The following is a 95,434-nucleotide window of genomic DNA, read 5'->3' as shown; positions in this document are numbered from 1 at the left end:
TATCTCGCTAAATACCACTAACTTATTCTATTTATTAGAGTAAGTGGTGGGTCGTGAAGGATTCGAACCTTCGACCAATTGGTTAAAAGCCAACTGCTCTACCGACTGAGCTAACGACCCATTTACTGGTATTTTACGCCCCGAACGACCTCGCCGCTCTGAGGGCGCCTATAATACCTTTTTCATCTTCTCATGCAAGCGCAAATTCCCAATTTTTTGTCGTTTGCATGAAAAACAGACTAAGAGTATGTTTTTTGGTTAATTACGCTTTAATTGCAGCCAGTTGCTGCTGTGCAATGCGTGCTGCTGCGCTGTTTGCGTAATCTTTGACGACTTGTTGGTAGTATTGCGTCGCCCCAGCCTTGTCACCGGTTTTCTCGGCGATCATGCCAAGCTTCACTAAACTGTCACCGCGTTTATTAGAATCACTAAAACGGTCAACCACAGTTTTGAAGGCTTGTTTGGCTTCTGCAAACTCGCTCTTATTAAATAACAGCTGTCCTAACCAATAGTTAGCATTCGCGGCATACACAGAATCTGGGTATTGTTTGATAAAAGCACGGAAGGCAGGAATCGCATCATCATACTTACGCTCTTTCAAGACTAAGTTAACCGCACTCTCATAGCTTGCTGTTTCACTTAAACTACTTGAAGCAGCATTCGTCGCGGCGACTGAGGGTGTGGATGTCGCGGCTGCGGCTGCTGGAGCGGCAGATGCCTTTGAGGATAAATTAGCAAGTTCATCATATAACTGACGCTGACGCTGTTGCATCTGCTCAATCTGATAATTCTGTTGTTCGGTTAAACCACGTAAATCGAGTACTTCCTGCTGCAGTGTATCAAGACGGCGCTGCATTTCGAGCTCGCTTTGTTGTCTTGATTTTACAATACGTTCTATGCGAGCAAGTCTGTCATCACCCGAACCACCAGCAATATCTTCCACAGGAGCAGGTGCTGCAACAGCAGCACCTGCACCAAGGAACATTGCCGTAATTAAGACGGCACGTTTCATTGTGTTACTCTCCGAGATTCAATCTTAGTAAACTAAAACTGCACGACGGTTTTTGCCAAAACCTTCATCAGTGCGAGAAAAATCAAGTGGTTTTTCTTCGCCATAGCTGACTATGCTCATTTGGCTTGGCTGTACGCCCATACCTTGTAGGTATTTAGCAACGGCTTTAGCACGACGCTCGCCCAGAGCAATGTTGTACTCAGGCGTGCCACGCTCATCCGCATGACCTTCAATCAGTACGCGCACACTTGGGTGCTCAACTAAGTAAGTGCCATGGGCTTCTAATATTGCGGCGAAATCTGTTTGAACTTCACTGCGGTCAAAGTCGAAGTAAATGATGTGTTGCTTTCTCAAGTCTTCTAACTGCTGACGTTGTTGCTCTTCAGCAGACAACATTGCGCCTACACCACCAGTTTGAATGCCACCACCATTCAGCTCACTACCTGAACCGTTTGTTGAGCCCATTGCATCAGTTTCTGATTCTGAAGTTGAGCTACATGCACTAAGAGCCATAATTGGAAGTGCTACCAACATAGCTTTTAACAACTTATTCAGATCCATTACGTGTTCCTTATAAAATTAAATGTGATTAAATCAAGGTATAACATTAGAGAAACGGTGACCAAGAAGGTGATTTCACCTCACCTTGACCTGCCGGTAATCTTGCTTTAAAACGTCCATCCGTAGAAACAGCTGCTAATACTTGCTTGCCTTGGTATGTAGTGCCATAGATCACCATAGTACCATTAGGGGCCACACTTGGAGATTCATCCAAACGTGTCGATGTCAGCACCTGCATAAAACGCGTACTTAAATCCATACGCGCAATATTAAATTTACCGTTCGTGCGATTAACAAAAATCATACTGCGACCATCAGGGGTAATTGAACCACCGAGGTTCCATTCACCTTCAAAGGTCTCGCGACTGACTTTACCTGAGCTCAACTCTACGCGATAAATCTGTGGTCTACCACCGCGCTCTGATGTAAAAATCAGCGACTTTCCATCAGGATACCATGATGGCTCAGTATCGATAGCATAGTGATTGGTAATACGCTTAATCGCTTTAGTTGCAATATCTATGATGTAAATTTCAGGCTGACCGTCTTTAGATAAAGTCACAGCCAAAGATTTACCATCGGGTGAGAACGCCGGCGCACCGTTAATACCAGGGAAAGAGCTCACTTTCGTGCGCACTTGGGTATAAAGGTCTTGCACGAAGATCTCCGCTTTTTTGTTTTCAAAGCTTACATACGCTAGACGACGACCATCGGGTGACCAAGTCGGTGACATCAACGGCTCTGGCGAGCGCAGTAACATTTGTTCATTGACGCCATCATAATCAGCAACCATCAATTGATATGGGGCTTTTTGAGTATGATTGACCACAACATAGGAGATCCGCGTTAAGAATGCGCCGCGAATACCGGTTAACTTTTCATAGACGATATCGCTGATCCTGTGTCCATATTGGCGAAATTGCGCCGCTGAAATCACAGTTTGACGGCTGTCCATCAAAAATTCTGTTGCACTAACTGGGCCTTTCAACGCTTGGTTTTGAGCTTTGACTAAATCAATTAAATCAAAGCTCACCAAATATTGATCGGTACCATAAGGTTTAACGGTGCCTAGCACTAACGCTTCGGCGCCAACACTTGACCAAGAATTAGCTTGAAACTGTGCCACAGTGCCAATATTACGCTGAGGCAGTCCAAGTTCGTCTAAAGGTTTAAACGTTCCGCTACGCACTAAGTCCGACATCACTACATCCGCAATCGCTTGCGGCGCGGCGCCAGGACCTTGCCAAACAAAAGGCATCACAGCGATAGGACGCGCAGCGTCAACACCTTCTGTGATCACAATATCCAATGCCGCTTTTGCGGGGGTGGTGCAAAGCAGAACCGCCAATGCTAACCATTTTGCCAATATTTTCATGGGACTCCTTTAATTAAAACGTTGGTTCAACGATTAAGTTAATTTCTTTCATCAAGTTATAAACCGCAGGGTCCGGAGACACTGGCAATTTACCCGCCTTCAAAATCGCTGCTTTTGCTGCACGACAAACGTTAGGATCACCGCCTTTAGTTTGACTGCTGATCACAAAACCATCATTTGCTAATCGTACAGAGACAGTACAAGTCTTGCCACGCATAGATTCATCCACCACCAAATTTCGTTGGATAGTCGATTTAATCATTGCCTGATACTTACCCACTTCACTCTGCATCTGCTTATTCATGGTTTGCGACAATGCCGCCTGCTCCGCCGCTAATGCATCGGCCATTTCCTGCTCCTGCTGGGCGCGGGCTTTGGCTTCAGCATCCGCTTTGGCCTTAGCATCTGCTTTCGCTTTAGCTTCGGCCTTGGCTTTCGCTTCTGCATCAGCCTTGGCTTTATCAGCTTTGGCCTTAGCTTCCGCCTCCTTCTGCTTACGATCGGTCTCGGCTTTTGCTGCTGCAGCTTCTTCCACTTTGCGTTTTTCCGCAGCTTTCTGCGCGGCATCTTCAGCGACTTTACGCTCCTGCTCTTTCAGCTTACGGTCGGCTTCGGCTTTAACTGCTTTTTCCTTTTCCTGCTGCTGTTTTACTTGAGCGAGCTTGGCCGCTTCGTTGGCCTTTTGGGTTTCAATTTCCTGCTGCTTACGTTCTTGCTCTAGCTTTTTAATTTGAGCCTGTTCACGTTCGCGCGCTTGTTTAGCTTCTTGCGCTTTGCGCTCAAGCTCGGCTTGGCGTTCTTGCTCACGGCGTTCAGCATCACGCTTTTCTTGCTTAAGTTTCTCAACTTGATTAGCGACTTTTTGCTGATCAACCATCACAGCTTTAACCGCTGGCGCACTAACTTGTTGCATAGGCTCAGGTTTATGAGAAAAATCTATCCCCAACGCCAGAATAATTATCACGCCAATATGAATACCCGCTGAAATTGACAGAGGTAATGTTACATCTGACTTATCTGCCACCTATTTCTCCTTGGGTGAATCCGTCATCAAACCGACTGATGGCACGCCAGCTTGCTGCAGTGTCACCATCAACTGAATCACTTTATCGTAAGGAATATTTCTATCGGCCTTAACCACCACGGGACGCTCAGGCTCTGTCACCATAAGCGCAGCAACTTCCGTCGCGAGCTCTTCCAAGTCCATAGGAACGTTGGTTGAACCACCTTTATTCAAATAATAATCACCGTCACCGTCAATCGAAGCCACCACAGGTGGCTTACTGTCAGCAGGTAAAACTTCCGCAGCCCCTTGAGGCAGCTCCACTTTTACCCCTTGAGTGACTATGGGCGCTGTTACCATAAAAATAATTAACAGCACGAGCATCACGTCGATATAGGGCACCACGTTGATTTCGGCAACGGGGCGACGACGTTTGCGCTGATAAGCTGGTTGCATTATGCCCCTTCCTTCTCACTGTATGCTTGGCGATGCAAAATGCTGGAGAACTCTTCCATAAAGTTTGCGTAGGCCATTTCTAATTTATCAACTTGAGTCGAAAAACGGTTGTACGCAATAACCGCTGGGATCGCTGCAAATAGACCCATAGCCGTTGCAATCAAGGCTTCAGCAATACCTGGGGCCACCATAGCTAAGGTCGCGTTTTCCATCGAACCAATGGCGATAAATGAATTCATAATACCCCATACCGTACCAAATAAACCGATATAAGGGCTAGTCGAACCAATGGTCGCTAATAAGGGTAAGTTTGCTTCTAACTTTTCCATTTCGCGAGAAAGTGTCACACGCATCGCACGTGATGTACCGTCCATCACAGCATCAGGCACTTTGCTATTTAATTTATTCAGACGTGAATATTCTTTAAAGCCAGTCACAAATAATGACTCTAAACCGCTATTATCTGGACGAGTCGATAATTCTTTATATAAACGGTTTAAATCAACGCCAGACCAAAATTTATCTTCAAACTTAGCCGATTTACTTTTTGCGGATGTCAGTAAGCTACGGCGTTGTAAAATCACCGTCCAAGACATCACTGACAAGCAAAGTAAGGTGAACATAACAAATTTCACTAATAAACTGGCTTGTAAAAATAACCCAACAATCGACATATCAGCTTGCACTGTCAAACTCCTGCACAATATTTAAGGGAATAGCTCGGGGACGCATTCGTGACAGCGCAACACAAACAACCAGCACTGTGCCTTCACAATAACAGTCTCCCTGTTTATCGACCAAGCGTTGATGAAAGATCAACGAGGCCTTTTTCAACTCTATGACCTTAGTTTCAACAATAAGGTTCTGTTCAAAACGTGCCGCTTTGCGAAAATCTAATTCCGCACGCTTTACCACAAAGGCGGTATCGTCGGCTAAAAGCGCAGTCTGACTCACGCCAAGGGCTTTTAGCCACTCGGTTCTCGCCCGCTCAAAAAAGTTGAGATAGTTCGAATGATAGACAACGCCGCCAGCGTCGGTGTCTTCGTAATAGACTGAAATAGGCCAATGAAACATCATTTGAAAATAAGCAAATTTTGGTTGAAAAATTGACGCTTACTATACCTAGGGAAACAAGACTTGTGAATGACCCGACGAAGATATAGATAGGAATAGCGCGGGTTTCAGATGAATAGGGGCAATTGTAAAAGACAATGGGGTCAAAGGACCCCATTTTATTAACATAGTTAGTTATTTTGCGATAGTTTGTGGCAGGGTTAAGCCAAAACTCTGCCACAAGAAACTGTAGATATCGGCAAATTCGTCAATCTTCATCGCCGTCGGTTTACCGGCTCCGTGACCCGCATTGGACTCGATACGCATAATCACAGGTTCAGTGCCTTGTTGCTTATCTTGCAACATGGCCGCAAACTTGAAACTGTGCAATGGCACGACGCGATCATCATGGTCGGCCGTCATCACCATAGTCGCTGGGTAAGCTTGCGCTTTTACATTGTGATAAGGCGAATATGCCAATAGCGCAGGGAATTGATCTGCTTTATCGGCACTGCCATATTCACTCGTCCAAGCCCAACCGATAGTGAACTTGTGGAAGCGCAGCATATCCAGTACGCCCACCGCAGGTAATACGGCAGCAAAGAGTTCAGGGCGTTGAGTTACCGCAGCGCCCATCAACAGACCACCGTTACTGCGGCCATAGGCACCTAACTTAGTGCTATTAGTGTATTTTTCACTCACTAGATATTCCGCGGCGGCAAAATAGTCATCAAATACATTTTGCTTTTTATCGAACATACCCGCTTGATGCCAGCTTTCGCCGTATTCAGCGCCGCCACGTAAACTCGGCACAGCGTAAATACCGCCCATATCTAACCAAGCAATGTTGGCCGGACTAAAGCGTGGTGTCATCGAAATGGCAAAACCACCATAGGCATACAGTAATGTTGGGTTTTGACCGTTCTTCACTAAGCCTTTTTTGTAGGACAGCATCATAGGCACACGCGTACCGTCTTTACTGCGATAAAACACTTGCTCAGAAACATAGTCATCGGGATTAAACGATACTTTAGGTTTGGCAATTACGCTTGATTCTGCAGTTTTAAAGTCAAATTTATAGGTGGTCTCAGGTTGAATATAACTATTAAACACATAATAGAAATAGTCTTTGCTTGCTTTGCCAAAAGGCCCCGCCACATTGCCTTGACCGGGTAATGCTACGTCTTGGCGCTTCTGTCCACCCATGCTGTAAATGGATAATTGACCTAATACATCGTGTAAATAACTCACCACTAAATGGTCATTAATTATGGCGACGTTATTAATGGGATCTGTAGACTCAGGAATAATGGTTTGCCATTGGGATTTATCGCTATTGCGGGTATCAATCGCAATCACTTTCCCATTAGGCGCATCTAAGTCAGTTTTAAAATAAAATACTGAACCATCATTACCGAGAAACTCATATTCAGCTTCTAAGTTGAGGATCAATTCCACCACTTGTGATTTAGGTTCAAATAAGGATTTATAGAAGAAACGATTACGCTTATCCGTACCTTGAGAAATCGACAGTAATAAGTATTCGCCTTTCTCGGATACCTCGATACCAAAGCCCCAATCTTTATTCTGTGGGCGCTCGTAAATCAATAAATCTTGGCGCTGATCTGTGCCTAATTTATGGTAATACACTTTTTGGTTGAAATTGACGTCGGCTAAGACATCTCCACCCGCTGGGGCATCATAGCGAGCATAAAACACACCTTGGTTTTCTTTATCCCAGACTGCGCTAGAAAATTTAATCCATTTCAATTCATCGGCAAGTTTCTTACCGGTTGCGATATCAACAAATTGCCATTGCTGCCAATCTGAGCCCGAATTTGACACGCCATAGGCTAAAATTTTACCGTCATTACTCACTGCAACACCTGATAGTGCCACAGTGCCATCCGCAGACAGTTTGTTTGGATCGAGTACTGGCTTTTCAACGCCATCTAACCCTTTTACATACAAAACAGATTGCGCCTGCAGGCCATCATTACGGTAGTAAAATTGATTGTCGCCATTCTCAAATGGGGCTGATATTTTTTCGTAATTCCACAACTCAGTAATGCGATCGACCACAGCTTGTTTATTGGGGATCTTGGCTAAATAGTCTTGACCGAAGGCTTGTTGTTCTTTAACCCAAGCTTCCGTTTCTGGCGTATTGGCTTCTAAATGGCGGTAAGGGTCCGCCACGGCAACACCGTGAATGGTTTCGACGAGATCATCTTTTTGAGTCACAGGATAAACCAATTTATTTGCGCTTGCCTGCTCAGTCGAATTTTGTTCAGGTGCATTGCCACTTTGGCAGGCACCGAGTGCCATTCCCAATGTGGCCACTAACAAACCTTGCTTTGCAAGGCGAAATCGTAATGCCATCTTGTTATCGTCCTTCTTGTGGTTTCAGGCTTAAGGCCTTTTCAGCAAGTACTATACAAGCAAAAAAAATCATGGCAATGCCGTAACTTAATAAGAAGATTTTTAGGTTGTATCGCAGATTTAACAAAATGGCAGCAAGGATAAGCTTATTGAAGTGTATTATTATGCACTAATAGTGATTTATAAGTTATTAATCAAGGTAAATAGTGACTTAAGTGATATAGATCACCTTTGCAATCATTAGAATTACTAATGTTTATGGGCAATTTTTCTCGTTTGTTTTACCGCCGAGTTCACCATAGAATGTGCTTGTTTTCAGGAGATACCTGCTTGCAGATATCGAAAACAAAGAACTTTTAAACTGGTGTGTTCCCAACACTTCAGTTTCTTCCCTGGTTCTTATGCTTGACTTCCTTCCTTCAATTTGTTGATTGCAAATGCATTATTTTTGCGGCCCGCTTAGTTTAAGCGGGCTTTTTTTTATCTATTTCAAACACCATCCTACTTACGACGATATCAAGTTTTAAACCGCTATCACTATTCATGCCCTCACCCCAGTTAAGTTGTCTAAGGTGCTTAACGGTTACCTGCTCGCGAATATCACAAATAAGAAAAACTCATAATCCTATTCAAAGCTCGCTGATGCTGCAAAGGTTGAGGTTGAGCGAAATTCTGCCACGCTATCCAAAAATAACCATCTCCGCATCCAGAAATGACAATGCCAAGTCAGTGACTTGGCATTGGATTAGGTTTAACTATATTGATGTAGCACAAATTAAACACTGCGCAAATGCACTACAAAGGCTTACTTATCCGTATCACAACGCGGCGGTTACGTGCCCTTTCGTCCATATCATCGTTCGAAGCCACATGACGGCGCTCACCGTGCCCTACAGTAACGATACGATCTTGCGGAATACCACTGGCAACAAAGAAATCTTTTACCGACTCAGCCCGTTTATCTGAGACTTTTTGGTTAACTGAACGGCCACCGTAACTGTCGGTATACGCATCTACCAGCACTAGCTCTACTAAAGGATCATAGGCTAAGTATTCTTGAACCCGAGACAGTTGCTGCTGGGAGAAACGAGTTAAATCGGTTCCGCCTTCATCATAATTCAGCACAGTAAATGCGATATCTTCAAAGCTATAGGGCAACAGGTGCGCTAGACAAGCTTTGAACTCGCTGTATTTACGGCCAAAATTAACCGATGACAAACCCACAGCGATCTTATTTGACTCGTTATACCAATCGGCATAATAAAACGTCGGCTCCATACCGCGACTCAACTCAGCCAACATAGACCAAGCGGCACGTTTAGGCACCTCACCATTAAAGTACTTTTGATAATGCAGTGACGTGATCTCTTTTGAGACCACTCCCGGACGCCACTGTGGCGCGCGACTAATTAACTTAGCTTGCGTGACTTGATCCGGTTTTACCCACATGTCTAAGGTAAAATTCATATTTTGCTGCTTACCCGCTTCGCTGGTAAAAATCGCTTTACCGTAGGAGGGGATATCGTGCTCGAGGCGACAAACGATGGGAGAATTCTCGCTCACTCGCCATTGGGAATCACTTAAAGAGGCGACATAATGGCGCAACTCTGCCTTTGCAGTTGCTGGAACGCATAAAATTGATACTAATATCAGTTTTCGCCACATAGCCTTTACTCATGTTTAATCGGTTACATGGCTTTATCGGCAAACTATTTAGTTCCTTTAGCTCATAAAACCATCAATCAAGCATGACACACCCCAACACATTTAGCATAATAGCGCCCTGTGAATTTTCTAGAGTACTTTATGAGTGACATTTGCGACGCGAACAAATTGAAATACCGATTTCGAGGCTACTTTCCCGTAGTCATTGATGTCGAAACTGCGGGCTTCAACTCTCAAACCGATGCGTTGCTAGAAATTGCCGTCACCCTACTGAAAATGGACAATGAAGGTGTGATAGGAATCGATAAAACCCTACACTTTCACATTGAACCCTTTGAAGGCGCAAATTTAGAACCCGAAGCGTTAGCATTCAACGGCATTGATCCCACTAATCCGTTACGGGGAGCTGTGAGCGAGAAAGAAGCCTTTTTAGAAATCTTTAAAGCGGTGAAAAAAGCCCAAAAAGCCTCTGACTGCCATCGCAGTATCATAGTGGCGCATAATGCCGCCTTTGACCATGGCTTTGTGAGTAAGGCGATTGAACGTTGCGACTTAAAACGCTCGCCGTTTCATCCTTTTGCTACCTTCGATACTGCTACACTCGCCGGACTTGCCATAGGTCATACCGTACTGGCCAAAGCATGCATCATGGCGGGCATTCCCTTCGATAATAAAGAAGCACATTCAGCGCTATATGATACCGAACGTACCGCAGAGCTTTTTTGTCACATAGTGAATCGTTGGAAATCATTAGGCGGCTGGCCGTTACTGGCCGTAGATGCGCAGGATGCACCAAGCGATACTGAGGAATAAGTTTAGCGGTTCACGCTAGACCTTAAGTCATTTAAAAACAAAAAAGCTGCCATTGGCAGCTTTTTTCATTTAACAGACAACTGTGATTAGCAAGTACTCATTACAGTGAGCTTGCGTTTTCAGACAGGTAAGCAGCAACACCTTCAGTGCTTGCATTCATACCTTTATCGCCTTTTTCCCAGCCAGCAGGACATACATCGCCGTGCTCTTCGTGGAATTGCAGTGCGTCGATCATACGTAGCATTTCATCAACGTTACGGCCTAATGGCAGATCGTTAACGACTTGGTGACGAACCATGCCTTCTTTGTCGATCAGGAATGAACCACGGAAAGCCACACCCGCTTCAGGATGCTCAACATCGTATGCTTTACAGATTTCATGTTTAACGTCAGCCACTAACGTGTACTTAACTTGGCCAATACCGCCTTTTTCAACTGGGGTGTTGCGCCATGCGTTGTGAGTGAACTGAGAATCGATAGACACACCGATCACTTCTACGCCACGCTTAGTGAACTCTTCCATGCGGTGATCAAATGCGATCAACTCTGATGGACAAACGAAAGTGAAGTCAAGTGGATAGAAGAATACGACTGCTGGCTTGCCTTTGATGGCAGCAGTTAAGTTGAAGCTATCAACGATTTCGCCAGAACCTAATACAGCTGCAGCAGTAAAATCAGGAGCCTGACGGCCTACTAATACGCTCATTTTATATCTCCATCTATGAGTTGAACTAAGTGTAAAGTAAGACGCCCTCAAGCCAGTATGCTCTCCTCAACCTAGGTTGAGTTAAATCCTTACTGACTAGAAGGTGTTCTTACCAATCAAATCTTTAGGCATTATAAGTCGTGTGCTGTGCCTTACAACCTATTTAAGACCAATATCACATTTTTCAAGGGCATTTCCGTTTTGCCTGACTAAGGATAGAGCAATCTGCACTGATTGCGTGCGATGCACACCACATTCAGCTAACAGACTAAACCCAGCATGATCACATTTTCAGATATTTTTCAGATAAGCTATCGGCAAACTGGACATCCACAGCCTTTGCAGTCAAAAATAGCATCTTTGGCTTAAAGAATTAAGAAAATTGACTATGAATGCAGTCGTAATTGCAGTGTGCTTAATGTTGGCACTCAGTTTAGCTAGGGTGAATGTAGTAATCGCCCTCACCATAAGCTCCCTAGTGGCGGGACTTGTGGGCGGAATGGATCTGCACCAAACCATAGATGCCTTTAATACTGGCTTAGGTGGCGGCGCGCAAATTGCGCTCAGTTATGCATTATTAGGTGCCTTTGCTGTCGCACTCTCGCACTCAGGCTTAACCACACTGATCTCAAGAAGCATCATCAGTAGTCTTGGGCAAGATCCTAATCCTACCAACACTAACTGGGTTCGCTGGTTACTGCTGCTATCGCTCCTCGTCATGTCGATGGCGTCACAGAATATTTTACCTATTCATATCGCCTTCATTCCGATTTTAGTGCCGCCTCTGTTGCATGTGATGACCAAACTGAAGATTGACCGTCGTTTAGTCGCCTGTGTTTTGACCTTTGGTCTCGTCACGACCTATATGATTTTACCGATTGGATTTGGTGGTATTTTCTTAAATGATATTCTGCTTTCCAACTTAACCAGCAATGGCTTAGCGGCTGTGCGTGAGCAAATTCCACCAGCCATGTTAATTCCAGCGGCGGGCATGATAGTCGGTTTACTGACAGCTGTGTTTATCAGTTACCGTAAGCCTCGGATCTATGATGAAGCCAAAGTATTGGTTGCTGAGCCAGAAGAAACTCTCAACAAACGTAATATTATCATCGCCGCAGTCGCAATATTAGCCACCTTAATGGTGCAACTTGAAACCGATTCGATGATTTTTGGCGCCTTAGTCGGCTTCATGATTTTCAGTTTCTCGGGCGCTTTAAAACACGTCGCCGACCAAGATATTTTCAATCAAGGCGTGCGCATGATGGCTAACATCGGCTTTATCATGATTTCAGCCGCTGGCTTTGCCGCCGTAGTGAAAGAAACCGGTGAAGTGGGGACGCTTGTGGCTTCGCTTAGCGACATCATTGGTGATAATAAAGCCCTCGCCGCCTTCTTGATGCTGCTAGTGGGTCTACTGATCACTATGGGAATTGGCTCGTCTTTCTCCACCATTCCTATTATCGCGACGATTTATGTACCATTGGCGTTAAGTTTTGGTTTTTCGGTGGCGGCGACCATTGCGTTAGTCGGCACCGCCGCGGCGCTGGGTGATGCGGGCTCGCCAGCATCGGATTCCACCTTAGGCCCTACTGCGGGTTTGAATGCCGATGGCCAACACGATCATATCCGTGACAGCGTGATCCCCACCTTCATCCACTACAATATTCCACTATTAGTGTTTGGCTGGATTGCAGCCATGGTGCTGTAAACACGATTGAAGGGATTGAATAGCAGTAATAGAAAGTAACGACAGCGCGGACATTCTCCGCGCTGTTTTTTATTGCAGGCAGCAACGTTATTGCGGTCACGTGACGCGTTAATTCACTCGATGCTTAACCTAATAGCTAACTCAATCTCAATAGTTAACGCAATCTCAATAGTTAACGCAATAATAGCCTAATAACTAACCATAGTTACCGTGTCGCTTCGAGCTTGCGGCTACCCTGCTTATTCTTTTTATCCTCATACAGCGCTTTATCCGCCGCTTGCAGCACGGCCTCAAAATTTGCATAGTCTTGCGAATCAGCGACACCACAGGAAACAGTCAACACATTTAAAAATTGTCGCTCTGCCACAGCTTGACGTAAATGTTCAGCCAACACCAAAGCCCGCTCGAAAGTACAATTAGCTAAGATAACGACAAACTCATCACCACCGGTTCTGATTAACAAATCGTTTTCTCGAAATACGCCGCGCATTGCATCGACAATTTGCATGATCGCCATGTCCCCGAGTTTATGCCCGTAGGTATCATTGATGGTTTTGATTTTATCGCCATCCACGCAGATCACCGCGTAATGCCCCTTAGTTGCGGCATCAAACAATGCGGTCTCATAGACTTTCTTATTGTAGGTGCGAGTAAAAGCATCCAATAACATCGCTTCACTAAACCGTTGACGCTCAGTACGCAGTTTCCTAAAACGATTGATATTAATTTGAGCGAAGAAGATCACGATAGATAACAAAAACCACAGGGGCAAATTCCACACAATAAAACGAAATATACTGATTTTGTATGTCAGTGAAGTCATGTTATCTAAATGATTTGTCATCGAATAAAACAAGAACTCCGGCGTCAGTTCAGCCCAAAGGCTATCTGTCGTGATCACCAACTCAGTGCCATAATCGGTATTGCGCCATTCAACATGTTTATTGCGCATAAAACCCGACGTCATAAAGGCCGTGTCGGCAATCACATCACCAATAAAATGATTAGGATCGTTAGATGATGAAATCGGCGAGGCCATAGATAAAATGACTTTACCAGTCACTTGATCTTGATAAGGAATGGATAGCACTATGCCATCAGCCAAGGACTCTGGCGTCGCGTCTTTCGCACAATAGTGCAGGCTCTGACAAAACTCATTTGTCGAAGTACGGTCATTAATCAGCCGCGCTTTTACGTCCTCAGGGATTGGGGTAGCAAAATACACAGCATCACTACGATAAAGCCCCACATACAGGAAAATATCATCTGCATTGGTCTTTTTACTGGAGTAGAGATAATCAAAGTAGCGTAAGACTTGCGCTTCTTCAGCAGAAAGCTCCACCCCTTGGGGCAGCATTAATCGGGTGGGATCGAGCTGAAAAGGCGCTAAAGAAGATTTATTGAAATCAATAATGTCGTGCAGGGATAGGCTTTTCCCGAGCAGTTCAATATAGCTAGGTGTAAGTTGTTTGTTTTTTACAAAAGCGACAAAGGATTGATGTTCTCTATCGATTTTAAACGGTAATAGGATCAGCAAGAGTATGACAAATAACAGGGTCGCAAGTGCCAGTGACCGACGTAATAACAACCAGTTGAGTGCAGAATGTCCCATAACCCCTCTTAATCCCTGTTGTACCGACAATATGCCTTGCCCAAAACTTAAGAAATGGCCGATAACATCACAAAATAAGCCAACAAAAACAACTGAAATAGCGAATAATAATTTGCCTTAATGCTAAACTTTAGCAGCTTAAAACAAAGTTGTTATAACTGTGGCGGGCAAAAAAACAAAAAGGGAGCCTAGGCTCCCTTAGTGAGTACATCCGCTCAACTGAACATCTGAACATCAGTGACTCTGATGATTTAACTGCTTTGGTTATTTAGTACCAAAGATTTTATCGCCCGCATCACCAAGACCTGGCAGGATATAGCCTTTCTCGTTTAAGCATCTATCGACAGCTGCAGTATATAATTCGATATCCGGATGCGCCGCTTCTAACGCTTTAATGCCTTCAGGTGCTGCCACTAACACTAAGGCTTTGATTGAAGTACAACCGCGTTTCTTCAATAAATCGACGGTCGCAATCATAGAACCACCAGTCGCGAGCATTGGGTCGACGACTAAGGCGATACGCTCGTTCATGTCGCTGGCGAGCTTTTCAAAGTAAGGCACAGGCTCTAGAGTTTCTTCGTCACGGTAAATACCGACAACTGAAATACGCGCACTGGGGATATGCTCAAGCACACCGTCCATCATGCCCAAACCCGCACGTAAAATCGGCACAACCGTGACTTTTTTACCTTTGATTTGGTCGACTTCAACCGGACCGTTCCAGCCTTCAATCGTCACCGTTTCAGTTTCGAAATCTGCGGTAGCTTCATAGGTTAATAAACTGCCCACTTCGGCGGCTAGCTCACGGAAACGTTTAGTGCTAATGTCACCTTCGCGCATTAAACCGATTTTGTGACGCACTAAAGGATGTTTAACCTCGACAACTTTCATTTTTCTCTCCTACTTTATTTTTCGGCGTATTATTTTAGGCAAATTTTTCAGATTCTAGTTGATTTGTTTACTAGGTAAAACATAAAGTTTTGCCATTAGGCCTAATCGTGAGCTATCTCCCAAGAATAATTCCCAATCGCTTAAGATACGTACCTTAATTTACTATTTTGTGACCAATCACAAGGCTTCAAAAACTGAAATACAGTTTTACTCAACCAAAAATAATCCGCCGAGGGGCATAAATCCAAATCATGACTTTCGACCCCTAGCACAAGCTGGTAGAATACCGCCGCATAAAATCCAATAACGATGTACCCGAGAGGATCCCTCCGTGAGCACACCTACCCCACTGAGCTATAAAGATGCCGGCGTTGATATTGATGCAGGTAATGCACTGGTAAGTAACATAAAAGCAGCCGTTAAACGTACCCGTCGTCCAGAAGTTATGGGCAACTTAGGTGGTTTTGGCGCCCTGTGTGAAATCCCCACCAAATACAAGCAACCGGTTTTAGTGTCTGGCACCGACGGTGTTGGAACTAAATTACGTTTAGCCATCGACTATAAAAAACACGACACAGTCGGCATAGACTTAGTTGCTATGTGTGTGAACGATTTAATCGTTCAAGGCGCTGAGCCACTGTTTTTCCTCGATTACTACGCAACGGGCAAGCTGGATGTTGAAACCGCGACGTCTGTCGTCAACGGTATCGGCGAAGGTTGTTTCCAATCTGGTTGTGCATTAATCGGCGGTGAAACCGCTGAAATGCCAGGCATGTATGAAGGTGAAGATTACGACCTAGCAGGTTTCTGTGTGGGCGTAGTTGAAAAAGCCGACATCATTGACGGTAGCAAAGTGGCAGCGGGTGATGCGCTTATCGCATTAGCCTCGAGTGGCCCTCATTCAAATGGTTACTCTTTAGTACGTAAAGTATTAGAAGTGAGCCAAGCAGACCCTCAACAAGATCTCAATGGCAAACCGCTAATTGAACATCTACTTGAGCCAACCAAAATTTACGTGAAATCATTGCTAAAACTGATCGCAGCATCAGACGTACATGCAATGGCACACATTACTGGCGGCGGCTTCTGGGAAAACATCCCACGCGTACTACCAGATAATTTAAAAGCGGTTATCCAAGGTGATTCATGGCAATGGCCTGCTGTTTTCAGTTGGTTAATGGAAAATGGCAACATTGCAGAATACGAAATGTATCGCACCTTCAACTGTGGCGTCGGCATGTTAGTCGCGCTACCAGCCGATAAAGTGGATGCAGCACTTGCATTACTGGCTGCTGAAGGCGAACAAGCATGGCTGATCGGTGCTATCGCAAATCGTGAAGGCAATGAAGAGCAAGTGGAGATCCTGTAATGCCCCAGAGCTGTCGTGTAGTTGTATTAATTTCCGGAAATGGCAGTAACCTGCAAGCGATTATCGACGGTTGCGACGATAATCTGCAGGCCGAAGTTGTCGGAGTCATCAGTAATAAACCCGATGCCTATGGCCTAGTGCGCGCCCATCATGGCGAAATTGATACCAGCTGCGTGATAGCTCACCAAGGTGAATCTCGCTCTGAATACGATGCGCGTTTAATGACTGTAATCGAACAGTACCAACCCGATTTAATCGTGTTGGCAGGATTTATGCGGATCTTAACCGATGATTTCGTGAATCATTATCTAGGTCGCATGATCAACATTCATCCTTCGCTGCTACCGAAATACACTGGCTTAAACACCCATCAACGTGCCATAGACGCGAACGATAGCGAACATGGTGCCAGCGTGCATTTTGTCACGCCAGAGCTGGATGCAGGTCCTGTGATTTTACAGGCAAAAGTGCCTGTTTATGAAGAAGATACCGCTGACATGCTCGCCGCCCGTGTGCATGAGCAAGAACATGCCATTTATCCGCTCGTGGTGAAATGGTTTAGTCAGCAACGTCTTAACATGCAAAATGGCCAAGCCTATCTTGATGGCAATCTGATCGGCCCCAGCGGTTACGCGCCTGATTAGTTCCGCTTTAAAGCAATGGTAGCGAGATCACAAATGGAGACCTTAGGGTCTCTATTTTTTTAACTATTTTCCACAAAAGCATTGTTTTCTGGGGCAATGTGGCATTAGATAACTTAACGAAAAGTGATTTTTGCTCGGCATGACAAGAGACTATTAGATGAAAAATATTATCTGCGATATCGATGGTGTACTACTGCACGACAATAAACTGATCCCTGGCAGCGACAAATTTATCCAGCGCATTTTAGAACAAGGCAATCCTCTGGTGATCCTCACAAACTACCCAGTGCAAACGGGTAAGGATCTGCAAAACCGTTTAAGCGCCGCCGGTATTGATATTCCCGAAGAATGCTTTTACACCTCCGCCATGGCCACCGCCGACTTTTTAAAACACCAAGAAGGCAGCAAGGCCTATGTTATTGGTGAAGGCGCCCTCACCCACGAACTCTACAAAGCAGGCTTTACCATTACCGATATCAACCCTGACTTTGTGATTGTCGGTGAAACCCGCTCCTACAACTGGGAGATGATCCATAAAGCCGCGGGCTTCATCGCACGTGGCGCGCGCTTTATTGCCACTAACCCTGATACTCACGGCCCAGCTTACAGCCCTGCCTGCGGCGCGCTGTGTTCGCCTATTGAGCGTATTACCGGTAAAAAACCCTTCTACGTGGGTAAACCGAGCGCATGGATTATTCGCTCTGCACTTAATCATATTGATGGGCACTCGGAAGACACTGTCATTATTGGCGACAATATGCGCACCGATATTCTAGCGGGTTTCCAAGCGGGGCTTGAAACCATTCTGGTCACCAGTGGCGTGAGTAAGCTTGAAGATATCGACAAAGAACCCTTCCGCCCCAACCATGTGTTTGCCTGCGCTGGCGATATTGATGTGGTTTAAACAATTGTCTCCCCCTAGGTTTAGGTCTAACCACCCATTTTGCTAATCGTTCAAATATGACCTATGCAACACGTCTCGCCCAAAGGCGTATTGCATAGGGTAAAGCAACATTAAGTAACACATTCACCTTCTTCTCAGCCTTGTGGCTCACAGCGGCTTGCTTCATGATAAGCCTCACTTCAGATTGATTAACAGAAATCTAAAATTCCTTAATTAAAACAACAGTAGGATTAACCTATGCGACGTCTGTATCCCCTCTGTGCGCTGGCTATGCTCAGTGCCTGTAGTCCGAATGCATCAGAGCCTGATGGCAACAGCACTTTGGCTGAACTTAAGCCAGTGCAGTTTAATGAAGCGCGCTTTAGAAATGATATTAAAGCCCTGTCATCCGATGAATTTGAAGGTCGTGCGCCGACCACTCACGGTGAAAAACTCACCTTGGACTATTTGAGCAAAGCCTTTACTGAGATGGGGCTCAAGGGCGCGTATCAAGGCAGCTTTTTACAACCTGTGCCTATGGTCAGCTATACCGCAGATGAAGCGCAGCAAGTCACACTGGCAGGATTACCCTTTCAATACCGAAAAGATCTGGTGCTCAGCAGTCGCCACGATAACGGTGGTATTAATATTGAGAACGCACCATTAGTCTTCGTCGGCTATGGGGTGAATGCCCCTGAATATGGTTGGAATGATTACCAAGATCTCGACATGAAAGGCAAAATCGCGGTGATCTTAGTGAACGATCCCGGCTTTGCTCGCCCTGACTCGGGTAAATTCAACGGCAAAGCCATGACCTATTACGGCCGTTGGAGCTACAAATTTGAAGAGGCCAGTCGACAAGGCGCACTCGGCGCACTGATTATCCATGATACCGAGCCAGCTTCTTACCCTTGGTCCGTGATAGAAAATAGCTGGACTGGGCCACAGCAAGATCTGGTGCTGAGTAAAGCCGAACAAGATAGCCGCATCCAAGTCGAAGGCTGGCTTACATTGGACGCAGCAACCCAGCTGTTTGATAAAGCGGGTTTATCACTGCCTAATTTAATGGCACGCGCCGCCGACAGCCCAATCAATGTTCCCCTTGAGCAAACAGCCAGCATCGCCTTTAAAAACAAAGCCGAATACGCCAATAGCTACAATGTGGTCGCCACACTCCCCGGCAGCACACAAGCCGACGAGCAGATCCTCTATACCGCACATTGGGATCACATAGGTAAAGACGAGACGAAAGCAGGCGATCAGATTTACAACGGCGCTATGGACAATGCCTCGGGCACTGCCGGCATCCTCGAAATCGCCAGACAATTAGCCGACAATGCCAAACAAGGCCACGGTTTAGCGCGCTCGGTCACCTTTATTGCCACCACAGGTGAAGAACAGGGCTTACTCGGCTCACGCTATTACGCCGCCAATCCACTTTATCCTATCGATAAAACCGTGGCAGTGTTAAACCTCGATAGCACCAATATCTATGGCAAGACCAAGGACTTTACTATCGTCGGCAAAGGTAAATCCGAGTTAGAAACTTATCTTATCGATGCGGCGAAACAACAGAATCGTATCGCCATGGGTGAGAAAAATCCCGCTTCGGGCGGTTTCTTCCGTTCAGATCATTTCAGCTTTGCCAAACTGGGCGTGCCAGCGGTCTTTGCCGGCGGCGGTAGCGACCCCGTTGATGAGGCCACGGCGGCTTATAAAACTCAGATGCAAGCTACAATGAAAGGCTGTTATCACAATGTCTGCGATGAATACCATGAAGACTGGGATTTGAGCGGCGCACTGCAAGATTTGCAAGTCTACTACCAAGTCACGCGCACATTGGGTAGCAGCCAAGATTGGCCGGGATACTATCAAGGCACAGAGTTTAATAGCCTGCGCCCAGCTAAAACGACACTGGTAACGGACGCAAAATAGCAGCTTGTATCAGTAACAGTTTGTGAGAGGCGGCTTAGTGAGTCGTCTCTTATTAACGCCCGCTAGTCGCACCTGCGAAATAAAGCGGCTGAATAAAACGCTTCCTACGCCAACCAAAGCACCAAACAAGATTGAAAAGCACGTGAACCATTCACGTGCTTTTTTGTTTTCAGCTCACAAACAATACCGTTATCGCGAAATATCCATCCTGCGACACCATTCTGCATAGGCTTATGCAATTGGTTGATGTCAAACTCGACGCATTAACTGATTAAAAATAAAACACTTAAAAGAGCCAACTCATTATTTATGGTCTTTTTAACGGTTTTTCTGTCATCGACACTTTTTTAAAACACATTGTGAATTCCCCAAAACCCCTCACGCCAAATCAGACGATAAAAACAAATAATCAAAAATAACACCAATTTAATGAATTATTCTCAAATAAAAGCATTAAACACAAACACCTAAGCCAACAAAAACACCAATAAACAGATAAAACATCAAAAATAGTATTTGGCAAATACCTAAATTGCTGGCACATTAAACCTCAATTGAGACATCCTCAAATGACAGACAGTGTGGGAGTTGTACTATGTGTTCAATCTTTTCGATTTTAGATATCCAATCTGATGCCAAAGAACTGCGCCAAGTCGCGCTAGAAATGTCTAAGCTCATGCGCCACCGTGGCCCTGACTGGTCAGGTATTTATGCCAGTGATAAAGCAATTCTTGCCCACGAACGTTTAGCGATTGTTGACATTGAACACGGTGCTCAGCCACTGCTGACCGAAGATGGCAGTTTGATCCTCGCGGTCAACGGCGAAATCTATAACCACAAAGAATTGAAAGCCCAGTTAGGCGATAAGTACAGCTATCAAACCAACTCTGACTGCGAAGTGATCTTGGCGCTGTATCAAGAATATGGCACTGAATTTCTTGATAAATTAAACGGTATCTTCGCCTTTGTGTTATATGACAAAGCCCAAGACAGATATCTTATCGGCCGCGATCACATGGGTATCATCCCGCTATACACAGGCCGTGACGCTGCGGGTAACTTCTATGTAGCCTCCGAAATGAAAGCCTTGATGCCAGTGTGTAAAACGGTAGAGGAATTCTTACCGGGCCAATATTTGTACTCAAGCGATGCAGCCGCGGTGAAATACTACACTCGTGATTGGCAAAGCTATGAGGCGGTTAAAGATAACCCAGCCAGCCAAGAAGAATTGCGTGACGCATTAGAAGCGGCGGTCAAGCGCCAATTAATGTCAGACGTGCCCTATGGTGTGTTGCTGTCGGGCGGCTTAGATTCATCGGTTATCTCAGCGATTACTCAAACCTTTGCTAAACGCCGCATCGAAGACGATGGTGAAACGGGCGCTTGGTGGCCACAGCTTCACTCCTTTGCCGTCGGCTTAAAAGGCGCGCCGGATTTAATCGCCGCCAAAAAGGTCGCCGATGCGATTGGTACCATTCACCATGAGATCCATTTCACCTTCCAAGAAGGCTTAGATGCGATTAAAGAAGTGATTTATCACTTAGAAACCTACGATGTCACCACCATACGTGCTGCCACGCCAATGTATTTAATGGCGCGTAAAATCAAAGCCATGGGCATTAAGATGGTGTTATCGGGTGAAGGTGCTGACGAGCTATTTGGCGGCTATTTATACTTCCATAAAGCGCCAAACGCACAGGCATTCCACGAGGAATTAGTCCGCAAACTCGATAAGCTGCATCTGTTCGATTGTCTGCGTGCCAACAAGGCCATGGCCGCTTGGGGATTAGAAGCCCGTGTGCCCTTCCTCGACAAAGAGTTTATGGATGTGGCGATGCGCATCAACCCTGAAGCAAAAATGTCTAAGGATGGTCGTATCGAGAAACACATTCTACGCCAAGCCTTTGAGCACAAGTTGCCAAAAGAAGTGGCATGGCGTCAAAAGGAACAATTCAGTGACGGCGTAGGCTACTCTTGGATTGACGGTTTGAAAGAACAAGCTGCAGCGCGGGTGGATGATTTACAATTGGCAAACGCGAAATTCCGTTTCCCATACAACACGCCAGAAACCAAAGAAGCCTATTTCTATCGCTGCTTCTTTGAAGAACATTATCCACTGAGCGGCGCTGCAGAAACGGTTCCAGGCGGTAAATCCGTCGCCTGTTCAACGCCAGAAGCACTGGCTTGGGACGAAAGCTTACGCGGCATTATCGACCCATCGGGCCGAGCAGTGCGCTCAGTACACACATCAAGTTATTAATGGTCTAACGTTGATGAGCTAGATTAATCATATAAGTTAATTAACTAGATTGATACAGGTTAAGATAGCCAACCACAAAGGCCACCCTAGGGTGGCTTTTGTATTTCGATGCAGTTTACTTTTATTGCTTACTCACGCACTACATTGTGGCTTAACTCGAAACCAAGCTAGGCCGACAGCGCACTAAATGGCTGGATTTGAGAGTTAGCTTGAATGTGGGTTTGAGTGTGAGCGTTGGTTTGCACTTGAGTGTGAAAATAAGCATTCATCTGCGTCAACGCCATCGGGTCTTGGGTTAAAAACTGCTTTCCGGCACTTATGCCCGCATGGTAATCATGGCGCAAATCCGCATCGGTACTGCCCAGTAACTTACTCTGCAAATTTTCAGCGGCAAAAATCTGCACTATCTCCACATCCTCTGGCGGATTAGCGATAAAATCCAATTCATCCTGATAGGCTTGTTCGTGCTGCACTAGATAATCTATGGTTTTCGGGCAAAAACCAGAAACACAAATCCACGATTTTAGCTTGTGAACCCAAGCCGATTGCGCCTGAAAATCCTCGCTCACAGTGCGGATCACCACAATTTTGCGGGCACCACGACGATAGGCCTCACGCACAGGTAAAGGCGCGGCTAAGCCGCCGTCGAGATAAAAATCACTGCCAATACCTTCGTTTGATGCTGCACCGTGAGCAGAGGCACTGTTATCAGAGGCGCCATGTTCAGCCGCACCGTTATTACAGGCCTTGTCACTATTACAGGCATTATCATTTAGCCAAGGCGTGAGTTTCACCCCTTGTTTATACAGAAATGGTAATGCGCTAGAAGCTTTAAGCAATTCGCGCCACTGGCTTTTACTGCTTGGACTTAAAAAATAACCCTTGCGATCACTGGCATTCGTAGTTGTGATAAGTAACTGCCGATGACCGAGTGAGGCTGTCGCCGCATTAAGATCTAATTTAAACATCCCTTGTCGAGTCTGCTCAAAATACCAATCTAAATCGACCACATTGCCACCAACTAACCCGCGACCGAGTCGATAGAAGCGTTTATGGCGCGATAAACCGCGGATCAAACGTTTGGCATAACCCTTTTGACGGGCCAAAAAACTGCTGAGATTCTGTGAGCCAGCAGAAGTACCAATAAACAAATCAAAGGGATCGAAGCCGTCATCAAGCCAGGAATCGAGCACGCCTGCGGTGAAAATACCGCGTTGACCACCACCTTCTGCAATCAGTGCCACCTGTGGGCTAGCGTTAGATTGAGCGTATTTGGAGGCTAAGTGGCTGACTGCGTGCATAGGGAAACCTTATCGAATAGTTCATATAGGGCGAGTCTAAACAAGACGAATGAGAAAGGATAACGGATAGAAGCTATCATCTTAATAGGAAAATACTATTAAGATAGTGTGCAAGCATTAACCGGTGATGATAACGACAGCAAATACTGGCAGAAATAATGGCAATGATGAACAAGGTTAGGCAGGTTAGCTTGTTCGTCATCCTTAACGAACAAGCTATTTTCACATCAATGCATTAAAACTTATGACTCAGTTCAAGGGTGATATTACGCGGCTCACCGGGGAAATGGCCATTACGCTCACTAAAACCACTGACGGCATATTCTTTGTCGAAGATATTTTTAAGATTTAAGCGAACTTGAGTTTGATCCCACTGGGTCGTCCAGCTCATATCAAAAATCGTATGGGGCTTCACCGCTTGGCCATCGAGGCTGAACTGTTCACCCACGTAATCCATACCAAAGGCAATCGCCGAATCGATTGCATTGATATCGTAACGGGTCCATATTCCCGCTTGATGACGCGGCGCATTGGCAAAGTGCTTACTATCAAAAGTATTGGTTAAACTGTCGTTCGTCACCCCTTTAACCACTTCAGTCTCGTTATAGGCATAGTTTGCTGTGACGGTCAGGTTATCGGTTAAATCCCCCACCAGCGTCCATTCAAGGCCTTGACTGTGTACTTCACCCAAATTAAGTAAAGCGGGAATGCCATCGTCATCGCCAGTATTTAAAGGGTTAGCTTGAGCGACATTTTGTTTTTCAATGCGATATACAGCGAGCGTGGTCATAAACTGGCCATCAAGCCACTCATTTTTCATCCCAAGTTCAATTTGATTACCCGTTTCTGGATCGAGGAAACCGTCAGCAATATCTTGTGCTTGATCGGTTAAAGATGCTGGATTAAAGCTCTCAGAGTAATTCAAATAAAAGGACATTGAATCGATCGGACGATAATTAAGCCCAGCCCTTGGCGTTATCGCATTATCACTAAAGGAGAAGCCAGTCTTTTTATCATAATCGTCAAACTGGCTGAAACGCAGACCCGCAATCAATGACCACTGTTCGTTAAAGTGCAAGTGTTCCTGAACATAAAGGCCAAAACGGTTAGCACGGGTACCGTCGGTATCCATGTCTTTTAATTGATAGGTACTAGGATCCGTCTCACCATAGTTAAGGTCAAAAATATTCAGGTTACCCACGCCTTCCTTGCTGGTCGCGAGCTTGTAATGGTACTCGGTTTCCACATAGTGATAATCGCCACCGAACAGGAACTCATGTTCAAAACCTAAGGCATCGAATGCATAAACAAAATCATTGGTTAAACTGATTTCATCATTTGCCCGTGCTTGCACTCGGTATTCACGCTTAATGGTGCCATCTGCACTATTGGCTTTACCATCACCATTTACATCGACCCAACCTCTCGATTCATGATATTGCTGCGTGGAATCATTATTCAGATAGCGGATCTGCGTCTTGACCGAGAAATTATCGGTAAGTTGATGATCGAGAATCGATTGCAGCACCAGCGCATCCATCTTCTGGAAGTCACTCTTTTCATTGGCATTATAGGATGGCGCAACAAGGAAATTACCGTCATTATCGACAGGCACGCCGCGCAGTCGATTGCCACCTAAATCCTGCTTAATAATATCGAAAGTGGTAGTGAGCTTAGTATCATCACTGATTTCGTAGAGTAACCCACCCGCCACTTCGGCATTTTGGCTATCGGCATTATTGCGAAAGCTATCTTCCTGCTGATAATAGGCGCCAAAACGATAGGCAAGATTTTGGGTTAAGCCGCCAGTGAAATCCAGCGCCCCCCCCATCATGTCCTCGCTGCCGGTGCTTAAGGTCAGCTCTTTGCTCTCGACAAACGTCGGTTTTTTAGTGACATAGTTAATCATGCCGCCGGGTTCACCGCCGCCATAGAGTGCCGATGCAGGGCCTTTTAACACTTCAACCCGCTGCACATTAAAGAGTTGTGGCACAGAAAACCCCGAATAGGGATCGCCCCTTACCCCATCATAAAAGACGTTGGCATCGTCGCGGAAACCGCGAAAGGTCACGCCCGAATAACTGAACTCACTCACGCCCGCAATAGAGCGGTATAAATCGGTAATATTGCGCGCGGCTTGGTCAACGATTAACTGCTCGGTCAGCACTTGCACCGACTGCGGCAATTCCATCACATTAATCGCCGTCTTAGTGCCAATCGTGGTTTCTTTATCGACGTACATTTGCATCGCGCGGCCATGGACGGCAATACGCTCAGGTGCTGCGAGTTTTACGTCCTCATCGGTCGTGGCTTGAGTCGGTGCAGGACTTGCAACAGATGAACTCGTAGACAAGGTCTGCTGCGGAGCCTCTTTATCGAGTACAGTTTCAGCGGCGAATGCCGACTGATGTTGAGCGAGTGCAAGTGCAATTAATGAGTAGGCGAAACGAGTCTTCACAGAATGTCCCCAGCGCGAGCGCATAAAAATGGCATAAACCAAAGGGTTTACAAATGTATTCAAACGAATTGGCCGTCATTATAAAGAATGATTTACGAATGACAACGATTATCATTTGAATTTACATGAATGTGAAATCTGTTAGGTAAATCCCTAGCATCAGCTCACATTATCCTTGTGATATTTGGTTATGACTTAAACGAAACAGAGGTTCAGTCGCACAGACCTTAGATAGAAGTGTTAATGTGGGATAAAAATAAAAACCAGCGCAGTGCGCTGGTTTTAGGTTGTTCTCGAACTGTTGTTAAGCAAGGACTTAACTCAGCATATAAGATGAATGCTTAAAAGATAGCTTCATCTAATTGCGTTAGCATTTCACTCGCCTGCTCAATTTGCTTACGCAGACTGCGACCTTGTACCGCCCAGTAAGCCATATAGAAATCAGCAGTTTTCAATTTAGCTTGGTAAAACGCGGTTTCTTCGGTGCCCTGCTCCAACGCCGCTAAGGCCACTGCGGCACTTCTGGCCCACATCCATGCCAGTGCAGTCACGCCGAATAACTCCAGATAAGCCATAGAGGCTGCGCCGATAATGTCAGGATTGGTCGCAGCTTGTGCAGCTAAATAACCGCTAGCCTTTTGCAAATCACCCGCACAATCCATTAAACCACTCACGTAAGGTTGCATCGCCGCATTCGTGCTATGCGACTTAATAAACTCAGTCACTAACGCCGACCATTGCTGCATCGCCGCGCCGCGGTCACTAAGCAGCTTACGCCCCACTAAATCCAACGCCTGAATGCCGTTAGTGCCTTCATAAATCAGTGCAATACGGCTATCACGCACAAATTGCTCCATGCCCCACTCATGGATATAACCATGTCCACCAAACACTTGCTGCGCATCTACACAGGCATTAAAGCCGCGATTAGTGATAAAACCTTTCACCACTGGCGTAAACAGGGCCGCTAACTGGGAGGCAACGTTGGCCTTGGCGGGATCGGTATGGCGCTCGGCTTCATCGAGCCACAAAGCTTGTTGTCCAACTAAGGCCCTTGCGCCTTCATTAAAGGCTTTTTGCGACAGCAACATTCGGCGCACATCGCCGTGAACCAAAATCGGATCGGCGGCTTTTTCTGGGGCTTTGGCACCGCTTAGGGCGCGGCTCTGTAATCTGTCTTTGGCATAGGCTAACGCATTTTGATAGGCAATCTCAGACACACCCAGCCCTTGTACGCCCACGCCTAAACGCGCTTGGTTCATCATAGTAAACATGGCGCGCAGTCCTTGGTGCGGCTCGCCAACAAGCTCGCCCAATGCACCTTCAAACACCATCACACAGGTGGAGTTACCGTGAATGCCCATCTTATGTTCAAGGCCGCTGGCATATAAAGTGTTCGGCGCGCCTAAGCTACCGTCGCTATTCACTAGCACTTTCGGCACGGCGAATAGAGATATTCCCTTCACGCCCTCTGGTGCATCCGGCAAGCGGGCTAATACGAGATGCACTATGTTGTCGGTGAGTTGGTGATCGCCTGAGGAGATAAAAATCTTCTCACCAGTAATAGCAAAAACGCCTTCAGAGACTGGCAAGGCTTTGGTGCGTAATAAGGCTAAGTCAGTACCAGCGTGAGACTCGGTCAAATTCATTGTCCCAGTCCATTCTCCGCTAACTAATTTACTCAAATATTTTTGCTTAAGTGCATCACTGCCGTGGGCATGAATGGCAGCATAAGCGCCATGGGTTAAACCTGGGTACATAGCAAAGGCCATGTTGGTTGCCGTTTGTATCTCAGTCGCGAAAATCCCCACCACTTCGGGTAGACCTTGGCCGCCATATTCAGGATCGCAGGTGAGCGTTGGCCAGCCATTATCAACAAACTGCCGATAGGCGTTATCAAAACCCTCAGGTGTAACCACCTTGCCATCGACCAACTTACAGCCTTGCAGATCGCCGACACTATTGAGCGGCAGCATGACTTCAATACTAAAGTCAGCCATACCTTGGAGAATAGCATCGACAAGATCTGGATCGATTTCATCGAACCCTTTGAGCGCATCTTGCTGATAAATATGTAACATTTCATTGAGGATAAATTGATAGTCGCGCAGCGGCGCTTGATAAACTGGCATAATCGCTTCCCTTTTCTTGTTAGACTGCAACTCAACTAAGTGATCTGACCACTTTGGTGCTCTGACCACTTTAGCTAAATTTGCCGAAAAAGAAAGCACCCCAACGGCCAGCAAAGACTTTTGTTTACACAAACGAACAGCGAAACCGTAAATTGATCGCAACAAAGCCTTATGTTATCGCGGAAAACTTTGTAAGCTAACTGCCTGTATTTCTGATATGCCAGCAGAGTTAAGGATATTGCTACTATGGGTTCTGTCACTACTAAAAAGCACGCCAACGGGCTCGATTATGTCGAGGTCAACACGGCCTTATGTCAGGCAAGAATTTTTTTGCAGGGCGCGCAAATAGACTATTTTCAACCCGTAGGCAAACCACCTTTACTGTGGGTTTCATCGGCGGACGATTATCAACCCGGTAATGGGATCCGTGGCGGTGTGCCTGTATGCTGGCCTTGGTTTGGCATGAGTAGTGAAGCAAACTTCCCCCAACACGGTTTCGCCCGCACCCGCATTTGGGCGCTGGAATCGGTTGAAATGCGTAATCAGTTAGTGGATTTACGTTTTAACTTAAAGATCAGTGAGCAAGATAAAATTTATTGGCCGCATAACACTGAGGTCAGTGTGTTATTCACCCTAGGCGATACCCTAAGCATTAGCCTTGTAAATACCAACCTAGGCGATGAAACCGTGACGCTTACCCAAGCGCTGCACACTTATTTCCCGATTGAGGATATCCACCAACTCAAGGCTAGCGGTTTCAGTGGCTCAAAATACATCGAATTTGCCGAGGGACCTTATCCGCAAACCACGGATGAAGTGCGCTTTGATCGCGAGACGGATCGTGTCTATACCGAACTCGGCCCTGTGCAATTATTGCATACGCCGCAGGGGATCATTGAAGTCAGCCGCGAGAACAGCCAATCCGCCGTATTATGGAATCCATGGATTGAAAAGTCACAACGTCTTGGCCGGTTTAATCCAGAAGATTATCAGACCATGGTCTGCCTAGAAGCGGCCAATGTTTTAGAAGATAAAGTCGTGCTTGCCCCAAGTGAAACCCACAGTTTAGTGACGCATATTCGCTGGAAAGATTAACGATTTAATATCCTCGTTCTTAAAATCTAGAGCTTAAAATCGAGAGCTTAATTTCTAGTTCTAAATCCTAGCCACAAACGATACACACCAAAATGCCCAGTCCGATTTGCCAACGCAATCGGGACTGGGCATTTTTATCAGTACAAAATCTAAGTTTTATAAGCTTATTTCGCCGATTTCTCTAGGCGCGCTAACAGGCTAGACGTATCCCAACGGTTACCGCCCATGCCCTGCACTTCTGAATAGAATTGATCCACCAAAGCGGTCAATGGCAAGTGTGAACCATTGCGGCGGGCTTCTTCTAAGGCGATGCCTAAATCTTTACGCATCCAATCGACGGCAAAACCAAAATCATAGCTTTGGCCCCACATGGTTTTGTAGCGATTTTCCATTTGCCAGCTTTGCGCCGCGCCTTTACTGATCACTTCAATCACTTTCTCGCCATCAAGACCCGCCTTGCGTGCAAACTGTAATGCTTCCGCCAAACCTTGTACCACACCCGCGATACAAATTTGGTTCACCATCTTAGTTAACTGACCAGCACCAACTTCACCTAAACGCTCGGCGCAGCGGGCAAAAGCTTCAATCACAGGCTTAACACGGGAAAACACAGCTTCATCGCCGCCAACCATCACAGTCAACACGCCATTTTCGGCGCCCGCTTGACCGCCAGACACGGGCGCATCGAGGAAATCAACGCCCTTTTCTGCTAACACTTGATGAAGCTCACGGGCAACATCGGCCGAAGCCGTAGTATGGTCAACTAACACTGCGCCCTTTTCCATGCCATGAATAACGCCATCACTCCCTAATACCACTTCACGCAGGTCGTTATCATTGCCCACACAAGTAAACACAATATCTTGACCCTCTGCCGCTTCCTTTGGTGTTGGGCAGCAACGTCCGCCATAGGTGTCGACCCAAGTTTGTGCTTTAGCAAAAGTGCGATTATAAACAGTGACCTCATGGCCTTTGTTCAGTAAATGTCTCGCCATGGGATATCCCATTACGCCCAAACCAATAAATGCGACTTTCGCCATGAAGTGCTCCTCAAATAAGTAAACAAGGTGAATCAATTAAAAATAGCTGAATCGAGTTTTATTTCCTCTGTCCAATATGTTACTGCTAAAACCTCAACAACAAATACTAAAAAAATGCCACTGAGTGTTTCAATCTATAGGGTCAATTACGGATGCTTATTTAGGGGAATGGGCAGTAAAAATAATGGCGGCAGTGTAGCATTCATCCCGCATACCGTCAGGTTGAAATCGGCCCCACAGACAAACGCACTTTTCGAGAGAGACAACAAAGGCGCAATAAGCGCCTTTGTTGATGTAATTTATGGGGCTATTTCACCACATGGGCTTCCATTTCGGCGCCAATCTTTTTACGCATTTCCATCAAGCGCAGTGCAGAATCGCGCAAATGAATATCATGTTCCGTCTGGGGTACCCACTCAGGCACTGGCGTTGGCTGGCCGTTTTCATCCACCGCCACCATGATCACAATACAGTGGGTGGTGAGATGACGCTCAGAGACTTTAGGATCGCCTGCCCGCACATCGATACCGATATGCATAGAAGTCTTACCCGTATAAATCACTTTTGCACTGACTTCAACGATATTGCCCACCAAAATGGGTTGCACAAAACGAATACCACCCGCATAAGCAGTAATACAATATTTACCACTCCAACCCGCTGCACAGGCATAGGCCGCGAGATCGATCCACTTCATCACAGCACCGCCGTGAACTTTACCACCAAAATTTACATCCGCAGGCTCTGACAAAAATCTCAGGGTGCTTTGTCTATCGATACCAGCCATATAACCTCAACTTATTCAGCCACTGTGGCTCAATGTCTTCGTGCAATAAGCTGAGTTTACGATAGAAATCCCCAATAGCGTAAAGATAATTACGATTGGCCTCGCCAAAAAATTCGATTTAACCAAAGTGACTAATAAGCACGCAGCAAAGCAGTAAACTCGGTAGGGCTAAGCGGTAAAGCCATAGCTGTAGCTCGCTGCTGACAAAGCGAGTGCCCTTTGCAAAAGTGTACACACCTAAGCCAAGCATGAAGAATCCCAGCACTTCAAGACCCGAGGACATATTACTGCCGCCACCGACATTAATCGCTGTCACCAATAAGGCAAACCAGACGACCACGTAAGCGGCGATTGCTAAGGTAAAAGTCTTGATCCCTATGTCCATGTTAGGATGCCACACTTTAAATTCACCGCGGATCAACTCGGTCAGATTAGCCGTTAATGCGCCGATGAGGGGGACAAGCGGGATCACCGCAGGGTTTAACATGACACACTCCATCAAGATTAAATATATCTGTCATTATCTGTGGCCAATAGAATTAAACAAGCTTGATGAACAAAGGTTAACACAATGGATATCATCGAGTTACAAAGTGACTTCGCTCACAATGAAAGCGTGAAATAGCGGCATTCAAATCACAATACCGATGGATTTTACCCATAAAAAATGCGCCCTCAGGCGCATTTTTTCACTGTTTTTTACACCATAAATGCGTGTTTTACACTTTCTTGAACAGTAATGAACCGTTAGTCCCACCAAAACCGAAGGAGTTACACAGGGCGTAATCAATCTTCACGTCACGGGCAGTATGAGCGACAAAGTCTAAATCACAACCTTCATCCGGATTATCCAAGTTAATGGTTGGCGGTACAGCTTGGTCGCGCAGTGCTAATAAAGTGAAAATCGCTTCAACCGCACCTGCGGCACCTAATAGGTGACCCGTCATCGATTTAGTCGAACTAACCAGTACTTTATAGGCGTGATCGCCAAATACAGACTTAACCGCTGCCGCTTCCGCTTTATCACCTGCTGGCGTCGACGTACCGTGGGCATTGATATAACCAATTTGCTCCAGTGATAACTTAGCGTCATTAATGGCATTGACCATAGCCGCCGCAGCGCCTGCTCCGTCACTTGGAGGCGATGTCATATGGAACGCATCACCGCTCATACCAAAACCGACTAATTCGCCGTAAATGGTCGCACCGCGTGCTTTTGCGTGTTCGTACTCTTCCATCACCATCACGCCCGCACCGTCACCGATCACAAAACCATCACGGTCTTTATCCCATGGACGGCTCGCCGCAGTCGGATCGTCATTGCGTGTCGATAATGCTTTCGCAGCACCAAAACCTGCCACGCCTAAAGGAGAAGTGACATCCTCAGCACCGCCAGCCACCATCACGTCGGCATCGCCATAGGCAATGGTACGCGCTGCAAAACCGATATTGTGCACGCCTGTAGTACAAGCGGTCGTCACGGCAAAATTTGGTCCTTTCATGCCAAACATGATCGACAAGTGGCCCGAAATCATATTGATGATAGTGCTAGGTACAAAGAAAGGAGAAACCTTACGCGGACCACCATTCATCAAGGCGCTATGCCCTTGTTCAATCAACCACATGCCGCCCATACCGGCACCAATAGCCGTACCGACACGACCAGGGTTTTCTTTGCTCATATCCAGACCTGAGTCTTGGATAGCTTGGATGCCAGCAGCCATACCGTATTGAATAAAGAGGTCCATCTTACGGGCGTCTTTTTTCGTTACGTATTGCTCAACATCGAAATCTTTTACTGAACCACTGAAACGGGTGGTAAATTCACTGGCATCAAATTTGGTTATCGGTGCAATACCACTCTTACCCGAAAGCAAAGCCTTCCAAGTAGTATCGACAGTATTGCCCACTGGAGTTACTAACCCCAAACCGGTTACCACTACACGACGTTTAGACACGGCAGTCACCTTTAAATGCTAATTTGTTAATTCAGATAGAGGACGCAGGGTTTTCTATCATTAGACAATTTCTTAAATAACGTTTATTTAGAACAATTCGCCAATCTGCGGCGAGCATCTCGTGGATAACACTTAAAACACGATCCAGAGACGATTGAATGGCACGGAGGCAGAATTTGACGGGGGTAAAACAAAAACAGGCGGCAAAAATGCCGCCTGTCTTCAAGAATTCAGAATTACTGATTCTTAGAAACGTAGTCGATCGCTGCTTGAACAGTAGTGATCTTTTCAGCTTCTTCATCAGGGATCTCGGTATCAAACTCTTCTTCCAGAGCCATAACCAACTCAACAGTGTCCAGAGAATCTGCACCCAGATCGTCAACGAAAGATGCCGCTGGCTTAACGTCTTCTTCTTTAACGCCCAGTTGCTCTACAATGATTTTCTTTACACGTTCTTCGATGTTGCTCATTAGTTTTCTTTCCTATTCAAATTACGCACTTGCGTAAGATTGCGAGTAGTTTATTAGATTTGGCTGACAATGCAAGCTTAGTTTTCGTGGTCTAACCACGAAATTTCACTATCAATTGATACAGATCACTACTCAGTTGCGACAGAAATCCCTGCCATTCGCCCTTAAACCATGTACATGCCGCCATTCACATGCAAAGTTTCGCCTGTGATGTAAGCGGCTGAGTCCGAGGCCAAAAAGAGCACTGCATTGGCAATTTCTTGCGCTTGCCCTAATCGTTCCATCGGAACCTGTGACATGATAGCTTTTTGCTGCTCTTCGGTCAGCTCATCTGTCATATCGGTCTGGATAAATCCAGGAGCGATAGCATTAACTGTAATTTGACGAGATGCAACCTCTCTTGCAAGAGATTTTGTAAATCCAATCAAACCCGCCTTTGCTGCCGAGTAGTTAACTTGACCTGCATTGCCCATGGTGCCTACCACTGAACCGATATTGATGATTCGGCCAAAGCGCTTTTTCATCATGGTACGCATCACAGGTTTTGATAGTCTAAATAACGATGTCAGGTTAGTGTCGATAATATCCTGCCATTCATCATCTTTCATCCGCATCAGCAGATTATCACGGGTTATACCCGCGTTGTTGACTAGAATATCAACATCACCGGCTTTTTCTTTGATCGAGGCGAATAAATGTGTAACAGATTCACTATCTGTGACATTAAGCACTAAACCAAAACCTTTGTCACCCAGATATTCTTGGATCGCCGCAGCGCCCTTCTCACTGGTTGCGGTTCCAATAACCACTGCACCGGCTTCGACCAGTGTTTCAGCGATCGCACGGCCAATACCGCGGCTCGCACCAGTCACCAAAGCCACTTTGCCTGTTAAATTCAGGTTGAAACTCATATAAACTCCTTACTCAGTTAATGCTGCTAATGAAGCAACATCATTAACCGCTTGGGCTGATAGTGATTTATTAATTCGTTTTGCTAATCCTGTCAATACTTTACCAGGACCACATTCCACCAGTTGGGTAATGCCTTTTTGGGCCATTAATTCAACAGTTTCGCTCCAGCGGACAGGACAATATAACTGACGTACTAATGCATCTTTAATGTCATCAGCAGAGGTGGGTGATGCCACATCAACGTTGTTAATCACAGTAATCGTTGGGGCATTAAACTGCACATCATTTAATGCCACGGCCAGTTTATCCGCCGCAGGTTTCATTAATGCGCAGTGTGATGGCACGCTTACAGGTAACGCTACCGCCATTTTAGCGCCTGCAGCTTTACAAGCCGCTGCTGCACGCTCAACCGCGTCTTTTTGACCCGCGATAACGACTTGACCAGGGCTGTTGAAGTTAACTGGGCTCACCACGTCGCCTTGAGCCGCTTCAGCGCAAGCATTCGCGATACCCTCGTTATCTAAACCGATAATGGCATACATGGCGCCTGTGCCAGCAGGAACTGCTTGCTGCATAAGTTGACCGCGTAACTCCACCAACTTAATCGCGTCTTTAAAATCCATGACTCCGGCGCACACTAAAGCAGAATACTCGCCTAAGCTGTGACCTGCCAACATGGCTGGCATAGGTTTGCCTGAAGCCACATAGGCACGCCAAATCGCCACGCTCGCCGCTAATAGGGCTGGTTGGGTTTTATCGGTTTCATTTAAGTTTTCAACGGGACCTTGCTGAACCAATGCCCACAAATCATAACCTAAGACGTCACTCGCCTCGGCAAAGGTTTGCCCGACAACGGCGTGTGATTCGGCAAGCTCGGCTAACATGCCTAGGGCTTGTGAACCTTGGCCTGGAAATACAAAAGCAACATTTTCCATATTCAAATTACCTATGGCTAACTTAATTTATTGAAAAATCATGTGGAAAACACATGTAGAACTTAGAAGCGAATGAGGGCACTGCCCCACGCAAAACCGGCACCGAAGGCCTCAAGCAGCAGGAGTTGTCCACGCTGAATGCGGCCATCACGCACGGCTTCATCTAATGCGATAGGCACAGATGCAGCTGAGGTATTACCGTGTTTAGCTAAGGTCAATACGACTTTATCGAGACTCATATCAAGCTTTTTGGCGGTAGCATTGATAATACGGAAGTTAGCTTGATGTGGCACCAACCAATCAATTTCTGACTTATCAATATTGTTGATGCGCAGCGTCTCAGTCACAACATGGGACAATTGAGTCACCGCCACTTTAAAGACATCGTTACCCTTCATGGTCATAAAACCGACCGCTTCAGAGGTTTCGCCTTGGCGTGGTGGGAAAGCGCATTTCAATAAGTCGCCTTGGCGACCATCGGCATAAATGTGGGTAGAAATGATCCCTGGCGTTTCAGATGCACCAATCACAACGGCGCCCGCACCATCACCAAATAAAATAATCGTTGAACGATCTTCTGGCTCACATAGGCGAGACAGCACATCGGCACCAATCACTAAGACTTTTTTAGCCGCGCCCGTTTTAACAAATTGGTCGGCAACAGATAAAGCATAAACAAAGCCTGAACAAGCCGCTGCGATGTCAAATGCTGGAATGGTATGCACGCCAAGCATGGCTTGGATTTCACAGGCCGCAGCCGGAAAAGCATTTGGTGCACTGGTGGTGCCGCAAACGATCATGTCTAAGTCTGATGCTTCTATGCCAGCCATTTCCAGCGCTTTGAGTGCCGCTTGGTAGCCCATAGTTGAAACGGTTTCATCGAAGGCCGCAATGCGACGTTCTGATATACCTGTACGTTCAACAATCCATTGGTCAGTGGTTTCCACCATTTTTTCCAAATCTTGATTGCTACGCACCTGCACTGGCAGATAACTACCAGTTCCGAGAATTTTTGTATGCATAAGGAGGGATCAGTTATTTATATCTAAAAGAATCGACTCCAAACGATCTTTTATCATTTCAGGGAGTCGACGTTGAGCTTCCGTTACTGCCAAACTAATTGCTTGTAAATAGGCAGTTTCATCCGCGTTTCCATGGCTTTTTACAACTATTCCGCGCAATCCTATCAGACTTGCACCGTTATAGTGGTCGGGGTTCATCTGACTAAGGACCGCCTGAATACGTGGGGCGATAAGTTTAGCCAGAAAACGAACGAATAAACCTTGGGTTAGTCCCCGTTTTAACTGATGTACCAATAACTTGGCAATACCTTCTGAGGTCTTGAGCGTGATGTTACCCACAAAGCCATCACAAACAATCACATCCACATTACCGGAGTAGATTTCATCCCCTTCGATAAAACCTGTGTAATTGATTTGATCTGTGTGTTGCAGCAACTGCGCCGCTTGCTGAACTTGATCGTTACCTTTAATTTCTTCAATGCCCACATTGAGCAAGGCGACTTTTGGCCGAGATTTCTTATCAACCGCTTCGCACAGGACAGAGCCCATCACGGCAAATTGAAATAAGGTTTCCGAGTCACAGGAAATATTCGCGCCCAAATCCAATAAATAGACAGGTTTTTGAGTCACCGCAGGTAAACAACTCACTAACGCAGGACGGTCAACGCCAGGTAAGGTCTTTAGCAACACTTTCGCCATTGCCATCAGCGCACCCGTGTTACCGGCACTGACACAAGCTTGCGCGCGGTCGTCACGCACTAACTCAATCGCCAATCGCATGGAACTGTTTTTACGTGTACGCAAAGCATGCACAGGTCGATCGGACATACTAACGACTTCATCGGTATGAATGATTTCTATGCGTGAAAGTAAATTCGCTTCCGCTTGACGTAGATAGACATCAATTTCAGTCTTGTCACCGACTAAAATGATTTTTAGAAAAGAATGTAATTGTAGTGCCCGCAAGGCTGCAGGCACTGTGACGTGGGGGCCATGATCACCACCCATTGCATCTAACGCAAGCGTCAGATTCGTCATTAGGAAACCAACAAATTACTTGTTGATTACCTTTTTACCGCGATAGAAGCCATCTGCAGTCACATTGTGACGCATATGGATTTCACCGCTGGTAGCGTCTACAGACAGCTGAGCAGTGCTCAGTGCGTCATGTGAACGGCGCATTCCGCGCTTTGAACGTGATTTTTTGTTCTGTTGTACAGCCATTGGCCTGTCTCCTAGATTACTTGCTCTTCAGTTTTTCTAACACTGCAAACGGATTTGGACGCTCCTCATGAGCGGGTTCGATCTCGCCTACAACCATGTCTTTAGATCCAGCACTGCAATCAATTTCTTGATGCATTGGGATTATCGGCATAGCGACTATCAATTCATCTTCGATCAATTGATGTAGACGCACTTCGCCAATTTCATTGCACTCAATTGGGTCATACGCATCCGGGAGCTCATCGATTTCTGCCTTAGTCCGGCATGGACCGAAGCAAAACTCGACCGTAACCTCAGTGGTAAATAGCGTCATGCAACGTTGACATATCAGAGTGAGCTCCGTCACAGCCTTCCCTTTCAGGTAGACTATCCCCTGTAAATCTACGCCACATTCAAGCGACACTGCCGCATCGGAACAGTCGCCGGCACATAACTCATTTAATCTTTTCAATTGCACACCAGGAACAACGCCCTGATAAACTAGGCGACTCGAGGCGGCGCGAAATGGATCAATTGAAACCGGTATCTTTACTGTTTGCATAAGGCGCGCATATTATAGTTTGAAAACGCTAGAGTCAAAGAAAAAATTCTAACTTAAGTCCCAGTTTGCGACTTAAGCCTTTCTCCAGCCCCAACATTGAAATTGACGGAAGCGAAATAGTACCCAAGCCCGAGGTCGCATACAAGCATAAGCCGACTAAAATAGTCGCATTCACTGAAAAGAAACCGTAAAAGACGAAACTCTTGCACTCTCTAGCGCAGATTGGTCACAATATGAGTCACTCTTTTGCGGATATCCCATTATGCCAACCCCATTAATCTTAGCTTCGACCTCTGTATACCGACAATCTTTACTGCAAAAACTCGGCCTTCCCTTCGAATGCTGTAATCCTGATATTGACGAAACGGCGCATATCGATGAATCGGCCCATGCCTTAGTGTTGCGATTAGCCAAAGCAAAAGCCGTCGCAGGAGCAGAACAATTCCCCGATGGGCTGATTATTGGCTCCGATCAAGTTGCCGTCATTGATGGCAAGATTATCGGTAAGCCCCATGATTTTGACAATGCCGTCGCGCAGCTCACCCAAGCCTCTGGCAAGGCCATCACCTTTTATACTGGTCTTGCACTCTATAATGCCGAAACGGGCGCCATGGCCGCCGAGGTTGAACCCTTTACGGTTCATTTCAGGCATCTTAGCCATGCACAGATTGTCGCCTACATAGAAAAAGAAGAGCCCTACTACTGCGCGGGCAGTTTTAAGAGTGAAGGCTTAGGCATAGCGTTATTTACCGAGCTTGAAGGTCGCGATCCGAATACCTTAGTTGGCTTACCACTGATATTACTGACAGAAATGCTGTTGGCCCAAGGTGTAGACGTTCTCGCTTAACCGGCTTACACGTTAGCTTATTCGTTTACTGAGGTTTTGCTCAGCGTGCTCTGTCTATTAAATCGATTAAGCGCACCCCAAAATGCCGAGCAGCAGATTCGTTTCATTGACGGAAAGATGGGACGTAAATAAAGGTAACCAGCAAGTACTCATGCGTAGCGGCATGTATTGCCGCTTCAGCATTAAATAGCAGTGTTAGAGGTATTGCAGCAATTGCGCAGGAGAGTCAATCAAAGCGATAGGTCTTGCTTGCAGTAACTTTTCGGCACTGTGGGCGCCATAGGTCACGCCAATACTATCAATTCCAGCATTGGCCGCCATGGTCAAATCCAGCAGAGAATCACCCACCATTAGGGCTCGGTTCGGGGCAATATTCAATTCTTTCAGCAAGCTTGAAATCATTTCAGGATGGGGTTTGCTGTGCACTTCATCGGCGCAGCGTGATGCAACAAAGTATCGACCTAAGCCCGTTTGCGCAAAAACGCGGTCAAGTCCCGCACGGGCCTTACCGGTTGCAACGGCTAATTGATAACCTTGAGCATGTAACTCATCGATTAAAATAGGTGCTTGTGCAAAGAGTGGCGTTGGCGTGGTGTCCAAATGCAAATATTGCGCTTTAAACTCGGCGCGCATCTGCTGATATGGATCATCTTCGCCTTGGCTAAATGCATTTTTAGGATGCTGCTGATGCTGAGAATAGGCAGAAGAAGCGCTGAGATTGAGCCCATGCGGAAACAGGACTCGCAGCGCTTCAGTCATAGAAAGACCGATGATATCGCGAATATCGCTTTCGGTTGGGATAGGTAACTGTAATGCCTTAGCCATATTTTCAATACAGGTGATAATTTTACCGATGGAGTCCATCAGAGTGCCATCCCAATCGAAAATCACTAAATCGTATTGCTTTGTCTTCATCCTTGAAACCTATCCCCGTCGATTACACACGCTTTAACTTATCTAATAATTGCGACAAGTTTTCATCTAAGGGCGCAGAGACCCGCATCACTTCATCATTTTCAGGATGAATGAACATCAACTCAGCCGCATGTAAAAAGAGTCGAGTTAAGCCTAATGACCGCATGCTGTCGTCAAACGCTTGCTCGCTGTATTTATCATCACAGGCGATAGGATGACCCGCAAATTGGCAATGCACCCGAATTTGGTGAGTACGTCCAGTGACAGGGCTTGCCTTCACGAGAGTACAACCTTGGTAACGCTGCATAATTTTAAAGCGCGTTTCAGAAGGCTTACCCTCCGCATTAACACGCACTATGCGCTCACCGGATTTAAGGGTGATTTTTAATAAAGGCTGTTTAACGGCTTTATCTTGAGCAGACCATTCACCTTTCACTAAGGCCAAATAGTCTTTCTGCATCTTTTTATATCTGAGCTGATCATGCAGATGTTTAAGCGCGCTACGCTTTTTCGCCACCAACAACACACCCGAAGTATCTTTATCGAGACGATGTACTAGCTCTAAAAACTTTTGTTGAGGACGCAGTGAACGCAGGGCTTCAATCACGCCGTAATCGACACCACTACCACCATGCACAGCAATGCCAGCAGGTTTATTCAGCACGATCAAATGATTGTCTTCGTGCAAAATACGGTCTTCGAGTTGCGAGACTTTACTTAAGTTAGGCGATGGTGCAGTACGGTTATCTGGCTCTGCCACTCGGACAGGCGGAATACGCACTATGTCGCCAATCTGCAACTTGTACTCGGGTTTGATGCGTTTCTTATTCACTCGAACCTCGCCCTTGCGGACAATGCGATAGATCATGCTTTTCGGCACGCCCTTCAGCTTGGTCATTAAGTAGTTATCGATACGCTGTTCGAAGTGATCTTCATCAATCGTGATCAACTGAACCTGTTGTGGGGTGGATTCTATATTCATGATGCGCCATCTAATTATAACGGCCGCCATTGTACAACAACTGAGAAGAATTGTGCCTTTCCATTGCTGAATTTTTTGATTATTGCTATATTTCACCAGCGATTAGGGATAAGCCGTGAATAAAGTGTTCACAACGCCCCGATCCCAAGCGGAAAATTTAATGGATAAAAAAACATTTTCTTGATAGCAAGTCATTGATTTGCGAATCGTATAATAAGTAAAAATACCATAAATGCGTTTTTTACGATTAAATCGAGAAAGTCGCCTTACTTTAATAAGGTTTACCCTAGATTTTCCTCCCCGATTTCGAAGGATATTTTAACTTGTCGTCAGACAAACCGATTCGACTTGGGCATTACCGGAAAGAAACTAAAGAATTTATGGGGTTGGTTGATGTTTTACAACGAATTCCTTGTTTTTGTAATCATTAAAAAATAAGCCATAAATAGGATGCGACACGCAGCGACTGCGTCTAACAGCAATGCGCACCTCTTGCCTAGCCACCAGCCGTGAGGCTCAGTTGACCTACTGCTAGGCCCGTAATGCAGCGAAGCGCGATGTTTGATGACCTCTATTTAAAGAAGAATGACGTCATCATGAAACGTATGTTAATCAATGCAACTCAATCAGAAGAGTTGCGTGTTGCCCTTGTTGATGGGCAACAACTGTATGATCTAGATATTGAAAGTCCAGGTCATGAGCAAAAAAAATCAAACATTTACAAAGGTAAAATTACCCGCGTAGAACCGTCTTTAGAAGCCGCTTTCGTCGACTACGGTGCCGATCGTCACGGCTTTTTGCCACTGAAAGAAATCGCCAGAGAATATTTCCCGAAAGGATATTCGTTCCAAGGTCGCCCAAATATCAAAGAAGTGGTCAGTGAAGGACAAGAAGTTATTGTCCAGATTGATAAAGAAGAACGCGGCAATAAAGGCGCAGCCTTAACGACCTTCATCAGCCTAGCAGGCTCTTACTTAGTATTAATGCCAAACAACCCACGTGCAGGCGGAATTTCTCGTCGTATCGAAGGTGATGAGCGCACTGAGCTAAAAGAAGCGATGGCCGATTTGGAAGTGCCAGCGGGCATGGGTCTTATCGTACGTACTGCCGGTGTTGGCAAAGAGTCTGCCGAGTTAAAGTGGGACTTAAAAGTTCTGCAGCACCACTGGGCAGCAATCACCGAAGCTTCACAGGTTAAAGGCGCTCCTTTCTTAATTCATCAAGAAAGCAACGTGATCGTGCGCGCTATTCGTGACTACTTACGTCGTGATGTGGGCGAGATCCTCATCGACCATCCACGTATTTTCGAAGAAGCTAAGCAACATATCGCCTTAGTTCGCCCAGATTTCGTTGAGCGCGTAAAACTTTACGAAGCCGAAGTGCCGTTATTTACTCACTTCCAAATCGAATCACAAATCGAATCAGCCTTCCAACGTGAAGTGCGTCTGCCATCTGGCGGTTCGATTGTTATCGACCCAACTGAAGCCTTAACCTCAATCGATATCAACTCTGCCCGTGCCACTAAAGGCGGTGATATTGAAGAGACAGCACTGAACACTAACCTTGAAGCCGCCGATGAAATTGCCCGTCAATTACGTCTGCGTGACTTAGGTGGCTTAGTGGTTATCGACTTTATCGATATGACGCCTGTGCGCCATCAGCGTGAAGTTGAAAACCGCTTACGTGATGCTGTGCACCATGACCGCGCTCGCGTGCAGTTAGGTCGCATCTCGCGTTTTGGTTTGATGGAAATGTCGCGTCAGCGTCTGCGTCCTTCTTTAGAAGAATCTGCTGCGCACATCTGCCCTCGCTGTCATGGCCAAGGCACGATTCGCAGTACTGAATCTTTAGCACTGTCGATTTTACGTTTGATGGAAGAAGAAGCCATCAAAGAGAACACCTCACAAATCGAAGCGATTGTGCCTGTGGATGTGGCGGCTTTCTTGTTAAACGAGAAACGCAAAGCCATTCGCATTACAGAGCAACGTCACGATGTCGAAGTGTATGTGATACCTGATGCGCACATGATGACGCCAGATTACCGCGTGATCCGTCACCGTAGTGATGATGAAATCAGTGAGTCTAGCTATAAGCGTATCGAGCAGCCTGATGCCAAATTGTATGAGCCACGTAAACTGGAACGTACCGCAGCGCCTATTCCTGCATTAAAAGGTTTTGCCGCGCCACAGAAAGTGGAACAAGCGCCATCACCAACGGTGAAAGTTGAAGCGCCACAACCTGGCTTCTTCAGCAAGCTAGTGAGTGCGGTCAGCGCCATGTTTGCGCCAAGCGAAAAAGCAGAACCCGTAAAAGTTGTTGAAACTAAAACAGCCGATACCAGTGCAGCAAACGCCAACCGCCGTAACCGTCGCAACGATACTCGCCGCCCTCGTAATGCCCAAGATGCTGATAAAGCAAAAGAAGGCACTCGTGAGCCACGCAGCCGTAATCCGAAAAAACCAGCTGATGCCGCGGTAAGTACAAGCACTCAAGAACGCCCTGTTCGCGAGAAGGAAGAAGCAGTTAAGCGTCCAGTAAAAGCGGAACCTAAGCCACGAGTGCAAGCGCCAAAAGACGTGGTTGCCGACGTTGAAGCCGATGCACCTAAGCAAGAAGTCGCCCGTGAACGCCGTCAACGTCGTAATATGCGCCGTAAGGTGCGTATCGATAATGGCCATAACACGCCAGATAATGCGATCCCAATTGCACCAGAAGATGCTGCTGAAGTATTAGCTGAAATTGCAGCCATTAACGCCGCAGCTGCGAGCACTATCAGTGTTGACACTAAAGCTGAAGTAGCCCAAGCACCTGCAGAAACTAAAGCACCAAGAACACGTCGTCAGCCTCGTAAAGAAGCGGTACCTGCTCAAGAAGCGGCAGAAAATGTTGCAGTAGAAGAGAAAGCGGTGAGTTCTGCGGCAGCTGAAAACCCAGTGGTTGATGCAGTTAAGACTGAAGAACAGGCTGAAGTTGTTACAGCTGATGTTGCAGCACCTATGGATGCGGTATCGCAAGATAACGACGCAATTGATGCTGAAAGCGAAACTGCTGATGATCAAGCAAAACGCGAGCAAAGAGATGGTCAACGTCGTAGCCGTCGTAGCCCGCGTCACCTTCGTGCAGCGGGTCAACGCCGTCGTCGCGACGAAGATGACCAAGGTACATCAACGCCAGCGCAATTCATCCCTAACGATGAATTGGGTGCTGACCAAGAGTATCCAAGCGAAGTCGCCACTGTCCGTGTAGAAGCGCCAGTTGTTGCAACTAAAACAGATGCAGTGACTGAAACTCAAGTAACTGCTAAGTCCGTTGAAGTAGAAACAGCACAAGCTAGCGAAGCACCTGTTGTTGAAGCTCCTGCAGTCGTTAAAGCTGAGGCGAAAGTTGAAACGCCAGCAAGTGACGTTGCATCAGTCGAAACTCAGCAAGTTGATACTAAGCCAGTTGAGACTAAAGCCACTGAAGCGGATGCGCCAAAAACGGTTGAAGTGAAAATTGACGTTGCACCAGTCGTTGAAGCTCCAGTAGCCAGCGTTGCAGTAGAAACCGAAGTGGTTAACGCCCCTGTAGTTGAAAGCCCAGCGGTTACACCAGCTGCGCCAAAAGTTGAAGCGGCTAAAGTTGAAGTGGCTAAGACTGAAACTGCTGTAGAGCCAAGCGTTGCACCAAGCGTTGAAGTTAAAGAAGCGATCAAAGCTGCAGCCTCTGCTCCAATGGCAAAACCTGCTGCTATCGCTAAGCCTCAAGCAACAGTGCAAGTGGCCCCAACGACAGTGAATCCGCAAATCACTGACGCCCTAGTAGTCAACAAGCCGAAAGCCGCAAGCCGTTTTGGTTCTATGGTGTCTTCGGATATGACCAAGCCTGTAGTTGAAGTGAGAGAGCAAGTGGCAGTGCCTAAAGGACGCGAGTATGAGAATACTGCAACCGAAGAGCCTACTGCCAAAATTAAACTCACTAACGGTGCTGAGTCGGATATGGCTCGTCCATAACCACTTTAGTTAGTCAGAAAAGCCATGCGATTGCATGGCTTTTTTATTTCTATCGTAAAACTCACACTATATTTAAGGTTTAGCTCAATCCATTTTTTTGTTAGTATTCGCGCCTTATTTTTATCCACACAACAACTTAATAACAGAGGTTCAATGTTTGATCTCATTCGCCACAAAACGTCTAGCCATAAAGCCGATGTGCTTTCAGGGCTAACAGTTGCACTTGCGCTTATTCCTGAAGCGGTCGCATTTGCCTTTGTCGCCCATGTAGAACCTATGGTTGGACTTTATGCCGCCTTTATTATGGGGCTAATAACGGCACTGATTGGTGGCCGTCCTGGAATGATTTCGGGGGCGACAGGCGCTATGGCCGTTGTCATGGTGTCTTTGGTCGTTGAGCACGGTGTCCAATATTTATTTGCTGCCGTGGTCTTAGCGGGACTTATCCAGATCTCTGCTGGCGTGTGTAAACTCGGTAAATTCATTCGCATAGTGCCCTATCCCGTCATGATTGGCTTTGTGAATGGTCTAGCAATTGTAATTTTCCTCGCCCAGTTAGGTCAGTTTAAAGTTAAGGATGCCAGCGGAAATCTAGTCTGGCTGCCCCAAGAACCATTAATGTTGATGTTAGGTTTAGTGGCTCTGACGATGGCCATTATTTATTTTCTGCCTAAGATCACCACAGCAGTCCCTTCATCATTAGCCGCAATCCTCACTGTGACGGCACTTGTCGTAGGACTCGATCTGGATACTCGTAACGTACTCGATTTCCTCAAAACCATGAGTGGTAACGACAATGCGACCATAGCAGGTTCATTACCTAGCTTTGCGATTCCCTCTGTGCCTTTTAATCTTGAAACCTTATATATCATCCTGCCCTATTCCTGCATCTTGGCGGCAGTCGGTCTTATCGAATCTCTGCTAACGCTGACTGTGATAGATGAGATGACCAATACCCGTGGCCGCAGCAACAAAGAATGCGTCGGCCAAGGCCTTGGAAACATCACCAGCGGTTTCTTCGGCGCTATGGGTGGTTGTGCCATGATAGGTCAATCTATGATTAACATTAACTCGGGTGGACGCGGCCGATTATCAGGAATTACAGCTGCAGTTGCACTGCTTGCCTTTATCTTATTTGGCGCTTCATTTATTGAGATTATTCCCCTTGCGGCGCTGGTTGGAGTGATGTTTATCGTTGTGCTCGGCACCTTTGAATGGGCAAGCTTTAAGTTTATGGGCAAGGTCCCGAAACACGATGCCTTCGTTATCGTGCTAGTGACAACGGTAACCGTATTTACCGATCTAGCATTTGCGGTATTTGTCGGTGTCATCGTTTCAGCCTTAGTCTTTGCCTGGGAACATGCCAAGCATATCAATGTGACTGAAGAGCAGAACAATCAAGGCTGGAAAGTCTACAAACTCAATGGTCCATTGTTTTTCGGCTCAATCGCAAACTTCCTCGAATTATTTGACCCAGCAAAAGATCCTCAAGATGTGGTTATCGACTTTAAGAACTCTCGAGTCGCCGATCACTCCGCATTAGAAGCAATAGACACGCTCGCTGAGCGTTATGGTAATGCTGGTAAGAAGTTACACTTGCTCCACTTGAGCGCTGACTGTAAAGCCCTACTGCATAAAGCGGGTGATCTCGTCGAAGTGAATCAACTCGATGATCCTCACTATAAAGTGGCCGATGATAAGCTGGATTCATAATCTAATTTTCAACAATAAGTGCTAGCTTAAATTAAATATGAAATACCAAAGCCTGAATCGCAATGTTCAGGCTTTTTTATTATCGCTTATCATTTAACGGTAAAGCTGATTTATATCAATAAGTAACTCCTCATCACCTCAGTTCTAACACGTCTAAACTTAGTCATGACGAGATTTATAGTTATGCATTCACTTATGCAGACCTACACCAACAGACTCCAAAGCAATAATAATGCCCCTGCGATGTCTGCTTCTCCTGATCCATGCAACGAGAATATGATAGGATAAATGCGTTATCGGCCTAGAATTGAGGTTACACTTACACTGAATACAGTATCGAGAGGTGTAATAGAGTGTAATGCAACTGATGCAAAACATGGAGGATGAATCGAAAGAATTTAATTGAAGTTTAACTCTCTAGAAATGATGTGTCTTGGAGATAAAGAGAAAATCTGAAAGTAGGTGCTAACAACTATTACGGTAGACTAAGAAGCCAATTGAGCAACCTAAGCTCATTAATCTAGCGACTATTTATATAACTTTTAACGGAGAAAACTACACAATCTAGAAGACCAACTAACCTACAAAAGAATGTTAAATTTCACACAAATAAAAAGAGCCATGGAATAAACCATAGCCCTTTAATCCATTGCTATCAGCTCTAGGCTAACAGCACTGAAAATTAACCAATGATAGTTACGTTTTCAGCTTGTGGACCTTTTTGACCTTGAGTCACAGTGAAAGACACTTTTTGGCCTTCATCAAGAGTTTTGAAACCGTCAGAGTTGATCGCACGGAAATGTACGAATACGTCTGGACCAGATTCTTGCTCAATGAATCCGAAACCTTTGTCAGAGTTGAACCACTTAACAACACCAGTAACTTGAGACATGATATAAATCCTGTAAATAAAAAATTAAAGCCTTAACGGCGGTGGAGCTGGAAAATGCCGGTATTACTTATGTTTACAGGACGAACTGGTCGTATTGAACACATAAATATAAGCCCAACCTTCAAGCTGATAAGACTATAAACCATTCTAAAGATAAGTCAACACACTGCGACACTTTGGATTATTTATTTTGCCTAAATCTACTTTGCGGTTTTGCAACCGGCTAGCAGAACATTCAGTTCATGCTGCTTAGCATTTACAGTTAAACACTTTAAATAATTTATTTCAATAGCTTAATCTATTCACTTATCTTGAAATGCGATGCACTTCAATTTGGAAATCCAATTCACAGCTTAGTCCTTGCAGAGCAAATGCTTGCTTTTGCGCATCGGTAAACTTCCAAGCGTAAGGCGTCATTTCTAAAAAATGAGCAATGTGATCACTTTTTGTCAGTTCAAGCTGAGAAATTAAGCGTTCCTGATGCAGGCACTCAAAACCAGCAATATACGCAGCAGATACAGGATGCAATCTAGGTTCTGCATAAATTTGTTGCTTCAAAGCGAAGTGATGCGAAGGTCCGGGAGAGACTGTTATCAAGATACCACCATCGGCCATAATGCGTTGTAACTCTTCAACTTTGGAAGGGGCATAAATGCGAATGGCAAGATCGACACTTTGAGAGGCGATGGGCATCTCATAGGCACTTGCCACACAAAATGCTAAATTGGGGTAGCGTTTAGCCGCATATTTAATTGCTGACTTAGAAATATCTATGCCTTGTAAATCACAATCATGGTGCTGACTCAACACATTGAATAAACGCTGGCTGTAGTACCCTTCCCCACAGCCTATATCGAGGATCTGCTTTGCTTCAGCACCAAATTCGAGCGCGAGTGCATTCACTCTATCACTCAAATCTTGATAGTAGCCTTCGTTTAGAAATTCACGCCGAGCAAACATCATCTGCTTGTTATCGCCAGGATCTTTTGAGTTTTTTTTCTGTACAGGCAATAAGTTGACATAGCCCTCTTTGGCCATATCAAACTTATGTTGGTGTGGACAACCCCAAGTTCGATCCGTTAACGTCAGCGGCGCGGAACACAGGGGACATAAATAATGCATAGTGGACTCTTATCTTTAACTAACTTTGGGCAAGAAAGGTTTACGTTTCGTCTTCCATTAATCGGTCAACCATCTGGATCAGTTCTGGTGGCGCAAGTAACTCATAACACTCTAATTTTCTTAATAACTTGTCTGTGTTATCAGCATCATTAGCGGCGCGACTATAATTGGGACGCTCAAACATATGGGTATAGGTTCTAAATAACCACTGTTGTTTCTGAAGTAACAAGGGATCGAGCCTTAATACCTCGTCGGCAAGGCTAGCCTGACATTGACCAAGTTCCCCACGTAAAAAAGCTTGTAATTCTAACCTAACTTGCTCAATTTCGGTCATGTAAATGGCAAGGGATTCAGATGATGCGGCATAATCGTATTGCCTTGCTAACAGAGCTTTAGCGACCATTAGCGCTTTAGGTTCATGCAAAACACGTAAATCGGCTTCTAAAGGTACTAACTCAAACTTTGAATCCGCTTGTAAAGCAAACGTTAAGCAATTATTTACGACTGAATTATCTTCATCTAAACCATTAGTCATGTCTAAGGTAAAAGATACGCCCCGTCTCAATTCTGCCGCGCAAAATTTTGCAGCAGTGCCCATTCGCGTATAGAGCCGAAAACCTTGCCCAAGACTTCGAGTGATCGGTGTATTAAAGGCCTGTGCAGTTTGCGGTAACGATTCAACTTTAAGACCCATAAACGGTTGAAAACGAATCGCAATATTTTGTGGGGTTCCAGCTTCAGCAATAACGATAACCTCTAGTAAAGGCGCACTGAACGCCTGTAACACAATAAAATCACTTATATCGTCGGGTAACCGCAACGTGAGTATCGACGCCTTTTCGGCATCAAGCACCATAGGCTCATTTAAAAATTGATGATACATAAGACATTATTCCCCTGTTCAGCCGCGATTGTAACTTTGAATCTGAATGAAGATCACCAATGAAGTCTTTATATTCTCAAGATAATGACTTAATTACCTTAATGGTGTAAATGTTCATTCGGGGAGTTTCGGTGTTAAGATGTTATTATTCGACAAACTGTCATTTGAATTTAATTATGTCTAACCATTCCCAGCCAAGCATATTTTGGCACGACTACGAAACCTTTGGGGCCAACCCAGCGAAAGACAGGCCCTCGCAATTTGCGGGTATTCGCACGGATTTAGATCTCAATATCATCGGCGAGCCTGAGACATTTTATTGTAAACAAGCCACTGATTATTTGCCGTCTCCGGAAGCAATATTAATCACAGGGATCACTCCGCAGTTAGCCAATTTAAAAGGCATCCCTGAAACTGAGTTTATGGGGCGTATTCAAGCGCTGTTTAGCCAGCCAAATACTTGTGTTGCGGGCTATAACTCATTGCGTTTTGACGATGAAGTAACCCGTTATGGCTTTTATCGGAACTTTATCGATCCCTATGCCCGTGAATGGCAAAATGGTAACTCTCGTTGGGATATCATTGATTTAGTACGCGCTTGTTACGCATTTAGACCCGAAGGCATTAACTGGCCAACCAAGGAAGATGGCTCTCCTAGTTTTAAGCTAGAACATTTGACCCAAGCCAATGGTTTAAGCCATGAGAAAGCCCATGATGCCATGTCTGATGTGTATGCAACCATTGCGATGGCAAAACTCATTCGCGAGAAACAGCCTAAGTTATATCAGTACTATTTTGACCTGCGCCGTAAGCAAGCGGTGAGCGATCAAATCGATGTGCTCAATATGCAGCCGTTAGTACACGTGAGCTCTAAAATTAGTGCGCGCAATGGTTGTACGACGTTGATTTCCCCCGTGGCGCACCATCCAACCAATAAAAATGCGGTTATTTGCGTTAATTTAGCCATGGATTTAACGCCACTATTTGAGCTAGATATTGAGCAAATTAAGACGCGTATGTATACGCCAAGAGCCGATCTTGCCGAAGATGAATTGCCGATTGCGGTAAAACAAATTCATTTAAATAAGTGCCCTTTTATCACTTCGGCTAAAATCCTTAGCGACGAACATGCCACTCGTTTAGGCATAGATAAAGAATTTGCCAGAGAGCAATATAAGCGTCTAAAACGTCACCCAGAATTACGCGAAAAACTGGCGCTATTATTTGAGCACGATGATAGCAGAGTAACCACAGATCCTGATTTGATGCTGTATTCAGGTGGATTCTTTAGCCAAGCAGATAAAGCGAAAATGGAAATCATCCGTCATACTCTACCGCAAAATTTGGCGGCATTAGACTTGCAGTTTGATGATCCACGTATTCCTGAAATGCTGTTTCGTTACCGCGCCCGTAATTACCCTGAACTACTCGATTACGAAGAATCTCAGCGCTGGCGTGAATTCTGTCAAAGTCGCTTAGCCGATCAAGACTACGTACTTAAATTAGAAAACCTGCTGCAAGATACGCAAGCCGATGAGACTAAGCAGAAGTTACTTGCAGCCCTTTGTCATTATTTACGTGAACTTTAAGTTGGGTAAATTCAAGCTTAAGTCTTTTATTTAATAGCCTTAAGCTTGTATATATTCGTGAACAGACTCACTCTATTAGGTACATAACTTAAATTATTTACTATCGTTCACCCAAACATTTACAGCGTATAAACGCGAGCTAACTCGCATTTATGTTGTAACAAAATTACTAGAATGTTCTTCCATGAACTTAACAAATAAGGAATCGGGAAATGCAAGATAGATTCATTCGTAGCATAACCCAACTGCCAACGCCGTTAGCCGATGCTCTCATTCCGATGTTGCACCAGAATTTTGCGGGACACATTGATGCGCAGCAACTTGCCACACTCACGAGTGCCAGCAAGATGACCGAAGCAGAAGTGTTACTGGCACTGCTGCCGATAGCCGCTGCACTGGCCAAACCGCCTATCAGTGAGTTTTATGTCGGTGCGATTGCCAAAGGCAAAAGTGGCGATATCTACATGGGTGCCAACTTAGAATTACCCGGTGAAGCGTTGTTTCATTCTGTCCATGCAGAGCAAAGCGCTATCAGCCATGCATGGCTCAGCGGTGAAAGCCAAATTGTTGATATCATAGTCAATGCCAGCCCTTGCGGCCATTGCCGTCAATTTATGAATGAACTGGTTGAAGGAAGTAAGATCAGCATTCATCTCCCCGCACAGGAAAGCCATCCACTGGCGTATTATTTACCCTATGCCTTTGGTCCAAAAGACTTAAATGTCACTTCGCCTTTAATGGCTAAGCAACAAACTGAATTTGCACTGGATAGTGCCGACCCTATGATCATCGAAGGTTTAGATCATGCTGGTTTAAGTTACGCGCCTTACACTCAGAGTTTTGCTGCCGTGGTTTTAGAAACACGCGATGGCGCAACCTATTGTGGTCGCTATGCAGAGAACGCGGCATTCAATCCTTCTATGCTACCGATGCAGATGGCCTTGTCGAATCTCGTTCGCCATAATCGCGAGTTTAGCGATATCAGCCGCGCGGTGTTGATTGAATCATCTCAAGGAAAAATCAGTTTAGTTGGCGCGACTATGGATGCACTCCACACAGTTGCCGCTATCGAACTTGAACACATAGTTATCGATCCCGTCTAACGCCTGCTTCAAATGCCAAGAGTGCTTCAAAATGCCAACGGCGAAATACGTTAAGGCGTATTTCGCCGTTGGAACACTCGATTAATGCGTCAAATTTAAGTTATCTATTTTAGGCCGTTTCTTCTGGCCTGAGACTCAGCTTTGCGCTGTGCCATTCTGACAAAACAAGCTTGTCGCTCCATATCTGACATAGCGCGCCACGCTAAAATCTCATCAAGATGCCTAAAACAACCTAAGCAAATATCTTGCTGATCTAAACAACAATTGCGGATACAAGGATTGGCATTAGGATCATTCAGACCAGACGGCATATTCATTGCCACAGGGTTCAGTGAAGTGGAATCGGCGACCACCGGGAAAACTAAAGATGTCTGCCGTAATTGCGCCGCCAGCGGCCACAACAGCAGCAAGAGTCAATTCTAAGTTCTGGCTGTAGATCACAATCAGCGGGCAACCTTTTGCGAGGGTAAAATCCACCTCGGCTTGATAGAAGCCACCTGTGATCCCGACATCCATAAAACAACTGTATTCTGGGCCATAATCGACATAAGTCCAGCCAAACACTTGGCTAAAAAAGGCCTTAGAACTCGCAATATCGCGACTCGGAATTTCTAAATAATTGATGCAGTGGTGGCGGTTCATAGACTTCCTTGCTATTTAATCAGGACATAAAATGCGTAAGTAAAAATGGGAGCCAAAGCTCCCATTCCATCCGCGGCTTCAACTCAGGTTAACCTTGGATTAAGGCTGCGACAAGTCCAATCAGACCGCCAAACACGCCGCCCCAAATCACTAACCAACCTAAATGCGTTTGGATCATGTCTTGAACGATTTGTTTCACCATTTGCGGTGTGAGCTCGTTTAACCTTTGTTCCACTATATTGGCAATTTTAGTTTGCAGATCGGCCATCACATTTGGCTGTTCGATTTCTTGTTTCAGCAACTCGTGGAATGCATCGCTTTGCGCCATTTCGACTAGAGAAGTTTTCATCTTCACAATAAACGGTTCTTTTAGTGGTAATAACGCATCTGTGCCGCCGAACATAGATAACATACCACCAAAGGAAGATTGCGCGACTGTGCTAATTAATGCATCAAAAGAAGGCGCTAAATCAATCTTTTCAATCACAGGCGCCAAGTCTATTTTGCTCAGCCCTTCTTTTTCAGACAGGAATCGGTCGATATTTTCTGTGGTAAAAAACTGCTTCATCATCAAATGAGCAATGCCCGCCTTAAACTCTTCGAAACGAGAAGGCACGACTCCTGAGCCATAGAGTCCGGGGACTTTCTCAAACAACATATAAACTGCAACCCAGTTGGTAATCGCACCCGATAAGGCAAACAATCCGACATTCAAGACAATTGCCGACTGCATCAGGTAGCCCGCAACCACCAAAGCAGCCGCCAATAAATTTGTTACTAAACTCTTATTCAATCTCGTATCCCCTAAGGTGGCATCGATAAGATGCAAAACTGGCCTATATTAACAAGTTAACGGGAGTCAGGTCTAACACTCAAACCACAGTAAACGAACTCGTTTTCAAATCTGTTTTCTGTGCTAAGTCTTGGCGCGACAAGCTGCATCCAGCGCATCACCAAAGCCACAATGTTATTGAACCACTAACAGCCGATTGGCCTATCCAAAATAAGTGAATCCCCTTGTATAACATTAACTTAATTTAATGTTATACAAGCTCAAAAAACAGAAATTTTAATTTACCGCCTGTGAATTATCAACCAGCCTCAACTACACTCAATTTGGGTCAGAAACCCGAAATAGGCTTCCCAAATACAAACTCAGAATTCAGGGCTTAAACACATGTCTTAAATACGGGCCTTAAACACAGTCACTGAACAACGACTCAAATAAAAAGTTAACCACAATAAATTAAGGATGCGCTTATGGAATCGGCTTTTAATACTGCAGGTGCGTTAAGTTGGCATGAACTCACAACCAATAACACCGAAGAGGCCATGCGCTTCTATGCTGAGATTTTTGGCTGGCACTTTAAAACCGTCAAAATGCCCCACGGCCATTATCATATTATTGAAAATCAGGGCGTCAGCATTGGCGGAATTACCGACAGTTTAATCCCCACTCTTCCCTCACATTGGACTGGCTATATTACCGTTAGCGATGTGGATCAAGTGGCTATCAGTGCCAAAAAACTCGGCGGTGACATTCTGTTTGGCCCTGAAGATATTCCTGAGGTGGGGCGTTTTTGTTGGATAAAAGACCCACAGGGCGCCATTATTGCAGCCATTAGCTATTTAAAACGCTGATGTAAAATCTGACTTGAATATAATGAGTGACAACTCAAGGGATGCGCCACAAACTGATACAGTTGTAGTTATCAATGTAGAGATAGGTTGTCAGTCAGAAACGACTGAGTTCAAAATAGGTTGTTGTCGGGTAATGCTAAGATTTCATTGATAAAATATAAATAATATCTGGAAACATTAGCGTTAATCGCTAGAATGTTCGCACTTATGGCAGTTTTCCCCTGTCTTATGCATTGGAGCCTTGATATTAATGCTGACCCAGCTATCGCAATTCAAACACACTTTTTTTGCTCTCCCAAGGTACCTGCGTGTGCTTGTGTACCTCACCGCCGTCTACCTTAGCTATGTCTGCACATTAGGCTTAATCCTGCCCTATGCGATAACCACGCTGGCCCCAGAAAAACTCTCTGCTTTACTTGGCCGTCCCGTTACCTTAGGGGATATCCGCATCAATCCCTTTAATTTCAAAGTCGAAATTGACCAACTGGCCATTAAAGAAAAAGACGAAAAACCGTTTGCAGGCTTAGCGCAAGTCCAATTCGAAGTGAACTTTTGGCATTCTGTTTTTAATCGCGCCGCCGTGATCGAAAACATACACATACAAGCGCCCTACGCACATATCATCCGCGTGGAGAAAAAAGGCAAAGCTGGATTCAACTTCGACGATATTCTGCAGACCTTGAACGAGCATTCATCCGCGAGCACAGAAACAACACCCACTGAAGCCAGCGCCCCCGTTCGTGTCCTGCTCAGTCAATTTGTATTGAATGCAGGGCAATTTAACTTCGATGACCAAATTACCCACGCTCAAGTTAATTTTCCCAATATCAATTTAAAACTTAGTCAGCTCGATACTGAGTATTTGATGTCGGCATCGTTGGCCTCAGTAGCACCAGCCATAACCGCGAAAAAGACTGAAGCCAACCCAACACCAAACGCTCAATCGGCTTCTAACACTGGCTCTAGCTCCCAAGTTATGCCAATTCAGCACAATCACTATGCGATACAACTGAGTGATGATCATGCCGGTGAAATCAATTTGCAGGGGCAATTTCAACTGTTCCCATTAAAAATCGCAGGTGACGTCCACATCGCTAAGCTGAAACTGACACCCCTGTGGAAATTTATCGACGATCAATTTAAGCCAGCACTTACCGATGGCGAGATCAGTGCCAAGACTCAGTATCAAGTGGATCTTGCCGAGAATGGCGAGCTACAAATCACCAGTAACAATGGCCAGTTTATTGTTGAAAAACTGAATTTTAACGACCAAGAACGCTCAGTGGTTAAGCTGCCAATCTTTGCCCTCGACGGTATTTCGATGGATCTAAAGCAGCAGCAAGTGCATATCAATAAGCTTCACAGTGATGGCCTCACTGTAAACGCCGTTTTGAATCAAGATGGACTCGATCTCGCCAGCTTGTTCATGCCTAAATCCGCCAGTGTGTCTACAAGTGCAGCGCCGCCAGTTGCTAATTCCATAGTTACTAATTCCATAGATGCTGAGCCGATAGATGCTAAGTCAGTAGAGACTAAAGCTGTTGAGAGTGCACAAGTCACGCAAGTGGAAGAAAAGCCTCAACAGCCAATCAAGCAAGCGCCAGTAACGGCGTCAACAGACACTTGGTTCGTGCAACTCGATGCGCTCAATATTGAAAACTACGATCTTAATCTGTCGGAGCAAAAGTTAACTGAGACACCGCAGCAGTGGCGTGTGTATCCACTTAATTTTTCAACAAAAACCATCACGAGCACCTTGGCCGAGCCGATTGAATATGCGCTACAACTCAGCATTAATGACAAAGGTACTTTAAGCTCTCAAGGCCAGGTCGATGTGTCAGGCGAAGCCATAGATGCCGATATTCAACTCGATAAGCTCGCGTTAATCCAATTCCAACCGTATCTCGCGCCCTACGTGAATATCCAGCTTAAGAGTGGTTTATTAAGCTCTGCAGGCAAGCTCACGGCTGATGCCAAGGGTGAAGCCATTTACGGCGGCAGTGTTGAGCTCGATGACTTAGCCATTCATGACAAATGGCGTAATGCCCCGCTGGTCAAATGGCAAAAGATGAATATCAATCAGCTGGATTTTGACCAACAAAAAAATCAAATCAAAATTGATCACTTAGCCTTTAGCCAACCCTACGCCAAAGTGGTGATCGCTAAAGATAGAAGCACTAATATCAGCGACCTTATCGTCGAAGCGCCTATTGCAGCTTCAGTAACAAATAGTGCGACAACGAACAGCGTGCCCCCTGCTAAGCAAACCGCAACCGAGCCACAAATGGCGAGCAAGTCAGCAACGCCTGAGCTGAGTCTAGATATTCAAAAAATTAGCTTTAGCCAAGGCTCGGCTTACTTTGCCGATAACTCACTGACCCCGAATTTTGCTTCGGGAATTGAGCTGCTTGAAGGTAATATCACTCACCTGTCGTCCACGCCAGGCACTAAAGCCTCGGTCGATATCAAAGGTAAGATTGACAAGTACGCGCCTGTGACCCTAAAAGGCGATATTAACCCTTTGTTAGATATGCCATATTTAGATCTCGATTTGGTCTTCAAGAGTGTTGAGCTCACCTCAGTCAATCCTTACTCAGGCACCTATGCGGGTTACTACATAGATAAAGGGCAGCTATCGTTATCGTTGAACTACAAACTCGATCAGAACAAGCTTAAGGGTAATAACCATCTCGTTATTGACCAATTGAAACTTGGTAAACCTAGCAACAGCGACCTTGCCACTAGCTTACCCATCACGCTCGCCATCGCCTTGCTGCAGGACCGTAACGGCGTGATTGATTTAGGCATGGAAGTCTCAGGCGATTTAGACTCACCCAGCTTTAGTGTCGGCAGCATCATAATGACGGCGATCACCAATGTGATCACTAAAGCCGTTACTGCGCCCTTCACTTTCCTAGCTGGGCTGATAGGTTCAGACGAAAGCTTAGATAAGGTCAGCTTTGCCGCTGGTCAATTCAGCCTAAGTAAAGATGAGCAGAAAAGTTTAGATAAACTCGCCAGCGCCTTACTCGACAGACCTATGATAAAGCTCAGTGTTGAAGGGGAAGTCGATGCTATCAATGACAGCCAAGCGATTGCTGAGCGCATCATGAAGCGTAAATTGGCTAAGTTAGCCAATATCGAGTTCAGTGCGTTACCTAATGATTTAAGTCCAAGCCAATTCCCGACCCAAGGGCCACTTGCCGATGCGCTAGTGAAGCTCTATGAGCAGGAAGTTAAAGCTGATCCGACCCAAATAAAAGACACAGTGATCGCAGAGGCCAAAGACGCGCCGCTTTCCGATGACGAAATCACCACCCGCTGGCATATCGCTTTATATAATCTGTCAGTAAAAGCGCAGAATGTTAACGATGGCATGTTGGGTAATTTGGCCCAAGAAAGGGCCAAAGCTGTTAAAGCTTACCTTGTGGACGTGAAAGAGATTGCACCAGAGCGGATCTTCTTGCTCGAAAGCCGAGTGAGTTTAACCCAGAATGTGGCCCAAGTGAGCCTCACCATAGATGCGCAATAGAGACGAAATAGCACCGCAATAACGCAAGCAGTTGCTATGTTTGCGCTAAAAGAAGCCCGCTAAAGTTCAGCTTTAGCGGGCTTCTTTCCTATGCTAAAGAGCATGCCTAAATATATCGCTAAACCTATATCAAATTGTTGCCGCTAAGCGAAAACGCTGTCCTTGTAACCAAAGAATCTTCTACCTGTTAATCCACACTAAAATGTTGGCCGCGCTTTGCGCCATAGGTTACACTCTGCGGCCTTTATGCTACTGGGATCGCACGCTCAAATCGCTAAATCTCAGTTTCGTCGCCCCCTTGCGGCGACACACGAATCACTTTTCAACACACATTATCATTGAGGTCACTGACATGTTTATCATTCGCTGGATTTTAGGCAGGATCATTCTGTTTTTAAACTTCGTATTTAGCCCTAAAAAGCGCCAACGTCCACTGGCAGAGCAACAACAGATTGATACTCAAACTCAAGCATTAGCCTTGTATCAATATCCAGCTTGCCCATTTTGCGTAAAAGTCCGCCGTGCAATGCGCCGTCAGGGACTCAATATAGTGACCCATGACGCTAAAAAAGCGCCGCATAAAGATGAACTCATCGCTCAAGGCGGCAAACAACAAGTGCCTTGTCTACGGATAGAAGAAAACGGCCAAGTACAGTGGTTATATGAATCAAAAGAAATCATTAACTACTTAGATCAACGCTTCGCCTAAATCGCGGCGTGGCGGTCGGTGTAAATATCCAAATAAGTGCGCCCAGTACCTTTTTCATGAACTGTTTAATCGACTTTTCAATGGACTTCCCAATGAACTTTACAATGGGTTTTCCGTTGAAATATCGAGGTTTCGGGCGCAGTTCTTTTATTGCGTTGTTTAATCACATCTACTTACGCCACAAATATTCACGGTCAGAATAATCAAATAACCACTGGGGTTGATACACCACCAATAACGTTACCGCCATACCATTAAGCAATGCCTCGGGGAACGCCAGCAAAGGGATTAATATCAAGTAATTATCCACTAACACATTCCAATCGTAATCCGCTGCAGACCACAACCACATCGCCCAACTCAATTGATGAAACACAGTTGAAAGGCCCGCATTGATAAAACCACCGACAAAGATAAACACGAAAATGTGTTTAGGAAATACATGGTAACTGCGACTGTATAAAACAAAACACAGGAACAGCGGCACAGCTATAGCAAACAGACTAAAAGCACCAAAATCAGCGGGCTGTTTCAACACAAAAAGACTAAAAAAAGCGCTGGGCAACAGTAATGCCACAGTAGCAAGACGCCAACCGAACATCAGCATACAGGTCACTATCCCTAGAAAATGCAGATGCAACCCAGTTTGAATACTGGCATTTAACGACCACAGCGCATTAACACCCACCAGCGTCAGTAACAAGCGTAACTGCAGATTTTTATCCCGCCGGATCTGCGCTAACTCTTCTTTTGGCCATATCGCATAGATCCATAACGCCAATAGCATAAGGCATATGCCTTGAGTCAGGCTCATATCCCACTCGATTTGCGCCCATTTATTCGACCAAAACGCCCACATTACTCGCCCATCCCTCATCCATTGTGCCAAAACAGTCACTCAGCCCATGAAGATGCCATAAATCCATGAACTTTAGGGCCATATTAAGGTATTCTGCTGTCAGTTAATAACCTAAGAGTTAAATTTGATTATGCCGCTTCGATACCTCAGCCTTGCCATCTTAAGTTGTTTCTCGCTCATCGCCTGTAGCAGTGCCCCCATAGATCCTAGTGAACTTGCTGGGAAATTACGGGATAAGTTAACCACAGACATTAAAGCCGATGGCCTTAAACTCTTCAGCTACACAGCGCGTCTGGTCGATGAACAATCTAACAGGGGTGATGCAGACCATCCCTTGCCGCATGATGCCCGCGTGCGTAGCATGCAAGATCCCCGTGAACAACGCCGCGCAATGCAAAATCTACAGGACTCATTAGAGGTTTGGGGACGACAGGTAGAATTAGGATTAACAAAAACCCTTGAAATGACAGGTTATTGCCGCGAAGGTTATATCGAATTAAGCCGAATTATCGAGCCCGGTCGAGGCGAAATTCGCGGAGAATGCCAAGAAGGCGCGACCAATGCCGATAAACAGAAATTTGTGAACTATTAGCGAAGGTTTGAGTAACTCAAATTTGCATGGCTAAGATCTGAGCTTCGAAAGTCGCAAGATTGGAAAAGCACTGTTAATCGGCTAAAAATAGCGAAAACAATAATAAGAAAAGATTAAAAAGGTAAGTATGCGCGTATTAGGCAATACGCGCATTCACATCATACTAGACTGATTCAGTCAGTGGCACGGCACGATTTTCCAATAACACGGGAATACCTTCAGTGATCGGATAGGCCAGCTTATCCGCCTTACAAATCAACTGCTGCGTCGTTTTATCGTACTCAAGTTTTCCCTTACACACAGGGCAAGCCACTATATCTAACAATTTTTTATCGAATGCCATGGAAGTTTCCTTGTTTAGCTGCAGCCACCTCGCGAAGACGTGCGAGCAGCTGCTCATCAAATTGTGGGGATAGCTTGGCATTGACCGCCAAATACCACCAGTTCTCTTGTGCAAAATCGCGACATTTAACCGCATCTTTTTCTGTCATCAACAACGGCAAGTCTTGGGCTAAATCACGTAATTGGGTTTTATCATAGGCCTGATGGTCATCAAACCCCTGGCATAGCGCCAATTGATAACCTTGGGCGCGCAGCGATTCAAAGAAACGCGCAGGGTTACCAATACCCGCCATCGCAACCAGCGGCTGAGATTTATCGAAACTGTAATTACTGCAGTTTGCATCGCATTTAACGGGCTTCACTTCAGTTGGGGCCAGTTGCATTTCGAACTGACCTTTTGCTGCAGGTCCGCCATTACAGACGATAAAATCCACGGCATCGAGACGCCACGCGCCTTCACGCAGCGGACCTGCCGGCAACAGCAGGCCATTGCCTAAACCGCGTTGACCATCAATCACCACCAGCTCAATATCACGCCCCAGCGCATAATGCTGCAGCCCATCGTCGCAGATGATGACATCCACACCAAACTCGGCAATAAGCGCATTAGCCGCATCGACGCGTTTGGCGCCAACCACCATAGGCACTTGAGTGCGCGCCACTATCATGGCAGGTTCATCACCGACCTCTACCGCGCTCGCGCCTAAGTTAACCGTTTTAACGCCTTGAATATCAACGCCATAACCACGACTGATCACACCGGGGTGAAACCCATGCTGGCGCAGTAGCTCAATCAGATAAATCACGGTTGGCGTCTTACCGCTACCGCCGACGGTAATATTACCAACAACGATGACAGGCACAGGCATTGCCGTTTGTAGTTTGAATCCGAGGCGAAACAAGGCGCGGCGCACATAAGTGATCACCGCGAATACGCCCGATAAAGGCAACAAGAGCCATCGCAGTGAATGGCCCTGATACCAGATTTTATTCACTAAGGCCTGCATCTAACTACCAAATTGCATTTGGTACAATTTGGCGTACATGCCATCTAATTCCAATAGCGACTGGTGCGTCCCGCGCTCGACGATACGTCCCTGATCCACCACTAGAATTTGATCGGCACTCTCGATAGTCGACAACCTGTGGGCGATCACTACTGAGGTGCGGTTTTGTCTGAGGTTATCTAAGCCTTTTTGAATCGCTTTTTCCGACTCTGTATCTAATGCCGAGGTCGCTTCATCGAGGATCAACACAGGCGCATCACGCAACATAGCGCGCGCAATCGCAATCCGCTGTCTTTGGCCGCCGGACAATAACACGCCATTTTCACCCACTTGGGTATCAAGGCCTTGTGGCAGCTGATCAATAAACTCCATCGCATAGGCCAAGGTCGCCGCTTCGATAATCTGCTCACGCGTCGCTTCACCGGGATAGGCGTAGGCGATGTTGTTAGCAATCGTATCGTTGAATAAGGTCACCTGCTGCGATACCAAAGCCACTTGATTACGCAGCGATTTTAGCGAGTAATCGTAGATGCTGACATCATCGAGCAAAATGTCGCCGGATTCGAGCCCCGTATAAAAACGGGTTACTAGACTGGCAATAGTCGACTTACCTGAGCCAGAACGACCGACTAGCGCTAGGGTTTGACCCGGTTTAACTTCAAAATCGACATCTTCCAGCGCTCGACGATCTTGGCTGTCATAGCTAAAACAGACCTTATCGAAACGTAGATGACCCTTAGCGCGCTCGACGGTATAAGTGCCTGTGTCGGACTCAGGCAGCGTATCCAATAATTCAAACACTGTGGTACATGCTGCAATACCGCGTTGGAATTCGGCGTTCACTCGGGTTAAATTTTTGATGGGTTGCAACATGGCCATCATAGCGCCAAGAATTGTCGCGAAGGTGCCGGCGGTAAGATCGGCTTTCATGCTGTCTAAGCTTGCCGCATAAAGTACAAACGCTAAGGCGAATGAGCCGATAATCATGATCAACGGCTGACTAATGGCCTGCGCCACTGCTAACTTCATATTTTGATGGCGGTTTTGATCGTTCACTTTAGCAAAACGGGTAGCTTCGGTTTCTTGTCCACCAAAAGCCAATACGTTTTTATGGCCCTTAATCATTTGCTCAGTCGTAGCACTTACACCACCCATAGCGGTTTGAATTTGCTTAGAAACCTTACGGAAACGACGACTGACCACAGTAATGACCATGCCCATAATCGGCCCGATCACTAAGATACACAGGGATAACTTCCAAGAGTTATAGAACATCAGTGCCAGCATACCCAATACAGTTACACTGTCGCGGACGATAGAAATCAAAGCGCTACCCGATGCTCTGGCAATTTGCTCAGTATCGAAGGTGACTTTTGAAATCAAGTTACCGGTATTTTCCTTGTCCATGTAACTGACTGGCAGGCTAAGATAATGCTCAAACACTTGCTGACGCATGTCCATGATCAAACGTGCACTCATATATGAAATGCCGTAGGTCGAGACAAAGTTGGCAAAACCGCGCAGTGTAAACATGACGATAACCACAAGCGGCGCCATCATCAGCACATCGTTGTTCGCGTGGAAACCTTCACTGGTTGGCAAAGCTATGCCATTGGTGACCGCAGCAGGTGCGCCGCCGGAAAAACCCTTATCAATAAAGGGACCGATGAAAGCGATAAAGGCGGCATCGACGAGACCATAAATAATTAATCCCGCAACTGAAAGCATAAACATGCCTTTCATCTGTTTTATATAGCCCAGTAATCGTTTGAAAACTGTCCACATTTCGTCTTTAGGAGATGTTGTCATTGATAACACTAAATTATGGCAAAGTAGCCATTCTACTCTGGATTAATCAAGTCACCAAATCTAAACAGAGAGTTGTACCAAAATGGCGCTAAATCACCACGATAGGTCTTTACCTCTAACTCAGGCTGCTGAAAAATCACACTAATCTGCCCTTCTGTCCCTGTGGTCAGACTCCTTATTTCTCGTCGCTGATACCGTTCAACCACAGTGGATTTAGGAAAACCATAACGATTAGCAAAACCCGCAGGGAAAAGCACTAACTTAGGGGCTACGGCATCGATAAAGGCCTCTGTCGACGAGGTTTTGCTGCCATGGTGCGGCGCTACCAGCACGTCGCTTTGTAACTCGTTTAGGTCACTTAGATCACCGTTCACGCTTAGATCACCGCTCACACTCAGCTCACGGCTTACACTTAATTCACGACTTAATAGTGCCGCTTCGGTTTGTTTTTCAATGTCCCCGGTGAGCAGCAGACTTTGCAAGCCATCATCGATGCGCACCACACAGGAGCCATTATTTCCCGCCAGCACTTGAGGCGGTGAGAGTAAGTAAAAGCTCAACCCTTGCCATTGAATTTGCCTTGGGCGGCAATCTTGGCCGCTAAAGCCTGCCACATCTGTGATCACCCAAGCCTTAGGATAAGCCTCAATCAAGACAGGCGCGCCGCCTGCATGATCGTTATCGCTATGGCTGATAACAATATAGTCAATCTCTTGAATACCTTTGGCTTTTAGGAAAGGTAATATCACTCGCTCCGCATAACTGAAATCATCACCAAAGGCGGCGCCCGTGTCATAGATGACTCCCCTGCCATTTTTTTCAATCACCACGGCTAAACCTTGGCCCACATCGAGTAAATGCATAGCCCATCGATGGGTTTGCACGGGAGACCACAGCGTCATACAAAAAAGTAATACGGGCATAAACAACAAACTCAATAGGCTTAGCCAAGCAATATTGTTTTTATGCTTAGGCACATAGCGCCATAACACACCACCAACGAACGTGCAGACTCCTAAGGCTAATAGGCTGTCAGAGAGTGCTAACCAATGGGCGGGTAAGTGCTGACTGATATCGAGTAACTGCGCATAGGGCGATAAACTCCAATCACTGAGGCGAAGCAGTCCCAACCAAGAGAACCCAAACGTAGTTCCAAGCCACCAGCAGACAAATCCCGCCATTGCTAAGGGGATCACTACAAAGCTAAACCAAGGAACTGCCAAGATGTTCATCCACAGACTGTGTACACTCACGCCGCCAAAGAGTGCCGCTTGCAGTAATCCAAGCCCGAGACTCAAGCGCCATTGGATTGCCCAAAACTGCATCATCCCTGTGCGTAAACGTGCCCCTCGACTCGACGCGGGGGTAAATGCCCTTGGTTGGATTTCTAAGGTGTATAAGATGATGCCTAAGGCACAAAACGACAGCCAAAATCCCGCACTTAAACAAGCGAGCGGATCCAGTAGCAATACAATGAACAGGGCGAATAACAAGCGTTCCCACGCGGTAGAAAATCGCTTTAATAAACTCAATAGCATTAACAGCAGAATCATCACCAATGCCCGCTGAGTCGAAATACCAAAGCCAGCAAGATAGGCATAAAATGCGGCGCCTATGCCCGCAGCGACTAAAGCAAGGGTGATATTACGTCGACTTTGATGTGGCACTAAGTGACTCAATCCAAACAAAAAGCATGTGTAAATCCATGCTGCGACGACTGAGAGATGCAAGCCGGAGATCGCCACTAAATGACCCGTACCCGTCTGCCGTAGTGCTTGCCAACGTGCTTTTGTGATCAACTGCTTATCACCCATAAGCAAGGCGAGTAAAATATCACCTTGCGGCAAAGAGGTTAATTCAGGCGTCAATGCGCTTATCAGCTCGTTACGCAGTGAAGGTGAAACCTCCAGTAAATGTGCCTCAATCACTCGCCCTTTACCGACAACATGTTGGCTGATTAATTGTTTCTGCTCATTGTAGCCACCTTGATTTAACACGCTAGCAATACGCTTAGGCATCAAGGTAAACTGCCAAACCTGACCGACATCGACTTCCGGCGGATCTTTCCACGTGAGTCGCAATTTTGCATTTGGCCCTAAGATTAAATTTGGTTTAATGACCGATATATCCAAACTTAGCCAGTCGCTGTTTCGACTAACTAGTGATATGATTTCGCCCCTAACCTGTATAGGTTGTTGTAACACTGGAAGATCCTGCCTAGATAATCCTAAGCAAAAACCAGTTAGCCATGCCATTGCAAAGAGTCCACCTGCACAAACAGGGATTTTTCGGTATAAAATTAGCGCCCCAACAACAAGGTAGGGTATGTAACTGACTGGCGGCAGCGAAGGCCACAACATCGCTGATAACAAGATGGCACTAAAGCCAAACATGAATCGATTCATAGTGAATTAAGTTAAGACAGCAATTTCAGCCTATGCCAAAAAAATTAATCAAAAGATTTATGCCTAAGCCTGAAACCTTGCGTGAGCATAAACACTTACGCATGTTTGGACGCTTATTACATAATCCCAATTTGTGGGCGCTAAATCGCAAATCCGCTCCTGGCGCATTCGCAGTGGGATTATTTGTCGCCTGGATCCCTATGCCATTTCAGATGGTAGTGGCTGCGGCTTTTGCCATTCTATTTAACGTTAATATTCCCGTTTCAGTTGCATTAGTCTGGATAACCAATCCCTTAACTATGCCAGTGATGTTTTACGGCGCGTATTTACTCGGCGCTAAGATACTCGGCCATGCGCCGCAAGATTTTGCCTTTGAAGCCAGTTGGCAGTGGATTGAAGCTTCGCTTGCCACCATAGGTCCGGCGTTTTTACTGGGTTGCCTCGTGCTCGGGGTAATTTTTTCCGCAGTGGGTTATTTATTGATTAATAATCTGTGGAAATATTCGATTATGTTTAAGTGGCAAAAACGTAAGAATAAATAACCTCGCCTTTCCCACCGCTTATGCTGATGCAGTTTTAGCCAAAAGCTAATTTATCTAAGCAACAGTATAAGCGGATCAATATCTTAGCTTATTCTTCATGGCCTAATGTGCCCCCAAATCGCTCTTCTTCCATTTGGTTTATATCCTGTCGTTTTAACGTCTGTCACGCGCTCACTCCTTTCACGCTAGAGATTGTCGCTTCTCATGTTGAGCGCCATCTGTGCAGACTAAGATTGCGTCTTAAACAGACGCCGCACGAGGAATACTCATATTGGGATATATACATTCATTTTAATTGCAGCTTAAAATATCCGACAGATTTAGTCAGATACTCAAGAGCCAATTATGTTGAATATTGATGAGCCCGCACATTTACAACCACAAATCGCCTTATTTAGATTAGGCTTTCGGCCTTTTTTCCTGTTTGCGAGTTTATTCAGCGTATTGGCATTAGGGATCTGGGGAGGTTTTCTTTCAGGGATCAATCTGTTGCCGCAATCTGTTAATCCTCTTTGGTGGCACGGTCACGAAATGATTTTTGGATTTGTCTGCGCCGTGGTCGCGGGCTTTTTACTAACGGCAGTGCAAAACTGGACAGGCCAAGCTGGAATTAAAGGAACTTGGTTGTTAGGGTTGTTCAGTGTGTGGTTATTGCCACGGCTATTATTACTCATGCCGCTAGCGATTCCCTTTACGCTCATCATGTTTATCGACTTACTATTTTTGCCGCTAACGGCGTTAATACTTGCCCAAGCCGTGATCCGCGTTCGTCAATGGCGCAATTTTGTATTCATCCCCATTCTCACCTTGCTCACCCTGATGAGTGCATTGAGTTACTACGGCGTACTAACAAATCAATTTGAATGGATAAACATCGGCTTATATGGTGCGGTTGCGTTAATCAGCATCATAGTCGCACTCTTAGGTGGCCGAGTGATCCCTTTTTTCACCGAGCGCGCAACACAATGGCAGCGTCAAACTGCGATTCCAGTGCTCGAATGGCTGAGCTTTATCAGTCTCTTTGGATTAGTCATTAGCTTGATCCTACAAGAGCAAATATTGCTCCGTAGTATGGCAGGGATTGCGAGTATCGTTTTACTGCTGCGCTGGCATCGCTGGGGTTGGCATGCCTGCTGGCGCGTACCTTTGCTCTGGTCGCTGCATCTTAGCTATGTGTGTATCCCAATTGGTTTAGCACTGATTAGCTTGGGTTTCCCCTTATCCGTTGGTATGCACGCGATAACGGTTGGTGGGTTAGCTGGGATGATTTTAGCTATGATGGCGCGGGTTTCGTTAGGCCATACGGGCCGAACACTGCAACCGCCAAGCATAATGAAGTATGCCTTTGGCTTAATCCTGCTTGCGGCAGTGTTTCGAGTATTAGCAGGGATAAACCCGCTATGGTCGGCATCATTACTGCTCGCCGCCATAACATCTTGGGTCATCGCCTTCGGCTGTTTCTGTATCTGCTATGGGCCTATGTTGTGCCAAGCCAGAATTGATGGTCGACCTGGTTAGGACATGTTAATACTGAATTTGGCACTTAAATGTAGATTGAACATATCTGTGAATTAAGTCACACAGCATAACTGCGCTTTTCCCTACAAGCTGATTTTTACTGTTACTATTTAAAAAAACATCAAGTAGGGAATGCCCATGCCATTTTATCACCAATATGGTTCTAAGAGCCTCAAAGCTGTAGAACACTTAGTTCTGTTTATTATTGCCATTGCCACTATCGTCGCGATAGGCCAAGAAATTGTGCATATTGTCTCTGTCCGTATGGTTGCACTAGCGGATTTACTCCTGTTATTTATTTTCCTAGAAGTCTTAGCCATGGTGGCGAACTACTATGAATCAGGTAAGTTACCCGTGCGTATGCCACTGTATATCGCAATTGTGGCCTTAGCTCGTTACCTCATTTTAGATATGAAGAGTATGGAAGATTGGCGTATTGCTGCGATATCACTGTCGACGTTAATTTTAGCGGCAACTGTGATCGTCATTCGTTGGGGTCAATTAAAAATGCCCTATCCGAAAAACCAAGAATACGACAATTAATCAAGCACCTGAGTTGGTGCTATTGAAGACGAATTCAATAGCACCTGCTGTCCTCCTTTTAAAACTATTATCAAAGACCTAGCTTTCACATTGGTATTCTGCCAAAAAGCAATTATGCTAGTTTTACTGAGATCAATAATTTACGGGGCAATTGAGTTATGGGTGACCATACTACTGGTTTTGAAGAAAAACGCACATCACTGCGAGTGGACATGGAAGCGGAGCGTGTCGTCTTACATTGGATTGATGCACAAGGCATAAAGCAAACCGATGAAGGCGTGTGTATCGACTTAGCCAGACGCGGTATTTTATTCGATTATAAACGTCCCTTTGCACTGGGCGAACTCATCGAAGTGACCTTTAATCCCGATTCTACCCAGCAAAATACCGTCAAAGGACAAGTCTGCCGCTGCGCGAAATGCCACGACCAAAGTTACCACATTGCCATGCAACTGCTTTAATTTAACTTAATTTTCGCAGGTTTAATGGGTCTGTTCTACACTCAATGGATTGAACAAGTCATTAAGGGGCGTCACTATGATTTTGCTGGTGGGTGGTGAAAAAGGTGGTAGCGGAAAAAGTTGCCTCGCTCAAAATCTAGCCGTTTATATCAAGCAAAAATTTCAAGCAAACGTCCTTATGGTCGATTGTGATCCCCAGCGCACCACTTCAGATTGGATCCAAGCGAGAAATAATGATCCCAGTCTGCCCAGCATTAACTGCATTCAGCTTTATGGCAAAATTCGTAATGATTTACTCAGCCTCAATGAGCGTTTTGATTACGTGATTGTTGACTGTGGTGGTCAGGATAACTTGGCCATGCGCGCAGCCATGTCGGTAGCCACTTATGTTGTGATCCCCCTCAGACCCAAAAGACGCGATCTTAAAACATTACCCCACATGGAAGACATGCTCAGCACTTGTAAGATGGTGAACCCGAAAATGATCGCCACGATTGTGCTAACCCAATGCCCTGCACTTCCCACACAATTTAAGCGTATTTTAGAGGCTAAAGATGTGGTGCAATCCTTTGGATTAAGAGTGCTGAACTCCGTCACCTTTTGTCGAAATATTTATGATGACAGTGAAGAAAAAGGCTCCTCTGTGGTCGAAATCGAACCCGATGGAAAAGCCGCCGATGAGATCCGCGCTATAGCGGATGAATTATTTGCTATGCCACCAGAAAATAGCTATGAGCTTAACTGATCTTAAACGTAAGAAACCTAAGCAAATCATCAAGCCGGTTTCTGTCGATGATTTCATTGAAGATGCCAATAACTACGCCTTAGGTAAGGCGAGTTTATTAGCCGCGGCTCAGACTCAAGCGACAGTTAAGGGCTTAGATAAAAAGTCGACTAAGATGTATCGCCACGCCACCTTTACCCTGACAGAAAAGAGTATTGCCCAGCTCGATGACTTATCGAAATCCACCAGCATTGCAAAATCGCGCTTACTGCGTATTTTAATCCATGAGTTTAGTCAACTCACACCCGCGCAGCAGAACCAAATTGCCAATAAACGCCACGACGAAACCTAAGCTTCTAAGCCGATAAAGCCAAACGGTAATATTCGGTCACGCTCAATGTCTTTCTATGAGCAAACGTCTCCACACTCTAATGATTTTGTATTACGCATCTGCTCGCTTATAACAGTTACGCGATTGCCAAAATATGTATAGCCACAATCTATTAATGCTCACACTTTCTCCCCGCGGCCAGTTCAATGCCTTGGGGCGTTTCATGGAATTTACCTTTCGCTACGAGTAACTGAATTAATGCTTCAGCGCTAAGATCGGCGGCACTACAGGTGTGGTATCGAGCCGCAAAGCCAAACTTTTGTCCCATTAGGGATAATAATTCAGGCTTTATAATAGCGGTACCTTGCGCTACCATCAGCGCCATAACATCATGACCGTGAACAGAATTGGACATATGTCCTCCTAAAGATGCAATATTATTGTTCTTTATATCCTAACGGTTAAATTTGAACCCTGATCTCGCGCACAGACTTTATAATTGATACCACGGCGCTGATATCTGTGACGATAATGTGAGCCATTATGTCCTTGATCCTATTATTGACCCAACAGATGTCGCTGTACTTAGTGATCGTTTACTTAGTCAGTAAAACGCCGCTGTTTAAACTGTTTGCCGAAACCTCCCCTCGTCTGCCGCATAAGATTTTTATGTATCTGATTTTTTCGAGTTTCTGCATCATGGCCACCTATTTTGGTGAGCAAACATCAGGCGCGATTGCCAACACCCGTGCTATGGGCGCTGTATTAGGTGGATTATTAGGCGGCCCAGTAACTGGTTTTCTGGTAGGGCTAACCGGTGGCCTTCACCGCTACAGTATGGGCGGCTTTACTGAAATAGCCTGCGCCATTTCCACCACCTTAGAAGGCTTATCCGCCGGGATGATAAGCTTCTACTTAAGACGTACGGATAAAAGTGAGCTTATCTACAATCCATTACTCGTGTGCCTAGTGACTTTTTATGCCGAAATGATGCAAATGAGCATCATCTTACTGGTCGCCCGCCCCTTCGATGATGCGTGGGAATTAGTGCGCCAAATCGCGCCGCCCATGCTGTTAGTCAACTCAGTAGGAGCGGCACTCTTTATGAGCATGATCCGCGACCAAAAAACCATGTTCGATAAACTTTCCTCCAGTTTTTCAACGAAGGCGTTAAAGATAGCCGAGCGCAGTGTCGGACTCCTATCCAAAGGATTTAACGAAGAAAGCAGCAGCCGTGTGGCCCAAATCGTTATCGAAGAAACTAATGTAGGCGCAGTAGCCATCACAGACAGGGAAAAACTGTTGGCTTTTATTGGCATAGGTGCCGATCATCATCTGCCTGGTACGCCAATTTCTTCCAAGATCACCTTAGAAGCGATCAATCAAAATAAAGTCATGTTCGCCGATGGTGTTGAAATGCCCTATTCATGTTCTATTTCAAGCAACTGCCGCTTAGGCTCGAGTTTGGTGATCCCGCTGCGCAGTGATACCGAAGTCATTGGCACCATTAAACTCTATGAGCCTAAGAATAAGCTTTTTTTGAATATTAACCGCACCTTAGGTGAAGGTATTGCCCGTCTGTTATCGAACCAAATTCTTTATGGCCGATTTGAGCAGCAGCAAAATCTGCTGACTCAAGCCGAATTGAAATTACTGCAAGCGCAGGTTAATCCGCACTTTCTGTTCAATGCACTCAATACCATTAGCGCGATTATCAAGCGCGATCCCGATATGTCTAAGCAGTTGCTGCAGCAGTTATCGCAGTTTTTACGGATTAATTTAAAGCGAACGACAGGTTTAGTGACGCTCGGGGATGAGCTCGATCACATCGCGTCCTATCTCACCATTGAAAAAGCGCGTTTTATTGATAAATTACAAGTCAGTATCGCGATACCTGAATCACTCTACCATTGCAAAGTACCGGCCTTTACCCTGCAGCCGATTATTGAGAATGCGGTAAAGCACGGTACTTCGCACATGATAGAGCAAGGGCAGATTAAAGTGACGGGCAAGCTCAAAAATGATGTGTTGGAATTAGAAGTCACAGACAATGCCGGATTATATCAACCCGTTGAGGGCTCTGAAGGCCTAGGGATGAACTTAGTGCATAAACGCATTCAAAACATTTTTGGTGAGCAATATGGCGTCACAGTAGAATGCGAAGCGGATGAATTGACTCGCGTTACTATAAGATTACCCATAGAAAATACTGAGATATCCAATATGGACACCCGCTCGTGATCACTTGTTTAATTGTCGATGATGAACTGTTTGCTCGTGAAGAATTAGCCGATCTTTTGGGGCAAGAACACGACATTGAAATTGTTGGCCAATGCGCTAATGCCATTGAGGCGTTACAAAGCATAGCCAAAGACAAACCTCAGTTAATTTTTCTCGATATCCAAATGCCGCGCATTTCGGGCATGGAACTTATCGCTATGCTCGACCCCGATAACATGCCAAAGATTGTGTTTGTTACCGCCTACGACGAGTTTGCCGTCAAAGCTTTCGACAATCATGCCTTCGATTACTTACTCAAACCGATAGATGCCGAGAGACTTAGTAAAACCCTCACTCGGGTGCGTAAAAATCTAACGCCTCAAATTATGGATCCCATTACCCCAAAGCGTCTGGAACATATTCCCTGTTACAGCGGTAATAAACTCAAGGTGATTGCCATCCAAGATGTGGAATATGTGTTCAGTGACTTAAGTGGTGTTCATGTGGCCAGCGCTAAAGGCAAAGTCCATACCCAATTGACCTTAAAAGTGTTTGAAGAAAAAACCCCACTGGTGCGCTGCCATCGGCAGTATTTGATTTCACCTAAGGCAATTGCCGAAATTGAGCTGTTAGACACTGGCGCCGAAGTCACCACCCACTCTGGGGATAAAGTGCCCGTCTCACGGCGCTATCTAAAGAGCCTTAAGCAGCTGTTCGGCTTCCAATAACTCAAGCAAAAGGCCATCTTAGCAGCTATTTTTAGCCATAAGATGGCTAACAACACCCGCCGTTAACATACGCTTGCAACCACTCAAGCCCATCTATTACCGCTTACCCTGCATTTTCGACCACTCATTGAGATTGCGAAGTTTTATATCAACAACTTGTTTACACTCGCCAGAACTCAAATGGGGAGATAACAAAAATGATGTGGTTCCTACTCTGTGTCGGTCTGCTGATCGGCGGCTACTTTATCTATGGCGCCTTTGTCGAGAAAGTCTTCGGCATTAACGCTAATCGTCAAACACCTGCTTTTAGTCAGACTGATGGCGTCGATTACGTACCTATGTCTAAAGGCAAAGTTTATTTAATTCAATTACTGAACATCGCAGGCGTAGGCCCAATTTTTGGTCCTATCTTAGGTGCGCTCTATGGTCCTGCAGCTATGTTGTGGATTGTGGTTGGCTGTATCTTTGCGGGTGCTGTGCATGACTACTTTTCTGGCATGTTGTCAGTACGTAACGGTGGCCAATCTGTGCCAAACCTTGCGGGTAAATATTTAGGAAAGAGTGCCAAACACTTTATGAACGTGTTTGCTATCGTGCTGCTACTGCTAGTTGGTGTGGTCTTTATCTCAGCACCTGCAGGTTTACTGGGCAAGCTTACCGGTTGGGACGTGAGCATTTTCGTAGGCATTATCTTCGTCTACTACCTGATCGCAACTGTGGTGCCAGTCGATAAAATTATCGGTCGTTTATACCCCTTCTTCGGCGCTTTATTATTTTTCATGTCGTTCGGTCTGGCTTTCGCGATTATCCTATCAAGCGAGCACACCTTACTGCCGAACGTACAAGCGGGCGATTTCTTCCAAAACTTAAACCCAAATGACATGCCACTTTGGCCTGCGTTATTTATCACCATCGCCTGTGGCGCAGTATCGGGTTTCCATGCAACTCAATCACCATTAATGGCACGCTGCGTTGAAAACGAAACCAATGGTCGCTTCGTTTTCTTTGGCGCCATGATTGGCGAAGGTATTATTGCGCTGCTTTGGTGTGCGATTGCATTGTCATATTTCGGCGGTGTGGAAGGATTAAGCACAGGCATGTCAGGTAACCCTGCCAACGTCGTCTATGAGGCTTCTACCGGTCTTTTAGGTGCTATTGGTGGCTTTATGGCAATCCTAGGTGTGATTATTCTGCCGATTACTTCAGGTGATACGGCTTTCCGCTCTGCGCGTTTGATTCTGGCTGAGTTTTTCAACATGCCACAAATCTCACTGCCAAAACGCTTAGTGTTAGCTATCCCACTGTTTGTTATCGGCGGTATGTTGACTCAAGTGGATTTTGGTGTCATTTGGCGCTACTTTGGTGTGGCAAACCAAACCACTGCGGTATTAATGCTGTGGACAGCTTCGGCTTACTTGTTACGTCATAACAAACTGCATTGGATTGCGACTATCCCAGCGATGTTTATGACCACTGTGGTCATCACCTTCCTACTGAACTCGTCAACCTTAGGTGCAGGCTTACCTATGACGGTATCAACTATAGCAGGTGTCGTCACCACCTTAGTGATTACAGCGCTGTTGATTGTTAAAACCAAAGGTAAAGGTGAGATTGATTTACCGGTAGAAACTGAGCTTAAAGAAACAGCCAAAGACTCATAAAACAGTCCGAATGACCAAGCTAAAACAGGCGCTTTATTGCGCCTGTTTTGATCATATCACTCCACTAGTAATTGCCATCACAGGTTTACGCTAGCCAGATATTCAGGCTTGACTCGATACCATTGCACACTGTATCAGGCATACAAAACTGCTATACTCCCGCCATAGCACACTGCAACATGCATAATATGAATCAATTGAATAACCCGCTCCACGGCATTAAACTGGAAACGATCATCACTTACTTAGTCGAGAAATACGGCTGGGAAGAATTAGGTGAGAGAATTAATATCCGCTGTTTTACCCACGATCCCAGCATCAAATCCAGTTTACGTTTTTTAAGAAAAACAGAGTGGGCACGGGATAAAGTCGAATATCTTTATTTAAAAGCCAACAAATTACCCTTACCGCCACCTAAAGCCGAAGCGAGTCAAACCGCTAAGAAGCCTGTGGCAAAAATCACAACTAAAAAAGCGACTCAAACCACGACAGACAAGCCAGCTAAAAGCGAGAAATCCAGCTCAGATGGCAAAGTAAACAGCCATATTTGGGGTAACAATTAATCCTAGGCCGCTGCTGCCATAAAGCGTAAACAGCCCTAGAATCAGGGCTGTATTGTTATAATAAATCAATAATGTATCGATTTTACTAACCTATTTACACTAATCCACACCTTTAATTTAATTGTGGCTAATAGCGTTTACTAAGAGGCTGTGAGCCATGAGCAAGCACTCTTTTTGGCTGAGCGACAAAAAGTGACTTCAGTTTTCAAATTGATGGCCGATAGAAGTGGAGCATGATCCAAATTTTCATGAATGGAGTGTTAAATGAACATTAATGGAATAAACAGTAACGCAACTGGCTCAGGTTTCACCGCCGTATCAAGCGCATATATCGCAGCGACACCATCCGCAATAAAAACACCTACGGCGAATAGTGAGTCCACTGACTCACAAGATACCCAAGAGACAGTCTCCATTTCTAATGCGGGCCGCGCGGCTTTATCCAACGACTTCGGAGCCCCTTTAAGAGAGAAAGCCTTGGCTAAAAAAAATGAAACTGAAATCACAACAACAGAAGAGGAACCCCTAACGTTAATTGACGAACAAATCAAAAAGATAAAAGAGCAAATCAAAGAATTACAAGAGATGCTAGCCAAGCTTAAGGGAGATGACTCAGAAGCTGCAGATCAGCAACGTAAGATGCTGCAAGAACAAATAATGTTACTTAGTGGTCAAATCGCCACCTTGTTGGATAAAAAGATGCAAGATGCTAAAAAGTCAGATTAACTAAAGATAGTTTAGTTACCAAGCCTGTACAAAATCAACCGACAATTATTCACCCGCTTTGCTTAGATAGGAAAACTGAACATCAAACGCCAAATATTCAAGCCATCGCCACGCCGGTAGCTGAATCCAATACGATCAACACCCAGCAATTCGCCCCCAAGGGGCTTAGAAAACGCGAGGGAAAAACCGGCCTCATAGCTGCCAGAAACTATGGTGTCTTGCTCTATCTCGCTGATAAATCTGAGTTCATTGAAATACCAATAACCCACAACAAAGACCCTTGGTTGCACCTGCAGATCCCACCATTGCCAGCGCGGCGCTAATCCTAAATCCACGCCTGTTTGTAACACCGCAAATTGATCGGCAAACTTGCCATAATGCTCACTGTACCCAGCGAAACGTAATCTCGACACCCACACCGCATCTTGCCCTGCTAGGGTAAAATCATACAAACTGCTGATCCCAGATGCGATAATGGCAACGTTATCGTTTTTATCGAAGTTTGTACCAAAGCCGATATCTAAATACCCTTCCATTCGAGTGTTTTCGCTCGCTTGCCAATGATGCTCAAAACCTGGGGTAATGGTCATAGTCCCTATCGATGACGGTAACTCACCTTCAGTGATATCTTTGGCTAAATAATCAAAAAATCCAAAGGAGATAGGTAAACGTAACCAAGTCTGGCTACCGCTGTCTTTCTTCAAATCAAAACTTAGCGGAATACTAACGACGGTCGCATTTTGGTTGGCGGAGCGATACACTCCAGTACCGAGATAACTTCCAAAGGCGTAAACAGAGTTGGGATTACTGCTCGACTCTATCGGATTGCTACCATTGGCATTACTGCTCGGCGCATGACTGATAGAAACAGGAACGACAGGCACGCCACCATCATTTGCTTGAGACGCAGATGTAAATGTCGCAGATGCGAACGTATTTGCGGGGGATGTACTATTGGCGAAAACGTCAGAAACAATGCTCAGTAACACTAAGCAAATTAACGACAAACATAATGGCAACCGACTGAAAAAATGGCTCAATTGACTTAAACCTTACTCATTTCTGACTCAATCGGTCGACCCATCATAAATACAAAGCTACTTATTTTCATCCATAAAATGATATTCAGACATCATGTGTCCAAGCTCAGTGGATTTGGTCTTTAAGTAGGCTTCGTTGTAACGATTCTTACCAACTTGCAGCGGTACGCGTTCAACCACTTCGATGCCAAATTCCTTCATCGCTTTTACTTTGCGAGGATTATTGGTCATCAAGCGCACATGCTTCACGCCTATCTGTTCTAGCATAGGTTTGATCATGTCATATTTACGCATATCGGCCTCAAAACCTAACTGCTCGTTGGCCTCAACTGTGTTGGCACCTTTATCTTGCAACTCGTAGGCGCGTATTTTATTCAACAAACCAATGCCACGGCCTTCTTGACGCAAATAGAGAATAAAGCCAGTACCCGTTTCCGCAATATTTTGCATGGCAGCTTGTAACTGAAAACCACAGTCACAACGCAAGCTAAATAACGCATCGCCAGTTAAACACTCGGAATGAATACGGCCCAACACAGGTTCATCCGCACTGAGCGTACCGAATGTGAGCGCAACATGCTCTTTGCCTGATTCGGTATCTTCAAAACCATGCATGGCAAACACGCCCCAAGGAGTGGGTAACTTTGACGTCGCGACATATTTTATCGACATACTTAACCTTAACGACAACTCTCATTCCATGAGAGGAATAAGATCCCTAGAAACAAACGAGGATTAGGCACTTAGCCAACTAAGCGCACTATTCTAAAGTGTTTTTGAACAATCCAGAAATACTTTAGTGTTTTAATCAACTAAACCAAACATGAATGTCTTTTCGATGGGCAGCACGAAGGAATGGATTAAAACGAAGCAGTGCATAAAGTACAAGGAGCACAAACACGCGATCGACACTCGATCCCGTGCCAGTGACATCCTATCCCACATTAAAATTTTGCGGGTGCGTATCCAGTCACTTCCGTTAGCCCCATTTCACGGCCGATTGCTGTCATTGGGTGGATGACCACAAGCCCTTTGACAGACTTTTTCAGTTTACCCATGTCCGCTTGTTCTGCTTTTGTCAAAGCACGATGGAAAGGCAAACCTTTGATATCTGACCCTTGCTTATTCAATAAGCGGGTTTGTTGGCCTTTTACACTACCAATTTGCTTAGTGACTGCAGCAATTTCACGTTTGAACTGGGCAATAATGACGTCATCGCCTCGTTGTTCAGCCGCAGCAAGTTTACGACGAAATTTATCTAGTTTATCGTTAAGCTGCTGCAGTTCTTGCTTTAAATTCATTCTGTTACCTTAAATTACCTAAGTTAGCCACAGTAAAATCTTAGCCTGATTATGCTAGCGTCTGTGTCAAGGCCTGAGATTATAGCAGCAAGTTACAGATCCTCGTTACCGCTTTTATAACAAACGAATGATCTGATTGCTGCTACCGCGAAATACGAGACTCGGATCGGCAAGACTTTGTTCAAATTTTCCATCCACCAGCACATCAATATAGGCTAGCACGGCGCGCTGTTCATCACTCAACTCATCGAGTACATAACCCGTCCACAGCCAAATATCTTTACCCGCACACTCAGCCTTGACTCGTTTGACGAGCGTCAAAATGGCACTGAGATTGACAGGCAATAAAGGATCGCCGCCCGAAAGCGATAAACCACGGCGCACAATCCGCTGATCATTGAGATCGGCAATAATCCTATCTTCCATCGTCCTATCAAACACATGCCCAGAACGAGGATCCCAAGTGCTTTGATTATAACAACCGCGGCATTGGTGCTCACAGCCAGAAACAAACAAGGTCGCACGGGTACCTGGGCCATTGACCACATCGATAGGAAAATATTGATGGTAATTCATTGATGGTCACTCACAGTGCATTTCATCTTTTAACATTGGTACTTATCCCATAGCACCATTTATGCCACGTGATGCCACGGAATAAGTCTAACAGGCAGAATAAGGTAATAATGTTACAAGTGTTTGATCCTACGTTTTACTTCTTCTTGCTTACCATAATTAAAGGGCCGCGCATCAGGGCTGCCTAAGTAACCGCACACACGGCGCGTCACTGACACCCGACTTGGCTCATGGTTGCCACACTTAGGGCAAGTGAATCCTTTGCTAGTACAGCTAAATTCGCCAGTAAAGCCACAGTCATAACATTCGTCGATTGGCGTGTTCGTGCCATAGTAAGGCACGCGGCTATAGCTATAATCCCAAACGTTTTCAAGCGCTTCGAGATTATGCTGCATGTTGGGGTATTCGCCGTAACAAATAAAGCCGCCGTTCGCAATTGCGGGATATGGCTGTTCAAAATCAATTTTATCGTAGGGATTTACGCTTTTTTCCACATCGAGGTGGAAACTATTCGTGTAATACCCCTTGTCCGTCACCCCTATGACTAGGCCAAATTGCTTCGCATCCAGTTTACAAAAACGGCTGCAAAGACTCTCGCTTGGCGTGCTATACAGACTAAAGCCATAACCTGTTTCAGCCTTCCACGCATCCGTGGCGGCTTTAAGATAAGCCACAATAGCGACGGCTTTGTCCCTTAATTGTGCATCGTCAAATACATGGGTTTGGGTGCCATAGAGTGCATTCATGGTTTCATGCAGGCCAATGTAACCGAGTGAAATCGATGCGCGTCCATTTTTAAAGATTTGCGCCACATCTTCATCAGCGCGCAAACGCACACCACAGGCACCTTCCATATAGAGGATAGGTGCCACGCGGGCTTTAACACCGTTCAGTCGCTCAATACGGGTATCCAGCGATTTACGGGCTAAGACTAATCTGTCATCTAAAAGACGATAAAACTCCGCCTCATCGCCCTTCGCTTCCAAGGCAATCCGCGGCAAGTTTAAGCTCACTACCCCAAGATTATTGCGCCCTTCATGCACGAGTTCGCCATTTTCCTCATAGGTGCCTAAAAAGCTGCGGCAACCCATTGGGGTTTTAAATGAACCGGTCACTTTCTCGACTTGCTCGTAGTTGAGGATGTCGGGATACATGCGCATTGTTGCGCATTTGAGCGCCATCTGTTTTACATCGTAATTGCAATCGCCCGCTTTATGATTAATGCCATCACGAATCGCAAACACTAGCTTAGGGAATACTGCAGTCTTGCGATTTTTACCCAATCCCGCCATCCGCACTTTGAGCATTGATTGCTGAATTAAGCGCGATTCCCACGAGGTGCCTAATCCAAAGCCAAAAGTCACGAACGGTGTTTGACCGTTGGCAGTGTGTAAGGTATTAACCTCATATTCCAAAGATTGAAATGCATCGTGACATTCTTTTTCAGTTTGTGCCGTAGCGAAGGCTTTGGCGTCAGTAATCTTCCAATTCAGGGCGATTTGATAGTGTTTGTCGTAGCTCTTAGCGACAAATGGTGCTAACACCTCATCGATACGATTAATAGTTGTGCCGCCATAGATATGGCTCGCCACTTGGGCAATGATCTGTGCGGTCACTGCTGTCGCCGTTGAAATTGATTTAGGGGTTTCAATTTCGGCATTGCCCATTTTAAAGCCGTGGGTCAACATGCCAGCTAAATCAATCAACATGCAGTTAAACATCGGGAAAAATGGCGAGTAATCTAGGTCGTGGTAATGGATCTCGCCCGCTTCATGGGCGGCGACCACATCCTTTGGCAAGATATGACTCTTGGCATAATGTTTAGCAACTATGCCCGCGAGCAAATCCCGCTGAGTGGGGATAACTTTCGAATCTTTATTGGCATTTTCATTGAGTAAGGCCGCATTGCTTTGCTCGACTAAACCACGGATTTCGAGATTGAGTTTACTGGTCGCTTCACGGCACACATCTCTGTCGTGACGGTATTCGATATACACTCGCGCTAATGATTTATACGGCCCTTCCATCAACAAGTTTTCAACCGCATCCTGCAAATGATGGATATCAACTTCGGTTAAGGTCGCGACACTTTGACTGATACACGCTGCCACTGTCGCTGCATAGTCGCCATCCTCTATTCCAACTGAGTTTGCAGCGGCATTCACTGCATCCCTTATCCTTGTTTCATCAAAAGGTGTGCGGCAACCATCACGCTTAATTACGACTGGCATTGTTCAGTTCCTCTCCATCTCGCCTAAAAATTAACACTACATCTAGTGATTTTAAAAGAATAAAACACAATATGTAGAGCATTAGGCTATAACGACGATGAAGCGTCCATGATCCAGATCATAGTTTTTAGGAAGAAATAAAAGAACAAACCAGAACTGCAGCTAGGTCCAATTATCTGAAAATTGCGCCTTGACCTGCTGATTAAACCCAGCTAGTTGATGCCTGAAATCAGTGATAATCAAGCACCAAAGCTCAAGATTAACGCTTAGAGAGTGCGAGATAACTACTGAGTTGGCCCGATGCCGACTGATGCGAGCCCATAGACGAAGCGAGTTGCATCATAGATTTAAGCCCCTGCCATTGCTGCTTTTGGGTATCCGTTAGTGGTGGCTCGGAGTTTAAATAATCCGTTAACTGGCCAAGGACTTTGGTGGCTTTTTGAGCGAGCACCGGCGACTGAGCATCATCCATATTGGTCAAAACGTTTTTCGCATCGACCAAGGTATTGATAAGGGGGTTGTTCGGTGATTTTTTGGCTAATGATTTGAGCTCATCATCTAAGAAATCTTGCAGCGACTGCTTGCTCGGGGTGGTTGTGCTCGGAACTGTAATACCGTTTTTTGATAAACGCTCAAGCTGTACGTCCGATAAAATGCCGTCCTTTTGTAAACGTGACACTAATGCGGGAATATCGGCGACACCAAATTTGCCATCGGCAAAAAAATCCTTCGCCATCGACTGAATTTTCTGTGCACGTTGCGCCCGTGGCGACAGCGCTATCTCATCGGCTTTACCAGTGTCGGGTTTAGCGGCATCCGACTGAGTTTTTTTGGTCTCTGTGGTCGCATCGGTTTTAGCCGTACTCGTCTTTTGGCTATTGGCACCATAGGCATCGGCGATGCTGGTACTGCTACGATTAAGATTGAAGGCGTTTAAAATAGAATTCATCATCAATAATTCGGCGTCTAAGATTCAATGACGGTTTTAAAGCAAAAACTAAGCCAATCAAGTATTAATCTTTGCAGAACCTGAATTATCGGGTAGCGAACAGCACCAGTAGCTTTATCTCTAGGACTGTAAATCTTCAATAAGGGCAAGACATTGCCGCCTCAATAAATCGAGTGCCTCGGCATCCATCTGCACTTTATTCAGCAAAGTTTGCTTCAAGGCTAGGGCTTCATGCTTAATCGCCTCTCCCTGAGCCGTCAGAGTGATCAATTTTTTCCGCTCATCTTCAACGCAGGCCAAACGCGTGATCAAGCCTTTTACCTCTAACCGCTTGACGATTGGCGTTAGGGTTCCCATATCGAGTTTAGTCGCCATTGATAGCTGGGTTTGGCTACAGCCATTTTGACGCCACAGGGTTTGCATCACCAGATATTGAGGGAAAGTTAACTCGTATGCCTCGAGTAAAGGCCGATAAGCGCGCACTAAGGCATTACTGGCAGAATATAGCGCGAAGCACACATTGTCAGATAAACACAGTGCATCACTTGGCGCTAGGCTTTGTGGCTCTGGGTTTAGAAGCTCTGGATTTTGACTCTGGTCTGTAGATCCAAGCTCTGGGTGAGATAAACAATTTTGCACGTATAAGCGCCTGTCATTCAAACATAGCGCTATCTTATCCGATCCGCTCAATCGCATCTAGTTTGCGCGCAAAGTATTTGCATTGTGTCATGAAGCCACGTACAGTTGACGCAGTTAGTTTGCGCACAAACAAAAGGTTAATTTTTATGAATAGCACTATTACCCAAACCCGTGAAATCCATTTAGCCAGTCGCCCTGAAGGCATGCCTACGGCAGAGAACTTTGCTTTAGTAAATCAATCCTTATCATCGCTCACCGATGGCCAAGTGTTGATTAAAAACCTGTGGATGTCGGTCGACCCTTATATGCGTGGCCGCATGGTAGATCGTAAGAGTTATGTTCCGCCCTTCGCCTTGAATCAAGTCTTAGAAGGCGGCGCGATTGGTGAAGTTATCGCGTCTAAAAACAGTGATTTCCCAGTAGGCACTAAAGTCAGCAGCATGTTAGGTTGGCGCGAGCACGCCGTCACCGATGCGGCTGGACTGACCGCTCTGCCGCAAACTGAATTAGACTGCTCACATTTTCTCGGCGTGATTGGTATGCCCGGCATGACAGCGTGGACGGGACTGACTCGCATCGCAGATTTAAAAGCGGGTGAAACCCTGTTTGTTTCTGCTGCATCAGGCGCAGTTGGCAGTGTTGCTTGCCAGATTGGTAAACTGATGGGGGCTCGCGTAATCGCCTCTGTGGGTTCAGATGAAAAAGCGGCATTGCTGCAAAGCTATGGTGTTGATGCCATCATCAATTACAAAACCTGTGGCAATCTCACCCAAGCGCTCACAAAGGCCGCGCCAGAAGGGATTGATGTGTACTTTGAAAACGTCGGTGGCGAGCACTTAGCCGCAGCGCTGAGCAATATGAAAGATCATGGTCGTATCGCCGTTTGCGGTATGATTTCGCAGTACAACGACACAGCACCAACACCTGGTCCAGACAACTTGGCCCTGATAGTGATGCGTAAACTTAAACTAGAAGGTTTTATCGTATCCGAACATTGGGCGCATTATCCTGAGTTTGCCGCTAAAATGGCTCAATGGTTAGCTGAAGGTAAAGTCAAAGCTGAACAAACCATTTATCAAGGGCTTGAACAAGCACCGGATGCCTTTATCGGTCTGTTTGAAGGCAAGAATCGCGGTAAAATGTTGGTAAAATTGGCGTAAATCGCCATCAAAGTGACATAAACGCTCTGTTTAGATAACAAGACTCAGCTTTAGATAGCAAACAGTCGGTGTAACACGAGTTGTACCGACTGTTTCTATTTGATAGTCAACTGCTTGTCTTTTAACCTTTAACGGATTAACCCTTCCACATCGCAGCTTCAATCAAATGTGCCACCTTCTCCACAGCGGCCTCGCCTGCGGCAATCGCTTCATCGGCACGGTGAAATTCCATAGTACCGATATTACCGACCTCAGGCACAATACAAATATCTGGCGGATCGCCCATCAAGCGTGCCCGTTTATGTCTTTGCTCTAAAATGCCCATTGATTGCGACATCACGGCAATCATGCCAGGATTCGATTTAGTGCCAAGCGAAAACTTATCGGTAAGATTGCTGACATAATCTCGGCCACGGGCAAACAAATCCATAAATCCGGTTTCTTGTCTTGCAGATGGATCCATTTCAGGTTCCGTTATCTTTTGACTCGTCATGTTCACCGGCAATACTTGAATACGGCCGGAATGATAGCCATATAAATCCACAGCAATCACCAGATCAACGCCCATGGCACGACTAACAGAAACAGGCACTGGATTCACCACAGCACCATCAACGAGCCAGCGGTCTCCCTGTTTTACGGGCGCTAAAATCCCCGGCATGGAACAAGACGCGCGCACAGCTTGACGTAAATCCCCTTCCGTAAACCATATTTCCTGCCCCGAATACAAATCGGTCGCCACCGCGGCAAAGGGACGATTGAGGTTCTCAATATTCACATCCCCTATCCGAGCTTGCAGCACATCAAATACCTTATCGCCGCCAATAAGCCCGCCTTTACGCCATCGTATATCCATCAAGCCGAGCACGTCCCAGCTGGAGAAACTCCGAACCCATTCTTCTAATTCAGGTAAATGGTCATGGGCGTACGCGGCGCCCACTAAAGCGCCCACCGAACATCCCGCAACTTTATCGGGTTTGATCCCCATGGCGGCAAGACCATTCAACACGCCAATGTGCGCCCAACCTTTCGCAGCGCCACTGCCCAAGGCAATACCCACCGAAGGGGTTGTTCCGTTAGCCATAATCATTCTCCTGTTACACTACCCGCTACACGATAACGTAAAATCCTTCCAAATCCACTGTCAATTAGTGAAACCAAGACAATTAAGTTCTTGTAACGTCAATGTAAACAAATGCAGGCAACAGAGTGTAAATGACACACTCTGGCGATAAATCCATGTATGAAACAGAGATAATCGCCGATGTGGATAGCTGAGTTAGGGCGATTAAGGCTATAATCTGCCCTTACTAAGATTTAGGGGATATACCTTTGCAATTTACCGATTTTTCTCTGGACCAGCGTCTGCTTCAAAGCATAAAACATATGGGGATCACAGAACCCACCGCCATCCAGGAACAAGCACTGCCTATCGCATTGGCAGGTAAAGATTTAATGGCGTCATCAAAAACGGGCTCAGGTAAAACCTTAGCGTTTTTGTTACCCGCATTGCAAAGAGTCATTTCTACCCGCTCACTGTCAAAACGCGATCCTAGAGTATTGATTTTATTACCGACTCGCGAACTAGCACATCAAGTGTACAGTCAGCTTCGCCTGCTAGTCGCCAACACCCAATACAAGGCCATCAGCGTTCTGGGCGGGGAAAACTTTAACGATCAAGCTAAAGCCTTAGCAAAAGAACCGCATTTTATTGTCGCAACGCCAGGTCGTATCGCCGATCATCTCGAGCAAAAACATCTATTTCTAAATGGGTTAGAGTTACTCGTGCTCGATGAAGCCGACCGCATGTTGGATTTAGGCTTTGCACCGCAGTTAAAAGCCATCAACGATGCAGCCGATCATAAACGTCGTCAAACGCTGATGTTCTCTGCCACGTTAGATCATGACGAAATCAATGATATCGCGGCAACACTGTTAAAAAATCCAGCGCACGTAGCAATTGGCGCGGCACACTCTGAGCATAACGACATTCATCAACGTATCTTTTTATGTGACCACTTAGACCATAAAGAAGCGTTATTGGCTCGTTTGCTGAAAGATGAAACCCATAAGCAAGTGATCATCTTTACCGCGACTCGACCAGATACTGAGCGCTTAGCCGCTAAGTTAACAGCACAAGGTTTTGCAACCGCAGCACTCAGCGGTGATTTAAAGCAAGCAGCACGCAACCAAATCATGGACCAATTTGCCCGTGGTCAACAACAAGTTCTCGTGACGACCGATGTCGCCTCTCGTGGTCTGGATTTGCTTAATGTGTCTTTGGTCGTCAACTTCGACATGCCTAAATTTGCCGAAGAATACGTGCATCGTATCGGTCGTACTGGCCGTGCTGGCGCAAAAGGTGATGCGATATCGCTCGTCGGACCTAAAGATTGGGACAACTTTAAGAAAGTCCAAGTATTCCTTAGAAAGACCTTTGAGATCAGTACGATTCCAGGTCTAGAAGCTAAATTTAGTGGCCTAAAAAGTAAAGCCAAACAGACACCAACAAAACGTGTTGCTAAAGCCGAGCTAGCTAAAGGTAAGAGCAAAAGAACTAAAGCATCCACACCAGCACCGTCACGGGATAAGCGTTTTATCACGGGCGTGGACATTGGCGATGCACCCATGCGTAAAAAACCTGCTGCGGCGCAATTGCTGCAAGACAATGATACAGAAGAAGTTTAGAACGAATTAAAGAATACATGCCGGTGGATTTAACATCAGATTTTATTTCTGATACCCAATACATTGGCTGAACGAATACTGGGAATTGACGTACTTAAGTGCATCAGCCTGTCGCCAAGAGAATCAAAAGTACAGGGTAAACACTGATCCTCGCGTCATTTCCAGCTACAATAGCGCTATTATCGATATTTTGAAGGTGTAACATGAGAGTTTGTGGTGTTGAATTAAAAGGTGGCGAAGCCATTATCAGTTTATTGAGCTATGAAGGTGAAACCTTCAATGTGCCAGAATGCCGTAAGGCGTCTTTCACCGTTTCCCAATCTGCTACCACAGAAGCTATTCGTGAGTTTCACTTCGCTTTTCATAAGCTTATGCAAGATTATTGCGTCGATGAAGTTGTCATCATTGAACGTGAGCAAAAAGGTAAATTGGCGGGTTCTGCTACAAGTTTTAAACTTGAAGCCGCGATTCAATTAGGTGAATTACCTGTCAGCTTACTGTCTCCTGTCACTATCAAAGAGCAAAACAAGCGCAATCCACCACAGGTTGATTTCGATAGTTTAGATCTTAAAAAAGTGCAGCAGTTAGCTTTCGAAGCCGCTTACGCCCAGCAAAATCGCCGTATTTTCGGCAAAGTTTAAGTAATGCGATAACTCAGGCTCCGAAATCATTCGGAGCCAAATTCCCTATGAATCCATTAAAATACTTAAGCGGTTACAGCCCAGATATTCAACAGCAGGTACAGCAACATCTTGATGCTGGCACATTACCTAAGCTACTGTTGAAACGTCATCCTGTCATACATAACGTCCGCAGTGATAAAGCGCTGTACGACTACACCCAAGCGATTAAAAACCAATTTTTACGCCAGTCGTCCCCGCTCTCAAAAGTGATCTTTGATGACAAAATTAACATTAGTCATCATGCACTTGGCTTACATTCCTACGTTGCACGAGTTCAAGGCAATAAAATCAAAGCTAAGAACGAAATTCGCATTTCTTCACGTTTGAAGCGTGTACCTGAACCCTTATTGCGTATGGTCGTTGTACACGAATTAGCCCATTTAAAAGAAAAAGATCACAACAAGGCTTTCTACAATTTGTGTACTCATATGGAGCCGGATTATCACCAGTTTGAATTTGATTTACGCTTATTATTGACCTGTATCGACGCCAACATATCCCCTTATTCCGCAGATAAAGCCGACACTTGACCTTAGTACATTTTTTACCCACAACTTGACTGATAATAATTTTCATTTAGAATATTGAAGTATCTCACGCTGCAGAATTCAGTAACGACAATGACGAAACAGAATATCGATAAACTTTTAAGCAAGTGGTGTAAAAAGCAAGCGAAAAAGTTACTCAAGGCACAGACGAAAACTGTTTCAAGTTCAGGAAAAGCGATTCCATCCTTATCTCGTCTGCACACGCTTACCGATAAATCGTTGACGAATAAAAAAGCTCAGCGCAAGCACCTCACCAAATTACTCACGAAGCACATTTCACAGCAAGAATTTGCCCATAGCAATAAATCCGCACTCAAGAAACAGTTAAAGCTAGCAAAGGCTAAGTTTATTGCCGCTAATGATGCAACATTTTCATCAACTATGATTACTCGGCTTACTCCTCTACCCACAGAACACAGCTTTGCATTACGTCCTTTTAAAAAGTCTCCCTGCGGTGGTTGCCCCGCCCTAAAAGGTAAACTGTGTAAGTGTGCATTAAAAATGATGCAAAGACGCCAAGCAAGCTGATAGGCGTCATTTAGCGCTACGTATTCGTTTCTGTTCAGCCCCAAATATCAGTTTGTATAAGAGTAAAGTGTTAGCTTTAAAAGTTATCAGCTGCCTAATTGTGCTCTTATTGTCCAAGAGAATAACTTGCTAAAACACGCTAACTGAAATTCCTCAGAACCGCTCCATTTATCCCCCGAGTTTTTATCGCCACAACTACGCATTGAATAAATATTAAGCTTTCATGTGACTCAGAATCATACACGTAATAACTGAAAAATAACGACATCCAGAAGGATCATGGAAATAAAAAAATGCCGATGAAATTTACATTTCATCGGCATTAATAAAATCTTTAAACACTTATTCAGACTTGGCGAGATTAACTCTATTAGCCAAGGTTCATCATAGCTTCACGACTCTTCACCATATTGGTAAATGTGCGTAAGTCTTGATTGGCTAACTTACTAGACATAGGAATATCCGCTTTCAATGGGTCAACAGGTTTGCCATTGATATGGAATTCATAATGTAAGTGTGGGCCCGTTGAGCGACCAGTATTTCCTGATAAAGCAATAACTTGGCCTCGTGTTACTCGTTGACCTTTACGCACAAGCGACTTAGATAAATGCAGATAACGGGTACGATACTTACCGCCGTGGTCAATCACAATATACTTACCAGCGAACTGGTGATCAGTCACTAAACTAACAACACCATCACCTGGAGCAATCACTTTAGTTCCGATAGGCACTGAAAAGTCGGTTCCGTTATGGGGTGAAATACGGCCAGTAATTGGATGCTTACGATAAGGGTTAAAACGGGAACTCATGCGCGGTTGTTTAGCTAATGGATAACGCTGGAACGCACGTACTAAACTCTGGCCCTTGGCATCGTAATAACTGCCGTCTGTATATTGAAATGCACTAATTTCAGAACGACCAGTTTTAATACTCACGCCTAAAATTTGGCTACTGCCCGTCGCTTCACCTTCAACATATTGATCATTTACCAAAACAGAGAATTTATCGCCAACACGTAAATCACGCGCGAAATTCAATTTTTCTTTGAGTAAATCTTCAATCCGCTGAATGTCTGCCGCAGCTAAGCCCATTTTTTGTGCAGAGACGTAAAATGAACCTTTAATATCGCCAGATATAATACGATTTTGCCAAACACCTTCAACGTTGACTTCTTCAACATTAAAACTGCCATCTTCATAACGCGTAAACACCACTTGGCGAGCGGCGTTAAAATAAAGTTCTAATTTCTGTAATTGGCCTTCGTTATCGAGCCAAAATTGCATTCTGTTACCGGGCAATAAGGTATCGAGAGCCAAAATATTTAAATCAGCTTCTAACACCTTATACATGGTCTGCTGATCAACACCCGCTTTCGAAAATAACCCACTTAAGGTATCACCAGAAACAATAATTCGCTCAAACTGAGGCGCGTTATTAATAAGAGTCGCTTGGTCTTGAACTTCAGGTTCAGAAACTTGAGGGAGAATATTTTCAATATCGAGGACAACTGGGATACGCTGAGCAGTAGGCACAACATGACCATTATTCGGCATTAGCATAGCAGCGCCAATCAACAAACCACCCATTAATAGAATGTTTTTTTGGGTCGATGATAAGTTCTGCAAACGGGTTTGCGATAAGTTGATAAAGTTGGGTTTGCCTGTCTGCAACGCTTTTCACCTTTCGTTAACTTTGCGTTTTATTTTTGAACCAGTCCCTATTAGGGAAGCCCGAATTTTTTCCAACTTATCCCAAAAATCCCATTATGACAAATGCTATTTCGTACTTTTACCTGACTATTAACAAGAAACATGCGTCAGTTAGCATTTTCAACTGACTTTGTGGACATTATCCTAATGTTAAACACGCAGGTGTCACAATAAATAACATATATAAAACAGAATGTTATTTATCGTACACAGAGAGAACGAGCGACTAAGGCAAAACTATCGTCATTTCGCTCCCATGTGAGGTTTTATTGATGTCGATGCGCGTATTTATCTGCTCTTTCATCTCAGAAACGTGCGAGATCACCCCTATCATGCGCCCCGAAGACTGCAGATCCATCAAGGTTCGAATCGCCAATTCCAATGAATCCTGGTCTAAACTGCCAAAGCCTTCATCGATAAATAAGGTGTCGAGTTTTATCCCTCCCGCATAAGCTTGCACCACATCGGATAGCCCTAACGCCATGGACAAGGCCGCCATAAAACTTTCGCCGCCGCTTAAGGTTGCCACAGGACGCACTTTTGAGGTGTAGGCATCTTCAACTTCTAACTCGAGCCCAGACGCCTTGTTACCCTTTGCTCTATCTTCCTTACGCAGCAAGCGATAACGTCCCTTACTCATCAGATGCAGCCTATGGCTCGCTTCGAGTAGCACATCGTCGAGCAGTACGCTTAATACAAAACGCTGCAAACTGATCTTATTGCCTGTTTTCCCATTCGCCACATCGGCAAGCGTGCCGATAACCGCATACTCATCCTCTAACGCCTTCGCTTTCGTGTCTGCAATACTCAACTGAGTTTGGGTTTGTGTGAGTAATACGCTGCAAGTGTGAAGCAACTGCCATGCCTGCTCTGCTGAGTGTAATGCTTGCTGCGCCGACTCAAGCTCGGCAGCGAGCTTAATGCTATCGGGCGGCACTTTATCCTTAAGCTTAAGCGCTAACTGTTCACACTGGGCCTTAGTCAAAGCGCTGCGCTGCTGGTAAGCCTCAATCTCGCTGGCTAATGCATGCAGTTGATCTTCATCCAGCATGGCCGCAAATAAGGCCAGTTGGTCGGTAAATCCCGCTGCGACTAATTGCTGATTGAGTTGCTGCTGGGCACGCGTTTGCTGGGCTAATGCCGCCTCAGCGGTATTTTCGGCACCATTCAATGCTGCTTTAGCTGCAACAAAGGTTTGCCCCGTTTGTTGCTGAAGCGCCCTCACCTCAGCAATCTGTTGTTTGATCTGGTTTATCTGTTGCTGGTTTTGCGTCATAGCAGCAGTTAATGCCTCAAGCGTTGCAAGCGCAGGCGGGACGCTTTGTTGCATATGTGCTAACTGCCCCTGCAATAAATCCACTTTAGATTGCAGCGCACTATCTTGTGTTTGTCCTTGCTCCAGCTTTTGTTGCAGATGCGTTTCCTGCGCGTGCAACAAGACAATTTCTTGCTGTAACTGCTGCAAATCTTGATGAGCTTGCTCAGCTTGTCTGAGTGCGAAAGCGTATTGCGACAAGGTATGCGCATGTTCATCTAACGACATATCAACCGCAGTGCCCAATTGGGCCGCGAGTTCTTGCGCTTGTTGCTGCAAGGTTTCTAATTGAGTCTGTAATCCGCGATATTCCGCTCTGGCTTTGCTCAGGACTTCTTGGGCCGTTGTTTCAGCGTTTTGGGCCAATTGCAGCGCTTCATCGCTTGGGAGCGGCTCTTGGCTCTGTGCTGGCTGTGGATGGGTTTGGCTGCCACAAACAGGGCAAGGTTCATCTTGCTGTAATTGCCGCGCTAAAATGGCTGCCTGTCCTTGGTGCCAAGTCATTAATAAGGCTTTATGTGCAAATTGTGCTTGCTGATGCTGGGCATTGAGCTGTTGTCCGTGCGCTTTTGCATTGGCAAGTTTTACCTGTGTTGACGATATCCTTGCCGCCACTTGCTGCCATTGCTGATAAGTCGACAATAACTGCTGTTGCTGCTGGTGCGCCTGTTGCAATGAGAGGCGAGTGTCGCTGTTGGCCTGCAATGGTGACAAAGCCAATTCCAATTCACGCCGTTTTTGAATGACTGCGGTTAACTCATTTTTACTGTTCTGAAGCTGTGCTTTAGCCCTAACTAACTGCGCTTGCTCTTGCTCTAGGGTTTTATTGAGTCTATCCAGTTCCCTAAGCTGCGGCCCCAGCGCATTCAGTTGTTGTTTGGTTTGTTCCAGTTCCAGTAGCGACGCTTCCAACATAGGCAAATCTTGTGCTTTGAGCTCGGCATCATCAAAGGCTTGCTTGGCCTGATTCAGTGCCGTTTGCGCATTGTTAAAGGCGAGACTGGCGGCTTTTGCTTCCTGCTCACGGGCTAAAAACACCTCAACCATAGGCGCTAAACGCTGCGCTTGTTTGGCTAAGTTCAGCTTTTGGGTTTGTGCAGCGATACTTTCTTGCTGTGCCTCAAGCGCTGCTGCCTTTTGAGTTAAGGTATCCAATTGTGCAAATTCGGCCAGTAGATGCTGGGCGGCATCACTGGCTTTAATCACTAATTGTTGCTGTTGTAATGCCTGTTCCTTGGCACTTTGAGCGAGCACAAGTTCAGGCGTGAGCTTAGCTAATTCGCTGCTAAGCTCGTCATCGGATGCTAGGCCAGCACTTTGCAAAATACCATCGCGACGGCTACGTTGATCTTTCACTAAGGCGCTGATATCGGCAGCCTTATTTTTTAAGGTATCTTCAATCCGGCGATAAATATGCGTTTGAAATAACTGACTAAATATCAGTTCGCGCGCTTTAGAATCCGCCATTAGTAATTCGCGAAACTTACCCTGAGGCAGTACCATCACTTGGCGAAACTGCTCCACATCGAGCCCAGTTAAGGCTTCAATCTCAGCGGTGGCCTCGGACACTTTGCTGGCGACTAACAAGCTTTCATTGCCATCGGCGTCAATTTTATAGAGCTGTGCTTCGCTTTTTTGCACTGTCGAGCCGTCACCGCTTTTCTTAACTCTGTCTTGCTCTGGCACCCGGCGAATACGATAGCTGTTATTACCGAGCTGAAAACTGAAAGTGACTTCTGTTAGTAGACTAACGTCAGCCATATCACAGCGCATTTGGCTGCCTTCACGCTCATTACCTGTGGTTTTTCCATAAAGCGCAAAACAAATGCCATCGAGCAAGGTCGTCTTACCCGCACCAGTAGGGCCGTTGATGAGAAATAACGGATTAGTTCCAAGGGCTGTAAAATCAAGAGTTTGAGTCGATGCAAAAGGGCCAAATGCTGACATGGAAAGGCTAAGGGGTCTCATGCTTGACGCTCCTCATTGTGTAGCTTAGTCAGGAGTTCATCCATCACGGCTTGCTGTGCTTGCGTTAAGGATTCACCAGACACTTGAGAGAAAAAGTCACAGAACATGTCCATCTCACCTTTTTTGATATGGTCCCGGCTCAAGGCGACTTGCGGCTGCCCCGCCATCAAGCCTGTACGCTCTAAATGCAGCACATTCGGGTAGACCGCCCTGAGTTTGCCCATAGCATCTAAAATGGCATGTTTATCGAGGAGCCTGACCATAAGGTAATCTTCACGCTTGATATCCGTTTTACCTTGGGCGAGTAAGGTGTCTAACTCCCCTTCTAAGATGCGAACATCACGCAGCGAGGTTAACGGCAATAAACGGATATCAATCGGCGTTTGCGCGCCTAGTTCAACTAAGGTCACCGACTTGTGTTGATGTTGTTCACTAAAGGAATACTTCAAAATCGAGCCTGAGTAACGCACATGCTCGGCGCCTTTGTATTGCGGTCCGTGCAAATGCCCAAGGGCAACATAATCAAACTCAGTAAAGAGCTTTGGCGATATTTTATCGGCGCCACCAATACTGAGCGGCCGCTCTGATTCTGACTCACTGCCACCATCCAAAAAGCAATGGCTTATCACCACTTTGGGTAAGCCTTGGCTATCGTGCTGGCGCACTTTTTCAAGTAATAAATCCATGGCCATTTCGTGGCTCGATGCCTCACACTCAAACACTTGCCGCACTGTTGCTGGTTCAGCGTAAGGCAAGGGATAAAAAACCACATCACCACTTGTACTCGACAAAGTAATAGGCTGAATGTCAGCACTCAAGGGCCCCACAATATATAAGCCACTTGCCGCCATTTGTTTTGCTGCAAATCCCAAACGCTCGTGACCATCGTGATTACCGGCAATCATAATCACTTGCAGGCCTAAATCTTGTACTAAACGGTTGAGTACATCATCTAACAGCGCAACCGCGTTTGCTGGCGGAATCGATCTGTCATAAATATCCCCCGCCACAATCACAGCATCCACCTTATGCTCAGCTGCTAAGGCAATAATTTGCTCGAGCACAAAGGCTTGATCATCCAGTAATGACTGATTGTGTAACTGACGACCTATGTGCCAGTCCGAGGTGTGGATAAATTTCATAATCGCTCTTTTAAAGAAGTGGTAGCGCTAAACCCGAGTATGTACCAGCACATCAATGCAAAAAGAAGGCACACGAGATAAACACTGCACGCATGCAAATCGGGTTGAATCGTATTAAATAAAAACATCGCGTTTACATGCACAGAGAAAATTGAGCAGCCTAAAAAGTGCATTAAAATTGACAAGTTATACTATTCAAAAACCTTGAAAGAGTACACCTATTGCAAAGTAGGAGGGATATTTAGATCATCTTCAGAGGATATTCTGAGCGATTTCCACCTCTGCTTCACTTTTAAGCCAAGGTGGGCATCACTCAGATAATATCAATTAACTTAAGCTTACGCGCCAAGATTAACTTATTCACCGCTTAAGGCTAAATTTATTAATAATAAACAATCTATTAGAACAAGTGATATTGCGTTGCGAGGAGTTTAAAGCTCATAGCAAGGGACATAGTGACCACTAGCGGCTTGATGATCTTAGTGCCTTTAGTCACAACCAAACGTGACCCCAAAGTCGCACCAACCGCTTGCCCAGCCAGCATGACTAACCCCAATAACCAAATCACTTTGCCACCCAAGGCGAAGAAAATCAGCGAAGCTATATTGGTTGAGAAATTAAGTAGTTTTGCATGGGCAGTCGCCTTCGCCAGACCAAACCCCGCTAACGATACAAATGCCAGCGCAAAAAAGCTCCCCGTACCAGGACCAAAAAAACCATCGTACAATCCCACGCCTAAAGCAGCAGTAAAAGCAAATGCGGTAGGTGTCAGCACTTGATGCTTATCGTCTTCAGAAATCTTTTTCGAAAATAAGAAGTAACAACCAATTGCCAAAATCAAGAATGGCAACATTAATTCCAGCACTTTAGTATCGACGAGTTGAACGAGAATCGTGCCTAATGCCGCGCCGATAAACGCACAAAACAAAGCTAATTTAACGGATTTAAGATCCACTAACCCTTTGCGGACGAAATACAAGCTCGCAAAAAAACTACCACCACAGGCCTGTAGCTTATTTGTGCCTAAGGCAACCGCAGGCGGCAAGCCTGCCCACATGAGTGCAGGGATCGTCAACAAGCCACCACCACCGGCGATAGAGTCGATAAAACCAGCCACCATAGCGACGGCAAAAAGTATCGCTGCGATTTGTAGAGTCAGTTC

General features: G+C 45.6%; 86 protein-coding genes and 1 tRNA gene. 33 read left to right on the top strand and 54 right to left on the bottom strand.

Translation table 11 applies throughout. The annotated features are described in order from the left end of the window. Nucleotides 1–44: 44 nt before the first annotated feature. From K5Q99_RS04505 to motY, 10 genes are all read right to left on the bottom strand, one after another. Nucleotides 45–120: transfer RNA gene (locus K5Q99_RS04505), tRNA-Lys, on the bottom strand. Between the two features lie 142 nt (nucleotides 121–262). After that, nucleotides 263–1,012: a tol-pal system protein YbgF gene (ybgF, locus tag K5Q99_RS04500; RefSeq protein ID WP_106650236.1), complete on the bottom strand. Its 750-nt coding sequence runs from the start codon at nucleotides 1,010–1,012 to the stop codon at nucleotides 263–265. Nucleotides 1,013–1,036: 24 nt separating this feature from the next. Continuing rightward, the gene (gene pal, locus K5Q99_RS04495) at nucleotides 1,037–1,573 is read right to left on the bottom strand and encodes a peptidoglycan-associated lipoprotein Pal (protein ID WP_220592695.1); all 537 of its coding nucleotides are present in this window, start codon (nucleotides 1,571–1,573) and stop codon (nucleotides 1,037–1,039) included. Between the two features lie 46 nt (nucleotides 1,574–1,619). Beyond that, nucleotides 1,620–2,948 carry a Tol-Pal system beta propeller repeat protein TolB gene (gene tolB / locus K5Q99_RS04490; protein ID WP_006081255.1) on the bottom strand — a complete coding sequence of 443 codons (1,329 nt, stop codon included), beginning with the start codon at nucleotides 2,946–2,948 and terminating at the stop codon, nucleotides 1,620–1,622. 13 nt (nucleotides 2,949–2,961) lie between these two features. Then, nucleotides 2,962–3,972: a cell envelope integrity protein TolA gene (tolA, locus tag K5Q99_RS04485; protein WP_106650234.1), complete on the bottom strand. Its 1,011-nt coding sequence runs from the start codon at nucleotides 3,970–3,972 to the stop codon at nucleotides 2,962–2,964. Beyond that, nucleotides 3,973–4,407, bottom strand: coding sequence for a protein TolR (tolR, locus tag K5Q99_RS04480; RefSeq protein ID WP_106650233.1), 435 nt, complete (start codon nucleotides 4,405–4,407; stop codon nucleotides 3,973–3,975). Then, on the bottom strand, nucleotides 4,407–5,093 hold the full coding sequence (tolQ, locus tag K5Q99_RS04475; RefSeq protein ID WP_006081252.1) for a protein TolQ: 687 nt from the start codon (nucleotides 5,091–5,093) through the stop codon (nucleotides 4,407–4,409). Before tolQ ends, tolR begins: the two co-directional genes overlap by 1 nt. Further along, a complete protein-coding gene (gene ybgC, locus K5Q99_RS04470; RefSeq protein WP_006081251.1) occupies nucleotides 5,083–5,484 on the bottom strand; it encodes a tol-pal system-associated acyl-CoA thioesterase in 402 nt (133 codons plus the stop codon). Before ybgC ends, tolQ begins: the two co-directional genes overlap by 11 nt. A 171-nt stretch (nucleotides 5,485–5,655) precedes the next feature. Next, nucleotides 5,656–7,839, bottom strand: coding sequence for a prolyl oligopeptidase family serine peptidase (locus K5Q99_RS04465; RefSeq protein ID WP_220592694.1), 2,184 nt, complete (start codon nucleotides 7,837–7,839; stop codon nucleotides 5,656–5,658). A gap of 795 nt (nucleotides 7,840–8,634) precedes the next feature. Next, nucleotides 8,635–9,504 carry a flagellar protein MotY gene (gene motY / locus K5Q99_RS04460; protein WP_220776156.1) on the bottom strand — a complete coding sequence of 290 codons (870 nt, stop codon included), beginning with the start codon at nucleotides 9,502–9,504 and terminating at the stop codon, nucleotides 8,635–8,637. 141 nt (nucleotides 9,505–9,645) lie between these two features. On the opposite strand from motY, the gene rnt reads away from it, so the two are divergent. Further along, nucleotides 9,646–10,317, top strand: coding sequence for a ribonuclease T (rnt, locus tag K5Q99_RS04455; protein ID WP_106650231.1), 672 nt, complete (start codon nucleotides 9,646–9,648; stop codon nucleotides 10,315–10,317). Nucleotides 10,318–10,417: 100 nt separating this feature from the next. On the opposite strand, the gene K5Q99_RS04450 is transcribed toward rnt, so the two are convergent. Next, nucleotides 10,418–11,023: a peroxiredoxin C gene (locus K5Q99_RS04450; RefSeq protein WP_006081247.1), complete on the bottom strand. Its 606-nt coding sequence runs from the start codon at nucleotides 11,021–11,023 to the stop codon at nucleotides 10,418–10,420. Between the two features lie 388 nt (nucleotides 11,024–11,411). On the opposite strand from K5Q99_RS04450, the gene K5Q99_RS04445 reads away from it, so the two are divergent. Beyond that, nucleotides 11,412–12,731, top strand: a complete 1,320-nt coding sequence (locus K5Q99_RS04445) for a Na+/H+ antiporter family protein (RefSeq protein WP_220776155.1) — start codon at nucleotides 11,412–11,414, stop codon at nucleotides 12,729–12,731. A 205-nt stretch (nucleotides 12,732–12,936) separates the two neighbouring features. On the opposite strand, the gene K5Q99_RS04440 is transcribed toward K5Q99_RS04445, so the two are convergent. Both K5Q99_RS04440 and upp read right to left on the bottom strand, forming a co-directional pair. Continuing rightward, the gene (locus tag K5Q99_RS04440) at nucleotides 12,937–14,343 is read right to left on the bottom strand and encodes a GGDEF domain-containing protein (protein ID WP_220776154.1); all 1,407 of its coding nucleotides are present in this window, start codon (nucleotides 14,341–14,343) and stop codon (nucleotides 12,937–12,939) included. Between the two features lie 264 nt (nucleotides 14,344–14,607). Beyond that, nucleotides 14,608–15,234, bottom strand: coding sequence for a uracil phosphoribosyltransferase (upp, locus tag K5Q99_RS04435; RefSeq protein WP_106650229.1), 627 nt, complete (start codon nucleotides 15,232–15,234; stop codon nucleotides 14,608–14,610). 331 nt (nucleotides 15,235–15,565) lie between these two features. Here upp and purM point away from each other — a divergent pair, with 331 nt between their 5' ends. From purM to asnB, 5 genes are all read left to right on the top strand, one after another. Beyond that, the gene (gene purM / locus K5Q99_RS04430) at nucleotides 15,566–16,603 is read left to right on the top strand and encodes a phosphoribosylformylglycinamidine cyclo-ligase (RefSeq protein ID WP_220592691.1); all 1,038 of its coding nucleotides are present in this window, start codon (nucleotides 15,566–15,568) and stop codon (nucleotides 16,601–16,603) included. Next, nucleotides 16,603–17,247 (top strand): phosphoribosylglycinamide formyltransferase, encoded by a 645-nt coding sequence (purN, locus tag K5Q99_RS04425; protein WP_006087455.1) that lies wholly within the window; start codon nucleotides 16,603–16,605, stop codon nucleotides 17,245–17,247. Before purM ends, purN begins: the two co-directional genes overlap by 1 nt. A 157-nt stretch (nucleotides 17,248–17,404) precedes the next feature. Continuing rightward, the gene (locus tag K5Q99_RS04420) at nucleotides 17,405–18,151 is read left to right on the top strand and encodes an HAD-IIA family hydrolase (protein ID WP_028760358.1); all 747 of its coding nucleotides are present in this window, start codon (nucleotides 17,405–17,407) and stop codon (nucleotides 18,149–18,151) included. A gap of 237 nt (nucleotides 18,152–18,388) precedes the next feature. Next, nucleotides 18,389–20,065 carry a M28 family metallopeptidase gene (locus tag K5Q99_RS04415; RefSeq protein ID WP_220776153.1) on the top strand — a complete coding sequence of 559 codons (1,677 nt, stop codon included), beginning with the start codon at nucleotides 18,389–18,391 and terminating at the stop codon, nucleotides 20,063–20,065. A gap of 595 nt (nucleotides 20,066–20,660) precedes the next feature. Next, nucleotides 20,661–22,325, top strand: a complete 1,665-nt coding sequence (asnB, locus tag K5Q99_RS04410) for an asparagine synthase B (RefSeq protein ID WP_220776152.1) — start codon at nucleotides 20,661–20,663, stop codon at nucleotides 22,323–22,325. A 167-nt stretch (nucleotides 22,326–22,492) separates the two neighbouring features. On the opposite strand, the gene K5Q99_RS04405 is transcribed toward asnB, so the two are convergent. The 3 genes from K5Q99_RS04405 to K5Q99_RS04395 form a co-directional block, all read right to left on the bottom strand. Further along, nucleotides 22,493–23,626 carry a patatin-like phospholipase family protein gene (locus tag K5Q99_RS04405; RefSeq protein ID WP_220776151.1) on the bottom strand — a complete coding sequence of 378 codons (1,134 nt, stop codon included), beginning with the start codon at nucleotides 23,624–23,626 and terminating at the stop codon, nucleotides 22,493–22,495. A gap of 235 nt (nucleotides 23,627–23,861) precedes the next feature. After that, nucleotides 23,862–26,108, bottom strand: a complete 2,247-nt coding sequence (locus tag K5Q99_RS04400) for a TonB-dependent siderophore receptor (protein ID WP_220776159.1) — start codon at nucleotides 26,106–26,108, stop codon at nucleotides 23,862–23,864. A gap of 317 nt (nucleotides 26,109–26,425) precedes the next feature. Then, nucleotides 26,426–28,216, bottom strand: coding sequence for an acyl-CoA dehydrogenase C-terminal domain-containing protein (locus tag K5Q99_RS04395; protein ID WP_106651808.1), 1,791 nt, complete (start codon nucleotides 28,214–28,216; stop codon nucleotides 26,426–26,428). Between the two features lie 246 nt (nucleotides 28,217–28,462). Between K5Q99_RS04395 and K5Q99_RS04390 the strand changes: the two genes are divergently transcribed. Next, a complete protein-coding gene (locus K5Q99_RS04390) occupies nucleotides 28,463–29,311 on the top strand; it encodes a D-hexose-6-phosphate mutarotase (RefSeq protein ID WP_220776150.1) in 849 nt (282 codons plus the stop codon). A gap of 164 nt (nucleotides 29,312–29,475) precedes the next feature. Here the strand turns inward: K5Q99_RS04390 and K5Q99_RS04385 are convergent, their stop codons facing one another. The 11 genes from K5Q99_RS04385 to yceD form a co-directional block, all read right to left on the bottom strand. Beyond that, nucleotides 29,476–30,351, bottom strand: coding sequence for an NAD(P)-dependent oxidoreductase (locus K5Q99_RS04385; RefSeq protein ID WP_220776149.1), 876 nt, complete (start codon nucleotides 30,349–30,351; stop codon nucleotides 29,476–29,478). A 307-nt stretch (nucleotides 30,352–30,658) separates the two neighbouring features. Further along, a complete protein-coding gene (locus K5Q99_RS04380) occupies nucleotides 30,659–31,138 on the bottom strand; it encodes an acyl-CoA thioesterase (RefSeq protein WP_106650221.1) in 480 nt (159 codons plus the stop codon). A 118-nt stretch (nucleotides 31,139–31,256) separates the two neighbouring features. Next, the gene (locus K5Q99_RS04375; RefSeq protein WP_106650220.1) at nucleotides 31,257–31,625 is read right to left on the bottom strand and encodes a hypothetical protein; all 369 of its coding nucleotides are present in this window, start codon (nucleotides 31,623–31,625) and stop codon (nucleotides 31,257–31,259) included. A 232-nt stretch (nucleotides 31,626–31,857) separates the two neighbouring features. Next, entirely contained in the window at nucleotides 31,858–33,096 is a 1,239-nt protein-coding gene (fabF, locus tag K5Q99_RS04370) for a beta-ketoacyl-ACP synthase II (protein WP_220776148.1), read from the bottom strand. Between the two features lie 236 nt (nucleotides 33,097–33,332). Beyond that, nucleotides 33,333–33,566 (bottom strand): acyl carrier protein, encoded by a 234-nt coding sequence (acpP, locus tag K5Q99_RS04365; RefSeq protein ID WP_006081231.1) that lies wholly within the window; start codon nucleotides 33,564–33,566, stop codon nucleotides 33,333–33,335. 164 nt (nucleotides 33,567–33,730) lie between these two features. After that, on the bottom strand, nucleotides 33,731–34,477 hold the full coding sequence (gene fabG / locus K5Q99_RS04360) for a 3-oxoacyl-ACP reductase FabG (protein WP_006081230.1): 747 nt from the start codon (nucleotides 34,475–34,477) through the stop codon (nucleotides 33,731–33,733). A 9-nt stretch (nucleotides 34,478–34,486) separates the two neighbouring features. Further along, nucleotides 34,487–35,413 carry an ACP S-malonyltransferase gene (gene fabD / locus K5Q99_RS04355; protein ID WP_220776147.1) on the bottom strand — a complete coding sequence of 309 codons (927 nt, stop codon included), beginning with the start codon at nucleotides 35,411–35,413 and terminating at the stop codon, nucleotides 34,487–34,489. A gap of 62 nt (nucleotides 35,414–35,475) precedes the next feature. After that, the gene (locus K5Q99_RS04350) at nucleotides 35,476–36,435 is read right to left on the bottom strand and encodes a beta-ketoacyl-ACP synthase III (RefSeq protein WP_006081228.1); all 960 of its coding nucleotides are present in this window, start codon (nucleotides 36,433–36,435) and stop codon (nucleotides 35,476–35,478) included. Nucleotides 36,436–36,444: 9 nt separating this feature from the next. After that, entirely contained in the window at nucleotides 36,445–37,473 is a 1,029-nt protein-coding gene (gene plsX / locus K5Q99_RS04345) for a phosphate acyltransferase PlsX (RefSeq protein WP_006081227.1), read from the bottom strand. Between the two features lie 15 nt (nucleotides 37,474–37,488). After that, the gene (gene rpmF / locus K5Q99_RS04340; RefSeq protein WP_006081226.1) at nucleotides 37,489–37,659 is read right to left on the bottom strand and encodes a 50S ribosomal protein L32; all 171 of its coding nucleotides are present in this window, start codon (nucleotides 37,657–37,659) and stop codon (nucleotides 37,489–37,491) included. A 16-nt stretch (nucleotides 37,660–37,675) separates the two neighbouring features. Then, the gene (yceD, locus tag K5Q99_RS04335) at nucleotides 37,676–38,200 is read right to left on the bottom strand and encodes a 23S rRNA accumulation protein YceD (protein WP_220776146.1); all 525 of its coding nucleotides are present in this window, start codon (nucleotides 38,198–38,200) and stop codon (nucleotides 37,676–37,678) included. A gap of 262 nt (nucleotides 38,201–38,462) precedes the next feature. Here yceD and K5Q99_RS04330 point away from each other — a divergent pair, with 262 nt between their 5' ends. Then, nucleotides 38,463–39,047 carry a Maf family protein gene (locus K5Q99_RS04330; RefSeq protein ID WP_011846535.1) on the top strand — a complete coding sequence of 195 codons (585 nt, stop codon included), beginning with the start codon at nucleotides 38,463–38,465 and terminating at the stop codon, nucleotides 39,045–39,047. Nucleotides 39,048–39,242: 195 nt separating this feature from the next. Here K5Q99_RS04330 and K5Q99_RS04325 read toward each other — a convergent pair whose 3' ends face one another. Beyond that, nucleotides 39,243–39,962 (bottom strand): HAD family hydrolase, encoded by a 720-nt coding sequence (locus K5Q99_RS04325; RefSeq protein WP_220776145.1) that lies wholly within the window; start codon nucleotides 39,960–39,962, stop codon nucleotides 39,243–39,245. Between the two features lie 22 nt (nucleotides 39,963–39,984). Continuing rightward, on the bottom strand, nucleotides 39,985–40,944 hold the full coding sequence (rluC, locus tag K5Q99_RS04320) for a 23S rRNA pseudouridine(955/2504/2580) synthase RluC (protein WP_006087471.1): 960 nt from the start codon (nucleotides 40,942–40,944) through the stop codon (nucleotides 39,985–39,987). A gap of 542 nt (nucleotides 40,945–41,486) precedes the next feature. Here rluC and rne point away from each other — a divergent pair. Together rne and K5Q99_RS04310 are read left to right on the top strand one after the other, a co-directional pair. Further along, nucleotides 41,487–44,936 carry a ribonuclease E gene (gene rne / locus K5Q99_RS04315; RefSeq protein WP_220776144.1) on the top strand — a complete coding sequence of 1,150 codons (3,450 nt, stop codon included), beginning with the start codon at nucleotides 41,487–41,489 and terminating at the stop codon, nucleotides 44,934–44,936. A 153-nt stretch (nucleotides 44,937–45,089) separates the two neighbouring features. Beyond that, on the top strand, nucleotides 45,090–46,649 hold the full coding sequence (locus K5Q99_RS04310) for a SulP family inorganic anion transporter (protein ID WP_220776143.1): 1,560 nt from the start codon (nucleotides 45,090–45,092) through the stop codon (nucleotides 46,647–46,649). A gap of 682 nt (nucleotides 46,650–47,331) precedes the next feature. Here K5Q99_RS04310 and K5Q99_RS04305 read toward each other — a convergent pair. The 3 genes from K5Q99_RS04305 to K5Q99_RS04295 form a co-directional block, all read right to left on the bottom strand. After that, on the bottom strand, nucleotides 47,332–47,541 hold the full coding sequence (locus K5Q99_RS04305) for a cold-shock protein (RefSeq protein ID WP_011789734.1): 210 nt from the start codon (nucleotides 47,539–47,541) through the stop codon (nucleotides 47,332–47,334). Between the two features lie 306 nt (nucleotides 47,542–47,847). Next, entirely contained in the window at nucleotides 47,848–48,663 is an 816-nt protein-coding gene (gene rlmA, locus K5Q99_RS04300; protein ID WP_220776142.1) for a 23S rRNA (guanine(745)-N(1))-methyltransferase, read from the bottom strand. A 40-nt stretch (nucleotides 48,664–48,703) separates the two neighbouring features. Then, a complete protein-coding gene (locus K5Q99_RS04295) occupies nucleotides 48,704–49,546 on the bottom strand; it encodes a hypothetical protein (RefSeq protein ID WP_220776141.1) in 843 nt (280 codons plus the stop codon). A 176-nt stretch (nucleotides 49,547–49,722) separates the two neighbouring features. Here K5Q99_RS04295 and sbcB point away from each other — a divergent pair, with 176 nt between their 5' ends. Together sbcB and cdd are read left to right on the top strand one after the other, a co-directional pair. Continuing rightward, the gene (gene sbcB / locus K5Q99_RS04290) at nucleotides 49,723–51,135 is read left to right on the top strand and encodes an exodeoxyribonuclease I (protein ID WP_106650207.1); all 1,413 of its coding nucleotides are present in this window, start codon (nucleotides 49,723–49,725) and stop codon (nucleotides 51,133–51,135) included. A 212-nt stretch (nucleotides 51,136–51,347) separates the two neighbouring features. Then, on the top strand, nucleotides 51,348–52,238 hold the full coding sequence (cdd, locus tag K5Q99_RS04285; RefSeq protein ID WP_106650206.1) for a cytidine deaminase: 891 nt from the start codon (nucleotides 51,348–51,350) through the stop codon (nucleotides 52,236–52,238). A 104-nt stretch (nucleotides 52,239–52,342) separates the two neighbouring features. Here the strand turns inward: cdd and K5Q99_RS04280 are convergent, their stop codons facing one another. From K5Q99_RS04280 to K5Q99_RS04270, 3 genes are all read right to left on the bottom strand, one after another. Continuing rightward, entirely contained in the window at nucleotides 52,343–52,555 is a 213-nt protein-coding gene (locus K5Q99_RS04280; protein WP_220776140.1) for a DUF1289 domain-containing protein, read from the bottom strand. Beyond that, complete coding sequence (locus K5Q99_RS04275) at nucleotides 52,530–52,880, bottom strand: VOC family protein (protein WP_220776139.1); 351 nt, start codon at nucleotides 52,878–52,880, stop codon at nucleotides 52,530–52,532. The genes K5Q99_RS04280 and K5Q99_RS04275 overlap by 26 nt, the downstream gene beginning before the upstream one ends. Nucleotides 52,881–52,968: 88 nt before the next feature. Then, nucleotides 52,969–53,673, bottom strand: a complete 705-nt coding sequence (locus K5Q99_RS04270; protein WP_106650203.1) for a DUF445 domain-containing protein — start codon at nucleotides 53,671–53,673, stop codon at nucleotides 52,969–52,971. Between the two features lie 467 nt (nucleotides 53,674–54,140). Here K5Q99_RS04270 and K5Q99_RS04265 point away from each other — a divergent pair, with 467 nt between their 5' ends. From K5Q99_RS04265 to K5Q99_RS04255, 3 genes are all read left to right on the top strand, one after another. Continuing rightward, complete coding sequence (locus tag K5Q99_RS04265; RefSeq protein WP_220776138.1) at nucleotides 54,141–54,521, top strand: VOC family protein; 381 nt, start codon at nucleotides 54,141–54,143, stop codon at nucleotides 54,519–54,521. A gap of 250 nt (nucleotides 54,522–54,771) precedes the next feature. Further along, nucleotides 54,772–58,053, top strand: a complete 3,282-nt coding sequence (locus K5Q99_RS04260; RefSeq protein WP_220776137.1) for a DUF748 domain-containing protein — start codon at nucleotides 54,772–54,774, stop codon at nucleotides 58,051–58,053. A gap of 352 nt (nucleotides 58,054–58,405) precedes the next feature. After that, complete coding sequence (locus tag K5Q99_RS04255) at nucleotides 58,406–58,762, top strand: glutathione S-transferase N-terminal domain-containing protein (protein WP_012196875.1); 357 nt, start codon at nucleotides 58,406–58,408, stop codon at nucleotides 58,760–58,762. A 169-nt stretch (nucleotides 58,763–58,931) separates the two neighbouring features. Here K5Q99_RS04255 and K5Q99_RS04250 read toward each other — a convergent pair whose 3' ends face one another. Then, on the bottom strand, nucleotides 58,932–59,621 hold the full coding sequence (locus K5Q99_RS04250) for an energy-coupling factor ABC transporter permease (protein WP_220776136.1): 690 nt from the start codon (nucleotides 59,619–59,621) through the stop codon (nucleotides 58,932–58,934). Between the two features lie 130 nt (nucleotides 59,622–59,751). On the opposite strand from K5Q99_RS04250, the gene K5Q99_RS04245 reads away from it, so the two are divergent. Next, nucleotides 59,752–60,213: a hypothetical protein gene (locus K5Q99_RS04245; protein ID WP_220776135.1), complete on the top strand. Its 462-nt coding sequence runs from the start codon at nucleotides 59,752–59,754 to the stop codon at nucleotides 60,211–60,213. On the opposite strand, the gene K5Q99_RS22860 is transcribed toward K5Q99_RS04245, so the two are convergent. The 5 genes from K5Q99_RS22860 to K5Q99_RS04220 form a co-directional block, all read right to left on the bottom strand. Further along, on the bottom strand, nucleotides 60,210–60,284 hold the full coding sequence (locus K5Q99_RS22860) for a pentapeptide repeat-containing protein (protein ID WP_373317012.1): 75 nt from the start codon (nucleotides 60,282–60,284) through the stop codon (nucleotides 60,210–60,212). The two genes, K5Q99_RS04245 and K5Q99_RS22860, sit on opposite strands and share 4 nt — an antisense overlap. 92 nt (nucleotides 60,285–60,376) lie before the next feature. After that, nucleotides 60,377–60,556, bottom strand: a complete 180-nt coding sequence (locus tag K5Q99_RS04235; RefSeq protein ID WP_006081200.1) for a Trm112 family protein — start codon at nucleotides 60,554–60,556, stop codon at nucleotides 60,377–60,379. Next, entirely contained in the window at nucleotides 60,543–61,562 is a 1,020-nt protein-coding gene (gene lpxK, locus K5Q99_RS04230) for a tetraacyldisaccharide 4'-kinase (RefSeq protein ID WP_220776134.1), read from the bottom strand. The genes K5Q99_RS04235 and lpxK overlap by 14 nt, the downstream gene beginning before the upstream one ends. Continuing rightward, nucleotides 61,563–63,371, bottom strand: coding sequence for a lipid A export permease/ATP-binding protein MsbA (gene msbA, locus K5Q99_RS04225; protein WP_106650197.1), 1,809 nt, complete (start codon nucleotides 63,369–63,371; stop codon nucleotides 61,563–61,565). Between the two features lie 32 nt (nucleotides 63,372–63,403). Beyond that, on the bottom strand, nucleotides 63,404–65,776 hold the full coding sequence (locus K5Q99_RS04220) for a DNA internalization-related competence protein ComEC/Rec2 (RefSeq protein WP_220776133.1): 2,373 nt from the start codon (nucleotides 65,774–65,776) through the stop codon (nucleotides 63,404–63,406). 32 nt (nucleotides 65,777–65,808) lie between these two features. On the opposite strand from K5Q99_RS04220, the gene K5Q99_RS04215 reads away from it, so the two are divergent. The 6 genes from K5Q99_RS04215 (at nucleotide 65,809) to K5Q99_RS04190 (ending at nucleotide 69,916) form a co-directional block, all read left to right on the top strand. Next, nucleotides 65,809–66,318, top strand: coding sequence for a DUF2062 domain-containing protein (locus K5Q99_RS04215; protein ID WP_006087434.1), 510 nt, complete (start codon nucleotides 65,809–65,811; stop codon nucleotides 66,316–66,318). Nucleotides 66,319–66,663: 345 nt separating this feature from the next. Next, nucleotides 66,664–67,836 (top strand): NnrS family protein, encoded by a 1,173-nt coding sequence (locus K5Q99_RS04210; RefSeq protein ID WP_220776132.1) that lies wholly within the window; start codon nucleotides 66,664–66,666, stop codon nucleotides 67,834–67,836. A gap of 138 nt (nucleotides 67,837–67,974) precedes the next feature. After that, nucleotides 67,975–68,379: a phosphate-starvation-inducible protein PsiE gene (locus K5Q99_RS04205; RefSeq protein ID WP_106650194.1), complete on the top strand. Its 405-nt coding sequence runs from the start codon at nucleotides 67,975–67,977 to the stop codon at nucleotides 68,377–68,379. Between the two features lie 158 nt (nucleotides 68,380–68,537). Further along, a complete protein-coding gene (locus K5Q99_RS04200) occupies nucleotides 68,538–68,840 on the top strand; it encodes a PilZ domain-containing protein (RefSeq protein ID WP_106650193.1) in 303 nt (100 codons plus the stop codon). Between the two features lie 76 nt (nucleotides 68,841–68,916). Then, nucleotides 68,917–69,585 (top strand): AAA family ATPase, encoded by a 669-nt coding sequence (locus K5Q99_RS04195; RefSeq protein ID WP_106650192.1) that lies wholly within the window; start codon nucleotides 68,917–68,919, stop codon nucleotides 69,583–69,585. Beyond that, complete coding sequence (locus tag K5Q99_RS04190) at nucleotides 69,572–69,916, top strand: ribbon-helix-helix domain-containing protein (protein ID WP_106650191.1); 345 nt, start codon at nucleotides 69,572–69,574, stop codon at nucleotides 69,914–69,916. Before K5Q99_RS04195 ends, K5Q99_RS04190 begins: the two co-directional genes overlap by 14 nt. A gap of 151 nt (nucleotides 69,917–70,067) precedes the next feature. On the opposite strand, the gene K5Q99_RS04185 is transcribed toward K5Q99_RS04190, so the two are convergent. Continuing rightward, nucleotides 70,068–70,310 carry a YecH family metal-binding protein gene (locus K5Q99_RS04185; protein WP_106650190.1) on the bottom strand — a complete coding sequence of 81 codons (243 nt, stop codon included), beginning with the start codon at nucleotides 70,308–70,310 and terminating at the stop codon, nucleotides 70,068–70,070. 128 nt (nucleotides 70,311–70,438) lie between these two features. On the opposite strand from K5Q99_RS04185, the gene K5Q99_RS04180 reads away from it, so the two are divergent. From K5Q99_RS04180 to K5Q99_RS04160, 5 genes are all read left to right on the top strand, one after another. After that, entirely contained in the window at nucleotides 70,439–72,136 is a 1,698-nt protein-coding gene (locus K5Q99_RS04180) for a sensor histidine kinase (RefSeq protein WP_220776131.1), read from the top strand. Next, nucleotides 72,133–72,843, top strand: a complete 711-nt coding sequence (gene btsR / locus K5Q99_RS04175; protein ID WP_106650188.1) for a two-component system response regulator BtsR — start codon at nucleotides 72,133–72,135, stop codon at nucleotides 72,841–72,843. The genes K5Q99_RS04180 and btsR overlap by 4 nt, the downstream gene beginning before the upstream one ends. A gap of 197 nt (nucleotides 72,844–73,040) precedes the next feature. Then, on the top strand, nucleotides 73,041–74,504 hold the full coding sequence (locus K5Q99_RS04170; RefSeq protein ID WP_106650187.1) for a carbon starvation CstA family protein: 1,464 nt from the start codon (nucleotides 73,041–73,043) through the stop codon (nucleotides 74,502–74,504). A gap of 179 nt (nucleotides 74,505–74,683) precedes the next feature. Continuing rightward, complete coding sequence (locus tag K5Q99_RS04165; protein ID WP_220776130.1) at nucleotides 74,684–75,067, top strand: VF530 family protein; 384 nt, start codon at nucleotides 74,684–74,686, stop codon at nucleotides 75,065–75,067. Nucleotides 75,068–75,331: 264 nt separating this feature from the next. After that, on the top strand, nucleotides 75,332–75,793 hold the full coding sequence (locus K5Q99_RS04160) for a FlxA-like family protein (RefSeq protein ID WP_220776129.1): 462 nt from the start codon (nucleotides 75,332–75,334) through the stop codon (nucleotides 75,791–75,793). Nucleotides 75,794–75,855: 62 nt separating this feature from the next. Here the strand turns inward: K5Q99_RS04160 and K5Q99_RS04155 are convergent, their stop codons facing one another. The 7 genes from K5Q99_RS04155 to K5Q99_RS04125 form a co-directional block, all read right to left on the bottom strand. Next, on the bottom strand, nucleotides 75,856–76,833 hold the full coding sequence (locus K5Q99_RS04155) for a hypothetical protein (RefSeq protein WP_220776128.1): 978 nt from the start codon (nucleotides 76,831–76,833) through the stop codon (nucleotides 75,856–75,858). Nucleotides 76,834–76,890: 57 nt separating this feature from the next. Next, complete coding sequence (gene ribA, locus K5Q99_RS04150) at nucleotides 76,891–77,505, bottom strand: GTP cyclohydrolase II (protein WP_106650183.1); 615 nt, start codon at nucleotides 77,503–77,505, stop codon at nucleotides 76,891–76,893. Nucleotides 77,506–77,777: 272 nt separating this feature from the next. Continuing rightward, nucleotides 77,778–78,134 (bottom strand): YibL family ribosome-associated protein, encoded by a 357-nt coding sequence (locus K5Q99_RS04145; RefSeq protein ID WP_028760414.1) that lies wholly within the window; start codon nucleotides 78,132–78,134, stop codon nucleotides 77,778–77,780. 114 nt (nucleotides 78,135–78,248) lie between these two features. Then, a complete protein-coding gene (nrdG, locus tag K5Q99_RS04140; protein WP_220592611.1) occupies nucleotides 78,249–78,710 on the bottom strand; it encodes an anaerobic ribonucleoside-triphosphate reductase-activating protein in 462 nt (153 codons plus the stop codon). A 113-nt stretch (nucleotides 78,711–78,823) separates the two neighbouring features. Continuing rightward, a complete protein-coding gene (gene nrdD, locus K5Q99_RS04135) occupies nucleotides 78,824–80,941 on the bottom strand; it encodes an anaerobic ribonucleoside-triphosphate reductase (protein ID WP_220776127.1) in 2,118 nt (705 codons plus the stop codon). 259 nt (nucleotides 80,942–81,200) lie between these two features. Next, nucleotides 81,201–81,890, bottom strand: a complete 690-nt coding sequence (locus K5Q99_RS04130; RefSeq protein WP_220776157.1) for a hypothetical protein — start codon at nucleotides 81,888–81,890, stop codon at nucleotides 81,201–81,203. Nucleotides 81,891–82,010: 120 nt separating this feature from the next. After that, a complete protein-coding gene (locus K5Q99_RS04125) occupies nucleotides 82,011–82,529 on the bottom strand; it encodes a MarR family winged helix-turn-helix transcriptional regulator (protein ID WP_220776126.1) in 519 nt (172 codons plus the stop codon). A gap of 146 nt (nucleotides 82,530–82,675) precedes the next feature. On the opposite strand from K5Q99_RS04125, the gene K5Q99_RS04120 reads away from it, so the two are divergent. Continuing rightward, a complete protein-coding gene (locus K5Q99_RS04120) occupies nucleotides 82,676–83,689 on the top strand; it encodes an NADP-dependent oxidoreductase (protein ID WP_220776125.1) in 1,014 nt (337 codons plus the stop codon). A 136-nt stretch (nucleotides 83,690–83,825) separates the two neighbouring features. Here K5Q99_RS04120 and rssA read toward each other — a convergent pair whose 3' ends face one another. Further along, nucleotides 83,826–84,773: a patatin-like phospholipase RssA gene (gene rssA, locus K5Q99_RS04115; RefSeq protein ID WP_220776124.1), complete on the bottom strand. Its 948-nt coding sequence runs from the start codon at nucleotides 84,771–84,773 to the stop codon at nucleotides 83,826–83,828. Between the two features lie 248 nt (nucleotides 84,774–85,021). Here rssA and K5Q99_RS04110 point away from each other — a divergent pair, with 248 nt between their 5' ends. The 4 genes from K5Q99_RS04110 (at nucleotide 85,022) to K5Q99_RS04095 (ending at nucleotide 88,136) form a co-directional block, all read left to right on the top strand. Further along, the gene (locus K5Q99_RS04110; protein ID WP_220776123.1) at nucleotides 85,022–86,377 is read left to right on the top strand and encodes a DEAD/DEAH box helicase; all 1,356 of its coding nucleotides are present in this window, start codon (nucleotides 85,022–85,024) and stop codon (nucleotides 86,375–86,377) included. A gap of 203 nt (nucleotides 86,378–86,580) precedes the next feature. After that, nucleotides 86,581–87,018 carry a DUF3010 family protein gene (locus K5Q99_RS04105; RefSeq protein ID WP_220776122.1) on the top strand — a complete coding sequence of 146 codons (438 nt, stop codon included), beginning with the start codon at nucleotides 86,581–86,583 and terminating at the stop codon, nucleotides 87,016–87,018. 47 nt (nucleotides 87,019–87,065) lie between these two features. Then, nucleotides 87,066–87,590 (top strand): M48 family metallopeptidase, encoded by a 525-nt coding sequence (locus tag K5Q99_RS04100; protein ID WP_106650174.1) that lies wholly within the window; start codon nucleotides 87,066–87,068, stop codon nucleotides 87,588–87,590. Between the two features lie 90 nt (nucleotides 87,591–87,680). After that, nucleotides 87,681–88,136 (top strand): hypothetical protein, encoded by a 456-nt coding sequence (locus K5Q99_RS04095; RefSeq protein WP_220592603.1) that lies wholly within the window; start codon nucleotides 87,681–87,683, stop codon nucleotides 88,134–88,136. A gap of 370 nt (nucleotides 88,137–88,506) precedes the next feature. Here K5Q99_RS04095 and K5Q99_RS04090 read toward each other — a convergent pair whose 3' ends face one another. The 4 genes from K5Q99_RS04090 to K5Q99_RS04075 form a co-directional block, all read right to left on the bottom strand. Then, the gene (locus K5Q99_RS04090; protein WP_106650172.1) at nucleotides 88,507–89,808 is read right to left on the bottom strand and encodes a peptidoglycan DD-metalloendopeptidase family protein; all 1,302 of its coding nucleotides are present in this window, start codon (nucleotides 89,806–89,808) and stop codon (nucleotides 88,507–88,509) included. A 265-nt stretch (nucleotides 89,809–90,073) separates the two neighbouring features. Then, nucleotides 90,074–93,130, bottom strand: coding sequence for an AAA family ATPase (locus K5Q99_RS04085; RefSeq protein ID WP_220776121.1), 3,057 nt, complete (start codon nucleotides 93,128–93,130; stop codon nucleotides 90,074–90,076). Beyond that, nucleotides 93,127–94,272, bottom strand: coding sequence for an exonuclease SbcCD subunit D (locus tag K5Q99_RS04080; protein ID WP_220776120.1), 1,146 nt, complete (start codon nucleotides 94,270–94,272; stop codon nucleotides 93,127–93,129). Before K5Q99_RS04080 ends, K5Q99_RS04085 begins: the two co-directional genes overlap by 4 nt. A gap of 400 nt (nucleotides 94,273–94,672) precedes the next feature. Then, nucleotides 94,673–95,434 (bottom strand): TSUP family transporter (locus K5Q99_RS04075; RefSeq protein WP_220776119.1); only part of this gene is annotated, 762 nt, incomplete at its 5' end.

This window comes from Shewanella hafniensis, assembly GCF_019655335.1.
In the GTDB taxonomy this organism is placed as follows: domain Bacteria; phylum Pseudomonadota; class Gammaproteobacteria; order Enterobacterales; family Shewanellaceae; genus Shewanella; species Shewanella hafniensis.
This window is presented reverse-complemented; position numbering and strand designations above follow the sequence as displayed.

What these genes read in the sequence shown, in the direction of transcription:
- asnB (WP_220776152.1), top strand. Translation starts at nt 20,661, where the DNA reads ATGTGTTCAATCTTTTCGATTTTAGATATCCAATCTGATGCCAAAGAA.
- K5Q99_RS04420 (WP_028760358.1), top strand. Translation starts at nt 17,405, where the DNA reads ATGAAAAATATTATCTGCGATATCGATGGTGTACTACTGCACGACAAT.
- ybgF (WP_106650236.1), bottom strand. Translation starts at nt 1,012, where the DNA reads ATGAAACGTGCCGTCTTAATTACGGCAATGTTCCTTGGTGCAGGTGCT.
- K5Q99_RS04260 (WP_220776137.1), top strand. Translation starts at nt 54,772, where the DNA reads ATGCTGACCCAGCTATCGCAATTCAAACACACTTTTTTTGCTCTCCCA.
- K5Q99_RS04095 (WP_220592603.1), top strand. Translation starts at nt 87,681, where the DNA reads ATGACGAAACAGAATATCGATAAACTTTTAAGCAAGTGGTGTAAAAAG.
- tolB (WP_006081255.1), bottom strand. Translation starts at nt 2,948, where the DNA reads ATGAAAATATTGGCAAAATGGTTAGCATTGGCGGTTCTGCTTTGCACC.
- K5Q99_RS04205 (WP_106650194.1), top strand. Translation starts at nt 67,975, where the DNA reads ATGCCATTTTATCACCAATATGGTTCTAAGAGCCTCAAAGCTGTAGAA.
- K5Q99_RS04405 (WP_220776151.1), bottom strand. Translation starts at nt 23,626, where the DNA reads ATGCACGCAGTCAGCCACTTAGCCTCCAAATACGCTCAATCTAACGCT.
- K5Q99_RS04445 (WP_220776155.1), top strand. Translation starts at nt 11,412, where the DNA reads ATGAATGCAGTCGTAATTGCAGTGTGCTTAATGTTGGCACTCAGTTTA.
- K5Q99_RS04120 (WP_220776125.1), top strand. Translation starts at nt 82,676, where the DNA reads ATGAATAGCACTATTACCCAAACCCGTGAAATCCATTTAGCCAGTCGC.
- K5Q99_RS04385 (WP_220776149.1), bottom strand. Translation starts at nt 30,351, where the DNA reads ATGGCGAAAGTCGCATTTATTGGTTTGGGCGTAATGGGATATCCCATG.
- K5Q99_RS04305 (WP_011789734.1), bottom strand. Translation starts at nt 47,541, where the DNA reads ATGTCTCAAGTTACTGGTGTTGTTAAGTGGTTCAACTCTGACAAAGGT.
- K5Q99_RS04215 (WP_006087434.1), top strand. Translation starts at nt 65,809, where the DNA reads ATGCCAAAAAAATTAATCAAAAGATTTATGCCTAAGCCTGAAACCTTG.
- K5Q99_RS04275 (WP_220776139.1), bottom strand. Translation starts at nt 52,880, where the DNA reads ATGAACCGCCACCACTGCATCAATTATTTAGAAATTCCGAGTCGCGAT.
- K5Q99_RS04265 (WP_220776138.1), top strand. Translation starts at nt 54,141, where the DNA reads ATGGAATCGGCTTTTAATACTGCAGGTGCGTTAAGTTGGCATGAACTC.
- rnt (WP_106650231.1), top strand. Translation starts at nt 9,646, where the DNA reads ATGAGTGACATTTGCGACGCGAACAAATTGAAATACCGATTTCGAGGC.
- K5Q99_RS04105 (WP_220776122.1), top strand. Translation starts at nt 86,581, where the DNA reads ATGAGAGTTTGTGGTGTTGAATTAAAAGGTGGCGAAGCCATTATCAGT.
- motY (WP_220776156.1), bottom strand. Translation starts at nt 9,504, where the DNA reads ATGTGGCGAAAACTGATATTAGTATCAATTTTATGCGTTCCAGCAACT.
- sbcB (WP_106650207.1), top strand. Translation starts at nt 49,723, where the DNA reads ATGTCTAACCATTCCCAGCCAAGCATATTTTGGCACGACTACGAAACC.
- K5Q99_RS04220 (WP_220776133.1), bottom strand. Translation starts at nt 65,776, where the DNA reads ATGAATCGATTCATGTTTGGCTTTAGTGCCATCTTGTTATCAGCGATG.
- K5Q99_RS04130 (WP_220776157.1), bottom strand. Translation starts at nt 81,890, where the DNA reads ATGAATTCTATTTTAAACGCCTTCAATCTTAATCGTAGCAGTACCAGC.
- K5Q99_RS04295 (WP_220776141.1), bottom strand. Translation starts at nt 49,546, where the DNA reads ATGTATCATCAATTTTTAAATGAGCCTATGGTGCTTGATGCCGAAAAG.
- rlmA (WP_220776142.1), bottom strand. Translation starts at nt 48,663, where the DNA reads ATGCATTATTTATGTCCCCTGTGTTCCGCGCCGCTGACGTTAACGGAT.
- tolR (WP_106650233.1), bottom strand. Translation starts at nt 4,407, where the DNA reads ATGCAACCAGCTTATCAGCGCAAACGTCGTCGCCCCGTTGCCGAAATC.
- K5Q99_RS04330 (WP_011846535.1), top strand. Translation starts at nt 38,463, where the DNA reads ATGCCAACCCCATTAATCTTAGCTTCGACCTCTGTATACCGACAATCT.
- nrdG (WP_220592611.1), bottom strand. Translation starts at nt 78,710, where the DNA reads ATGAATTACCATCAATATTTTCCTATCGATGTGGTCAATGGCCCAGGT.
- acpP (WP_006081231.1), bottom strand. Translation starts at nt 33,566, where the DNA reads ATGAGCAACATCGAAGAACGTGTAAAGAAAATCATTGTAGAGCAACTG.
- purN (WP_006087455.1), top strand. Translation starts at nt 16,603, where the DNA reads ATGCCCCAGAGCTGTCGTGTAGTTGTATTAATTTCCGGAAATGGCAGT.
- rne (WP_220776144.1), top strand. Translation starts at nt 41,487, where the DNA reads ATGCAGCGAAGCGCGATGTTTGATGACCTCTATTTAAAGAAGAATGAC.
- yceD (WP_220776146.1), bottom strand. Translation starts at nt 38,200, where the DNA reads ATGCAAACAGTAAAGATACCGGTTTCAATTGATCCATTTCGCGCCGCC.
- K5Q99_RS04380 (WP_106650221.1), bottom strand. Translation starts at nt 31,138, where the DNA reads ATGGCTGGTATCGATAGACAAAGCACCCTGAGATTTTTGTCAGAGCCT.
- plsX (WP_006081227.1), bottom strand. Translation starts at nt 37,473, where the DNA reads ATGACGAATCTGACGCTTGCGTTAGATGCAATGGGTGGTGATCATGGC.
- K5Q99_RS04180 (WP_220776131.1), top strand. Translation starts at nt 70,439, where the DNA reads ATGTCCTTGATCCTATTATTGACCCAACAGATGTCGCTGTACTTAGTG.
- K5Q99_RS04190 (WP_106650191.1), top strand. Translation starts at nt 69,572, where the DNA reads ATGAGCTTAACTGATCTTAAACGTAAGAAACCTAAGCAAATCATCAAG.
- nrdD (WP_220776127.1), bottom strand. Translation starts at nt 80,941, where the DNA reads ATGCCAGTCGTAATTAAGCGTGATGGTTGCCGCACACCTTTTGATGAA.
- K5Q99_RS04450 (WP_006081247.1), bottom strand. Translation starts at nt 11,023, where the DNA reads ATGAGCGTATTAGTAGGCCGTCAGGCTCCTGATTTTACTGCTGCAGCT.
- K5Q99_RS04310 (WP_220776143.1), top strand. Translation starts at nt 45,090, where the DNA reads ATGTTTGATCTCATTCGCCACAAAACGTCTAGCCATAAAGCCGATGTG.
- fabG (WP_006081230.1), bottom strand. Translation starts at nt 34,477, where the DNA reads ATGAGTTTCAACCTGAATTTAACAGGCAAAGTGGCTTTGGTGACTGGT.
- K5Q99_RS04195 (WP_106650192.1), top strand. Translation starts at nt 68,917, where the DNA reads ATGATTTTGCTGGTGGGTGGTGAAAAAGGTGGTAGCGGAAAAAGTTGC.
- K5Q99_RS04160 (WP_220776129.1), top strand. Translation starts at nt 75,332, where the DNA reads ATGAACATTAATGGAATAAACAGTAACGCAACTGGCTCAGGTTTCACC.
- K5Q99_RS04280 (WP_220776140.1), bottom strand. Translation starts at nt 52,555, where the DNA reads ATGAATATGCCGTCTGGTCTGAATGATCCTAATGCCAATCCTTGTATC.
- K5Q99_RS04200 (WP_106650193.1), top strand. Translation starts at nt 68,538, where the DNA reads ATGGGTGACCATACTACTGGTTTTGAAGAAAAACGCACATCACTGCGA.
- K5Q99_RS04235 (WP_006081200.1), bottom strand. Translation starts at nt 60,556, where the DNA reads ATGGCATTCGATAAAAAATTGTTAGATATAGTGGCTTGCCCTGTGTGT.
- rpmF (WP_006081226.1), bottom strand. Translation starts at nt 37,659, where the DNA reads ATGGCTGTACAACAGAACAAAAAATCACGTTCAAAGCGCGGAATGCGC.
- ybgC (WP_006081251.1), bottom strand. Translation starts at nt 5,484, where the DNA reads ATGATGTTTCATTGGCCTATTTCAGTCTATTACGAAGACACCGACGCT.
- K5Q99_RS04390 (WP_220776150.1), top strand. Translation starts at nt 28,463, where the DNA reads ATGGGTTCTGTCACTACTAAAAAGCACGCCAACGGGCTCGATTATGTC.
- K5Q99_RS04395 (WP_106651808.1), bottom strand. Translation starts at nt 28,216, where the DNA reads ATGCCAGTTTATCAAGCGCCGCTGCGCGACTATCAATTTATCCTCAAT.
- K5Q99_RS04085 (WP_220776121.1), bottom strand. Translation starts at nt 93,130, where the DNA reads ATGAGACCCCTTAGCCTTTCCATGTCAGCATTTGGCCCTTTTGCATCG.
- K5Q99_RS04210 (WP_220776132.1), top strand. Translation starts at nt 66,664, where the DNA reads ATGTTGAATATTGATGAGCCCGCACATTTACAACCACAAATCGCCTTA.
- K5Q99_RS04350 (WP_006081228.1), bottom strand. Translation starts at nt 36,435, where the DNA reads ATGCATACAAAAATTCTCGGAACTGGTAGTTATCTGCCAGTGCAGGTG.
- K5Q99_RS04250 (WP_220776136.1), bottom strand. Translation starts at nt 59,621, where the DNA reads ATGTGGGCGTTTTGGTCGAATAAATGGGCGCAAATCGAGTGGGATATG.
- rssA (WP_220776124.1), bottom strand. Translation starts at nt 84,773, where the DNA reads ATGGCTAACGGAACAACCCCTTCGGTGGGTATTGCCTTGGGCAGTGGC.
- K5Q99_RS04465 (WP_220592694.1), bottom strand. Translation starts at nt 7,839, where the DNA reads ATGGCATTACGATTTCGCCTTGCAAAGCAAGGTTTGTTAGTGGCCACA.
- K5Q99_RS04165 (WP_220776130.1), top strand. Translation starts at nt 74,684, where the DNA reads ATGCATAATATGAATCAATTGAATAACCCGCTCCACGGCATTAAACTG.
- K5Q99_RS04325 (WP_220776145.1), bottom strand. Translation starts at nt 39,962, where the DNA reads ATGAAGACAAAGCAATACGATTTAGTGATTTTCGATTGGGATGGCACT.
- cdd (WP_106650206.1), top strand. Translation starts at nt 51,348, where the DNA reads ATGCAAGATAGATTCATTCGTAGCATAACCCAACTGCCAACGCCGTTA.
- K5Q99_RS04145 (WP_028760414.1), bottom strand. Translation starts at nt 78,134, where the DNA reads ATGAATTTAAAGCAAGAACTGCAGCAGCTTAACGATAAACTAGATAAA.
- K5Q99_RS04245 (WP_220776135.1), top strand. Translation starts at nt 59,752, where the DNA reads ATGCCGCTTCGATACCTCAGCCTTGCCATCTTAAGTTGTTTCTCGCTC.
- rluC (WP_006087471.1), bottom strand. Translation starts at nt 40,944, where the DNA reads ATGAATATAGAATCCACCCCACAACAGGTTCAGTTGATCACGATTGAT.
- K5Q99_RS04415 (WP_220776153.1), top strand. Translation starts at nt 18,389, where the DNA reads ATGCGACGTCTGTATCCCCTCTGTGCGCTGGCTATGCTCAGTGCCTGT.
- K5Q99_RS04255 (WP_012196875.1), top strand. Translation starts at nt 58,406, where the DNA reads ATGTTTATCATTCGCTGGATTTTAGGCAGGATCATTCTGTTTTTAAAC.
- K5Q99_RS04080 (WP_220776120.1), bottom strand. Translation starts at nt 94,272, where the DNA reads ATGAAATTTATCCACACCTCGGACTGGCACATAGGTCGTCAGTTACAC.
- K5Q99_RS04440 (WP_220776154.1), bottom strand. Translation starts at nt 14,343, where the DNA reads ATGGGACATTCTGCACTCAACTGGTTGTTATTACGTCGGTCACTGGCA.
- ribA (WP_106650183.1), bottom strand. Translation starts at nt 77,505, where the DNA reads ATGTCGATAAAATATGTCGCGACGTCAAAGTTACCCACTCCTTGGGGC.
- K5Q99_RS04100 (WP_106650174.1), top strand. Translation starts at nt 87,066, where the DNA reads ATGAATCCATTAAAATACTTAAGCGGTTACAGCCCAGATATTCAACAG.
- upp (WP_106650229.1), bottom strand. Translation starts at nt 15,234, where the DNA reads ATGAAAGTTGTCGAGGTTAAACATCCTTTAGTGCGTCACAAAATCGGT.
- fabD (WP_220776147.1), bottom strand. Translation starts at nt 35,413, where the DNA reads ATGGAAAATGTTGCTTTTGTATTTCCAGGCCAAGGTTCACAAGCCCTA.
- K5Q99_RS04400 (WP_220776159.1), bottom strand. Translation starts at nt 26,108, where the DNA reads ATGCGCTCGCGCTGGGGACATTCTGTGAAGACTCGTTTCGCCTACTCA.
- K5Q99_RS04375 (WP_106650220.1), bottom strand. Translation starts at nt 31,625, where the DNA reads ATGTTAAACCCTGCGGTGATCCCGCTTGTCCCCCTCATCGGCGCATTA.
- lpxK (WP_220776134.1), bottom strand. Translation starts at nt 61,562, where the DNA reads ATGCAGGCCTTAGTGAATAAAATCTGGTATCAGGGCCATTCACTGCGA.
- msbA (WP_106650197.1), bottom strand. Translation starts at nt 63,371, where the DNA reads ATGACAACATCTCCTAAAGACGAAATGTGGACAGTTTTCAAACGATTA.
- pal (WP_220592695.1), bottom strand. Translation starts at nt 1,573, where the DNA reads ATGGATCTGAATAAGTTGTTAAAAGCTATGTTGGTAGCACTTCCAATT.
- K5Q99_RS04170 (WP_106650187.1), top strand. Translation starts at nt 73,041, where the DNA reads ATGATGTGGTTCCTACTCTGTGTCGGTCTGCTGATCGGCGGCTACTTT.
- K5Q99_RS04185 (WP_106650190.1), bottom strand. Translation starts at nt 70,310, where the DNA reads ATGTCCAATTCTGTTCACGGTCATGATGTTATGGCGCTGATGGTAGCG.